Annotated in this window: 100 protein-coding genes and 3 pseudogenes (2 of these 103 only partly in view); 43 read left to right on the plus strand and 60 right to left on the minus strand. The window is 71.8% G+C overall.

Annotated elements, in window-relative coordinates; translation table 11 throughout:
• Positions 1-583 carry the 3' portion of an alpha/beta hydrolase gene (locus tag AB0K80_RS05610; RefSeq protein WP_365666123.1) on the plus strand. It extends 299 nt beyond the left edge of the window, so only the last 583 of its 882 coding nucleotides appear in the window; its start codon lies beyond the left edge, outside the window; it ends in the stop codon at positions 581-583.
• Here the strand turns inward: AB0K80_RS05610 and AB0K80_RS05615 are convergent.
• A complete protein-coding gene (locus tag AB0K80_RS05615; protein ID WP_365666125.1) occupies positions 580-1,473 on the minus strand; it encodes an NYN domain-containing protein in 894 nt (297 codons plus the stop codon). The two genes, AB0K80_RS05610 and AB0K80_RS05615, sit on opposite strands and share 4 nt — an antisense overlap.
• 239 nt (positions 1,474-1,712) lie before the next feature.
• On the opposite strand from AB0K80_RS05615, the gene AB0K80_RS05620 reads away from it, so the two are divergent.
• Positions 1,713-1,865: a hypothetical protein gene (locus AB0K80_RS05620; protein WP_125504360.1), complete on the plus strand. Its 153-nt coding sequence runs from the start codon at positions 1,713-1,715 to the stop codon at positions 1,863-1,865.
• Positions 1,866-1,995: 130 nt separating this feature from the next.
• Here the strand turns inward: AB0K80_RS05620 and AB0K80_RS05625 are convergent, their stop codons facing one another.
• From AB0K80_RS05625 to AB0K80_RS05635, 3 genes are all read right to left on the minus strand, one after another.
• Positions 1,996-2,601 carry a MarC family protein gene (locus tag AB0K80_RS05625; protein ID WP_365666127.1) on the minus strand — a complete coding sequence of 202 codons (606 nt, stop codon included), beginning with the start codon at positions 2,599-2,601 and terminating at the stop codon, positions 1,996-1,998.
• 77 nt (positions 2,602-2,678) lie between these two features.
• The gene (locus AB0K80_RS05630; RefSeq protein WP_365666129.1) at positions 2,679-3,536 is read right to left on the minus strand and encodes a PHP domain-containing protein; all 858 of its coding nucleotides are present in this window, start codon (positions 3,534-3,536) and stop codon (positions 2,679-2,681) included.
• 190 nt (positions 3,537-3,726) lie between these two features.
• Positions 3,727-4,368: a DUF6758 family protein gene (locus AB0K80_RS05635; RefSeq protein ID WP_365666131.1), complete on the minus strand. Its 642-nt coding sequence runs from the start codon at positions 4,366-4,368 to the stop codon at positions 3,727-3,729.
• A 117-nt stretch (positions 4,369-4,485) separates the two neighbouring features.
• Here AB0K80_RS05635 and AB0K80_RS05640 point away from each other — a divergent pair.
• Positions 4,486-5,536 (plus strand): annotated as a pseudogene (locus AB0K80_RS05640) (MFS transporter); the annotation flags it as partial.
• 30 nt (positions 5,537-5,566) lie between these two features.
• On the opposite strand, the gene AB0K80_RS05645 reads toward AB0K80_RS05640, so the two are convergent.
• The gene (locus tag AB0K80_RS05645; protein WP_365666132.1) at positions 5,567-6,151 is read right to left on the minus strand and encodes a suppressor of fused domain protein; all 585 of its coding nucleotides are present in this window, start codon (positions 6,149-6,151) and stop codon (positions 5,567-5,569) included.
• Positions 6,152-6,661: 510 nt separating this feature from the next.
• Here AB0K80_RS05645 and AB0K80_RS05650 point away from each other — a divergent pair.
• Positions 6,662-7,777 carry a magnesium and cobalt transport protein CorA gene (locus tag AB0K80_RS05650; protein ID WP_365666134.1) on the plus strand — a complete coding sequence of 372 codons (1,116 nt, stop codon included), beginning with the start codon at positions 6,662-6,664 and terminating at the stop codon, positions 7,775-7,777.
• Between the two features lie 22 nt (positions 7,778-7,799).
• A complete protein-coding gene (locus tag AB0K80_RS05655; protein WP_365666136.1) occupies positions 7,800-8,312 on the plus strand; it encodes a hypothetical protein in 513 nt (170 codons plus the stop codon).
• Between the two features lie 5 nt (positions 8,313-8,317).
• Here AB0K80_RS05655 and AB0K80_RS05660 read toward each other — a convergent pair whose 3' ends face one another.
• Complete coding sequence (locus AB0K80_RS05660; protein ID WP_365666138.1) at positions 8,318-9,070, minus strand: hypothetical protein; 753 nt, start codon at positions 9,068-9,070, stop codon at positions 8,318-8,320.
• A 201-nt stretch (positions 9,071-9,271) separates the two neighbouring features.
• Here AB0K80_RS05660 and AB0K80_RS05665 point away from each other — a divergent pair, with 201 nt between their 5' ends.
• The 3 genes from AB0K80_RS05665 to AB0K80_RS05675 are packed head-to-tail and all read left to right on the plus strand — an operon-like array spanning position 9,272 to position 12,327.
• Positions 9,272-10,555, plus strand: a complete 1,284-nt coding sequence (locus AB0K80_RS05665; protein ID WP_365666140.1) for a CBS domain-containing protein — start codon at positions 9,272-9,274, stop codon at positions 10,553-10,555.
• Positions 10,545-11,150, plus strand: coding sequence for a DUF1003 domain-containing protein (locus AB0K80_RS05670; protein WP_365666142.1), 606 nt, complete (start codon positions 10,545-10,547; stop codon positions 11,148-11,150). Before AB0K80_RS05665 ends, AB0K80_RS05670 begins: the two co-directional genes overlap by 11 nt.
• A gap of 43 nt (positions 11,151-11,193) precedes the next feature.
• A complete protein-coding gene (locus AB0K80_RS05675; protein ID WP_365666144.1) occupies positions 11,194-12,327 on the plus strand; it encodes an Mrp/NBP35 family ATP-binding protein in 1,134 nt (377 codons plus the stop codon).
• A 103-nt stretch (positions 12,328-12,430) separates the two neighbouring features.
• Here AB0K80_RS05675 and AB0K80_RS05680 read toward each other — a convergent pair whose 3' ends face one another.
• The 5 genes from AB0K80_RS05680 to sigE form a co-directional block, all read right to left on the minus strand.
• On the minus strand, positions 12,431-13,108 hold the full coding sequence (locus AB0K80_RS05680; RefSeq protein ID WP_365666146.1) for a hypothetical protein: 678 nt from the start codon (positions 13,106-13,108) through the stop codon (positions 12,431-12,433).
• 247 nt (positions 13,109-13,355) lie between these two features.
• The gene (locus AB0K80_RS05685; protein WP_365666147.1) at positions 13,356-13,793 is read right to left on the minus strand and encodes a sec-independent translocase; all 438 of its coding nucleotides are present in this window, start codon (positions 13,791-13,793) and stop codon (positions 13,356-13,358) included.
• Positions 13,794-13,957: 164 nt separating this feature from the next.
• Complete coding sequence (locus AB0K80_RS05690) at positions 13,958-15,697, minus strand: trypsin-like peptidase domain-containing protein (protein ID WP_365666149.1); 1,740 nt, start codon at positions 15,695-15,697, stop codon at positions 13,958-13,960.
• Between the two features lie 654 nt (positions 15,698-16,351).
• Positions 16,352-17,359, minus strand: a complete 1,008-nt coding sequence (locus tag AB0K80_RS05695; protein WP_365666151.1) for a zf-HC2 domain-containing protein — start codon at positions 17,357-17,359, stop codon at positions 16,352-16,354.
• Positions 17,356-18,138, minus strand: coding sequence for an RNA polymerase sigma factor SigE (gene sigE, locus AB0K80_RS05700; protein WP_365666153.1), 783 nt, complete (start codon positions 18,136-18,138; stop codon positions 17,356-17,358). Before sigE ends, AB0K80_RS05695 begins: the two co-directional genes overlap by 4 nt.
• Before the next feature lie 162 nt (positions 18,139-18,300).
• On the opposite strand from sigE, the gene AB0K80_RS05705 reads away from it, so the two are divergent.
• On the plus strand, positions 18,301-18,999 hold the full coding sequence (locus AB0K80_RS05705; RefSeq protein ID WP_365666593.1) for an O-methyltransferase: 699 nt from the start codon (positions 18,301-18,303) through the stop codon (positions 18,997-18,999).
• 109 nt (positions 19,000-19,108) lie between these two features.
• Here the strand turns inward: AB0K80_RS05705 and AB0K80_RS05710 are convergent, their stop codons facing one another.
• A complete protein-coding gene (locus AB0K80_RS05710; protein ID WP_003966491.1) occupies positions 19,109-19,276 on the minus strand; it encodes a DUF3117 domain-containing protein in 168 nt (55 codons plus the stop codon).
• Positions 19,277-19,655: 379 nt separating this feature from the next.
• On the opposite strand from AB0K80_RS05710, the gene AB0K80_RS05715 reads away from it, so the two are divergent.
• Positions 19,656-20,459: an enoyl-CoA hydratase-related protein gene (locus AB0K80_RS05715; protein WP_365666154.1), complete on the plus strand. Its 804-nt coding sequence runs from the start codon at positions 19,656-19,658 to the stop codon at positions 20,457-20,459.
• A 14-nt stretch (positions 20,460-20,473) separates the two neighbouring features.
• On the opposite strand, the gene AB0K80_RS05720 is transcribed toward AB0K80_RS05715, so the two are convergent.
• Positions 20,474-21,058 carry a DNA-3-methyladenine glycosylase I gene (locus AB0K80_RS05720; RefSeq protein ID WP_365666156.1) on the minus strand — a complete coding sequence of 195 codons (585 nt, stop codon included), beginning with the start codon at positions 21,056-21,058 and terminating at the stop codon, positions 20,474-20,476.
• A complete protein-coding gene (locus AB0K80_RS05725; RefSeq protein ID WP_365666596.1) occupies positions 21,055-21,408 on the minus strand; it encodes a DivIVA domain-containing protein in 354 nt (117 codons plus the stop codon). Before AB0K80_RS05725 ends, AB0K80_RS05720 begins: the two co-directional genes overlap by 4 nt.
• A 195-nt stretch (positions 21,409-21,603) precedes the next feature.
• On the opposite strand from AB0K80_RS05725, the gene folP reads away from it, so the two are divergent.
• On the plus strand, positions 21,604-22,464 hold the full coding sequence (folP, locus tag AB0K80_RS05730; protein WP_365666157.1) for a dihydropteroate synthase: 861 nt from the start codon (positions 21,604-21,606) through the stop codon (positions 22,462-22,464).
• A 54-nt stretch (positions 22,465-22,518) separates the two neighbouring features.
• Here folP and AB0K80_RS05735 read toward each other — a convergent pair whose 3' ends face one another.
• Together AB0K80_RS05735 and dapE are read right to left on the minus strand one after the other, a co-directional pair.
• Positions 22,519-23,277 (minus strand): TIGR00730 family Rossman fold protein, encoded by a 759-nt coding sequence (locus AB0K80_RS05735; RefSeq protein WP_365666159.1) that lies wholly within the window; start codon positions 23,275-23,277, stop codon positions 22,519-22,521.
• Positions 23,278-23,408: 131 nt separating this feature from the next.
• Complete coding sequence (dapE, locus tag AB0K80_RS05740) at positions 23,409-24,488, minus strand: succinyl-diaminopimelate desuccinylase (protein ID WP_365666161.1); 1,080 nt, start codon at positions 24,486-24,488, stop codon at positions 23,409-23,411.
• An 85-nt stretch (positions 24,489-24,573) separates the two neighbouring features.
• Between dapE and AB0K80_RS05745 the strand changes: the two genes are divergently transcribed.
• Positions 24,574-25,566 carry a heavy metal transporter gene (locus AB0K80_RS05745; RefSeq protein ID WP_365666163.1) on the plus strand — a complete coding sequence of 331 codons (993 nt, stop codon included), beginning with the start codon at positions 24,574-24,576 and terminating at the stop codon, positions 25,564-25,566.
• Positions 25,567-25,897: 331 nt separating this feature from the next.
• A complete protein-coding gene (locus AB0K80_RS05750) occupies positions 25,898-26,278 on the plus strand; it encodes an ATP-binding protein (protein WP_365666164.1) in 381 nt (126 codons plus the stop codon).
• Positions 26,279-26,401: 123 nt separating this feature from the next.
• Here AB0K80_RS05750 and AB0K80_RS05755 read toward each other — a convergent pair whose 3' ends face one another.
• A complete protein-coding gene (locus AB0K80_RS05755; RefSeq protein ID WP_365666166.1) occupies positions 26,402-27,499 on the minus strand; it encodes a bifunctional succinyldiaminopimelate transaminase/glutamate-prephenate aminotransferase in 1,098 nt (365 codons plus the stop codon).
• Positions 27,500-27,610: 111 nt separating this feature from the next.
• Entirely contained in the window at positions 27,611-27,931 is a 321-nt protein-coding gene (fdxA, locus tag AB0K80_RS05760) for a ferredoxin (RefSeq protein ID WP_014674796.1), read from the minus strand.
• Positions 27,932-28,072: 141 nt separating this feature from the next.
• On the opposite strand from fdxA, the gene AB0K80_RS05765 reads away from it, so the two are divergent.
• A complete protein-coding gene (locus tag AB0K80_RS05765; RefSeq protein ID WP_365666168.1) occupies positions 28,073-29,092 on the plus strand; it encodes a GNAT family N-acetyltransferase in 1,020 nt (339 codons plus the stop codon).
• A 17-nt stretch (positions 29,093-29,109) separates the two neighbouring features.
• The gene (locus AB0K80_RS05770; protein ID WP_365666170.1) at positions 29,110-29,961 is read left to right on the plus strand and encodes a transglutaminase-like domain-containing protein; all 852 of its coding nucleotides are present in this window, start codon (positions 29,110-29,112) and stop codon (positions 29,959-29,961) included.
• Positions 29,962-29,964: 3 nt separating this feature from the next.
• Here the strand turns inward: AB0K80_RS05770 and AB0K80_RS05775 are convergent, their stop codons facing one another.
• The 8 genes from AB0K80_RS05775 to AB0K80_RS05810 form a co-directional block, all read right to left on the minus strand.
• A complete protein-coding gene (locus AB0K80_RS05775; RefSeq protein ID WP_365666172.1) occupies positions 29,965-30,579 on the minus strand; it encodes a response regulator transcription factor in 615 nt (204 codons plus the stop codon).
• Entirely contained in the window at positions 30,576-31,736 is a 1,161-nt protein-coding gene (locus AB0K80_RS05780; RefSeq protein WP_365666174.1) for a histidine kinase, read from the minus strand. The genes AB0K80_RS05775 and AB0K80_RS05780 overlap by 4 nt, the downstream gene beginning before the upstream one ends.
• Positions 31,733-32,473, minus strand: a complete 741-nt coding sequence (locus AB0K80_RS05785) for an ABC transporter permease (protein WP_365666176.1) — start codon at positions 32,471-32,473, stop codon at positions 31,733-31,735. The genes AB0K80_RS05780 and AB0K80_RS05785 overlap by 4 nt, the downstream gene beginning before the upstream one ends.
• Positions 32,470-33,381: an ABC transporter ATP-binding protein gene (locus AB0K80_RS05790; RefSeq protein WP_365666178.1), complete on the minus strand. Its 912-nt coding sequence runs from the start codon at positions 33,379-33,381 to the stop codon at positions 32,470-32,472. The genes AB0K80_RS05785 and AB0K80_RS05790 overlap by 4 nt, the downstream gene beginning before the upstream one ends.
• A gap of 143 nt (positions 33,382-33,524) precedes the next feature.
• Positions 33,525-36,041, minus strand: a complete 2,517-nt coding sequence (locus AB0K80_RS05795) for a hypothetical protein (RefSeq protein ID WP_365666187.1) — start codon at positions 36,039-36,041, stop codon at positions 33,525-33,527.
• Positions 36,042-36,196: 155 nt separating this feature from the next.
• Positions 36,197-36,610, minus strand: a complete 414-nt coding sequence (locus tag AB0K80_RS05800; protein ID WP_365666189.1) for a DUF6113 family protein — start codon at positions 36,608-36,610, stop codon at positions 36,197-36,199.
• The gene (mshB, locus tag AB0K80_RS05805; protein ID WP_365666191.1) at positions 36,607-37,491 is read right to left on the minus strand and encodes an N-acetyl-1-D-myo-inositol-2-amino-2-deoxy-alpha-D-glucopyranoside deacetylase; all 885 of its coding nucleotides are present in this window, start codon (positions 37,489-37,491) and stop codon (positions 36,607-36,609) included. The genes AB0K80_RS05800 and mshB overlap by 4 nt, the downstream gene beginning before the upstream one ends.
• Positions 37,492-37,537: 46 nt before the next feature.
• The gene (locus AB0K80_RS05810) at positions 37,538-37,732 is read right to left on the minus strand and encodes a hypothetical protein (RefSeq protein WP_003992731.1); all 195 of its coding nucleotides are present in this window, start codon (positions 37,730-37,732) and stop codon (positions 37,538-37,540) included.
• 191 nt (positions 37,733-37,923) lie between these two features.
• Between AB0K80_RS05810 and AB0K80_RS05815 the strand changes: the two genes are divergently transcribed.
• Both AB0K80_RS05815 and AB0K80_RS05820 read left to right on the plus strand, forming a co-directional pair.
• Entirely contained in the window at positions 37,924-40,041 is a 2,118-nt protein-coding gene (locus AB0K80_RS05815; protein ID WP_365666193.1) for a prolyl oligopeptidase family serine peptidase, read from the plus strand.
• Positions 40,042-40,298: 257 nt separating this feature from the next.
• The gene (locus AB0K80_RS05820; protein WP_365666195.1) at positions 40,299-40,871 is read left to right on the plus strand and encodes a class I SAM-dependent methyltransferase; all 573 of its coding nucleotides are present in this window, start codon (positions 40,299-40,301) and stop codon (positions 40,869-40,871) included.
• Between the two features lie 302 nt (positions 40,872-41,173).
• On the opposite strand, the gene AB0K80_RS05825 is transcribed toward AB0K80_RS05820, so the two are convergent.
• From AB0K80_RS05825 to AB0K80_RS05850, 6 genes are all read right to left on the minus strand, one after another.
• Positions 41,174-42,322: a dipeptide ABC transporter ATP-binding protein gene (locus AB0K80_RS05825; protein ID WP_365666197.1), complete on the minus strand. Its 1,149-nt coding sequence runs from the start codon at positions 42,320-42,322 to the stop codon at positions 41,174-41,176.
• Entirely contained in the window at positions 42,315-43,373 is a 1,059-nt protein-coding gene (locus tag AB0K80_RS05830; RefSeq protein ID WP_365666198.1) for an ABC transporter ATP-binding protein, read from the minus strand. Before AB0K80_RS05830 ends, AB0K80_RS05825 begins: the two co-directional genes overlap by 8 nt.
• 11 nt (positions 43,374-43,384) lie before the next feature.
• A complete protein-coding gene (locus AB0K80_RS05835; protein ID WP_365666200.1) occupies positions 43,385-44,350 on the minus strand; it encodes an ABC transporter permease in 966 nt (321 codons plus the stop codon).
• Entirely contained in the window at positions 44,343-45,269 is a 927-nt protein-coding gene (locus tag AB0K80_RS05840) for an ABC transporter permease (RefSeq protein ID WP_365666202.1), read from the minus strand. Before AB0K80_RS05840 ends, AB0K80_RS05835 begins: the two co-directional genes overlap by 8 nt.
• 142 nt (positions 45,270-45,411) lie before the next feature.
• Positions 45,412-47,052 carry an ABC transporter substrate-binding protein gene (locus AB0K80_RS05845; RefSeq protein ID WP_365666204.1) on the minus strand — a complete coding sequence of 547 codons (1,641 nt, stop codon included), beginning with the start codon at positions 47,050-47,052 and terminating at the stop codon, positions 45,412-45,414.
• Positions 47,053-47,638: 586 nt separating this feature from the next.
• Positions 47,639-48,205 (minus strand): hypothetical protein, encoded by a 567-nt coding sequence (locus tag AB0K80_RS05850; RefSeq protein ID WP_365666205.1) that lies wholly within the window; start codon positions 48,203-48,205, stop codon positions 47,639-47,641.
• 402 nt (positions 48,206-48,607) lie between these two features.
• On the opposite strand from AB0K80_RS05850, the gene typA reads away from it, so the two are divergent.
• Positions 48,608-50,515, plus strand: coding sequence for a translational GTPase TypA (gene typA / locus AB0K80_RS05855; protein WP_365666207.1), 1,908 nt, complete (start codon positions 48,608-48,610; stop codon positions 50,513-50,515).
• A gap of 72 nt (positions 50,516-50,587) precedes the next feature.
• On the opposite strand, the gene AB0K80_RS05860 is transcribed toward typA, so the two are convergent.
• A complete protein-coding gene (locus AB0K80_RS05860; RefSeq protein WP_365666209.1) occupies positions 50,588-52,798 on the minus strand; it encodes an ABC transporter family substrate-binding protein in 2,211 nt (736 codons plus the stop codon).
• Positions 52,799-53,085: 287 nt separating this feature from the next.
• Here AB0K80_RS05860 and AB0K80_RS05865 point away from each other — a divergent pair, with 287 nt between their 5' ends.
• The 4 genes from AB0K80_RS05865 to AB0K80_RS05880 all read left to right on the plus strand — a co-directional run bounded on the left by AB0K80_RS05865 (position 53,086) and on the right by AB0K80_RS05880 (position 57,041).
• Positions 53,086-53,379: a hypothetical protein gene (locus tag AB0K80_RS05865; RefSeq protein ID WP_365666211.1), complete on the plus strand. Its 294-nt coding sequence runs from the start codon at positions 53,086-53,088 to the stop codon at positions 53,377-53,379.
• Between the two features lie 88 nt (positions 53,380-53,467).
• Positions 53,468-54,304 carry a hypothetical protein gene (locus AB0K80_RS05870; RefSeq protein ID WP_365666213.1) on the plus strand — a complete coding sequence of 279 codons (837 nt, stop codon included), beginning with the start codon at positions 53,468-53,470 and terminating at the stop codon, positions 54,302-54,304.
• A gap of 26 nt (positions 54,305-54,330) precedes the next feature.
• Positions 54,331-56,268 (plus strand): fumarate reductase/succinate dehydrogenase flavoprotein subunit, encoded by a 1,938-nt coding sequence (locus tag AB0K80_RS05875; protein WP_365666215.1) that lies wholly within the window; start codon positions 54,331-54,333, stop codon positions 56,266-56,268.
• Complete coding sequence (locus AB0K80_RS05880) at positions 56,265-57,041, plus strand: succinate dehydrogenase/fumarate reductase iron-sulfur subunit (protein WP_365666217.1); 777 nt, start codon at positions 56,265-56,267, stop codon at positions 57,039-57,041. The genes AB0K80_RS05875 and AB0K80_RS05880 overlap by 4 nt, the downstream gene beginning before the upstream one ends.
• Positions 57,042-57,119: 78 nt before the next feature.
• Here AB0K80_RS05880 and AB0K80_RS05885 read toward each other — a convergent pair.
• Positions 57,120-57,260: pseudogene (locus AB0K80_RS05885) on the minus strand (aminoglycoside phosphotransferase family protein); the annotation flags it as partial.
• Positions 57,261-57,447: 187 nt separating this feature from the next.
• Here AB0K80_RS05885 and AB0K80_RS05890 point away from each other — a divergent pair.
• Entirely contained in the window at positions 57,448-59,151 is a 1,704-nt protein-coding gene (locus AB0K80_RS05890) for a hypothetical protein (protein WP_365666219.1), read from the plus strand.
• Between the two features lie 259 nt (positions 59,152-59,410).
• Here the strand turns inward: AB0K80_RS05890 and AB0K80_RS05895 are convergent, their stop codons facing one another.
• The 8 genes from AB0K80_RS05895 to AB0K80_RS05930 form a co-directional block, all read right to left on the minus strand.
• On the minus strand, positions 59,411-60,949 hold the full coding sequence (locus AB0K80_RS05895; protein WP_365666221.1) for a hypothetical protein: 1,539 nt from the start codon (positions 60,947-60,949) through the stop codon (positions 59,411-59,413).
• Positions 60,949-62,130, minus strand: coding sequence for an FAD-dependent monooxygenase (locus tag AB0K80_RS05900; RefSeq protein ID WP_365666223.1), 1,182 nt, complete (start codon positions 62,128-62,130; stop codon positions 60,949-60,951). Before AB0K80_RS05900 ends, AB0K80_RS05895 begins: the two co-directional genes overlap by 1 nt.
• 106 nt (positions 62,131-62,236) lie before the next feature.
• Entirely contained in the window at positions 62,237-64,951 is a 2,715-nt protein-coding gene (locus AB0K80_RS05905; protein ID WP_365666225.1) for a SpoIIE family protein phosphatase, read from the minus strand.
• A gap of 251 nt (positions 64,952-65,202) precedes the next feature.
• Positions 65,203-65,628 carry an ATP-binding protein gene (locus AB0K80_RS05910; protein WP_365666227.1) on the minus strand — a complete coding sequence of 142 codons (426 nt, stop codon included), beginning with the start codon at positions 65,626-65,628 and terminating at the stop codon, positions 65,203-65,205.
• Between the two features lie 136 nt (positions 65,629-65,764).
• Positions 65,765-66,190 (minus strand): (deoxy)nucleoside triphosphate pyrophosphohydrolase, encoded by a 426-nt coding sequence (locus AB0K80_RS05915; RefSeq protein ID WP_365666228.1) that lies wholly within the window; start codon positions 66,188-66,190, stop codon positions 65,765-65,767.
• Positions 66,191-66,347: 157 nt separating this feature from the next.
• Positions 66,348-66,542, minus strand: coding sequence for an SPOR domain-containing protein (locus AB0K80_RS05920; RefSeq protein ID WP_365666230.1), 195 nt, complete (start codon positions 66,540-66,542; stop codon positions 66,348-66,350).
• Positions 66,543-66,907: 365 nt separating this feature from the next.
• Entirely contained in the window at positions 66,908-67,660 is a 753-nt protein-coding gene (locus AB0K80_RS05925) for a GntR family transcriptional regulator (RefSeq protein WP_365666232.1), read from the minus strand.
• Positions 67,661-67,807: 147 nt separating this feature from the next.
• Positions 67,808-68,965, minus strand: coding sequence for a septum formation family protein (locus AB0K80_RS05930; RefSeq protein WP_365666234.1), 1,158 nt, complete (start codon positions 68,963-68,965; stop codon positions 67,808-67,810).
• Between the two features lie 81 nt (positions 68,966-69,046).
• On the opposite strand from AB0K80_RS05930, the gene AB0K80_RS05935 reads away from it, so the two are divergent.
• Positions 69,047-70,246: a serpin family protein gene (locus AB0K80_RS05935; RefSeq protein WP_365666235.1), complete on the plus strand. Its 1,200-nt coding sequence runs from the start codon at positions 69,047-69,049 to the stop codon at positions 70,244-70,246.
• A 12-nt stretch (positions 70,247-70,258) separates the two neighbouring features.
• Here AB0K80_RS05935 and AB0K80_RS05940 read toward each other — a convergent pair whose 3' ends face one another.
• Positions 70,259-71,833, minus strand: coding sequence for a S8 family serine peptidase (locus AB0K80_RS05940; protein ID WP_365666237.1), 1,575 nt, complete (start codon positions 71,831-71,833; stop codon positions 70,259-70,261).
• 198 nt (positions 71,834-72,031) lie between these two features.
• Positions 72,032-72,862, minus strand: coding sequence for an oxidoreductase (locus tag AB0K80_RS05945; RefSeq protein WP_365666599.1), 831 nt, complete (start codon positions 72,860-72,862; stop codon positions 72,032-72,034).
• A gap of 89 nt (positions 72,863-72,951) precedes the next feature.
• Between AB0K80_RS05945 and AB0K80_RS05950 the strand changes: the two genes are divergently transcribed.
• A complete protein-coding gene (locus AB0K80_RS05950; protein ID WP_365666239.1) occupies positions 72,952-73,857 on the plus strand; it encodes a LysR family transcriptional regulator in 906 nt (301 codons plus the stop codon).
• Positions 73,858-73,930: 73 nt separating this feature from the next.
• On the opposite strand, the gene AB0K80_RS05955 is transcribed toward AB0K80_RS05950, so the two are convergent.
• Entirely contained in the window at positions 73,931-76,102 is a 2,172-nt protein-coding gene (locus tag AB0K80_RS05955) for an SNF2-related protein (RefSeq protein ID WP_365666241.1), read from the minus strand.
• Positions 76,103-76,336: 234 nt separating this feature from the next.
• Here AB0K80_RS05955 and AB0K80_RS05960 point away from each other — a divergent pair.
• A pseudogene (locus tag AB0K80_RS05960) lies at positions 76,337-76,513 on the plus strand (acyltransferase); the annotation flags it as partial.
• A 372-nt stretch (positions 76,514-76,885) separates the two neighbouring features.
• Positions 76,886-78,589, plus strand: coding sequence for an RICIN domain-containing protein (locus tag AB0K80_RS05965; protein WP_365666601.1), 1,704 nt, complete (start codon positions 76,886-76,888; stop codon positions 78,587-78,589).
• A gap of 107 nt (positions 78,590-78,696) precedes the next feature.
• On the opposite strand, the gene AB0K80_RS05970 is transcribed toward AB0K80_RS05965, so the two are convergent.
• The 4 genes from AB0K80_RS05970 to ychF all read right to left on the minus strand — a co-directional run bounded on the left by AB0K80_RS05970 (position 78,697) and on the right by ychF (position 84,228).
• Complete coding sequence (locus AB0K80_RS05970; RefSeq protein WP_365666243.1) at positions 78,697-81,153, minus strand: non-reducing end alpha-L-arabinofuranosidase family hydrolase; 2,457 nt, start codon at positions 81,151-81,153, stop codon at positions 78,697-78,699.
• A gap of 132 nt (positions 81,154-81,285) precedes the next feature.
• The gene (locus tag AB0K80_RS05975) at positions 81,286-82,071 is read right to left on the minus strand and encodes a hypothetical protein (protein ID WP_365666245.1); all 786 of its coding nucleotides are present in this window, start codon (positions 82,069-82,071) and stop codon (positions 81,286-81,288) included.
• Entirely contained in the window at positions 82,068-82,598 is a 531-nt protein-coding gene (locus AB0K80_RS05980) for a SigE family RNA polymerase sigma factor (RefSeq protein ID WP_365666247.1), read from the minus strand. Before AB0K80_RS05980 ends, AB0K80_RS05975 begins: the two co-directional genes overlap by 4 nt.
• 541 nt (positions 82,599-83,139) lie before the next feature.
• Positions 83,140-84,228: a redox-regulated ATPase YchF gene (gene ychF / locus AB0K80_RS05985; protein WP_365666249.1), complete on the minus strand. Its 1,089-nt coding sequence runs from the start codon at positions 84,226-84,228 to the stop codon at positions 83,140-83,142.
• A 199-nt stretch (positions 84,229-84,427) separates the two neighbouring features.
• On the opposite strand from ychF, the gene AB0K80_RS05990 reads away from it, so the two are divergent.
• Positions 84,428-85,021, plus strand: a complete 594-nt coding sequence (locus AB0K80_RS05990; RefSeq protein WP_365666251.1) for a DUF6542 domain-containing protein — start codon at positions 84,428-84,430, stop codon at positions 85,019-85,021.
• A 181-nt stretch (positions 85,022-85,202) separates the two neighbouring features.
• Here AB0K80_RS05990 and ppgK read toward each other — a convergent pair whose 3' ends face one another.
• A complete protein-coding gene (gene ppgK / locus AB0K80_RS05995; RefSeq protein ID WP_365666253.1) occupies positions 85,203-85,952 on the minus strand; it encodes a polyphosphate--glucose phosphotransferase in 750 nt (249 codons plus the stop codon).
• Between the two features lie 57 nt (positions 85,953-86,009).
• A complete protein-coding gene (locus tag AB0K80_RS06000; protein WP_365666255.1) occupies positions 86,010-87,071 on the minus strand; it encodes a 4-hydroxy-3-methylbut-2-enyl diphosphate reductase in 1,062 nt (353 codons plus the stop codon).
• Positions 87,072-87,180: 109 nt separating this feature from the next.
• On the opposite strand from AB0K80_RS06000, the gene xseA reads away from it, so the two are divergent.
• The 3 genes from xseA to AB0K80_RS06015 all read left to right on the plus strand — a co-directional run bounded on the left by xseA (position 87,181) and on the right by AB0K80_RS06015 (position 89,383).
• Positions 87,181-88,389, plus strand: a complete 1,209-nt coding sequence (xseA, locus tag AB0K80_RS06005; protein WP_365666257.1) for an exodeoxyribonuclease VII large subunit — start codon at positions 87,181-87,183, stop codon at positions 88,387-88,389.
• 9 nt (positions 88,390-88,398) lie between these two features.
• Positions 88,399-88,659 carry an exodeoxyribonuclease VII small subunit gene (locus AB0K80_RS06010; RefSeq protein WP_365666259.1) on the plus strand — a complete coding sequence of 87 codons (261 nt, stop codon included), beginning with the start codon at positions 88,399-88,401 and terminating at the stop codon, positions 88,657-88,659.
• Positions 88,660-88,792: 133 nt separating this feature from the next.
• A complete protein-coding gene (locus AB0K80_RS06015; protein ID WP_365666261.1) occupies positions 88,793-89,383 on the plus strand; it encodes a malonic semialdehyde reductase in 591 nt (196 codons plus the stop codon).
• A gap of 64 nt (positions 89,384-89,447) precedes the next feature.
• On the opposite strand, the gene AB0K80_RS06020 is transcribed toward AB0K80_RS06015, so the two are convergent.
• Complete coding sequence (locus tag AB0K80_RS06020) at positions 89,448-89,972, minus strand: DUF4245 domain-containing protein (RefSeq protein ID WP_365666263.1); 525 nt, start codon at positions 89,970-89,972, stop codon at positions 89,448-89,450.
• Positions 89,973-90,098: 126 nt separating this feature from the next.
• Here AB0K80_RS06020 and glpX point away from each other — a divergent pair, with 126 nt between their 5' ends.
• Positions 90,099-91,133, plus strand: coding sequence for a class II fructose-bisphosphatase (gene glpX, locus AB0K80_RS06025; RefSeq protein WP_365666265.1), 1,035 nt, complete (start codon positions 90,099-90,101; stop codon positions 91,131-91,133).
• A 49-nt stretch (positions 91,134-91,182) separates the two neighbouring features.
• Here the strand turns inward: glpX and AB0K80_RS06030 are convergent, their stop codons facing one another.
• Positions 91,183-91,560 carry a WhiB family transcriptional regulator gene (locus AB0K80_RS06030; RefSeq protein ID WP_365666267.1) on the minus strand — a complete coding sequence of 126 codons (378 nt, stop codon included), beginning with the start codon at positions 91,558-91,560 and terminating at the stop codon, positions 91,183-91,185.
• Positions 91,561-91,732: 172 nt separating this feature from the next.
• Positions 91,733-92,419: a DUF1707 domain-containing protein gene (locus AB0K80_RS06035; RefSeq protein ID WP_365666269.1), complete on the minus strand. Its 687-nt coding sequence runs from the start codon at positions 92,417-92,419 to the stop codon at positions 91,733-91,735.
• Between the two features lie 147 nt (positions 92,420-92,566).
• On the opposite strand from AB0K80_RS06035, the gene AB0K80_RS06040 reads away from it, so the two are divergent.
• From AB0K80_RS06040 to AB0K80_RS06055, 4 genes are all read left to right on the plus strand, one after another.
• Entirely contained in the window at positions 92,567-94,234 is a 1,668-nt protein-coding gene (locus AB0K80_RS06040; RefSeq protein ID WP_365666271.1) for a fumarate hydratase, read from the plus strand.
• A gap of 105 nt (positions 94,235-94,339) precedes the next feature.
• Positions 94,340-95,728, plus strand: a complete 1,389-nt coding sequence (locus AB0K80_RS06045; RefSeq protein WP_365666273.1) for a class II fumarate hydratase — start codon at positions 94,340-94,342, stop codon at positions 95,726-95,728.
• 72 nt (positions 95,729-95,800) lie between these two features.
• Positions 95,801-96,493 (plus strand): DUF402 domain-containing protein, encoded by a 693-nt coding sequence (locus tag AB0K80_RS06050; RefSeq protein ID WP_365666275.1) that lies wholly within the window; start codon positions 95,801-95,803, stop codon positions 96,491-96,493.
• Positions 96,494-96,773: 280 nt separating this feature from the next.
• Positions 96,774-99,038 (plus strand): SpoIIE family protein phosphatase, encoded by a 2,265-nt coding sequence (locus tag AB0K80_RS06055; protein ID WP_365666277.1) that lies wholly within the window; start codon positions 96,774-96,776, stop codon positions 99,036-99,038.
• 96 nt (positions 99,039-99,134) lie between these two features.
• On the opposite strand, the gene AB0K80_RS06060 is transcribed toward AB0K80_RS06055, so the two are convergent.
• Complete coding sequence (locus AB0K80_RS06060; RefSeq protein WP_365666279.1) at positions 99,135-101,495, minus strand: transglycosylase domain-containing protein; 2,361 nt, start codon at positions 101,493-101,495, stop codon at positions 99,135-99,137.
• A gap of 279 nt (positions 101,496-101,774) precedes the next feature.
• Between AB0K80_RS06060 and AB0K80_RS06065 the strand changes: the two genes are divergently transcribed.
• The 5 genes from AB0K80_RS06065 to AB0K80_RS06085 all read left to right on the plus strand — a co-directional run bounded on the left by AB0K80_RS06065 (position 101,775) and on the right by AB0K80_RS06085 (position 106,660).
• Positions 101,775-102,710, plus strand: a complete 936-nt coding sequence (locus AB0K80_RS06065) for an SPFH domain-containing protein (RefSeq protein WP_365666281.1) — start codon at positions 101,775-101,777, stop codon at positions 102,708-102,710.
• The gene (locus tag AB0K80_RS06070) at positions 102,707-102,961 is read left to right on the plus strand and encodes a hypothetical protein (RefSeq protein WP_365666283.1); all 255 of its coding nucleotides are present in this window, start codon (positions 102,707-102,709) and stop codon (positions 102,959-102,961) included. Before AB0K80_RS06065 ends, AB0K80_RS06070 begins: the two co-directional genes overlap by 4 nt.
• 152 nt (positions 102,962-103,113) lie before the next feature.
• Positions 103,114-103,638: a PadR family transcriptional regulator gene (locus tag AB0K80_RS06075; RefSeq protein ID WP_365666285.1), complete on the plus strand. Its 525-nt coding sequence runs from the start codon at positions 103,114-103,116 to the stop codon at positions 103,636-103,638.
• Positions 103,635-104,321, plus strand: coding sequence for an ABC transporter ATP-binding protein (locus AB0K80_RS06080; RefSeq protein WP_365666287.1), 687 nt, complete (start codon positions 103,635-103,637; stop codon positions 104,319-104,321). The genes AB0K80_RS06075 and AB0K80_RS06080 overlap by 4 nt, the downstream gene beginning before the upstream one ends.
• Positions 104,318-106,660, plus strand: a complete 2,343-nt coding sequence (locus tag AB0K80_RS06085; protein WP_365666289.1) for an FtsX-like permease family protein — start codon at positions 104,318-104,320, stop codon at positions 106,658-106,660. The genes AB0K80_RS06080 and AB0K80_RS06085 overlap by 4 nt, the downstream gene beginning before the upstream one ends.
• 8 nt (positions 106,661-106,668) lie before the next feature.
• On the opposite strand, the gene AB0K80_RS06090 is transcribed toward AB0K80_RS06085, so the two are convergent.
• A complete protein-coding gene (locus tag AB0K80_RS06090) occupies positions 106,669-107,622 on the minus strand; it encodes a LysR substrate-binding domain-containing protein (RefSeq protein ID WP_365666291.1) in 954 nt (317 codons plus the stop codon).
• A 171-nt stretch (positions 107,623-107,793) separates the two neighbouring features.
• Here AB0K80_RS06090 and AB0K80_RS06095 point away from each other — a divergent pair, with 171 nt between their 5' ends.
• Together AB0K80_RS06095 and AB0K80_RS06100 are read left to right on the plus strand one after the other, a co-directional pair.
• Entirely contained in the window at positions 107,794-108,348 is a 555-nt protein-coding gene (locus tag AB0K80_RS06095; RefSeq protein WP_365666293.1) for a peroxiredoxin, read from the plus strand.
• Between the two features lie 4 nt (positions 108,349-108,352).
• Positions 108,353-108,886: an alkyl hydroperoxide reductase gene (locus AB0K80_RS06100; RefSeq protein ID WP_365666604.1), complete on the plus strand. Its 534-nt coding sequence runs from the start codon at positions 108,353-108,355 to the stop codon at positions 108,884-108,886.
• Positions 108,887-108,950: 64 nt separating this feature from the next.
• Here the strand turns inward: AB0K80_RS06100 and AB0K80_RS06105 are convergent, their stop codons facing one another.
• From AB0K80_RS06105 to AB0K80_RS06120, 4 genes are all read right to left on the minus strand, one after another.
• Positions 108,951-110,291 (minus strand): AI-2E family transporter, encoded by a 1,341-nt coding sequence (locus AB0K80_RS06105; protein ID WP_365666295.1) that lies wholly within the window; start codon positions 110,289-110,291, stop codon positions 108,951-108,953.
• Positions 110,292-110,427: 136 nt separating this feature from the next.
• On the minus strand, positions 110,428-111,147 hold the full coding sequence (locus AB0K80_RS06110; RefSeq protein WP_365666297.1) for a transglycosylase SLT domain-containing protein: 720 nt from the start codon (positions 111,145-111,147) through the stop codon (positions 110,428-110,430).
• A 401-nt stretch (positions 111,148-111,548) separates the two neighbouring features.
• Entirely contained in the window at positions 111,549-112,874 is a 1,326-nt protein-coding gene (locus AB0K80_RS06115) for a PhoH family protein (protein ID WP_365666298.1), read from the minus strand.
• 340 nt (positions 112,875-113,214) lie between these two features.
• Positions 113,215-113,312: the end of an isoprenyl transferase gene (locus AB0K80_RS06120; RefSeq protein WP_365666300.1), read on the minus strand. Its footprint extends 676 nt past the window's final position; the window shows 98 of its 774 coding nt (coding positions 677-774); the start codon falls outside the window, past its right edge — the gene reads right to left on this strand; its stop codon occupies positions 113,215-113,217.

Below are 113,312 nucleotides of genomic sequence, written 5' to 3' on the forward strand. Positions count from 1 at the left end.
CGCACAGGCCGAGGCGCTGGACTGCGGCCCCGTGCACCTGCTCGGGCACTCGCTCGGCGGGCAGATCGCAAGGGCCGCCGTGCTGCTCGACCACGCCCCGTTCCGGTCCCTCACCCTCATGGCGTCGGGACCGGCCGAGATCTCCGTCTCCCAGCAGCAGCGTGTGAAGCTGCTGCGCGACGCGCTCGCGGTGATGTCGATGGCGGAGGTCTGGGACGTCATCCAGGCGATGGGCCCGCCCGAGGAGGTCGGCGGCCCGGCCCGGGGCATCGGCGACCAGGACCTGCTGCGCCGCCGCTGGCTGGGCACCAAGCCCGCCCAACTGCTCGCCACCGGCCGCCAGTTGTGCACCGAGCCGGATCGGGTGGCCGAACTGGCCGCCCTTCCCCTGCCGTTCCATGTGCTGTCGGGTGCGCACGATGACACCTGGCCGGTCGCGCTCCTGGACGACATGGCCGTACGGCTGAACGCGCACCGCACGGTCGTCGAGGGCGCCGAGCACTCCCCTAACGCGGACCAGCCGCTGCCCACCGCCCGGGCCCTGGCCGACTTCTGGGACACGGCGGGTCGGGAGCGCACCTAATACAGCGTCTGGAGGTGGTCCCAGAACCCGTCCCGCAGCGCCCGCCGCAGGTCCGCCTGCCCGCGCAGCGAGTACTGCAGCAGGCCCTCCGCCTCCACCAGCAGGTCCTGGTCGACCGAGCCGGGCAGGTAGGGGTGTCCGGGGAGCAGTTCGACGAGGGTGTCCCGGCCCCGGGCGGCCAGCCACTTGGCGGCGATCTGCGCGCCCACGAACCGTACGTCCTCCCGGGTGGGCCGGGCCGCCGCCGACTCGTACGCCGGGGCCGTGCGGCGGGAGACGTAGGGCTTGAAGAAGTCGAGGTCGAAGGTGCGCTGGCTGTCGACCTCCCACAGCAGCGGCTCGGCCTGGTTGCGGCCCTCCGGTGCCTCGACGCCCCACAGGTGCACCCGGGCGCCGTACCCCTGCGCCGCCTCGACCGCCGAGACCAGGTCCTCGTCGCCGCCGAGCAGCGCCGCGTCGCTGATGGCGCGGTGCCGGGCGAGTGACTCGAGGTCGGTGCGGATCAGCGAGTCGACGCCCTTCTGCTGGTTGTTGGCGTTCAGGTTCCCCAGCCGCACCTTGACGTCCGGCAGCTCCGCGATGGACTGCTGCTCGGCCGTGTGGATGCGGCGCCTGGCTCCGTCGTACCAGTAGACCCGCAGCAGCCGGCTGTCCGCGAAGATGGTGCGGGCCCGGTCGATGAGCGCGTCGATCAGCCCCTCGGCGTCGAGGTCGAACGCCCGCCGGTCCTCGGTGCCCGCCACGAGCCGCCCGGCCGCCGCGTACAGGTAGCCCGCGTCGACGAAGATCGCATGGGTCGAGGGCGTCTTCGCCACCTCGGCGAGCATGCGGTGGAGCAGCTCGTTGGTGCGGTCGATGCGGGCGCTGAGAGCCGCGAGGTCGTCGTTCATCCCGTCCATTGTCCTGGCGGTCACGCTTCGGCCACAACCGGTACACAACCGGTCCGGGCCAGTCTCGACCCAGACACTTACCGGTCAGTAATTAGCCGTTCGAAAAATTTCCTTAGCGTAGGGAATGTTTGTAACACGCAGCCCGTTGACTCAGTACGGAACAGGGGGCACCGCGGCCCCGTGGGCCACCCACCAGTAGTTCTCCTTCAGGAGGATGACCAGACGAAGGGAGAAGCCCCATGCGCTTCGAAATCATGCGACTCGACGACGTCGACGGCACGCCCGTGGACACCACCGTCGTGGACGCCGCCTCCGTCAACCGTATCGTTCAGCAGGCCGCCGCCATCGGGCAGCGGCTGTGGATCCGTCCGGCCGAGACCTCGGCGTCGTAAGCGAGCCGTAGCCGGTCTCGCCAGCAGCGGAGCCCCTCTACATACGCTTGAGAGCCCCCGTACGGAACCGTCGACCGGTTCCCGTACGGGGGCTCTGCTCATGCGGCGCACATGAGCCGCTCAGCGCCGCTCACGCACCCTGGACCACCTGGGTGATCCCGTTGATGATCTGCTGCACGGCGATCGCGGAGAGCATCATGCCCGCGAGCCGGGTGACGAGCACCACGCCGCCGTCCTTGATGACCCGGATGATCAGCAGCGAGTACCGCATGACCAGCCACAGCACGACATGGATGGCCAGGATCGCCGACCACACCGAGACCTGCGTGGCGACGCTGCCGGCCTTCTGCACGGCGAGGATCACCGACACGATCGCCCCGGGCCCGGCCAGCAGGGGCATGCCGAGCGGGACGAGGGCGACGTTGACGTCCTTGGTCTGCTTCGGCTCGTCCGACTTGCCGGTGAGCAGGTCCAGGGCGATCAGCAGGAGCAGCAGCCCGCCGGCGATCATCAGCGCCGGTACGGAGACGTGCAGGTAGTTCAGGATCTGATGGCCCAGCAGGCCGAAGACGGTGATCACACCCCCCGCCACACACACGGCCTGCAGCGCCATCCGCTTCTGCACCCGCGCGGGGCGCCCGCCGGTCAGCGCGAGGAAGATCGGGGTGATCCCGGGGGGATCCATGATGACAAAAAGGGTCAGGAAGAGAGAGCCGAAGACGGCGACGTCGAACATGTGTGCCTTGCAGAGAGCGGAGAGGGGGAGAAGGGGGAAAGGAGAAGAGAGAAGGAGGACTCGGGTCGCGGTGGGTGTCAGGCCCCGCCGGTGCCGGGGACGGGGAACGCCCCGGTCGCCCGCCGCGTGATCTCCCCGTACACCTCGGGGTCGGTGGTGAACTCACCGAGCACGCAGGTCTTCCGGCTGCCGTGGTAGTCGCTGGACCCGGTGACGAGCAGCCCCAGCTCCTTCGCCAGCCCGCGCAGCCGCGCCCTGGCGCCGGCGTCGTGGTCCATGTGGTCGACCTCGATACCGTCGAGGCCGGCGGCGGCCATCTCGGCGATCGCGGACTCCGGGACCGTACGGCCCCGCTTGCTCGCGGCCGGGTGCGCGAACACGGCGACCCCGCCCGCGCCCTTGATCAGCCGGATCGCCTCGAACGGGTCGGTCTCGTGCTTCTCCACGAACGCCCGCCCGCCGTCGGCCAGCCAGTTGGGCGTGAACGCGTCGCTCACGGTCGGTACGACGCCCAGCTCGACGAGGGCGGTGGCCACATGGGGCCGCCCGACGGACCCGTCACCGGCGATGCGCTCCACCTGCTCCCAGGTCACGGGCACACCGAGCTCCTGGAGCTTGGCGACCATGCCCTGGGCGCGCGGCACCCGGTCGTCGCGGACCAGCTCGCGCTCGGCGAGCAGCGCGGGCTCCTCGGGATCGAACAGGTAGGCCAGCATGTGCATGCTGATGCCGTCGAGACGGCAGGACAGCTCGGCGCCGGTGACCAGGGTGAGCCCCGGCGGCAGCGCGGCGATGGCCTCGGCGTGTCCGCGGGTGGTGTCGTGGTCGGTCAGCGCGACGACGTCCAGCCCGGCCGCGGCGGCCTTGCGCACCAGGGCGGCCGGGGTGTCCGTGCCGTCGGAGGCGGTGGAGTGGGTGTGCAGATCGATGCGCACGACGCGAACTCCAGGCGGTGACGGAACGGACAGGGACGCTCAAGGATAACCGGATTTTCCGGCTCCTCTGTCACACCCGAAACCGCTCTGCGCCCCCTACGGACGGGCCGCCCAGGGCACAGGAAACCGCGCGATCAGCCCGAGACGACCCGCAGCCGCCGCTGACGTCCGAGACCCACCCCCGTTGCCGCTACGGCTCGAGCAGGCGCGGCGACAGCGCACCGCACGGCACGAGCTCCACCTCCGCCCCCGCCTCGCGCAGGTCGGCCAGCACCAGCTCGTCGTACATCAGCAGCCCGGACTGCTCCGGCCACACCACCGCCCACAGCCACATGCCCAGCGCCTCACCGGCGAAGACGGCGCGGTCGTCCGGGGTGCCGGACAGCAGCCACAGCGGGGTCGGGCGGCCGGCGGCCAGCACCTTGGCCTGGGCGGGCTTCCCGACATCCAGGCAGGGTCCCGGGTCGGGGCCCTCGATGCCGGCGTACCGCGCGCCCAGGCCCACGCCTAGTTCCTCGGCCACGAGGATCAGCTCCCCCGGGCCGCCGAGCGGGCCGGGCCCCGAGCAGGCCACGGCCGTGGCGCGGCCGCCACTGCGGTCGTCGCCCGCGCAGGCCACGCCGGTGAAGAGCCAGCCGACCGGCAACGGCCACGGCATCCACACCGGCACCTTGGCGCGGTGCACCACGACCTCGAGGGCGTCGACGCTGGGCGGTATCACGGGCTGCACCGGATGCACGGTGCCATGCACATCGCACTGCCACGAATCGGAGAAGAGGCCGGGAGCCCTGACCCGGCCACCACACTTCGGGCAACTGGGTTCGCCCCTCATAGGGCTCCACGGTCCTACCCCTGCCCCGTCCCGTCAAGGACGATCACCCGACCGGGCGGAACCGGCTGACCAGGGGAACCGGCTGCCCTATGCACTAGTTAGCGTAGCTAACTTAATGTGGTCGACCCGATCCTGCCGTCCATCGCGCAGGGCCTGAGCGCCACACCCGGCCAGGTCTCGCTGCTGTTCACCTCGTACTTCCTCATCACCGCCGTCGCGATGCCGGTGACCGGCTTCGTCTCCAGCCGCATCGGCGGCCGCAGGACCCTGCTGCTGGGCCTGGCGTCGGTCGTGGCCTTCGCCGCTGTTCGTCTCCACGGCGCTGGCGGTGATCGTCGGGGCGGCGGCCGGGGGCAGTGCGGCGGCCATCCTGCTGTACGAGTCGGCGCTCGGCCTCGGCATGGCCTGCGGCCCGCTGCTGGGCGCCCTGCTGGGGAACGCCAGTTGGCGCTACCCCTTCTTCGGCACCGCCTTCCTCATGGCGGTCGGCTTCCTGTGCGTCGCGGCGTTCTTGCAGGAGCAGCCGAGGCCGGCCCGGAAGACCTCGCTGCTCGACCCGGTGAAGGCGCTCGGCCACGGCGGCCTGGCCACCGCCGCCGGCTCGGCGCTCTTCTGCAACTACACGTTCTTCACCGTGCTGGCCTTCACCCCGTTCGTACTGAACATGACCCCGTACCGGTCCGGGGCCGTGTTCTCGCCTGGGGCGTGCTGCTCGCGGTCTTCTCGGTGCTCGTGGCGCCGCGTCTGCAGAAGCGGTACGGCTCGCTGCGGGTGCTCGGCGGCTCACTGGTGCGCTGGCGGCCGATGTGCTCGTGCTGGGATACGGCGGCCATACCGCCGCCGTCGTGTGCACGGTCCTGTCCGGTGCCCTGATCGGCGTGAACAACACCGTCTACACCGAGCTGGCCCTTGGCGTCTCGAACGCGCCCCGGCCGGTGGCGAGCGCCGGCTACAACTTCGTGCGGTGGTTCGCGGCGGCGGCCGCGCCCTGCCTCGCACCGCGGCTGGAGGAGTGGGGCGACGCCCGTCTCCCCTTCGTGGTGGCGGCCGTCACCGCGGTGCTGGGCGCGCTCTGGTCGCCATACGGCGCAGGGCGCTCACGCACGACGTGGCGGCGCCGGAGCCGAGGATCGCCACCGGGGACGGTGGAGGCGTCTTCGCCAACTGACGCTTTCCGGCCACTGGTTGGTGAGATCGGTCACTCGAGGGGGACGGACCTGCGGGACGGATCCCGCAGGTCCGTCCCGTGCGTGAGCCAGCGCTCCTGGAGCGCCTGGGCGCCGTGCACCCGCTTCCAGGCGGCCTCGTTTGGCGTCATGGGCAGCAGCGGCAGGAACCGTACGGGATCCATCGGCTCGTCCAGTTCCAGGTCCTCGACCAGGCCGCCCGGCTCGGCGACCAGGACGGAGGTGAACGGGGCGCCGGGCCACAGCGGTTCACCGACGTCGAGGGACGCGCCGGGGGCCACGACCACGCCCTCGACCTGCGGGGACGCGGCGAGCACGGCCAGCGGGCGGAGCACCTTGCCGGTGTCGGCGAGCCCGGCCCGCACCGACAGGACCAGTTCGGCGCGCGGCCCCCTGACCGGGTCGGCGAGCGTCGCCGTGGGGTCCGTCATGGGGTGTGCGGACATGCCGAGGGTGGCGTAGCGGACGATGTCGCCCTCGTGGAAGCGGAGCACCTCGATGCGGTCCGTGCCGAGGAAGGTGACCGCGGCGCGCGCGTCCGGTTCGCCCAGCGCGCTACGCAACCGGGCCTCGACCAGAGGGAGAACATCTGCCATGCGGCGAGCATAGAACTCGTCAGTACCGGGCAAAGCAGCGCCTTGACACCACGGGCGGGCTGATACTCTTGCCCGGTGGTTCGGGGCAGCACGCAGAAGCGTCGCGATCGGGTCCCGACGCCGTGAAAACACTCCCCTACGGGGAACCCCTACAGGGGGAAGGATCGTCCCTTACGAGGGACCGGCCGGAGGAGGTGGGGCTGTCATGGATCGAAGTCGACCGTGCAGTACTACCCGCTCTTCCGACCGCTGATCTCGCTGGTCTCGCTCTAGCCGGCTGTCACCTCTCGCTTGCGCGTCTTCATCGCGTCTTCGTACGGAAGAGCACTTCGTTTCGTTTTGCCTGATCTGCCGCAGTAGCTGAATCAGTGACGAAGCTCGCCACCGCGACGGTGCGGTGCTCCCCGCTTTGTGGACGCGCCAAACATGCGTATCCAGGACGTCCCCATTCCGGGTAGTTCCACCCGCCGCCGGAGGCCCTTCGTCGCCCGTTGCGAAGGAGCCCTGCCCATGTCGATGATCCGCGACCTGCGCGCCGTGGTCCGTCCCTCCCGTGTGTCGCTGCGCAAGGACAGCGGCGGTTACGACAGCACGCGCGACCGCGCCGGCACCTCGGCCGTCGTCGACTGCGCCGTCTACCGCGACGGCCGGCGTCTGGTCACCGACCGGGCGCTCAGCCCGCAGGAGGCGATGCGCCTGGTGCGCCGCGACGGAGGCTTCGCCTGGATCGGCCTGCACGAGCCGACCGAGGAGGAGTTCGCCGGTATCGCCCGGGAGTTCGGGCTGCACCCGCTGGCCGTGGAGGACGCCGTCCAGGCCCACCAGCGGCCCAAGCTGGAGCGCTACGACGACTCCCTCTTCACCGTCTTCAAGACCGTCCACTACCTCGACCACGACCGGCTCACCTCCACCAGCGAGGTCGTCGAGACCGGCGAGGTGATGTGCTTCACCGGCCGGGACTTCTTCATCACCGTCCGGCACGGCGGGCAGGGCTCGCTGCGGAGCCTGCGGCACCGCCTCCAGGAGGACCCGGAGCTGCTGGCCAAGGGCCCCTCGGCCGTGCTGCACGGCATCGCCGACCACGTCGTCGACGGGTACATCGCGGTCGCCGACGCCCTGCAGGACGACATCGACGACGTGGAGACCGAGGTGTTCTCGCCGGGCCGCAAGGGCGCGCCGCGCGGCACGGACGCCGGCCGGATCTACCAACTCAAGCGGGAGATCCTGGAGTTCAAGCGGGCCGTGTCGCCGCTGCTGCGGCCCATGCAGCTGCTCAGCGAGCGGCCCATGCGGCTGATCGACCCGGACATCCAGAAGTACTTCCGGGACGTCGCCGACCACCTCGCCCGCGTCCAGGAGCAGGTCCTCGGCTTCGACGAGCTGCTGAACTCCATCCTCCAGGCCAACCTCGCCCAGGCGTCCGTCGCCCAGAACGAGGACATGCGGAAGATCACCTCGTGGGCCGCGATCATCGCCGTACCGACGATGGTGTGCGGGGTCTACGGCATGAACTTCGACCACATGCCCGAGCTGCACTGGCGCTACGGCTACCCGGTGACCCTCGGCATCACCGTGGCGATCTGTCTGGGCATCCACCGCGCGCTGAAGCGCAACGGCTGGCTCTGACCGGCCCGGATAGGCTTGCGCCATGACAAGTGCGCTGCTCAACCAGGCCCTCGTCGAGGAGGCCACGAAGAAGTCCGGCCTCATCTGGGTCGAGGCACCCGGCCTCCCGGCGCGTGCGCTGTGGCACGTGTGGCACGAGGGTGCCGCGTGTGTCGTCGGTGACGGGCCGGGCGAGCAGCCGCTGGGCGGGTTGTCCGACGGGGCCGAGGCCCAGGTCACGGTCCGCAGCAAGGACAAGGGCGGTCGGCTGGTCACCTGGACCGCGAAGGTCGTCGAGCTCGCGTCCGGGTCCGAGGCGTGGCAGGCGGCGGTCGCCGAGCTCAAGGGCAAGCGGCTCAACGCGCCCGACGGCGAGGCGATGCCCGAGCGCTGGGCCCGCGAGTGCCGGGTGCTGCGCCTGGAGCCGGCGGGGCCCACGGCACCGCTGCCGGACGGCTCCCTGGCCGAGGCGCCCCGCCCGACCCCGGTGACGACCCGGCAGCCGATCCCCGCGGGTCTGCCGCGGCTGCTGCTGAAGCGGCGAAAACGGGGGTAGGCGCCTCAGGACGCCGGCAGCTGCCTGCCGTAGTCCACGGTCTCGCCCTTCGCCGGCTCGGCCAGGGGGAAGTCCTGGCCCCACGCGGAGAAACGGAGGGTGCCCGCCCCGCCACCCCGCACCAGGCGGAGCGGATACGGCTTGCCCTCCAGGGAGACGTCCAGCGTGCCGCCGGAGCCCTGGTCGCCGGTGATGCGGATCGTGCGGACGCCCGCCTGCTCGTGGTGGCCGTCCGTCTCCAGCTTGCCGTGCAGTGTGAGCAGACCGTCGAGGAGGACGTCCTTGTCCGTGAAACCGCTGAACTTCTGGTACGAGGGGTCGCCCTGCGGCACCTTGACGTACTTGCCGTCGAGCTTGCCGGCCGCCGCCGCGTCACCCTCGCCGTCCTGGCCGTCGCCGTGACTCCAGAACGCCGCGTCGGCCTTGAGGTAGAGCTGCTCGCCGATCCGCAGCAGCTGGAAGGTGGCGCCCTTGGCGGTGACCGAGCCGGTGGCGCCGCCGGGCTTGAGCCGCATGTCGAGCGTGTACGTACGTCCGCTGCTGACCACGCTGCCGTGCAGGCGGACCGCGGAGGCGGACCGGGCCGCCGTGCGGGTCTTGGTCTGGATCTGCTCGGCGGGCAGTCTGCCGACGCCGTTGGTGCCCTCGTCCGGGTCCTCGGCGCATCCCGCGAGGAGGCCCGTCCCCGCCACGGCCAGCGCGCACATCGCGCCCACCAGCGCGGCCCTGCGGTTTCGGCCCTGGGGAATCGGAGTCACAGGTGGGGCTGCCTTCCTGATCGGGATCCTCGACGGCGTACCGCAGAGTACCGGTGCCGCAGGGGCCCGGCTGAGCCGGTCCGTCCGGACCCCCCACCAGCGCACACCCGATCTGGACGGGCTAGCCTGAAGCCCATCCGAGCGGGCAATTCGGAAAAGACAGTCACCAGGAAGCACCCCGCACGAAAAGGAGCCGCGGCCATGGCAGCGGGCGCCCCCCGGATCTTCGTCTCGCACCTCGCCGGTGTCGCCGTCTTCGACCCGGCCGGCGACCAGGTGGGGCGCGTGCGCGATCTGGTCGTCATGCTGCGGGTGGGCCGGAAGCCGCCGAGGCTGCTCGGCCTGGTCGTCGAACTCGCCACCCGCCGCCGCATCTTCCTGCCCATGACCCGGGTCACCGCCGTGCAGTCGGGCCAGGTGATCACGACCGGCGTGCTCAACGTCCGGCGCTTCGAGCAGCGGCCCACCGAGCGGCTGGTCTTCGGTGAGCTCCTGGACCGGCGCGTGACGCTCGTGGAGAGCGGTGAGGAGGTCACCGTCCTGGACCTGTCGGTGCATCAGCTGCCCGCCCGCCGGGAGTGGGAGATCGACCGGGTCTTCGTGCGCAAGGGCAGGAAGGCGAGCCCCTTCCGGCGCGCCAGGGGCGAGGCGCTCACCGTCGAGTGGTCGGCCGTCACCGGCTTCTCCCTGGAGGAGCACGGGCAGGGCGCGGAGAGCCTGCTGGCCACCTTCGAGCAGCTGCGCGCCGCCGACCTGGCCAACGTCCTGCACCACCTCTCCCCCAAGCGCCGCGCCGAGGTCGCCGCCGCCCTCGACGACGACCGGCTCGCCGACGTCCTGGAGGAGCTGCCGGAGGACGACCAGATCGAGATCCTCGGCAAGCTGAAGGAGGAACGCGCCGCCGACGTGCTGGAGGCCATGGACCCCGACGACGCCGCCGACCTGCTGGGCGAGCTGCCGACGGAGGAGCAGGAGCGGCTGCTGAGCCTGATGCAGCCGTCCGACGCGGCCGACATGCGCCGTCTGATGTCGTACGAGGAGCGCACGGCGGGCGGTCTGATGACCACCGAGCCGATCGTGCTGCGGCCGGACGCCACCGTCGCCGACGCCCTCGCCCGGGTCCGCAACCCCGACCTGTCCCCGGCCCTCGCCGCCCAGGTCTACGTCTGCCGCCCGCCCGACGAGACACCCACCGGCAAGTACCTCGGCACGGTGCACTTCCAGCGCCTGCTGCGCGAGCCGCCCTACACGCTGGTCAGCTCGATCGTCGACAGCGACCTGCAACCCCTCGACCCGGAGGCGCCCCTGCCCGACATCGCCGGGTTCTTCGCCACGTACGACATGGTGGCCGCGCCCGTCGTCGACGAGGCCGGGTCGCTGCTGGGCGCGGTGACCGTGGACGACGTCCTGGACCACATGCTGCCCGAGGACTGGCGGGAGACGGAGTTCCAGCTGAACGAGGAGGTGGCGACCGATGGCTCCTGAGCGTGAGACCGTCCGCGAGCGCGTACCGGCCGGGGCCACGGCCGCGCCCCGGCATCGCACCCGGCTCGACCAGCCGCTGCCGCGGCGGCCGAGGCTGCTCCCGGAGTACGACCCGGAGGCCTTCGGCCGGATGTCGGAGCGGATCGCCCGCTTCATCGGCACCGGGCGGTTCCTGGTCTGGATGACGGTGGTGATCATCGTCTGGATCGCCTGGAACACCCTCATGCCGCGCGAGGTGCGGTTCGACGAGTACCCGTTCATCTTCCTGACGCTGGCGCTGTCCCTGCAGGCCTCGTACGCCGCCCCGCTGATCCTGCTCGCGCAGAACCGGCAGGACGACCGCGACCGGGTCAACCTCGAACAGGACCGCAAGCAGAACGAGCGCTCGATCGCGGACACCGAGTACCTCACCCGTGAGGTCGCCGCGCTGCGCATCGGCCTGGGTGAGGTCGCCACCCGCGACTGGATCCGCTCCGAGCTCCAGGACCTGGTGAAGGAACTGGAGGAACGGCACAACGGCCACCGTCACGAGCACGGAACATTCCAGGCAGTTCCGGCGGACCGGCCGCGCGGACGTGACGCAGACGACCGCTGACGGGCTTACCAGGGGCCCTCCCGGGCGCCGTACCATCGTCCTTATGGCTACGGAAGACGCGGTGCGCGAGGCACTGGCGACGGTGAACGACCCCGAGATCAACCGGCCCATCACGGAGCTCGGGATGGTCAAGTCGGTGGAGATCGGCGCGGACGGGGCGGTCGCGGTCACCGTGTACCTGACGGTCTCCGGCTGCCCGATGCGCGAGACCATCACCCAGCGCGTGACGGAGGCGGTCTCGCGGGTCGAGGGCGTCACCCGCGTCGACGTCACCCTCGACGTCATGAGCGACGAGCAGCGCAGGGAGCTGGCGGCGGCCCTGCGCGGCGGCCAGGCCGAGCGCGAGGTCCCCTTCGCCAAGCCGGGCAACCTGACCCGCGTCTACGCGGTCGCCTCCGGCAAGGGCGGCGTCGGCAAGTCCTCGGTGACGGTGAACCTGGCGGCGGCTATGGCGGCCGACGGCCTCAAGGTGGGTGTGGTCGACGCCGACATCTACGGCCACTCCGTGCCGCGCATGCTGGGCGCCGACGGCCGCCCCACCCAGGTGGAGAACATGATCATGCCGCCGTCCGCCAATGGCGTGAAGGTCATCTCCATCGGCATGTTCACCCCGGGCAACGCCCCGGTCGTCTGGCGCGGCCCGATGCTGCACCGCGCCCTGCAGCAGTTCCTGGCGGACGTGTACTGGGGCGACCTGGACGTCCTGCTGCTGGACCTGCCGCCCGGCACCGGCGACATCGCGATCTCCGTCGCGCAGCTGATCCCGAACGCCGAGATCCTGGTCGTCACCACGCCCCAGCAGGCCGCCGCGGAGGTCGCCGAGCGGGCCGGCTCGATCGCCGTGCAGACCCACCAGAAGATCGTCGGCGTGGTCGAGAACATGTCGGGCCTGCCCTGCCCGCACTGCGGCGAGATGGTCGACGTCTTCGGCACGGGCGGCGGGCAGCTGGTCGCCGACGGCCTGACCAGGACCACGGGCACCACCGTCCCGGTCCTCGGCAGCATCCCCATCGACGTCCGGCTGCGCGAGGGCGGCGACGAGGGCAAGCCGGTCGTCCTGACGGACCCGGACTCCCCGGCGGGCACGGCCCTGCGCGCCATCGCCGGGAAGCTGGGCGGGCGGCAGCGCGGCCTCGCGGGCCTGTCGCTGGGCATCACTCCGCGGAACAAGTTCTAGGAACGTCCCTGCGCACCCCTACGGTGAAGGGGCGCCGACAACCGACGGCGCCCCTTTCCCGCTGCGTACGCGCCTGACGCGTACGCACTCACGCGTGCACGCCTCACGCGTACTCGGCGATGTCCTTCACCACGGCGAAGCCGAGCCCGTACGCGCTCATGCCCCTGCCGTACGCCCCCAGATGCACCCCCGACGTCGTGGCACCGGCGAGGACCCAGCCGAACTCGGACTCCCGGTAGTGGAACGGCGTCGGCACCCCGTCCACGGGCAACGACAGCGTCGTCCAGTCGGGCCCGTCCAGGTCGTCCGCCAGGACCCAGGCCGTCTCGGTCTGCTGCTCCAGCCAGTCGTCCCGCAGCGTGTGGTCCATGTGCCCCGGCCAGGTGAAGGACAGCAGCCCCACGCCCGCCAGCCAGGCCGCCGAGGACACCGACGTGGCCTCCAGTACGCCCGTGCCGTCCGGGCTGCGGCGCACGGGGTGGGACGCCACGGTCACCACGACCGCGAACTTCTCCTTGGCGTCCTGCTCGCCCGCGGCCGCGGCCGCGTACTCGCTGCGCACCGAGGGCTCGTCACCGTGGCCGATCGAGCCGTGTTCCACGGCGCCGTCAGCCGCCGTTCCGACCTGCATCAGCCAGCGCTGCCCCGTGAAGGCCTCGTCGAGGCCGTACCACGGGAAGGGCGCACGCAGGTAGTCGTCGACCGTACGCCGGGCGGTGGGGACCTGCTGTCCGCCCTCCGCGGCCGGCGTCTGCGCGACTGCCCGACTCGTCGTCTCCATGTGCCCGGACGCCTCCTCGCTCTCGTCGAACCGGAGCGGCCCGCCCCGCTTCGGGGGGCGTTGCTCGTTCGTGTACGGTCCGCACAACAACTCGGCAGCATAACCACACCCGCCGCGACCAGCAGGGAAAGCGCCCGCCACATGGGGCGTCCGTACGCCCGGTTCAGGCCGTACGCAGCCCGGGTGGAGTATGAAACGCGTCACGCCCGCCGGGTGCGTACGCCCCCGGCGGGCGCGTGTCGTACGGTCAGGTGGCGTCCGGGTCGAAGGCCGGGCGGGCGTCGCCGCCCGGGGTGTCGGGCTTCTTGGTCATGTCGACCCGGCCGGAGGAGCCCGAGCCGGAAGCGGCCGGCAGCTCCGTGTCGCGGCCGTGCACGGCGTCCGTGACCTCGGCCATCTCCTTCTTCAGGTCGAAGCCGTTGCGGATCTCCTTCAGCCCCAGGTCGTCGTTCTCCAGCTGCTTGCGCAGGAACGTCTTGGGGTTGAGGTCCTCGAACTCGAAGTCCTTGAACTCCGGCCCGAGCTCCTGCCGGATGTCCTGCTTGGCGCTCTCCGAGAACTCACGGATCTTCCGGATCGTGCGCATGACGTCCTGGATGACCTTCGGGAGCTTGTCCGGACCGAACACGAGCACGGCGAGGACGACGATCGTCACCAGCTCGAGCGGTCCTATGTCATTGAACACCTGAAGCTCCTTGCGATGTCCGCGGTCCTCGGCCCTCGGTGGTCTGTGCGGGTCTTGCCGTGGTCCGGGCCGGCTCCACGGTACCCGGCGATCCCGTACGACCGGTACTGTCCCGGGCTCTCCGAGTGCTGTGGTGTGAGCGCTTTCCCGATTGTTTGCCGGCCTCAGTCACCGGAGGAGCCGAGCCGCAGGGACACCTTCCGTTCCCGGCCCTCGCGCTGGAGGGTCAGCTCGAGCTGGTCGCCGGGGCGGTGGGCGCGCGTCTTGACGATGAGTTCCTCGCCGGAGTGGATGCGCTGGCCGTCGACCTCGGTGATGACGTCACCGGCCTTGATGCCCGCCTGTGCGCCGGGGCCGCCCGGGGTGACCGGTGAGCCTCCGTCGTTGCTCTTGGTGCCGACCCGGGCGCCGTCTCCGGTGTAGTTCATGTCGAGGGTGATGCCGATCACGGGGTGCGTGGCCCGGCCCGTGTTGATCAGTTCCTCGGCGACGCGCTTGCCCTGGTTGACCGGTATCGCGAAGCCGAGGCCTATCGACCCGGCCTGGCCGCCCTCCGCGTCGGAACCGCTGCCGGCGGAACGGATCGCGGAGTTGATGCCGATGACCCGGCCCTGGGCGTCCAGCAGGGGCCCTCCGGAGTTGCCGGGGTTGATGGGCGCGTCGGTCTGGAGGGCGTCGACGTAGGACACGTCGCTGCCGTCGCCCTTGTCGCCCCCGGCCGTGATGGGCCGCTCCTTGGCGCTGATGATGCCGGAGGTGACGGTGCCCGCCAGGTCGAAGGGGGCGCCGATGGCCACGACCGGGTCGCCGACCTGCACGTTGTCGGAGTTGCCGAGCGGCAGCGGGCTGAGCCCGTCCACTCCCTTGACCTTCACGACGGCCAGGTCGTAGCCGCTGTCCCGGCCGACGACGGTGGCCTCGGCGGTGTCGCCGCTGTTGAAGGTCACCGTGATCTCGCCGCCGGAGCCGGCCGGCTCCACTACGTGGTTGTTGGTGAGGATGTGGCCGCGGGTGTCCAGGACGAAGCCGGTGCCGGTGCCCTGCTCGCCGGAGCCGCTCACGTGCAGGGTGACCACGCTCGGCAGGGCCCGGGCCGCGATGCCGGCCACGCTGCCCGGCGCCCGCCCGGCGGGCTCCTTCCCGGCCTGCGGCAACTCCACGGTCCCGACCCCGCCGTTGCGCTCCAGATACGCCCCTGCGACGCCGCCGACGCCCCCGGACACCACCGCGAGCAGGACGGCACCGGCGACGAGTGCCTTCCTGGCCCTGGTGCGCCGCTGCTCCGGGGTGGCCACGGCCGCCCCGGTCTGCAGCAGCGGGCCCGTCGCTGCGGGGGCCGCGGCGGGGACGGCCCAGGGGTCGTAGCGCTGCCAGGGGCCGTCGGCCGGGGGTGCCATGCCGTGCGGCGGCGCGACGGGCACACCCGGGGCGGGGAGCGGGAGGCCGGCCGGTACGTCATGAGCCGGGGCGGGGACGGGGGCCGCCCCGGATACGCCGTGCGGCGGCGGGAGGGGCGTGCCCGGGGCCGGCGCCCGGACCTGTGCCGGGGGCGCCACGGCCGTGCCCTGTGCGGGTGTCGTGGCCGGGTGCTGCACGGGCGGCGCCGGAGCCCAGGGGCCGGGCTCGCCGTACGGCGGCGTGCTGTACGGGTCGGGGTCGTGCAACGGCTTGGGCCGCTCGGCTCCGCCGGCCACCGGGTCCCCGCCTTGCGGCACTCCGGCGACGGCATCCGGGAACTCGCCACCGACCGACGCACCGGACACGGCGGCCACGGGGCCCCCGCCCTCCGGTACCCGGGAAACGGCACCCGCGGGCTCAGCACCGACCGACGCAGCGGACACGGCGGCCACGGGTCCCCGGTTCTCCGGCCCCCCGGAGGCAGCACCCGCAGACTCGGCTCCCACCGGCGAGCCGGGCACGACGGACGCCGAGTCCCCACCGACCGGCGCATCCGACCCGACGGCCACAGGTCCCCCGCCCCCCGGCCTCCCGGAAACAGCACCTGCGGACTCCACCCCCGCCGGCGAACCGGGCGGGGCAGGCGGGAGGGGCCCGGCGTCAGCGGCGGCCTGGTCGGCGGCGGCCGCAGGGGTGTCCGGCCCTGCGGCGTCGCCGGTCGGAGGCGTGCCCGGGCCGGCCTCGGCTGGGGCGGGTCGCTCGAGTTCGTAGTCGCCGTCCCCGCCCTGAGGAACCGCGGGCCGTGCCGGCTCGAAGTCGCCCTCGTCACCGGCGCGAGCCGTCCGGGGGCGTTCCAGCCGGAAGTCCCCGTCGGCGTCCACCGAAGGAATCCGGCCCCCGGATCCGGGTGCAGCGGCCCCGTGGTCGTGCGACGAAGCCCCTTCCGGCTCCCCCTCGCCCTGCGTGCGAGGACGGCTCCACCACTTCGCCTTCGTGGGCTTCCCCTCGTTCATGCTCTCCCCACAGCTGGCCGTGGCACGGCCCATCGGCGGTGCCCGCGGCAGTCGACTCCGCACCCTGACGACCGCCTGGCCGTGGGCGCATCCCCGGATTCAATCAGGTTCGCGCGCCCGTGCGCAGAGCCGGTCGGCGAGCGGCCCTCAGCGAGGTGGGGACGAGGAGGTGGAGGGAGACGGGGACGCGGCCGGGCCGGAGACCGGGGAGCCGAGCAGGCCGGGCCCCGGGAGCCCCGAGGCGGCGGACCAGGCGGTCAGAGCGAGCGGCTGAGTGGCACTGAGCGGGCGTATCAGGGGGGAGACGGCGGCTGCACCGGCCACGACCGGCGTGGTCAGGGCGTGCAGCGCGGTCGGGTCCCGCCGGACCACGGAGGCCGGTACGCCCGGCAGCAGCGGGGCGCTGGCCTCGGTCGGGGCGACCGGGGTGGCGCCGAGCATGCCCTGGCTCTGTGCCTGCCCGAGCAGCGGTCCCACGCTCCGGCGGCGCTGCGTCTCGGGGGCCGGGGCGGCTCCCGAGCCCTGGGTGCGCATCGGCGTGACGTTGCTGCCGGTTCCGGAACCGCCACGGGCCTCGGTGTCGGCCGGCAGGCCCGCGGTGACCCCGCCCAGCGCCAGCGCGGCCAGCGACACGGCCCCGGCGGCGACGAACGCCAACCGCAGCCGCGAGGGGGACCGGTCCGTCTCGGGACGGCTGACGTCGTGGATCCTGAAACCCCGGCCGGCCGGGGAGACGGAGGCCGGCAGGACGGGGGCGTGCCGCCGGGTGGGGGCGTAGTCGAACTCGAAACGCTCGCCGCGCTTCACCCCGAAGACTCCCGAGGCCGCGGAGGTTCCGAGCCGTCCGGGCAGTCCCCCGGGCAGTCCTCCCCCGCCGAACGGCGTGCCGCCGCCGTCAGGGTCACCCCCTGCGGGGAGCCCCTGGAGACGGGCCAGGAAGCTCTCGGAGGGCGGCGGAGGGGCCGCCTCCGCGAAGACGTTCTTCAGCCGGCGCTGCGCGTCCACCTCCGCCTTGCACTTGGCGCAGGTGGCCACATGGGCCAGCACGCGCTCACGCGCGTCATGACCGAGCTCTCCGTCCACCAGGGCGGAGAGTCGGTCTCCCAGGTGCTGTTCCGCGAGATGCCCCTCGCGCTCGGGCCGTGAACCGCTCACGCGCTCGCGCTCCCCCCTCCCAGTGCGGGCACACGGGGCACGAAGGAGCGGCGCTCGGCGCGCGCCTGCGGGGAGCGGTGCGCGAGGGCCTTGCGCAGCTGGGAGCGCCCGCGGTGGATCCGGGATCGGACCGTGCCGAGCTTCACGCCGAGGGTCGCGGCGATCTCCTCGTACGACAGGCCCTCGATGTCGCACAGCACGACGGCGGCGCGGAACTCGGGGGCGAGGGTGTCGAGGGCCTGCTGGACGTCCGCGTCGAAGTGGGCGTCGTTGAAGACCTGCGACGGCGTGGGCTCCTTGCTGGCCAGCCGCTCGGCGGCGTCCTCGCCGAGCGCGTCGAAGCGGATGCGCTGCTTGCGGCGGACCATGTCCAGGAAGAGGTTGGTGGTGATGCGGTGCAGCCAGCCCTCGAAGGTGCCCGGCGAGTAGGTCGACAGGGAGCGGAAGACGCGGACGAAGACCTCCTGGGTGAGGTCCTCCGCGTCGTGCTGGTTGCCGGTGAGGCGGTAGGCGAGCCGGTAGACCCGTCCGCTGTGTGTGCTGACGATCTCCTCCCAGGTGGGCGGAGTCCACGCCTGCCCGTCCGCGTCGGTGGAGAAGGTCGCGGTCTGGGCCCGTCCGGCGGCGGAGCCGGTGGCGTGGCTGTGGTCAGCGGTGTCGTTCACGGATCTCGGCCTGCCCGCCGATCCGAGGAGGCGCCGCAACGCTCCTCCGCGATCCCCGGGCGCAGCCGCACCTCCCCTGTCAGCTCTGGTGGTGTCCAGTGGAGCCCCTACCATAGCCACCTCGCCCGTTAGCACCGGATAAGCGGTTTTACGAGAAATTGATTCCTGCTGGCCCGGCTCGTACGGCTGCGTCAGCAGTTGCTCGGCGTACCGATCCATCCGCTTCCCCCCGTCACCACCAGCGCCGCTTGCTCACCCCTTCAAACGACCGGTCCCATCTGCGGGTTCCCGGCGCCAACGGATACAGTCACGCCCAGGCAACCACGGGGACAGGAGAGGGTCATTACCGGCAACCGGCTGACGAGCTGGGCGTTCGCCGACGCCTATGTCGCCGAGGACGACGCGCTGCACTGGGCCCGCGACCGGGCCCGTGAGGCAGGGCTGCGCTCGGTGTCGCCCGGCACGGGCGCGGCGCTGCGGTTGCTGGCCGCCTCCGTGGACGCGAAGGCGGTCGCCGAGATCGGCACGGGGTGCGGGGTCTCCGGGATCCACCTGCTGCACGGCATGCGGCCGGACGGGGTCCTGACCACCGTCGACCCGGAGCCGGAGCACCAGCAGTTCGCGCGCCAGGCCTTCCGCGCCGCCGGTTTCGCCAGCAACCGGGCCCGCTTCATCCCCGGGCGTGCCCTGGACGTCCTGCCCCGCCTCGCGGACGCCGGTTACGACCTGGTCTTCTGCGACGGCGATCGCCTGGAGTACCCGGACTACCTCGCTGAATCGTTGCGGCTTCTGCGCCCCGGCGGGCTGGTCGTCTTCGAGGGCGTCTTCGCGCACGGCCGGACCGTGGACTCCGGTCCGCAGCCCACGGAGGTGCTGCGGCTGCGGGAGCTGCTGCGCACCGTACGCGAGAGCGAGGAGCTGGTGCCGTCGCTGCTGCCGGTGGGGGACGGACTGCTGTGCGCGGTGAAGCGGTGACCGCGTGGTGAAACGGCCCGCGGACCTCACCCCGCGCCGGGCGCACAGACAGCTGCCCCGGCACCGCGAGGGGTGCCGGGGCAGCTGAAAGGATATGGTCGCTTGCGCGTCAGCCGACGACCTTCTTGAGGGCGTCGCCGAGGGCGTCGGCCTCGTCCGGGGTCAGCTCGACGACGAGCCGACCGCCGCCTTCGAGCGGAACGCGCATGACGATGCCCCGCCCCTCCTTGGTCACCTCGAGCGGGCCATCGCCCGTCCGCGGCTTCATGGCCGCCATGCTCGTTCCCCTTCCTGAAACCCAGCTCATCGTCAAGCCGACGACCCACGAAGGGCACGCGCGGTCCTGTGAGCAGGACACGCGTCACCGGCATCGAACACATTGCTTCCAGGCCATTATCCCGCATCTCATGACCCGATGACCAACATCAGTCGGCATCGCTTGGGCAACGCGCGCGAGCAAAACCACTCAATTCGGCGATGTGACTGCGATACTGCGCCGCCGCGCCCGACTGGGCCGAACGGATCCGGACCGGAATTGTTTGACGCAGGTCACACGCCCCTTCCGGTCAGCCGCCGGTCATCTCCGTCATGCTGTGCTGCAGACCGGGACGTACCCGCCGGTACGTCCCCGAGCCGCGATACGGAGGGGATACGCCATGGCCGACACCGTGCTCTACGAGGTGAGCGACGGACTGGCGACGATCACGCTGAACCGCCCGGAGGCGATGAACGCGCTGAACATCGAGACCAAGGTCGCCCTCCGGGACGCGGCCCGCGCCGCGGCGGACGACACCGCCGTCCGGGCCGTGCTGCTCACCGCGGCCGGTGACCGGGCGTTCTGTGTCGGGCAGGACCTCAAGGAGCACATCGGGCTGCTGGCCGCCGACCGGGAGACCGGCTCCGGGCAGACCATGAGCACCGTACGGGAGCACTACAACCCGATCGTGCGGGCGCTGGCCGGGGCGGCGAAGCCGGTCGTCGCCGCGGTGAACGGGGTCGCCGCGGGGGCCGGCCTCGGTTTCGCCCTGGCGGCGGACTACCGCGTCGTGGCGGACACGGCGTCCTTCAACACCTCCTTCGCGGGGGTGGCGCTGACCGCCGACTCGGGGATCTCCTGGACGCTGCCGCGGGTCGTCGGGCCCGGGCGCGCCACCGACCTGCTGCTCTTCCCGCGCAGCATCAGCGCGCAGGAGGCGTACGAGCTGGGCATCGCCAACCGGGTCGTCCCGGCCGCGGAGCTGCGTGCGGAGGCCGAGAAGGTGGCGCGGGCGCTGGCCGGGGGGCCGACGGTGGCGTACGCGGCGCTGAAGGAGGCGGTGGCCTACGGGCTCACCCACTCCCTGGAGGAGACGCTGGAGAAGGAGGACGAGCTGCAGACGCGGGCCGGGTCCTCTCAGGACCACGCGATCGCCGTCCAGGCCTTCGTCGACAAGGAGAAGCCGAGGTACCTGGGGCGCTGAGCCCGCGGCCGGTGTCAGGCGCGGCGTGCGACGCAGGCCTCCAGATGGTCGTCGACCAGTCCGCAGGCCTGCATCAGCGCGTACGCCGTCGTCGGGCCGACGAAGCGCAGGCCGCGCTTCTTCAGGGCCTTGGACAGGGCCGTCGACTCCGGGGTGACCGCGGGGACGTCGGCCAGGGTCTTCGGGGCCGGGCGGGCGGCCGGGTCGGGGGCGTACGACCAGATCAGGCCGTCCAGTTCGCCCGGCGCCCAGTCCGCCAGCACACGCGCGTTGGCGAGGGTCGCGTCGATCTTGGCGCGGTTGCGGATGATGCCGGCGTCGGCGAGCAGCCGCGCGCGGTCCTCGTCCGTGAAGGCCGCCACCGCGTCGATCTTGAAGTCGGCGAAGGCGGCGCGGAAGCCGGGGCGGCGGCGCAGGATGGTGATCCAGGACAGACCGGACTGGAAGGCCTCCAGGCTGAGGCGTTCGTACAGGGCGTCGTCGCCGTGGACCGGGCGGCCCCACTCCTCGTCGTGGTACGTCACGTACTCGGCGGCGGACAGCGCCCAGGGACAGCGCGGGGCGCCGTCCGGTCCCGCCAGCGCGGTGCCGTCGCTCATGGCCGGTCCTCCTGCTCCCGGTCGGGCTTCTCCATGGAGACGTGGGCGGCCGCGGCCCGGGCGCCCGCCAGGGCGGACTCCAGGTCGGCGATCCGGGCGTCGCGCTCGGCGAGTTCGGCGCCCAGGCGGCTGAGGGCGTCGTCGACGTCCGCCATGCGGTAGCCGCGGGCGGCCAGGGGGAAGCGCAGGCGCTCCACGTCGGCGCGGCCCACCGGGCGGTCCGGGGGCAGGTGGTCCTGGAGCCGCTCGGGGGCGGCCTCCGGCAGCGGGCCGTTCTCGCCGCCGGACACCACGGCGAGCGTCACCGCGGCGACCACGACGGCGAGCGCGACGACCAGGAACAAGAACATAACCATCGCTGGGGTCCCCACGGTCTTCGGTGCCGGCGCGCTGGGCGCCGACGCGGCTGTCTTCGCTCCGGCGCGCGGGTCGTGTCACGCCGGATGTGTCAGGCTCCGATCGTGCCATGCGAGTCCGGCAGTCGGGGTCGCGGGCGGCCGGAGACCCGGGACGTACCCGGGAAACACAAGGAGAGGTCACAGGAAATGCTCAGGCTGGGCAGGCGGGAGTTCGCACCGCACGAGCCGGTGATCATGGCGATCGTGAACCGGACCCCGGACTCCTTCTACGACCGGGGCGCGACCTTCCACGACGAGCCCGCCCTGGCGCGGGTGGAGCGGGCGGTGGCCGAGGGCGCCGCGATCATCGACATCGGCGGGGTGAAGGCCGGGCCGGGCGAGGAGGTCACCGCCGAGGAGGAGGCGCGGCGCACGGTCGGGTTCGTGGCCGAGGTGCGGCGGCGGTTCCCGGACGTCGTGATCAGCGTGGACACGTGGCGGGCCGAGGTCGGCGAGGCCGTGTGCGAGGCGGGGGCGGACCTGCTGAACGACGCGTGGGGCGGGGTCGATCCACGGCTCGCGGAGGTCGCCGCGCGGTACGGGGCGGGGCTGGTGTGCACGCACGCGGGCGGCGCGCAGCCGCGGACGCGGCCGCACCGGGTGGAGTACGACGACGTCATGGCCGACATCCTGAAGGTGACGGTCGGGCTGGCCGAGCGGGCGCTGGCGCTGGGCGTACCGCGGGAGTCGATCCTGATCGACCCCGGGCACGACTTCGGTAAGAACACGCGGCACAGTCTGGAGGCGACGCGGCGGCTGGGCGAGATGGTTGCCACGGGGTGGCCGGTGCTGGTGTCGCTGTCGAACAAGGACTTCGTGGGCGAGACGCTGGACAAGCCGGTGCAGGAGCGGGTGCTGGGGACGCTGGCCACGACGGCCGTGTCGGCGTGGCTGGGGGCGCAGGTGTACCGGGTGCACGAGGTCGCCGAGACGCGGCAGGTGCTGGAGATGGTCTCGGCGATCGCCGGGCACCGGGAGCCCGCGGTCGCCCGGCGCGGTCTGGCCTAGGGCTCGCCCCCAGAGGTACCAGGGGGCTGCGCCCCCTGGACCCAGGTGCCGTGCCTAGCGGCCCGCCTCCTTCGACACCAGCGCCACCGCCTCGTCCACGTCGTCCGTGACGTGGAACAGCAGCAGGTCCGCCTCCGAGGCCTTGCCCTGGGCGATGACCGTGTCGCGGAGCCAGTCGACCAGGCCGCCCCAGTAGCGGGTGCCGAACAGGACGATCGGGAAGCGGGTGACCTTCTGGGTCTGGACCAGGGTGAGGGCCTCGAAGAGCTCGTCGAGGGTGCCGAGGCCGCCGGGCAGGACCACGAAACCCTGCGCGTACTTGACGAACATCATCTTCCGCACGAAGAAGTAGCGGAAGTTCAGGCCGATGTCGACGTAGGGGTTCAGGCCCTGCTCGAAGGGCAGCTCGATGCCCAGGCCCACCGAGATGCCGTCGGCCTCGCAGGCGCCCTTGTTGGCGGCCTCCATGGCGCCCGGGCCGCCGCCCGTGATCACCGCGAAGCCCGCTTCCACCAGGCCCCGGCCGAGCCGGACACCGGCCTCGTACTCCGCCGAGTCCCGTGGTGTGCGGGCCGAGCCGAAGACGCTGATGGCCGGCGGGAGTTCGGCGAGGGTGCCGAAGCCCTCGATGAACTCCGACTGGATGCGCAGCACGCGCCAGGGGTCGGTGTGCACCCAGTCCGACGGGCCGCCGGCGTCCAGCAGACGCTGGTCCGTCGTGCTCGCCGTGACCTGGCCGCGCCGCCGGAGGACCGGGCCCAGGCGCTGTTCCTCCGGCGGCTGCTTCGTCCCCTCGGGGTTGCCGGTAGCCATGTGCGCTCCCTCCGCTAGCAGACGTTCCGGTTCAGCGTAGATCTACGCGGGTTACGAACGAGGGACCTCAGCATGTCCGCCATGGAGCGCCGTAAACACGGACCGTCACCCGAGGGGCGGCACCCCGTGGGTCAGGAGGTCAGCCAGGCCCTCAGACGTTCCTCCCCTGCCAGGACCTTCGCCACCTCCACGCGCTCGTCCCGCCGGTGCGCCAGCTGCGGATTGCCGGGGCCGTAGTTCACGGCCGGGACGCCCAGCGCGGAGAACCGGGAGACGTCCGTCCAGCCGTACTTGGGCCGCGGGGTGCCGCCCACCGCCTCGATGAAGGCGACGGCCGCCGGGTGGGACAGGCCGGGCAGCGCGCCCGGGCTGGAGTCGACCACCTCGAACTCCTCCACCCCGCAGTCCGCGAAGACCTCCCGGACGTGGGCCACCGCCTCCTCGGGCGTACGGTCCGGGGCGTAGCGGAAGTTGACCGTCACCACGCACGCGTCGGGGATGACGTTGCCCGCCACGCCGCCCGTGATGCCGACCGCGTTCAGGCCCTCGCGGTACTCCAGGCCGTCGATCACCGGGTGCCGCGGCTCGTAGGAGGCCAGGCGGGCCAGGATCGGGGCCGCCGCGTGGATCGCGTTGGACCCCATCCAGCCGCGCGCCGAGTGGGCCCGCTCGCCCTTGGTCCGCAGCAGCACCCGCAGCGTGCCCTGGCAGCCGCCCTCCACCTCGCCGTCCGAGGGCTCCAGCAGCACCGCGAAGTCGCCTTCGAGCCACTCCGGGTGCTGCTCGGCGACGTGCTTGAGGCCGTTGAGCTCCGCGTCGACCTCCTCGTTGTCGTAGAACACGAAGGTCAGGTCACGGTTGGGCGCGGGGACGGTGGCGGCGATGCGCAGCTGCACGGCCACGCCCGCCTTCATGTCGCAGGTGCCGCAGCCCCACAGCACGCCGTCCTCGTCCAGCCGGGAGGGGACGTTGTCCGCGATCGGGACCGTGTCGATGTGGCCGGCCAGGATCACCCGCTCCGCGCGCCCCAGGTTCGTCCGGGCCACGATGTTGTTGCCGTGGCGGTCGACCGTCAGGTGCGGCAGGGCGCGCAGCGCGGTCTCGATCGCGTCCGCGAGCGGCTTCTCCGTGCCGCTGGCGGAGGGGAAGTCGACGAGCTGCGCGGTGAGCCGCGCGGCGTCCAGCGTGAGGTCAAGCGGGGTATCGGCCATGGCGTCGACCCTAACCCGCCAGGGGCTGTGCCCCTCGTCCCCACCGGGCTCAGGGCCCCCGCTACTCTCCAGTACCTTGTTGTGCGTGCCAGAGCCGTCCCCCACGTCGAAGCGTCGTGGCCGCCTGATCCGTTTCGGGGCGGCCTTCGCGGTCCTGCTCGCGGTCGCCGGGTACCTCGCGGTGCAGTACGTCACCGGAGGCACGGGCGACCCAGGCTGCAAGGTCGTCTCCGGCAAGGGCGACGGAGCGACGTACGAGTTCACGCCCGAGCAGGCGGTCAACGCGGCGACGATCAGCGCCGTGGGCACCGCGCGCGGCCTGCCCGACCGGGCCGTGACCATCGCCCTGGCGACCGCCCTGCAGGAGTCGGGCCTGCGCAACATCGACTACGGCGACCGGGACTCGCTGGGCCTGTTCCAGCAGCGGCCGTCGCAGGGCTGGGGCAGCCCGAAGGAGATCCTCGACCCGGCGTACGCGGCGGAGAAGTTCTACGAGCACCTGGTCAAGGTCCCCGGCTACACCCGGCTGCCGCTCACCGTCGCCGCGCAGCGCGTCCAGCGCAGCGGCTACCCGCAGGCCTACGCCAAGCACGAACCGGACGCGGTGCTGCTCGCCGCCGCCCTCACCGGGCGCTCGGCGGCCACCCTGACCTGCGAGGGACGCCCGGCCGCGACCCGGGCCACGGGACCGGACGCCGTCCGGGCCGCGCTCGTACGGGACTTCGGGCGGGACGTGATCGAGCCGGCCGGCGCCGAGGTCGGCGGCGCCACGGCCGCCACCCCGAAGCCCGCCGCGGGCGGCCCGGGCACCGCGGGCGGCTCCGACGGCCGGACCGTGCTGCTGCCCGTCACCGCCGACACCGGCGCCGGCACCGGGCACGGCCTGCGCCAACGCGGCTGGCAGCTCGCGCACTGGGCGGTGGCCAACGCCTCGGAGCTGCACATCGAACGGGTGTCGTACGCCGGCCGGGAGTGGACCGCGGGCACCACCGACAGTCAGTGGCGGCCGGCCGGTGCACGGGGCGCCGGGGAGGCGCAGCGGGAGACGAGCGTGGTCCGGATCGTCACCGCTCAGTAGTGCGGGGACCCACTCGCCGGAGGTACACGGGTCATGTCCGGATGACGGTGGGACGCGGTCTCGCCCCGTCCCCTCCGTGCCCCGGAAAATCCCTTGGGAGCAAGGGGCTGCGGGGATTCGGCGGGCTTTCCCGCCGGGCACTGTCTGCCCGTCTTCCTGTGCGGCCGATAATGCGACGAATTGCCAACTCTTTACCTCGGGTCGCCGCAACCTTCGGGGGCTTCGAGCGGTAGTCAGTGCGTCCAGCCCGGCCGGTCGACAACCAGTCGATCGACTCCCGGGCATGGCCGGACACCCGACACTTCACCGTTCTCTCCGTCGAAGGAGCACCATGTCCCTCCCCCTGACCCGCCGGATCGCCCGTGCCGCGCTGCTCGTCGCTGCGGGGGCGGCTGCCGGGGTCGGTGCGGCCGGCTCCGCCAGCGCGGCTCCCGAGCTGCCGACCGCCCCGAACCTCGGTGGGGTGTCCGCCCTGGATGGGGCGAACACCGCCACCACGGTCGACGGTGCCGCCCAGAGCGTCACCGAATCCGCGGGCGACACCGGCAGCAAGGCGGTCAAGCAGACCACGCCCGTCGCGCAGAAGGCGGCCGGCTCCGCCGGGGAGGCGGCCGGTACCGCGACCAAGGGTGGGCTGCCGACCGACTCCCTCGCCAAGGGCGGGGTGCCGTCCGCCAAGACCCTGCCGGCCAAGGGCCTGCCGCTCGGCTGAGACCCGGCTTCGACTCGGCGGGGCCCAGGGTGTTCCTGGGCCCCGCCGGTTTTTTGCGGGCCACGCCGGTTTCTGCGGGCAGGGCCGGTTTTTGCGTGCCGGCCGGTTTTCGTGTGCCCGCGGTCAGCTGCCGAGTCGCTGTACCGCGGCCCGTACCCGCTCGTCCGTCGCCGTCAGGGCCACGCGGACGAACCGCGCGCCCGCCGGGCCGTAGAAATCGCCCGGGGCGACGAGGATGCCGCGCTCCGCGAGGTGGGCGACCGTGGCCCAGCAGGACTCGTCCCTGGTCGCCCAGAGGTAGAGGCTCGCCTCGCTGTGCTCGATGCGGAAGCCGTGGGCGAGCAGGGCCGCGCGCAGGGCCTCGCGGCGGGCCGCGTAGCGCTCGCGCTGCTCGCGGACGTGGGTGTCGTCGGACAGCGCCGCCACGACGGCCGCCTGGGTCGGCGCGGGCGTCATCATGCCGCCGTGCTTGCGGATCTCCAGCAGCGGGCCGAGGACGGCCGGGTCGCCGGCCAGGAAGGCGGCGCGGTATCCGGCCAGGTTGGAGCGCTTGGACAGGGAGTGGACGGCGACCAGGCCGTCGTACGAGCCGCCGTTGACGTCCGGGTGCAGCACCGAGACCGGGTCGGCCTCCCAGCCCAGCTCGAGGTAGCACTCGTCGGAGAAGACGAGGATGCCGTGCGAACGGGCCCAGGCGACGATCCGGGTCAGGTCCTGCTTGGAGAGCACCTTGCCGGTGGGGTTGGACGGGCTGTTCAGCCACAGCAGCTTCAGCCCGCGCGGGTCCAGCTCGGTCGGGTCGTCGTAGACCTCGTGGCCTGCGCGGGCGAGGCGGGCGCCGACCTCGTACGTCGGGTAGGCCAGCCGCGGGTAGGCGACCTTGTCGCCCGGGCCGAGGCCCAGCTGGGTGGGGAGCCAGGCCACCAGTTCCTTGGAGCCGACGACCGGCAGGACGTGGCGGTGGGTGACGTCCCGGGCGCCGAGGCGGCGCTGCACCCAGCCGGTGATCGCGTCGCGCAGCTCCGGGGTGCCCCACACCGTCGGGTAGCCCGGGGAGTCGGCCGCGGCGACCAGGGCCTTCTGGATCAGCTCGGGGACCGGGTCGACGGGGGTGCCGACGGACAGGTCGACGATGCCGTCCGGGTGCGCGGCGGCCGTCTTCTTGTAGGGCTCCAGCTTGTCCCAGGGAAAGGTGGGCAGCCGGTCGGAGACTGCGGACACGGGTACTCGCTCACTTTCTGATACGGCAAACGCCTCGGCCCCGTGCGGCGATCGGGGGCGATCAGGCCGTACGGGACCGAGGCGGCACGGAGGTGCGGGCCGCTTACGGGATTACTCGCCCTGCGGCGGCAGCGCGGCGACGAACGGGTGGTCGCGCTCGATCAGCCCCAGCTTGCTGGCGCCGCCGGGCGAGCCGAGCTCGTCGAAGAACTCGACGTTCGCCTTGTAGTAGTCCTTCCACTCCTCCGGCACGTCGTCCTCGTAGAAGATGGCCTCGACCGGGCAGACCGGTTCGCAGGCCCCGCAGTCGACGCATTCGTCCGGGTGGATGTACAAGGACCGCTGGCCCTCGTAGATGCAGTCGACCGGGCACTCCTCGATGCACGCCTTGTCCTTGACGTCGACACAAGGCTGCGCGATGACGTAGGTCACGCTGTCGTTCCTCCTCGATAGGGCGCTGGCGGGCCTCCCACAGGCTCCGCCGCCTGGCGCGCGGGAGCGCGGCGTCGTCGATGCCCGCCCCTAGTATCTCCGTTCTTGGGCATGATCCGAACAGGAGGGGTGAACCGACCTGTGGAAATCTCTGCCGCCGGGCGCCTCGAGGTCCGTATCACCGCTGCTGACGTGGGCAAACGGGTCTCGGTACGGAGCTTGGTCGAACATGGTCCCCCGGGTGGGAAGTTCACCGATACGGTCGGAGTTCTCACATCATGGGACAACGGTGTGCTGCTGATCACACGGAAGGATGGCGAGAGCGTCCGTATCGCGGAATCGGCACTGGTCGCGGGCAAGGTGGTGCCTCCAGCGCCGGCCCGTCGGCGCGGTCCGGCCGCCTCCTACGAGGAGCTGGCCCGGGTCGCGGCCCGGGCGTGGCGGCCGGTGGAGAGCGAGCGGCTCGGCGACTGGGAGCTGCGGGCCGCCGCCGGGTTCACCCGGCGGGCCAATTCGGTACTGCCGCTGGGCGACCCGGGCGTGCCGCTGGAGGCGGCGCTGGAAACCGTACGGCGCTGGTACGGCGCGCGCGGGCTGCCGGCTTACCTCCAGACCGCGACCGGCGCCGAGGGCACGCAGGAGCTGCTGTGCGCGGAGCTGGAGCGGCGCGGGTGGGTGCGGGAGGTGACCGCCGAGCTGTGGATCGGGGCGCTGGCGCCGCTCGCGGACCGGGAGGAGCCGTCGGGGGTCGTGCTGACGCGCCGGGCCGACGAGGCGTGGCTCAGGCGGTACCGGCGCAAGGGCGTGAGCGACGTGGCGCTGCGGGTGCTGGGCAGCGGGCCGTCCGTGTGGTTCGCGACGGTGCCCGGGCAGGAGGAACCGGCCGCGATCGGGCGGTGTGTCGTCGACGGACGGTGGGCCGGGTTCGCGGCCGTCGAGGTGGACCCGGGCCTGCGGCGGCAGGGGCTCGCCACCGCCGTGATGGCCGCCCTGGCCCGGCGGGCCCTGGACGAGGGCGCGTCGGCGGCGTGGCTCCAGGTCGAGACGGACAACGCGGCGGCGCGGGCGCTGTACACCGGGATGGGCTTCGCCGCGCACCACGCGTACCACCACTACCGGGAACCGGCGGATGCCGCTGACGGCCGGTACGGATCACCGTGAGAGGGCACGAGACTCCTATGCGTCCCCCTTGTCCCCCGCCCCCCGAGCGGTCCGCCGAGCTGCGGCGGCGGTTCGCCGAAGAGGCCCGGTCCGAGCGGCCCGACCTGTCGGCGCTGTGCCTGCTGGTGGGCGCGGAGGCGGACGGCACGCTGGACGAGGCGGGCATGGACGCCGCGCAGGTCGAGCTGGACCGGCTGGCCGGGCAGCTGCCGTACCGGCCCGGCGGGCCGCGTGCCTGGGCACTCGCGCTGCGGGAGCTGCTCGGTGACCGGGCGGGGTTCCACGGCACCCCGGCCGACTACCAGCGCCTGGAGTCGTCCCTGCTGCACGAGGTGCTGCGGCGGCGGCGCGGGCTGCCGATCCTGCTGTCGGTGGTGTGGATGGAGGTCGCGCGGCGGGCCGGGGCGCCGGTGTACGGGGTGGCTCTGCCGGGGCACTTCGTCATCGGCTTCGGGCCGCCGGAAGAGCAGGTGCTGGCCGATCCGTTCGACGGGGGGCGGGTGCTGACGGGCGCGGACGCGGAGCTGCTCGTCGCGGGCGCCACGGGGGCGCCGCTCGATCCGTCCCATCTCGCACCGGCCGATCCGCTCGATGTGGTGCTGCGGATCCTGAACAACATCCGGGCGTGGGCGGCGGCGCGGCCCGAGCGGTCGGATGTGGCGTTGTGGGCCGTGGAGCTGTCGCTGCTGCTGCCGTCGCATCCGGCCCGGCTGCGCTACGAGCGGGGCCGGCTGCTGGTGGGGCGGGGGGACTTCGTGGGCGGCGCCGAGGAGCTGGAGGCGTACGCGGAGGTCGTCGCGGCGGTGGACGAGCAGGGCGCCGAGCGGGTGCGGGGGGAGGCCCGGGCGGCCAGGGCCCTGCTGAACTGACGGTTACAGCCAGCCCTTCTCCCGCGCCACCCGGACCGCCTCCGCCCGGTTGCGTACGGCCAGTTTCTGGATGGCCGTCGAGAGGTAGTTGCGGACCGTGCCCTGGGACAGGTGGAGCAGCTGCGCGAGCTCGGCGTTGGTGGAGCCGTCGGCCGCGGCGCGCAGGACCTCCCGTTCGCGGTCGGTGAGGGGGTTGGCGCCCTCCGCCAGGGCCGCCGCCGCCAGGGTGGGGTCGATGACGCGCTCGCCCGCGAGGACCTTCCTGATCGCCTCGGCGAGCTGCGCGGCCGGGGCGTCCTTGACGAGGAAGGCGTCGGCGCCGGACTCCATGGCGCTGCGCAGGTAGCCGGGGCGGCCGAAGGTGGTGAGGACGACCAGTCTCACCTCGGGGAGCTCGCGGTGCAGCAGGGCCGCGGCCTCGATGCCGGTGGCGCCGGGCATCTCGATGTCCAGGAGCGCCACGTCGACGTGGTGCTCGCGGGCCGCGGGCAGGACCTCGTCGCCGCGGGCCACCTGGGCGACGACCTCGATGTCCTCCTCCAGGCCCAGCAGGGCGGCCAGTGCCTCGCGCACCATGGACTGGTCCTCGGCGAGCAGGACCTTGATCGTGCCGGTCATGCCGGGGATCCTACGTCCGCCGCCGGGCCGGCGGGCACGCGGGCGACCAGCCGGAAACCGTGCCTGACGCGGCCCGCCTCCAGCGTCCCGCCCGCCTTGTGCAGCCGCTCGGTCAGGCCGGTCAGGCCGTTGCCGGGGCCGCCTCCCGAGCCGCCCGAGCCGTTGTCCTCGACGCACAGCTCCAGGACGGGGCCGTCCAGGGTCTGGCAGCGGCGCAGCTCCACCGTGCAGCGGCGGGCGCCGCTGTGCCGTACGACGTTGGTGACGGCCTCGCGCAGCGCCCAGGCGAGGGCGGACTCGCTCTCCTCGGGGATGCCGGTGGGGTCGGATTCGGCGGGCAGCTCGGCGGTGACGCCGGCGGCGGTGAGCGCGACCTGGGCGCCCGCGAGTTCGGCGGCCAGCCGGGGGCGCCGGTAGCCGGTGACGGCCTCGCGCACGTCGACCAGGGCCTGGCGGCTGACCTTCTCGATGTCGGCGACCTGCTGGGCCGCCTTGTCGGGGTGGTCGGGGAGCATGCGCCCGGCCAGCTCGCTCTTGAGGGTGATCAGCGACAGCGAGTGGCCCAGCAGGTCGTGCAGGTCGCGGGCGAGCCGCAGCCGCTCCTCGTTCGCGGCGAGCTGGGCGACCGTCGCCCGGGCCTCGCGCAGGGCGATGGTCGTCCGGATGAGCTCCCGGACTCCGGTCATGGCGAAGCCGCCCAGCAGCGCCGGGATGAGCAAGCCGCCCAGGTAGGGCCGGCCGCCCGGCACGGTCAGCGCGAGGGCGGACAGCAGCGCGCACGTGCCCGGGATCGTCCAGCGGGCCAGGCGCGGCGGCAGGGCCGCGCCGGAGGCGATGGCGACGTACACGAACAGGACCAGCCACTCCCGGCCCAGGCACAGGACGAGCAGGGTGGACTGGGCCGCCAGGACGGCGAGCGAGCCGGCCACCAGGGCGTTGCGCTCCACCCGGCCGGTGCGGAAGATCAGCACCATGTACCAGGCGACGAAGGCGGCGAGGCCCATCCAGCCGAGGATGCGGGCGGCGGCGCCGTGACCGCCGTTGAGCAGGTCGCCGACGGGGGCGCCGAGGTAGACCAGCCAGATACCGGTCCACAGCGCTTTCACGGCCCGCTGCCTGCGGTTCTGCGGGCGCTGCCCGATGCCGACGCCGCTCACGCCTTCAGGGTGTCCTTCCGGTACAGCCAGGCCGCGCCGCCCGTGAACAGGACGAAGGAGGCGACGAGGACGGCGATGTCCCGCGCGTGCGGGGCGTGGCTCTGTTCGATGGCCCGCCCCAGGGCAGCGTACGCGTGGGTGGGCACCCAGCCGGCGATGTCCTGGAGCCAGGCGGGGAAGCTGGTGGTCGGCATCCACAGGCCGCCGAGGATCGACAGCCCGAAGTAGGTGATCATCGTGATCGGGCGGACCGCGTCCCCGCCGACCAGATAGCCCAGGGCGACGCCGAGCGCGGCGAAGACGAGGCTGCCCGCCCAGATGGCGCCGGTGAGGGCGAGCCACTGCCAGGCGTCCAGGCGTACGTCCTTCACGGCCGCGGCGACGGCGAAGACGACCACGATCGAGGGCAGGCTGACGACGGCGGCGCTGGCGGTCTTGGCGAGCACGTAGCCGCGGCCCGGCAGAGGCGTCAGCCGCAGCTGCCGTACCCAGCCGCTCTCGCGCTCCTTGGCGATGCGCTCGCTGTTGCCCATCAGCACGGCCGTCAGGGCGCCGAACGAGGCCATGGAGACCATCATGTAGGTCGGGAGGGTCAGGCCGGTGCCGTCGATCCTGGTGGCGCTGTCGGTGTTGCCCGCGATGAGCAGGAAGACGACCGACGGGTAGATCACGGAGAAGAACAGGAACTTCCGGTTGCGCAGGGCACGGACGAGTTCCAGCTTGACGAGGCTGTTCACGACTGCCTGGCCTCCTCGGCGGCGGTGAGGGCGACGAAGGCCTGCTCGAGTCCGAGCCCGGCGACTTCGAGGTTGCGGGGGTGGACACCGAGGCCGTACAGGGCGTGGACGGTGGCGTCGGCGTCGGAGGACTGGATGCGCACGGTCCGGCCGGACACGTCCAGGGCCGTGAGGAACGGCAGGGTCCGCAGCGCGGCCGTGTCGATCGGGTCCGCCAGGTCGAAGGAGATCCTGCGGGCGCCCGCCTTCGCCTTGATCTCGGCGGCCGTGCCGTCGGCCAGCAGCCGGCCGCGGTGCAGGACGAGCACCCGGTCGGCGACGGCGTCGGCCTCCTCCAGGTAGTGCGTGGCGAACAGGACCGTACGGCCCTGGTCGGCCTGCTCGCGCATGGTGGCCCAGAAGGCCTGGCGGGTGGTGACGTCCATGCCGGTGGTGGGTTCGTCCAGGACGATCAGGTCGCTGTCGCCGGCGGTGGCCAGGGCGAAGCGGACGCGCTGGACCTGACCGCCGGAGAGCTTGTTGACCTTGCGGTCGGCGATCTTCGTGACACCGGCCCGGGCCATCACGTCGGCGACGGCGTACGGCCTCGGGTGCAGGGCGCAGGCGAGCCGGACCAGTTCGGCGACCGTCACCTCGTCCATCAGTCCGCCGCTCTGCAGCATGGCGCCCACGCGCCCGGCGACGATGGCCTCGCGCGGGCTGCCGCCGAATACACGGACGGTGCCCTGGTCGGGGCGCTTGAGGCCGAGCAGCAGGTCGAGGGTGGTCGACTTGCCGGCCCCGTTCGGGCCCAGCAGGGCCACGGTCTGTCCCGGGTGCAGGGCGAGCGTCAGGCCGTCCACCGCCCGGACGCTCCCGTACGTCTTTCCGACCTGGTCGAAGCCGACCACTGGCGCTGTCGTTTCCATGACAGCCATCGTGGCCGTCAGGGCCCGGCAGGCGGCAGTGTCGGCGGTCCTGACCGGTGGATGACAGATGTCATGCGCACGAAGTGACGGGTCGGCGAGGGGCGCCTGGGACGGCCCAGGCGCCCCTCGCCGTGGTGAAGCCGCTAGCTTGGGTCGGTGTCGATCACGGCCACGCGGTCGGTGGTGCTCTTCAGCGCCGGGCGCAGGGCGGAGATGACGTCCTCGACCGTGACCGGCGTCTTCTGGCCGGTGCCGCGGTTGACCAGCACCCCGTCGAAGGTGTCGCCGTACAGGGCCTTGAGCGCCGCCCGGTCGTAGTACTCGACCAGCTTGCCGTTCTGCGCCTTCACACCGAGGAACTTCCACAGGGAGTTCTGCGGGCTGAAGGAGATCTGCTTGCCGGTGTCGGTCTTGACCGTGACCAGGCCCGACATGGCCGGCTTGGCGAACTCCTTCATCATGCGGTCGACCTCGGAGTTCGGCACGGTCGGCTGCTGGGTGGTGGTGGGCACCGTCACCGGGGAGGAGGAGTCGGTCTCCACCTGGGTGCGGTACGCCTCCTCCACCGCCTGGGTCGCCTTGTCGACGTCGATGCCCTTGCCGGGCTTGCCGTAGACGGCGACGGCCTTGCCCGGCCGGAACTTGATCGTGCCGTCGGTGACCGAGCCGGTGCCGCCGGCCGCGCTCCTGAGGGCGGCGTGCAGCTTCTCCTCGTCGACCGGCATGTCCGGCGCGACCACACGGTGGTTGCCGAACAGGGAGCCGATCACCGAGACCGGGTTGTAGTCGCTTCCCGCGGCGGCGTCGACGGTGGCCTGCATGTCGAACTGGAGCCCGGCCTGGTCGGGTTCGAGCTCGACCGTCCTGCCGCCCACCGACAGCTTCAGCGGCTTGTTCACGCGGCCGTCGAAGGCCTCGTTGAGCTTCTTGACGGCCTCGTCACGGGTGCCGCCGCCGATGTCGACGCCGAGCACGGTGGTGCCCTTGGGCACGTCCGAGTGGTTCATCAGCAGGCCCGCGCCGTAGGCGAGGCCGGCCAGGGCGATGACACCGCCGCCGAGCAGGACCAGCTTGTTGCGGCCCTTCTTCTTCGGCGGCTTCGACGAGCTCGCCGGGGGCGCCGCGACCGGCTCGGGCAGCTTCGGGGGCGTGTGCGGCTGCGGGCCGTCGCCGGGCGCGCCCGGGCCGAACGGCGTGTGGGGGCCGGACGGTACGACCGGGATGCCGCTGGTGACGGTGTGTCCGGAGACGTTGTCGTGGCGGGGCCCGTAGCCCGGGCCGTCCGGTTCGGGGACCGGCTTCTGCGGGGTGAGGATGGCGGTGTCGTCGCTCATGCCGCCGCCGGGGCCGGGGTGGCCCGGGGCGTTCAGGCCGGCGGGGGCGCCGGGGGTCATGCCGGGGGTGCGGGGGCCGGCGGGGCGGCGGGGCTCGTCATAGCCGCCGGGACCACCGGGGCGCCCGGGCTCGTCGTATCCACCGGGCATGCCGGACCGGCCGGACTCGTCGTAGCCGCCGGGGCCGCTGGACCGACCGGGCTCCTCGTAACCACCGGGACCACCGGGGCGCCCGGGCTCGTCGTAACCACCGGGCATGCCGGGGCCGCCCGGGCCGCTCTGCGCTCCGCCGGCCGGCGGCAGGATCGGGCCGTCGCCGGTGACCGGGCCGCTCGTCGGGCCCGCCGGGCCGCCCTGCGGGCCGCCGTGGCCCGTGTGCTCGTGGATGCCGCCGGCGTCGCCCGGGCCGCCGTGACCCGCCTGGCCGTTCGGCCCGCCCTGCGCGTGCGGGGTGCGCTGCCCGCCGTTCGTGTCCTCGGCGAAGTACGGCAGGTCGTCACGGCGCGGCTCGGCACCGCCCGCCGTGCCCGGGCCGGAGCGGGATCCGTTGCCCAGCGGACCCGCCGCCAGGGCCTCGGTCACGTCGAAGGAGCCGGTGCCGCCGCCGTGCCCGGGTGCCACGGGGCCGCCGGTCGCGCCGGGCAGCCCGGCGCCGTTCGTGCCGCCGGGCCGGGAGGTGCCCCCGGCGGTGCCGGGCCTCGCTCCGCTCGCGCCGCCGGTCCGGGAGCCGCCCGGCACGCTCATGGAACCGACCACACCTCCGGGACGGCCCGCGCCGGGCCGCGCGCCACCGGCACCGGACGGTCCGGCACCGGAGGCCGACGCGCCCGCACCGGGTCCGGACGGGTCCGAACCGCCGGGCAGCCCGGCCCCGTTGGTGGAACCGCCGCCCTGACCGCCCTTGACCGCCGGGGACTTGCGTGGCGCGAACCAGTCGCTGGTCGCCTTCTCCTCGGCGGACCGGTCGGACCGCTCGGACCGGTCGACCCGGTCGGGCTCGGCGGGAGGTTCGGCGGTGCGCGTGGAGGTGGCGGCGCCCGGCGCCGACGCCTCCGCGTCGGTGTCGGAGCCGTTCGCGCTCTCGGCGTCCGTGACGGGCTTGCGCACGACGACCGGCGGGATCGGCCGCGATCCGGGGATGTTGATCCGGATCCGGGTCGTCAGCGTGGTCTCGGTCTTGCGTTCCTCCGGCCGCGCGCCCGAACGGCCCGCGTCCGTACCGTCGCCGGAAGCCGTCGGTGTCCCGTAGGGCGGCGTGCCCGACGGGTAGGCGGCTCCGCCGCGCCCGTTGGGCCCGGAGGACGGAGTGTCAGTTTCACGACTCAAGGCAGGTTCTCCCGGTTGGCTCCGCCGCCCGACACGACCTCACGCGGGCAGCTCGGCGGCGCGCACCACCTTACTGGCCACTTCTCGCCCATATCCCAGGACCGCCGGGGAAAGCCCACCGGACCCGCACGCGCGCTGTGTGGCGAAGTAGTACGTCACTTGCCAAGTCGGGCGGACCCGCCGTCGGGTTGCCGCACCGGGGCGAAGGTGGCGCAGATCACAGCGACGGCCATGCCGCCGAGCAGGAAGAGGTACGAGCCGCCGCTCGCCGCGAAGAGGAAGTCCCCTTCGGGGCGGCTGGCGGTGAGCAGGATGACGGCGAGCATCCAGCCGCCGGCGGACGCGATCGCCGCGGCCCGGCTGCGGGCGGCGCGGCCCGCGCCCAGGCAGAGCCCGGCCTCGCCCGCGAGGGCGAGGAGCAGGCCGCCGGGGAACCAGGCGGGCTGCACCACCGCTCCGGCGACGCCCACCAGGGCGCCGAGCACGAACAGGCCCAGGTAGGCGGCGGCCCGTCCGGCGGAGGGCGGCTTCAGCGGCTGGGCGAGCAGGGAGGTCCGGTCGCCGCTCATGACGCCTCCCGCACACCGCTGCCGAGGCCGAGACCGAGGCCGGCGAACAGGTCGGTCTCCCGCGTTCCGGAACCGCGCTCGCCGCGCACCAGCTCGTAGTACTCGGTGGTGAACAGCGGCTGGGCGAGCTCGTTGGACAGCGCGAAGCAGTGGCCGGCGACGGTGATCTGGGTGGCGTGGGCGCGCATGGCGGCGGCCTTGGCGGCGGCGTGCGCGGTGCCGTCGATCTCCGTGGTGACGCGGTCGTCGGCGACCACCCCGGGGACGTCGTCGACCGTGGCCGCCTTGCCGAAGGGCAGGTGGGGCAGGTCCTGTTGGAGGCGGGCGAAGGCCTGCTCGGCGACGGACCGGGGCACCCGGTTCCAGTAGACCTTGGCGAGGGGGCAGCCCGCCTCCTCGGCGAGCTCGGCGGCGCGCATGGCGACGCGGTGGGCCTGGATGTGGTCGGGGTGGCCGTAGCCGCCGCGGTCGTCGTAGGTGACGAGGACCTGGGGGCGGACCTCGCGGATCACCTCGAGGAGCCCGCGGGCCGCCTCCTCGACGTCGGCCTGCCAGAAGCAGGTGGGGTCGTCGTTGTCGGGCAGTCCCATCATCCCGGAGTCCGCGTAACGCCCGGGGCCGCCGAGCAGCCGGACGTCCCTCACGCCGAGCTCGGCCATCGCGGCGGTGAGCTCGCCCAGGCGGTGCCGGCCGAGGGCGGCACCGGTCAGGTGGGCGAGGTCGGGCGGGATGACCTCGCCGCGCTCGCCGAGGGTGCAGGTGACCAGCGTCACGTGGGCACCCTCGGCCGCGTACCGGGCCATGGTGGCGCCGTTGTTGATCGACTCGTCGTCCGGGTGCGCGTGCACCAGCAGCAGACGCCGCGCGGGCAGTTCCGTCATGGTCACCACCCTACGAGGCGCCACCGGCGGCGGCCCGCGCCCCGGGTCAGAACTTGATGCTGCCGATCATCCCGGCGATGTTCGTCGTCAGCTCGCTGATCGTGGGGGCCACGGTCGAGGAGGCGAGGTAGAAGCCGAGCAGCATGCACACGATGGCGTGCCCGGCTTTCAGTCCTGACTTCTTGATGAGCAGGAACACGATGATCGCCAGCAGCACCACCGCCGAAATCGAGAGTGCCACGGCGGCTCACCTCCAAAGATCCCAAGAGCGCGGGGGGTCGGACTAATGGGGGCAGGTTATGGGGGCAGAAGTATCCGTACAGCAGCCAGCAGGTTCATACCCACTATGCGGTAGTGATCATAACTATCCGTACGTGCGCATTGATCGGCGCACGGCCGCACAAGGGGGCGCATGGCCAATATGGTCGGGTCATGCAGACCGAGGCTGACTCCTTCCCCCGACGGCACGCCCGCACCCAGCGTTTCTCGCTCGGCGCGCCGCGTTCGTTCACCGTGGCGCCCGACGGCTCGCGTGTCGTGTTCCTGCGCTCCAGTTCCGGTACCGACCGGGCGAGTTCGCTGTGGGTCCTCGACCTCGAGGAAGGCGGGGAGCGCGTGGCGGCGGACCCGCGCGCCCTCCTGGGCGGCGCCTCGGAGCACCTCTCCGCCGAGGAGCGGGCCCGGCGCGAGCGCAGCCGCGAGGGCGGTGCGGGCGTGGTCGGCTACGCCACCGACACGGCCGTCGAGTTGGCGTCTTTCGCCTTGTCAGGGCGGCTTTTCACAGCCGAGCTGCGGGCCGGGACAGCCCGCGAACTGGCGGTCCCCGGGCCGGTGATCGACCCGCGTCCGTCGCCCGACGGCCGGTACGTGGCGTACATCGCCGGGGGTGCCCTGCGGGTCGTCGGCGCGGAGGGCGACGGCGACCGGGTGCTCGCCGAGCCCGAATCGGAGAATGTCTCATATGGTCTGGCCGAGTTCGTCGCGGCCGAGGAGATGGGGCGTACCCGGGGCTTCTGGTGGGCTCCGGAGTCGGACCGGCTGCTCGTGGCGCGGGTGGACGACACGCCGGTGCGCCGGTGGTGGATCTCCGATCCGGCGCATCCGGACCGCGAGCCGCAGCGGGTGGCGTACCCGGCGGCGGGCACGGACAACGCGGACGTCCGGTTGTTCGTGACCGGCCTGGACGGGGCGCGCACGGAGGTCGTCTGGGACCGGGCGCGGTATCCGTATCTGGCGCATGTGCACTGGTCAGGGGCGGGTGCGCCGCTGCTGCTGGTCCAGGCGCGGGACCAGCGCAGCCAGCTGTTCCTGGCCGTGGACCCGCAGACGGGGGCGACCCGGATGGTGCACGCGGACGAAGATCCAACATGGCTGGATCTTTTCCCTGGGGTACCGCGCTGGAGCCCGTCCGGCCGGCTGGTGCGGATCGCGGACGAGGGAGGTGCCCGGGTCCTGGCGGTCGGGGAACGCCCGCTGACCGGCCCGCAGTTGCACCTGCGGGCCGTGCTGGACGTCTCGGACGACGACGTGCTGGTCTCGGCCTCGGCGGGCGAGGAGGCGGCCGAGGCGGAGACGGGCCAGGTGCATGTGTACCGGGTGAACGAGCTCGGGGTGGAGCGCGTCTCCCAGGAGCCCGGGGTGCACACGGCGGTGCGCGCCGGAGGCGTGACCGTCCTGGTCTCGGCCACGCTCGACCGGCCCGGTGCCCAGGTGCGGGTCCTGCGGGACGGGCGACAGGTGGCAACCGTCCCCTCGTATGCGGAAGATCCCGGTCTGTCCCCGCGGGTGACGCTCACCGAGGGGGGCGCACGCCGCATTCCGTGCGCCGTGCTTATGCCTCGGGACTACGCCGGTGACACCCCGCTCCCGGTTTTGATGGATCCCTACGGCGGTCCGCACGGCCCGCGGGTGCTGGCCGCCCACAACGCCCACCTCACCTCCCAGTGGTTCGCCGACCAGGGCTTCGCGGTGGTCGTCGCCGACGGACGCGGCACGCCCGGGCGCTCCCCCGGCTGGGAGAAGGCGGTCCACCACGACTTCACGCTCTCCCTGGACGACCAGGTGGAGGCCCTGCAGGACCTCGCCGAGCGGTACCCCCTGGACCTGTCCCGGGTGGCTATCCGCGGCTGGTCCTACGGCGGCTACCTGGCCGCGCTCGCCGTGCTGCGCCGCCCGGACGTCTTCCACGCGGGCATCGCGGGCGCCCCGGTGACCGACTGGCGGCTGTACGACACCCACTACACCGAGCGCTACCTGGGCGACCCGGCCGAGCACCCGGCGGCGTACGCGAGAAGCTCCCTGGTCACGGACGACGGCCTGTCCTTGCCCGCCGAGCCGCACCGGCCGCTGATGATCGTGCACGGCCTGGCCGACGACAACGTGGTCGCCGCGCACACCCTGCGGCTGTCCTCGGCCCTGCTGGCCGCCGGCCGCCCGCACGAGGTGCTGCCGCTGTCGGGCGTCACCCACATGACCCCGCAGGAGCAGGTCGCCGAGAACCTGCTGCTGCTTCAGGTCGACTTCCTCAAGCGGGCGTTGGCCCTCGGGTAGGCATGGCAACGGGCCGGGGCGACATGGCGCGCCCCGGCCCGTTTACGGCACCCGCACGGCCGTACGCTGTTCAGCCTGACGCGTCCGTATATCGGGACGGGGTCGGTGAAGTTGCCTGCGTGTTAACGCGATTGATGCGGGTTTGTATGGTTGTGCGTCCCTCGGCCGGGGCACCCTGCCGTCCTGGCCGGAGAAAACCCCGCGGACGCCTGCGCTGGGCGTTAGCGTCATGCCCACGATGCGATGAAAGGGGGCTCGTGAGCATGGCGGAGCGTGCGGCTCCACCTCGTGTGGTGGCCGCGGAGCGTATCGCGTCCGAGGCGGGTTTCACGAAGAGTTGCCTCCCCGAGGTGGGCAGGCTGCTCAGGCTGGCCGCCGCCGCGAAACCCCGGGGAGTCATCGCGGAGAGCGGCACAGGCTCAGGCGTGGGGACGGCATGGCTGCACAGCGGGCTGGGCGCCGACGCCCGCCTGGTCACCGTGGAGCGCGACGAGGAGCTGGCCCGCCGCGCGGCAGAGGTCTTCGCGGACGACGACCGCGTCAGCGTTCTCGTCGGGGACTGGCGGCTGATCGAGCGGCACGCCCCCTTCGACGTCTTCTTCTGCGACGGCGGAGGCAAGCGCGACGATCCGGGGACGGTCGTCGAGCTGCTCGCTCCGGGCGGCCTTCTCATCCTGGACGACTTCACTCCGTCGGCCCAGTGGCCGCCCGTCTTCGAGGGCGAGGTGGATGAGCTGCGCCTGTTCTACCTCACTCATCCCGATCTTGAGGCCACTGAAGTGCTCACCACGCCCTCCAGTTCGGCGGTGGTCGCGGCACGCCGCCGATAGCCGGCCGGGAAGCGCGCCCGGGCACGGTGCCGGAGGCCCTGCGACGACGCCCAGGCGTCGGGAAACCCACGGCTCCACGCGGACGGCCCCACGCCCGGGACCCCACAGCTCCACGCGGACGGCCCCGCCCCCGGGACCCCACAGCTCCACGCAGACGGCCCCGCCCCCGGGACCCCACAGCTCCACGCAGACGCACCCCACCTAGGGAAACCCCGCCCCACGCAGACGCCCCCGCCTCGGGGAACGCCGGGTCCCGGCACCCGATACAGGCGTGCCGGGACCGTGAAAGCGTCGCGACGGCGTCAGGCCGCGTGGACCACGTCCTTCTCCTCCGCGAAGTGGCAGGCCGACTCGTGGGCCGCCGGGGAGTCCGAGCCCTGGAAGCGCTCGGGGATGGCCAGCAGCGGGACCTCCTCGGCGCACTTGTCCTGGGCCTTCCAGCAGCGGGTGCGGAAGCGGCAGCCCGAGGGCGGGTTGGCCGGGGACGGCACGTCGCCGGTGAGGATGATCCGCTCGCGGTGGTCGCGGGCGTCCGGGTCCGGCACGGGGACCGCCGACAGCAGCGCCTGGGTGTAGGGGTGCGTGGGGTGGTCGTAGATCTGCTCGTCCGTGCCGATCTCGGCCATCTTGCCGAGGTACATCACACCGACGCGGTCGGAGATGTGCCGGACGATCGACAGGTCGTGCGCGATGAAGAGGTAGGAGAGGTTGAACTCGTCCTGCAGCTTCTCCATCAGGTTGATGACCTGCGCCTGCACCGACACGTCCAGCGCGGAGACCGGCTCGTCGCAGATGATGATCTCGGGGTTCAGGGCCAGGCCGCGGGCGATGCCGATGCGCTGGCGCTGACCGCCGGAGAACTGGTGCGGGTAGCGGTTGATGTACTCCGGGTTCAGGCCGACGACGTCCAGCAGCTCCTGCACCTTGCGGCGCCGGTCGCCCTTCGGGGCCACCTCGGGGTGGATGTCGAAGGGCTCGCCGATGATGTCGCCCACCGTCATACGGGGGTTGAGCGAGGTGTACGGGTCCTGGAACACCATCTGGATGTTCCGGCGGACCGCCTTCAGCGCGCGCCCGGACAGCTTGGTGATGTCCTGGCCCTTGTAGAAGATCTCGCCGGCGGTCGCCGTCTCCAGCATCATCAGCAGCTTGGCGACGGTGGACTTGCCGCAGCCGGACTCGCCCACGATGCCGAGGGTCTCGCCCTGGTAGAGGTCGAAGGAGACCCCGTCCACGGCCTTGACCGCGCCGATCTGGCGCTTGAACAGGATGCCTTGGGTCAGCGGGAAGTGCTTCACCAGGTTGCGGACCTGGAGGATCGGCTCGCCGCGCTCGACCGGGGCCTCGATGGCGGCCACGGCCTCCTCGTCGGTGGCCGCGTCGACCGTCTCCACCTCGGTGACGTTGGGGGTGGCGTCCATGGTCTCGTCCGTCTTGTCCAGGTCAGCCATGGATCGTCTCCTTCCAGAAGTGGCACGCGCTGCCGCGGCCGGGGAGCTCGCCGCCGTCCCGCTCGGTGACCGGGTGCAGCTTCGGGACGTCCGTACGGCAGATGTCCTGGGCCTGCGGGCAGCGCGGGTTGAAGGCGCAGCCGGACGGGATGCGGGTCAGGTTGGGCGGCAGGCCCTTGATCGCGTACAGCTCCTGGCCCTTCTGGTCCAGGCGCGGGATGGAGTCCAGCAGACCCTTGGTGTAGGGGTGCGCCGGTCGCTTGTACAACTCGTGGACCGGGGCGGTCTCCACGATCCGGCCCGCGTACATCACCGCGATCTTGTCCGCCACGTCGGCGACGACACCGAGGTCGTGGGTGATGAGGATCAGGCCCATGTTGTACTCGCGCTGGAGTTCCGCGAGCAGGTCCATGACCTGCGCCTGGACCGTCACGTCGAGGGCCGTGGTCGGCTCGTCGGCGATGATCAGGTCCGGTTCCAGGGCGAGCGCCATGGCGATCATGATGCGCTGGCGCATACCGCCGGAGAACTGGTGAGGGTAGTCGCCGACGCGCTCCTTGGCGGCCGGGATCTTTACCCGTTCCATCAGCTCGATGGCCTTGGCCTTGGCGTCCTTCTTGCTCAGGCCCTGGTGGACGCGGAACATCTCGCCGAGCTGGTAACCGACGCTGAGCACCGGGTTCAGGGCGGAGAGCGCGTCCTGGAAGATCATGGCGATCTTGCTGCCGCGGATCTTGCGCCGGGCGTCGTTGGACATGGTCAGCATGTCCTCACCGCGGTACAGGATCTGCCCCTTGGGGATCCGTCCGGGCGGCATGTCGAGGATGCCCATGATCGCCTGGGCGGTCACGGACTTGCCGGAGCCGGACTCACCGAGCACGGCGAGGGTCTCACCGGAGTTCACGGTGTAGTTCACTCCGTTGACGGCCTTGGCGACACCGTCCCGGGTGTGGAACTCGACGTGCAGATCGCGCACTTCGAGCAGTGGGACATGGGCATCACCCGTGCCGTGCGGCTCGGGGACGTTCCTGGTCATGTCGATGGTGGTCACGTACGCCCTCCTCAGCGCAGCTTCGGGTCAAGGGCGTCGCGGACCGCGTCGCCGAGCATGATGAACGCGAAGACCGTGAGGCTGAGCATGCCGGCCGGGAACAGCAGCGCGTGCGGGTTGTCCCGGATCACCTTGCTGCCCTCGGAGATGTCGATGCCCCACGAGATGGTCGGGTCACTCAGACCGAGGCCGAGGAACGACAGCGTCGCCTCCGCCGAGATGTAGCCGCCGAGGGCGATCGTCGCGACGACGATGGTGGGCGCGATGGCGTTCGGCATCACGTGGCGGAACAGGATCCGGGTGGTGCCGGCGCCGAGCGCGCGGGCCGCCGTGACGTAGTCCGCCTGCTTGGCGGTGATCACGGAGCTGCGGGTGACACGGGCGATCGAGGTCCAGCCGAGGAAGGCCAGGGCCAGGATGACGACGTACACCTTGCGCTCGGTGAAGGCGTTCAGGACGACCATCGTGCCGAGCAGGAACGGCACACCGAAGAAGATGTCGGTGATACGGGAGATCACCGAGTCGATCCAGCCGCCGAAGTAGCCGGCCAGCATGCCGAACAGGCCACCGATCAGGGTCACCACGGCGGTCACGCCGACACCGACCAGGATCGAGGCGCGGGTGCCGTGGATGACCCGGGCGTAGATCGAGCGGCCCTGCTGGTCGTAGCCGAACCAGTCCGGCTGGAAGAAGTGCCCGAGTTCCGGCTTGCCCAGGTAGTGGTGGACGAGGTCGCCGTCCCGCGGGTCGACGCTGGTGAACCAGCCGGGGAAGGCGGCGATCACCAGCAGCAGGAGCAGCAGCACGGAGGACACCCAGAACATGGGGCGGTGCCTGAGGTCGTACCAGGCGTCGCCCCACAGGGAGCGGGGCCTGTCGCTCTTCTTGCCGCTCTCCTTGCCGGGCGCGTCGACGGCCGGCGGCGCCGCGGCGTCCAGTTGCGCGTCGATGGTCTGGGCCTTGGTCACGTCAGGCATACCGGATCCTCGGGTCCAGGACCGCGTACAGCAGGTCGATGAGGAGGTTGATCAAGAGGATGACGAGGACGAGTACCGTCACCACACCGGTGACCGTGGAGCCCTCGCTCGTCTGGACCGCCCTGTACAGCAGGTTGCCGACACCCTGGATGTTGAAGATGCCCTCGGTGATGACCGCGCCGCCGATGAAACCGCCGATGTCGGTGCCGACGAAGGTGACCACGGGGATCAGGGAGTTGCGCAGCAGGTGGACACCGATGATGCGGCGCCGGGGCAGGCCCTTGGCGAGGGCGGTGCGCATGTAGTCGGCCCGCAGGTTCTCGGCGAAGGTGGTCCGGGTGAGCCGGGCCACATAGGCCATCGAGAGCATCGCGAGGACGAACGCCGGAAGGAACAACTGCGAGAAGTCCGTGGAGTCCTGCACGTTGGGAGGCAGCCAGCCGAGTTCGTCGGCGAAGATGAAGCGGGCGATGAACCCCAGAACGAACACCGGGATGGAGATCACCGTCAGGGTGAAGACCAGGACGCCGGTGTCGGCGGCCTTGCCGGCCTTCAGACCGGCCCACGCACCCAGGCCGACACCGATGATGATCTCAATGGTGATGGCAAGCAGCGTCAATCGCAGCGTCACCGGGAACGCCTCGGACATGAGGTCGATCACCGGACGGCCGGCGAGGTTCTTGCCGAAGTCTCCCTGGAGGAGATTCAGCATGTAGTGGACGTACTGCTCAAGGACCGGCTTGTCGAAGCCGTACTCCCGCTTGATCTGAGCGATCTGCGCGGGGTCGGGGGCCTTGTCCCCGTAGATGGCCCGGACCGGATCGCCCGGCAGAATGTGGACCATCAGGAAAATCAACAGAGTTGTCCCGATGAAGATCGGGATCATCTGGAGCAGTCGCCTAGCGGCGTAGCGCCCCATCTTGCGCCTCCATGCCGTGAGGGGTCGGCGAGGCCTGCGCACTCATCTACCGCAGGGTGGGGCGTGAGGTGGAGGCCTGTGCCTACGGACCGGTGCCGCCGCTCCCCTGTCGGGAGGGGCGGCACCGGTCTGCGGTCGTTTCTTACTTCTGCTTGACCTGGATCTGGTCGAAGATCGGGTCACCGTCCTGGCCGTAGGGGATCTTGCCCAGGATGTTGGTCGACTGACCGCTGTTGACCTTGTAGAACCAGAGCGGAATCGACGGCATGTCCTTGGCCAGGAGCTGCTCCGCCTCCTGGTACTTCTTCACCGTCTCATCGATCGAGCTGGCCCGGTCGGCCTCGGAGGTCAGCTTGTCGAACTCCTTGTTGGAGTAACCACTGGTGTTGCCGGCCGCCGTGGTGCCGTACAGGTCGCGCATGAAGTTGGAGTTGACCGGGTAGTCGAGCACCCAGCCACTGCGGTACATGGACTTGACCTGCTTGTTGTCACGGGCGTCCAGGTCGGCCTGGAAGGTCGGCTTCGGGTCGCCCACGCACTCCACGCCGAGGGTCTTGCGGATCGAGTTGCAGACCGCGTCGACCCAGGGCTTGTGGTCCTGGTCGGCGTTGTACTGGATCGAGATCTTGTTGCCCGGGACGCCGCCGCCCTCCTGGACCAGCTTCTTGGCCTTGGCCGGGTCGAACTTGACGATGTCGCCGAGCGCGCCCTTCTTGTAGCCGAGGACGCCGGGGGCGACGAAGGAGTCGGCGGGCTGACGGGTGCCCTGCAGAACCGTCTTGGTGATCGTGTTGCGGTCGATCGCCATGGACAGACCCTGGATGACCTTGGGATCGATGCCCTTCCACTGCTTCGTGTAGAAGGCGAAGGTGACGGTCTGGACGGCGGAGTACGCCTGGTCGATCGCGCGGTCGCCGAGGTCCTGCTTGTAGCTCCTCAGCGCGGTGGTCGGGACCTGCTCGATCCAGTCCACGTTGTTGGAGCGCAGGTCCGAGTAAGCGGCGTCGGCGGTCGTGTAGTTCTTGAAGTCGATGCCGCCGTTCTTGGCCTTGTTCGGTCCCTTGTAGTCCGCGAACTTACGGACCTTGATGAGCTTGTTGTGCTCCCAGGAGACGAACTTGTAGGGGCCGTTGCCGATCGGGTGCTCGCCGAACTTCTTCGGGTCCTTGAAGAAGGCCTCGGGCAGCGGGGCCCACACGTCGTAGCCCAGCTTGTAGGCGAAGTACGACACCGGCTGCTTCAGCTTGATGGTGAAGGTGTTGTCGTCGACGACCTTCAGGCCCGACATCTTGTCGGACTTGGGGTCACCCTTCTCCGGGTGCACGTCCTCGAAGCCGACGATGTCGGAGAACCAGCTGGAGTTGGTCTGGTTGTTCTTGACGTTCGCCGACCAGTTCCACGAGTCCACGTAGGACTTGGCGGTGACCGTGGTGCCGTCGTGGAACTTCCAGCCCGGCTTGAGCTTAACGGTCCACTCGGACGAGTCCTTGTTGGGGGTGACCGACTCGGCGTTGATGTACACCAGCTTGCCGGTGCCGGGCTCGTAGTCCACCAGACCCGCGAAGATGGTGCGCAGCACGCGGCTGCCCTGGCTCTCCTTGGCGTTGGCCGGCTGCAGCGGGTTCTGAGGTTCGCTCAGCTGCGCAGTGACGATGCCGTTCGGGTCGGCTTTCCCCTTGTTCATGTCGTCTCCGGCCTTGTCACCGCCGCCGCCACAGGCGGTGGCGGCCAGGGCGATGACTATCGCCCCCGCGACCCACTTGGCGCTCCTGGCACCGCGCATGGGTTCCTCCTCATAAGTCCATTGGTTCACCGCAAAGAGAGCACCCGACACAGACCACCGCACCGCCCGTCGCCGGTGCCGGTGTCAGTCAGGTGCCCCCCGCGCTCGTGAGTCGGCGCCGCCTGCAGCGCGTGACCCGTTCATCCGAGCTCTACGCGCCTAACTATCTGCCATGCGCCAGGACCGAACCACACCCACGAGGTCTCGGTTCGATCACAGCTCTCGCTAACATCTTCCAAAATCCGGACAAAGGGTTTGGTGAAAGATGCCTGCGAAACGGACTTGTTACACACCTATCGGCATTGATCGTCCGCATAGCGGACACCGTTGCAGAAAACCGGTTGCGTCAGCGGCGGAGAGCTTCCTCGACACCTGGGGCCATGCCATCTGCAGGCCGACCGACAGCAGAGAGGCTGCGGATCGGACAACGGTAACCAGACTCGACCGCACACCACGAGGCTGCCGTACCCCTGCCGCCAGAGCGTAGGGAAAACCCTGCATGGGCACGCCCTGTGCGCCTTACGAGAAACGCACCGCGACCGGGCCCCACGGGGCCCGGTCGCGATCCTCAGTTACTGGAGCCAGGTCAGCAGTACGCCTTCGCCGCTCGCTTGGCGGTACCCTTCTTCGGCTTCTCGGTGCACTTCACCGCACCTTCCGTCTGAACGTTCCAGCTACGAGCCTTGCCGTACCCCTTCCTCGTCCAGCCGGTGCCGTTCGAGTTGCAGGTCTTAGCCTTGTAGTAACCAGAGGCCTTCTTGACTCCGGCGAAGACGACGTAGGTTCCGGGCTTGTTGAAGTTGACCGTGACCGACTCGCTCGTCTCCTTGGTCTTCTCCCCCGCCCTGGTCAGAGTCCCCGAGACGTTGGCATCCATGCTGGAGATGACCCAGCTCGCTGAGTAGCTGGCCCCAGCGGTCACCTCACGTCCCGAGCTGACCGTGTGGCGATATGTCGCAGACTTGGTGTGAGTTCCCGTGCCGTCTGCCGGGATGTTGATCTGCTTGGCATGGGTGATCACCCAGCCCTGGCTCAGATCGGTCCAGGTGGCGTGCTTATAGCCGGGCTCGCAGACGGTCGGTGCCGCACTGGCCGCGGTCACCGGCCCGAGCGTCACGATCGAAGCCGCAGCAACACCGGCAGCCACGGCCATAGCCGTCAATCTCTTGCTCACATCGTCCCCGTTTCATCGAAGCGTGGCCTTTCTCACAGCCACGCAGACCCCGCTCCGGTCCTTTGACGGAGCCAGGTCAATTTAGGGCGTGGAGTCATCGGCACGACAGCGATCTGAGGGAAACTTGAGGTTGATCATGTGCTGCGCTCATGCAGTCAACTACCAAACGGATCAAAAGACTTGGCGGAGACAAGAGTCCCTCTGCAGCTGAGTGGCAGCAACTCCTACGAGCGCGGCGGGAGGGCTGCGAGCTTCACGCGGGCAGCTCCAGCAACCGCCCCGTACCATGGGGTGAGGCCGTGGCATGTTCAGCCCGGCAGGGCCCGCGCACCACAGACGTCCGCGCAGGGCATTCCTCACACTCCGGGAGTACGCCAGCTTATGGCCACGCGCCACGACATCCGCAACGTCGCCATCGTCGCTCACGTCGACCACGGCAAGACCACCATCGTCGACGGCATGCTGAAGCAGGCCGGCGCCTTCGCCGCGCACCAGCTCGACTCGGTCGACGACCGCATGATGGACTCGAACGACCTGGAGCGTGAGAAGGGCATCACGATCCTCGCCAAGAACACGGCGGTGAAGTATCACCCCAAGGACGGCGGGGACCCCATCACCATCAACATCATCGACACCCCCGGCCACGCCGACTTCGGCGGCGAGGTCGAGCGCGGTCTGTCGATGGTCGACGGCGTCGTCCTCCTCGTGGACGCCTCCGAGGGCCCGCTGCCGCAGACCCGCTTCGTGCTCCGCAAGGCCCTGCAGGCCCGGCTGCCGATCATCCTGTGCATCAACAAGACGGACCGGCCCGACGCCCGCATCGACGAGGTCGTCAACGAGACGTACGACCTCTTCCTCGACCTGGACGCCGACGAGGAGCAGATCGAGTTCCCGATCGTCTACGCCTGCGGCCGCGACGGCATCGCCTCGCTGACCAAGCCGGAGGACGGCACCGTACCGAGCGACTCGACCAGCCTTGAGCCGTTCTTCTCGACCATCCTCGAGCACATCCCGGCACCCACCTACGACGAGGACGCCCCGCTCCAGGCGCACGTGACGAACCTGGACGCCGACAACTTCCTCGGCCGTATCGCGCTGCTGCGCGTCCACCAGGGCGAGCTGAAGAAGGGCCAGACGGTGGCCTGGATGAAGCGCGACGGGTCCGTGCAGAACGTGCGGATCTCCGAGCTGATGATGACCGAGGCGCTCACCCGCAAGCCGGCGGAGAAGGCCGGCCCCGGTGATATCTGCGCGGTCGCCGGCATCCCGGACATCATGATCGGCGAGACCCTGGCCGACCCGGAGAACCCGGTTCCGCTGCCGCTGATCACGGTGGACGAGCCCGCGATCTCGATGACCATCGGCACCAACACCTCCCCGCTGGTCGGCCGCGGCGGCACCGGCAAGGGCGCCGACGCGAAGGCGGCCGTCAAGGACCGCAAGGTCACCGCCCGCCAGGTCAAGGACCGCCTGGACCGCGAGCTGATCGGCAACGTCTCGCTGCGCGTCCTGGACACCGACCGCCCGGACGCCTGGGAGGTGCAGGGCCGCGGCGAGCTGGCGCTGGCCATCCTGGTCGAGCAGATGCGCCGCGAGGGCTACGAGCTGACCGTCGGCAAGCCGCAGGTGGTCACCCGCGAGATCGACGGCAAGGTCTACGAGCCGGTCGAGCGCATGACCATCGACGTGCCCGAGGAGCACATGGGCGCGGTCACGCAGCTCATGGGCGTCCGCAAGGGCCGGATGGACAACATGTCCAACCACGGCTCCGGCTGGGTCCGCATGGAGTTCGTGGTGCCCTCCCGCGGCCTGATCGGCTTCCGCACCGAGTTCCTGACGCAGACCCGCGGCACGGGCATCGCGCACTCCATCCACGAGGGCTTCGAGCCCTGGTTCGGCCCGCTGCAGACCCGGAACAACGGTTCCCTGGTGGCCGACCGGTCCGGTGCCGTCACCGCGTTCGCGATGACCAACCTGCAGGAGCGCGGCGTGCTGTTCGTGGAGCCGGGCACCGAGGTGTACGAGGGCATGATCGTCGGCGAGAACTCCCGCTCTGACGACATGGACGTCAACATCACCAAGGAGAAGAAGCTCACCAACATGCGGTCGTCCACGGCCGACGTGGCCGAGTCGATCGTCCCGCCGCGCAAGCTGTCGCTGGAGCAGTCCCTGGAGTTCTGCCGTGACGACGAGTGCGTGGAGGTCACCCCGGAGGCCGTGCGCATCCGCAAGGTGGTCCTGGACCAGCGTGAGCGCGCCCGCGCCGCGAGCCGCGCCAAGCACAGCTGACGGCACACCGCACAGAACCCGCAGAGGGCGGCGCCATCACAGGCCGGACGCCGCCCGTTCGCATCGGCCGGGTCAGTCGTGCACCGACGGCCCCGCCGCCGGCTTCGCGCCCTTCTTCAGAAAGCCCATGTCCTCGTAGACCGGCGTCTCGAAGCCGAACGCCCCGGCGTTGACGAGGTTCACGCGGGCGGCCACCAGCTGGGGCCGCTGGTAGAGGGGGATGGAACCGGCCGCCGCCCAGATGCGGGAGTCGGCCTTGCGCAGCAGGGCGCGGGCCTCGCCCTCGTCCAGCGTGGCGAGCGCCTGGTCGAAGAGCTGGTCGACCTGGTCGGTGCCGACGCGGGTGTAGTTCTGCTCGACGTTCAGCGAGCCGTCGGCGGCCGGGACCGGCTTGGCGTAGACGGGCCGGGCGTCGGTGGCGGGGAAGGCGGTGGCGGGCCAGGAGTACAGGGCGAGGTCGTACTGGCCGGAGGCGATGTGGTCCTTGAAGTACGACTCGTCGGAGACCCGCTCGATGTCCGTGCGGATACCGACCCGCTCCAGCATCCGCGCGACGCGGTCGGCGACGGTGCGCAGGGGCTCCGTGCCGGGGCCGGAGGGCAGCACGAAGCGCAGGACGAGCGGCTTGCCGTCCTTGGCGAGCGGGGCGGACGCGGCACCGGCCGGGGCGGCGGTGCCCTTGGGGGCGTACGCGCCGGGTGCTCCGCCCTGCCGCAGGTGCTGGCGGGTGCCGTCCTGCGCGCGGTGGCCGGCCGCGTGCCGTGCCTTGTCGTCCTCGGGCTGGTCGTCCCGGCCGACGATGTACGTGCCGTCGTCGCTGCCCTCGGACTCGTCCTGCCCGGCCTTCTCCGCCTCGCTGCCGGCCGCCTTCTCCCCCTTCTTCTCGTCCTTCTTCTTCTCCTTCTTGTCCTTCTTCTCCTCCTCGACCGGGCCGCCCGGCACCCATCCCGCGTCCGCCAGCAGGGCCCGGGCCTCCTTGGTGTCCTGGCCGCCGAGCGCGCCGCTGTTGTCGGCGTAGGCGGCCTGGCCGGACAGGGCGAGATGGCTGCCGACGGGCTCGGCGGGCAGCCCGAGCGGCTTCAGCACGGCCTTGGCCAGGTCCTTGCGGTCCAGGGCGCGGGCCACGGCCCGGCGGACCCGCTCGTCGGCGAGCGGGCCGCTGGAGCCGTTGAGGGCCAGCTGGGTGTAGGCGGGCTCCAGGGACTTGCGTACCTCGTAGCCGCGCAGGGCCTGGGTGCGGCGGGCGGACGCGGCGGCGGCCCGGCGCTGCTTCTCGCGGGCGGTGAGCTCCTCGTCGGCGGCCTCTTCGTCGGAGCCGTGGGCGACTGCCCAGGAGCGCAGCGCCTCGGCGGAGGTCCGGTCGGCGCCGGGGCCCATGAGGGGGGTGCTGCCGGTGCCGCGTGACCGCGCGGCGGCGGTGATGCCGCGGGCCGCGGCCGGGTCGATCTCGGCCAGGTCGACGGTGCCGGAGGCAAGGGCGTTCGTGCGCCGGTCGCGGGGCACGGCGCGCAGCACGATCCGTTCGAGCTTGGCCGGCTCGCCCCACCAGCGCGGATTGCGGGTGAGGGTGACCTCGTCGGCGTCGCGGTCCACCTTCTGCAGGGCGAAGGGCCCGGCGGTGATCTTCAGCTTGCGGCGCGCCCCGTCGTTGAAGGAGTCGGGGGTGCCCATGACCTCCTTCGGGTACAGCGGCGTGAACAGCGACTTCCAGTCGGCGTAGGGCCGGCTGAAGGTGACCTTGACCTCCAGGTCGTTCGCGCCGCGCTCGATCTTCCCGATGCGGTCGTAGCCGGCGTTGCGGGCGGTCCAGTACGCGGTGTCCTTGCCGGACAGGGCACGCCACTGGGCGGCGAAGTCGGCCGCGCCGATCTCGCGGCCGTCGCTCCACACCGCCTGCTGGTTGAGCTTGTACAGGACCACCTGCTGGGGCTCGGTGTCGACGACCTTCGCGGACTCCAGGTAGGCGGGGTTGCGCTCGGGGCGGCCGCTGCCGTCCATCCGGAACATCGACGGCAGGACGGCCTGGGCGATCCGGCCGGTGGTGGCGTCGGCGTCCGACTGGAAGGTGTTCAGGGTCTCGGGCACGGAGTCCACGGCCCAGCGCAGCGTTCCGCCGTCGGCGATCCCGTCGCGCCCGGCGGGTGCGATGTCCTGCCCGGCGAGGGGTTTGCCGGCCGGGTCCTCGGTGCCGCACCCGGCGAGCGCGGGCACGGCGAGCGCACCCGCGGTGAGGAAGGCGACCGAGCGCAGTACTGCGCGCGATCCGACGCCGTCGTGGGACATCTCTGGGTACCTCCGGGAAGCCGCGGGCGTTATGATCACTTTTGGCGGTATTTGGAGCTCATCTGATGTATGCGGCCACTGAAGAGGAAAGGGTTCGGCGACACAGAGCGACACGACGGGCACGGGCGGCAAGCTCACCCGTGCGGCGCAACACACCGAAGGGAGCACCGCCACGCCTCGGCCAATCGGTGCACATCCCTTCACAGCGCGTGGTGTGACGCGCAACACTCGCAGGCGCATGAACGTGCCGCCTCGGTCCTCGACGGACCCGGAAGTGAGGGCAAGTCATGTCCGTGCACGACGACCTGACGTCAGTCCAGCGCTGCCTCGACGACCTGTTCCGGTCGGTCGGGCGCCTGGAGAAGCAGCTCGGCAGCGGCGGTCTGGAGATGCGCCGCGTCCGCGCCGACGCCGATCACCTGCGGGAGAGCGTCGCCCTCCTGCGCGAGGCGGCCGCCGCCGGTGCCACCGCACCCCAGCGGCCCGACCTCGTCACCATCTCGGACGCGCCGTACGACCCGTCGCTGTGGGTCGACACCGACGACGAGGGTCTCGGCGCCCGCGACCGGCGCGCTCCCTGATCCCGGACGGGAGAGCCGGGAGGACGCCAGGAGCAGCGAGAGGTCCGCGGGGGCGAGGCATTCGAGCCAGACAGTAGGGAGCCGACCAGTGGCCACAGGTACCGAACCACCAGCCACCCAGCCCCAGCCCCGAGGCGGCGGCGTACGGGCCGCTCCGCGCGCCGCCATCGACGCCCCGCACCTGCGGACCGACCGCTGGTGGCTGGCCCCGGCCGCCACGGCCGCCGGTCTGCTGGCCTTCGTCGTCTACTCGACCTGGCGGGCGTTCGCGAACGCCGACTACTACGCGGCCCCCTACGTCTCGCCGTTCTACTCCCCGTGCCTGGCGGAGAACTGCGCGCCCATGAGGGCCGGGCCCAACGTGGAGATCTTCGGCAGCTGGTGGGGCCTGTCCCCCGCGATCCTGATCCTGATCTTCCCGCTCGGCTTCCGCCTGACCTGCTACTACTACCGCAAGGCCTACTACCGGGGCTTCTGGGCGTCCCCGCCGGCCTGCGCGGTGGCCGAGCCGCACAAGAGGTACACCGGCGAGACCCGGTTCCCGCTGATCCTGCAGAACATCCACCGCTACTTCTTCTACGCGGCGATCCCGGTCGCCGGGATCCTGACGTACGACACGGTGCTCGCCTTCCGCGACGAGCACTACGCCTGGGGCCACATGGGGCTGGGCACCCTGGTGTTCCTGGTCAACATCGTGCTGATCTGGGCGTACACCCTGTCCTGCCACTCCTGCCGGCACATCGTCGGCGGCAAGCTCAAGCACTTCTCGAAGCACCCGGTGCGCTACCGGATGTGGCAGTGGGCCGGGAAGCTCAACGCCCGGCACATGCTGCTCGCGTGGTCGTCGCTGGTGAGCGTGGCGCTCGCCGACTTCTACGTCTATCTGGTCGCCTCCGGGGTCTTCGACGATCCGCGCTTCTTCTGACGAGTTCCGATGAGTGAGGCCTTGTGATGACCGTGGTCGACCGGCAGGAATGGGACGTCGTCGTGGTGGGCGCGGGCGGCGCGGGGCTGCGCGCCGCCATCGAGGCCCGCGAGCGGGGCGCCCGTACGGCCGTGATCTGCAAGTCGCTGTTCGGCAAGGCGCACACGGTGATGGCCGAGGGCGGCATCGCGGCGGCGATGGGCAACGTCAACGCGGGCGACAACTGGCAGGTGCACTTCCGCGACACCCTGCGCGGCGGCAAGTTCCTCAACCAGTGGCGGATGGCCGAGCTGCACGCCCAGGAGGCGCCGGAGCGGGTGTGGGAGCTGGAGACCTGGGGCGCGCTGTTCGACCGGACCAAGGACGGCCGGATCGCGCAGCGCAACTTCGGCGGCCACGAGTACCCGCGCCTGGCGCACGTCGGCGACCGTACGGGCCTGGAGCTCATCCGCACCCTCCAGCAGAAGATCGTCGCGCTCCAGCAGGAGGACCACCGCGAGAGCGGGGACTACGAGGCCCGGCTGAAGGTCTTCCAGGAGTGCACGGTCACCCGGGTGCTCAAGGACGGCGAGCGGGTCTCCGGGGTGTTCGCCTACGACCGTGAGACGGGCCGCTTCTTCGTGCTGCAGGCGCCCGCCGTGGTGATCGCGACGGGCGGGATCGGCAAGTCGTTCAAGGTGACGTCGAACTCCTGGGAGTACACGGGCGACGGTCACGCGCTGGCGCTGCTGGCCGGAGCGCCGCTGCTGAACATGGAGTTCGTGCAGTTCCACCCGACGGGCATGGTCTGGCCGCCGTCGGTGAAGGGCATCCTCGTCACCGAGTCGGTGCGCGGCGACGGCGGTGTGCTGCGCAACTCCGACGGCAAGCGGTTCATGTTCGACTACATCCCCGACGTCTTCAAGGAGAAGTACGCCGAGACGGAGGAGGAGGCCGACCGCTGGTACGACGACCCGGACCACAACCGGCGCCCGCCCGAGCTGCTCCCCCGCGACGAGGTGGCCCGGGCCATCAACACCGAGGTGAAGGAGGGCCGGGGCTCCCCGCACGGCGGCGTGTTCCTGGACGTGTCGACACGGATGCCCGCCGAGGTCATCAAGCGGCGGCTGCCGTCGATGTACCACCAGTTCAAGGAGCTGGCCGACGTCGACATCACGGCCGAGCCGATGGAGGTCGGGCCCACCTGCCACTACGTGATGGGCGGGGTCGCCGTCGACTCCGACACGGCGGCGGCGCGCGGGGTGCCCGGGCTGTACGCGGCCGGTGAGGTCGCGGGCGGGATGCACGGTTCCAACCGGCTCGGCGGCAACTCCCTGTCCGACCTGCTGGTCTTCGGCCGCCGGGCGGGCTGGCACGCGGCCGAGTACGCGGCGGGCCTGGCGGCACGGCCCCAGGTGGACGACGTCCAGGTCGACGCGGCGGCGGCCGAGGCGCTGCGCCCCTTCTCGGCCGAGGCGGAGATCGAGGAACCGGCCGGGGGCCCGCCGGAGAACCCGTACACCCTGCACCAGGAACTCCAGCAGACGATGAACGACCTGGTCGGCATCATCCGCCGCGAGACGGAGATGAAGCAGGCCCTGGAGAAACTGGCCGAGCTGCGGGTGCGGTCCCGCCGGGCGGGCGTCGAGGGGCACCGGCAGTTCAACCCCGGCTGGCACCTCGCCCTGGACCTCAGGAACATGCTGCTGGTCAGCGAGTGTGTGGCGCGGTCCGCGCTGGAGCGCACCGAGTCGCGCGGCGGGCACACCCGCGAGGACTACCCCGCGATGGACCGCAAGTGGCGCCGGATCACCCTGCTGTGCCGGCTCACCGACCCCACGGGCGGCCTGGCGGCCACCGACCCGGTACGCGGCCAGATCACCCTGGAACGCGAGACCGCCGAACCCCTCCGCCCCGACCTGCTCGCCCTGTTCGCCAAGGAGGAGCTGGTCAAGTACCTCGCCGAAGAGGAGCTGTACACATGAGCGGCTACGAGGCCCGCTTCAAGGTGTGGCGGGGCGACGCGGCGGGCGGCGGCCTGCAGGACTTCACGGTCGAGGTCAACGAGGGCGAGGTGGTGCTGGACATCATCCACCGCCTGCAGGCCACCCAGGTGCCCGACCTGGCCGTGCGGTGGAACTGCAAGGCGGGCAAGTGCGGTTCGTGCTCGGCCGAGATCAACGGGCGGCCGCGGCTGATGTGCATGACCCGCATGTCGGTCTTCACCCGGGAGGAGACCGTCACGGTCACCCCCCTGCGCGCCTTCCCGGTCATCCGCGACCTGGTCACGGACGTCGGCTTCAACTACGCCAAGGCCAGGGAGGTGCCCGCCTTCGTGCCGCCGCCCGGCCTCGGCCCCGGCGAGTACCGCATGTTCCAGCAGGACGTGGACCGGCCGCAGGAGTTCCGCAAGTGCATCGAGTGCTTCCTGTGCCAGAACACCTGCCACGTGGTGCGCGACCACGAGGAGAACAAGGAGGCGTTCGCCGGTCCGCGCTACCTGATGCGGATCGCGGAGCTGGACATGCATCCGCTGGACGCGGCGGCACAGGCGGGGGTGGACCGCAAGGCCACCGCCCAGGACGACCACGGCCTCGGCTACTGCAACATCACCAAGTGCTGCACCGAGGTGTGCCCCGAAGGCATCAAGATCACCGACAATGCGCTGATCCCCTTGAAGGAACGGGCCGTCGACCGCAAGTACGACCCGCTGGTGTGGCTCGGCAGCCGGATCCGCCGCAGGTCCGCGTCCTCCTGAGCAGGTGCTTGTCACACGCCTCCGGCCCGCCCGGCCGCAGGCCCGGAGGCGACCATGTCCAGGACCCTGCCGAGGTTGAAAGTCGCCCTTCAGCAGCCGCAGCGGGCCCGCGACCAGGCCGAGGTGAAGGGCCAGGCCGTACAGCCGCAGACGGTCCTTGTCGAGGTCGGGGCCGGCGGTGCGCAGTGTGTCGTAGTGCGGGCCGAAGCGCAGGCGGAGGGGGCCGAGGGCGGCACGGGTGAGGGGGGCGAGGTCGGCGGTGGTCAGGGGCCGGCGGCTTCGGGGCTGTCGGTCACGGGTCACCGCGCCCAGTCTTCCCTGCCGGACCCGCCCGCGTCATGGCGATGTCCACGGACCGGGCGCACCCCGCTCGCGCGGCCGCGGGGCTGCCCATACGCTCCGAAAGGTGACGCCCTCATCGCCACGGAGCCGGCCGCGCCGGGCCACCTCGCCGCTGTCCGTGCGGGTGGCGCACGCCCTGCTGGGCGCGGTGGCCGCGGTGGTGTGGCTGGTGCTGCCCTGGGTGGCGACGCACTCCGCCACGCCGGCGTCGGTCCCCGGTGAGCGGCCCGCCGCGAGCGGCGCGGTCGCGCAGCGCGAGGGGGAGGACACCTCCACCGGCGACCTGGTCCTGCCGCTCGTCGTGGCGGGCGCGGTGGTGGTCGTGGCCGGGTTCGGCTACGTACGGCGCACCCGGCGCGCGCGCTCGCGCACGACTCCCGGCGGGAAGCCGGCCGGACCGGCGGGTGGGTCCGGCCCGCCCCTGGAGGAACTCGACGAGCGGGCACGGGCGTTGCTGGCCGAGGCGGACGACTGGGTGCGCACCAGCCGCGAGGAACTCGCCTTCGCCCAGGACCGGTCCGGCGCGCAGGCCGTCGCACCCTTCGCGCGGGCGCTGCGGGAGGCGGAGGCCGAGCTGGCGGCCGCGTTCCGGATGCGGCAGCAGTACGACGAGGGCGTGCCCGGGGACGAGACGGGACGCCGGCAGGCGCTCGCGGGGATCCTGGGGCGCTGCCTGGAGGCGGGACGGCGGCTGGACGCGGCGGCCGACGGGTTCGACGAGCTGCGGGGGCTCGAGCGGGATCCGGGGCCTGCGCTGGCCGTCGCGCAGGCCCGCTTCCACGCCCTGACCGCGCGGATGGGCCCGGCCCGGGCCCTGCTCGCGGACCTCGCCGCACGCCATGCGGCCTCCGCGACCGACCCGGTCGTCGGCTCCGCCGAACAGGCCGAGGACCGGCTGCTGTTCGCCACCACCCACCTGAACCGGGCCTATCAGGCCACCGACCTGGGCGACCGCCCCCGCGCGGCCGCCCAGCTGCGCGCCGCGGAGGCGGCCGTGGCCCAGGCGGAGGCCTTCGTCGACGGGGTGGAGCGCCTCGCCGCGGAACTGAGGGCGGCCGGGGAGCTGGTGGGCCCGGTGCTCACCGGGGCCGAGGCGGAACTGGCCCTGGTCCGCGGGGCGCTGCCGCCTCCCGGCACCGGGGAACGACCGGCCGACGCCGGCACGGGCGCGATGGCGGGTGCGGCGCCGGACGCCGTCCCGGACACGGCCCGGCCGGTGCGGCGGCCCGGGCTCCCGCAGATCCCGCTGGGCGAGCTGCACTCGCGCGCGCTGCACGCCGACGCGGTGCTGGCCTCCGTACGGCAGGAGCTGACGGCCGGCCGGCCCTACGATCCGCTCGCCGTGCTGCGCCGGGTCGTGGGGGCGGTGGCTCCCCTGGCGACGCGGCACGCGGGCGTCCTGCCGGCCGCCGCCGGGCTGCTCGCCCGCAGCAGCACCGCCGTCGCGGCCGGCTTCGTCACGACCCACCGGGGCGCGGTGGGCGGCACGGCCCGCACCCGCCTGGCGGAGGCGGCACGGCTGCTGCCGTCCGAGGCCCTGGCGGACCAGCTGCGGGCCGACGCCCTGGCCCTGGACGCCCGGGAGCGCGCCGAGCGGGACGTGCGGGCGCACGGGAGCACCTACGCGGGGGCTGCCGGGTCGGTGAGTGGTGTTGCCGGGGCCGTGGTCGGCGGGATCCTCCTGGCCGCCGCATCGGACGACGACCCGGCGGGGCCGGTCGCGAGCTTCGGGGGGCCGACGAGCAGAGGGCGACGGGGGGCACCCTGACCTGCGTGGGTCCGGGTCGGTCAGTCCTGGGGGCGGGGCGGCGTCCTGACCCTGACGCCCGGCAGCGGGACGTGCGGGCGCACGGGAGCCCCTACGCCGGGGCTGCCGGACCGGTGAGCGGTGTTGCCGGGGCCGTGGTCGGCGGGATCCTCCTGGCCGCCGCGTCGGACGACGACCCGGCGGGGCCGGTCGCGAGCTTCGGGGGGCCGGCGAGCAGAGGACGACGGGGGGCACCCTGACCTGCGTGGGTCCGGGTCGGTCAGTTCTGGGGGCGGGGCGGCGTCCTGGCGCAGAGGTACGGACGCGCGAGCAGCAGGCCGGTGCCGGTCGTGAGGATGCCGACGTAGACCGGCGCGAGGTGGAGGAAGTCCGTGTAGTGGATCGCGCCGTGGACGAGGACGGCCGGCAGGAAGCCGGCGGCGGCCGCCGCGGTCAGCGTCCAGAACACCCAGCTCTCCCCTCGCCGCCAGCCCCACGCGCTGAGCAGCACGATCGCCACCGCGGCGGCCATCAGGGCACCGCCGAACCCGGCGCGGTCGTGCGCGACGAACGGCAGCAGGCGCGGATGCGCGGCTTGAAGGGCCTGCGCGCTGGTGTGCAGGAAGGTCAGGTCGCTCGGCACGAAGACGCCGGTCAGACCGACCACGGAGATCACCGCCCCGCCGGCGAACAGCCCCGCTCCGGTGATGATCAGCAGCAGCTGGCCGGTCAGGGCCCGCCGGCGTTCCCGCTCCGGGCCCTCGGGCGCCAGGTGCCAGCGCGGGGGGTGCGGGGTCCGGCGGACCGCGGCCAGGAACATCGGGAACAGCACGAGTGCGGTGGCCGTGTGCAGGGGTTCCACGAACCCGGTGGCCAGGAAGTAGAAGAGGCTGGCGAAGCCGATCGTCCCCGACAGCAGGTACACCTCACGGGCCCAGGGCCAGCCGCGCCGGATCCCGCCGACGGCGAGGCCGGTGTACAGGGCGCCGATCGCCACCATCGTGCCGGCCATGGTGATGCGGTCGTGCTGGAGGAAGTGCACCAGGTGGTGGTTGACGGCGTGCAGGTCGCCGAGCGTCATGCCGAGGTAGTCCCGGTCGTACCACAGCAGCACCGGCCCGAGCGTGATCAGCGCGGCGCCGAGTCCGGCACCCGTCATGCCGAGCCCGACGAGCAGCGCCCACCACCAGGCGGGCCAGCGGCGGGGGTCGCGGCCGGCGTCCCGCAGCCCCGGAGCGGGCGCGGTGGGCGTGGCGGCCTCGGTGACCCGTGCGAACCAGCCGGGTCCGGCCTCCAGGAGAACTTCCGGCCGGGCGAGTACGACGGTGCCCGGCTCCTCGAGGGCGGCGGCCGCGGCGGTGACGGACGGGTCGGACACCCGGACCACACGCGGGTCGTCGCCGTCGGTGAACCCGTCGGCATGGGGCGCGAGGGCGGCCTCCACCTCCGGGGTGCGGGCCCGGACAACGACAGGAACCAAGCGGCCGGCCGCTGCCTCGCGCACGCTGTGCGCATCGGCCGCCGAGACGGGTGCCACCTCCACGACACCGGCCCCGAGCGGAGGCATCGCGCGTATCACCTCGCGGGCGAGCGAGGGCGGCACGCAGATCCCGAGGCGCACGGCCACGGGGACGCCCGCGATCTCGCCGGCGAGCCGCTCGGGCGGATGACGGTGACCGAAGCCCCGGGCGATCAGCCGCGCGCCCGCGGGACGCGAGCCGATCCAGGCCAGCAGCCGCAGCGCGGTGCGCCGTGAACGGCGTTCGCCGAGGAGGGCGGCGGCCGCGCCGCGCAGCGGGTGGTACGTCCAGTCCGGCATCAGCCGCCCCCGTTCTCCGTCAGGTTCGCCGGGCCGCCGGGCGGGGTCCAGCCCAGCACCGGCGTCATGGCACGCAGCGTCGCCCGCGCCGGTGTCAGCCGGGCGGCCGTGTTCCGCAACAGCACCGCGGGCGGCCACGCCAGCTGGCCGAGCACGCCGAGCCGGGCGGAGCGGCGCGCGACGGCCTGCGTGCGCGGGCGGCGCAGCACGTCGTACGAGCCGAGCGCCGCGGGCACGTCCGGGGTGCTGTCGAGACAGTGGGCCAGGGTCACCGCGTCCTCCAGCGCCTGGCAGGCGCCCTGGCCCAGGTCGGGGGTCATGGCGTGAGCGGCGTCGCCCAGCAGCGCGACCCGGCCGTGGACGAAGGACGGCAGCGGCGGCAGGTCGTACAGGTCGTGCCGGAGGACCGCGTCCGGGGGAACGGCGGCCAGCAGGGCGGGGACGGGATCCGGCCAGGTCCCGAACCGGCGGAGCAGTTCGGCGTACTCGGACGGGGCGGACGGTGTCCCGGCCGGCAGTGACGCGGTGGCGAAGCAGTACATCCGGCCGCCCGGCAGCGCCGTGCAGCCGAACCTCTCTCCGCGGCCCCAGGTCACCGCGCCCTCGCCGGGCTGCTCGGCGAGCGGCTCGGTGACCATGCGCCAGGCGGTGTAACCGGCGTACCGGGGGCCGGGCGCCCCGGGCCACAGGGCGCGGCGGACCGCGCTGCGCAGCCCGTCGGCGCCCACCACGAGGTCGGGCCGCGAGACGCCGCCGCGGTGTTCGACGACCGGGCGGCCGCCTTCGTGGCGGACCCCCGACACCTCGCTGCCGGGCCGCAGGCTGCCGGCGGGCAGCGCCTCGGCGAGCGCCCGCAGCAGGTCCGCGCGGTGCAGGACCAGCAGGGGGTGGCCGAAGCGGCGTGCCAGCTCCGCGTTGTCCGTGCGGGACAGCCAGCGGCCCCGCCGGTCGCGGACGCCGCCCGCCCTCTCGACGGCTCCGAGCGCGCGGACGGAGCGGGCCAGGCCCAGCGCCTGAAGCGCGTGCAGCGCGTTCGGCCACAGGGAGATCCCGGCGCCGATCTCGGTGAACCGCGCCGCGCGTTCCAGCACCTCGACGCGCCAGCCCCGGCGGTGCAGGGCGACGGCCGCCGCCAGACCGCCGATTCCGCCGCCGACGATGGTCGCGGCCCGCTGCGGCATGTGTCCTCGCTCTGAATTCGGGGCGTGGTGAGGCCTCAACGTACCCGAGCCGCGTCGCGGGCGCGGGTCCGCCCTCCGCGCGGGCGACGCGACGCTCCCAGCCCTCCTAGAACAGGCTCAGCAGTGCCTCCGCCGGGTCCGCGAGGCCCGTGTCGCCGCCCGGAAGGGGCAGTTCGAACCACACCGTCTTGCCGCGCGGGGTACGGCGGGAGCCCCAGGCCGCGCTGAGCAGGCCGACCAGTTGCAGGCCCCGGCCGCCCTCGTCGGTGTCGCGGGCCCGGCGGCGGCGGGGCTGGACCAGGCCGGAGTCCCAGACCTCGCAGACCAGGGTGCGGTCCAGCAGCAGACGCAGGCGGATCTCGCCCTCGCCGTAGCGCAGGGCGTTGGTGACCAGTTCGCTGACGAGGAGTTCGGTGGTGTCGACCAGCGGCTCCAGGTCCCAGGTGAGCAGCTGCGCCCGGGCGTACTCGCGGGCCCGTCCCACGCTGCGCGGCTCACGCGGCAGGGTCCAGTCGCCGACGGACTCGGCGGGCAGTCCCTGTACACGTGCCATCAGCAACGCGATGTCGTCCTCGCCGTGGTGCGTGTCGAGGGTGTTGAGGACGTGGTCGCAGACGTCCTCCAGGTACTGCGAGGGGTCGGCGCGCAGTGCCGTCGCCGGGGGGTGGTGGCCGGGTGACGGGCGGGGCGGGTCCGACAGGGCGTTGACGAACGCCTGGAGACCCTCGTCCAGCGGGTGGTCGCGGCTTTCGACCAGTCCATCCGTGTAGAGCGCGAGCAGGGCGCCTTCGGGCAGTTCGACCTCGACCTCCTCGAAGGGCTCCCCGCCGACGCCGAGCGGCATGCCCGGCGGCACGTCCAGCATCAGCGCCTGTTCGCCCGGTTCGACCAGGACGGGCGGCAGATGACCGGCGTTGGCGAAGGTGCAGCGCCGGGTGACGGAGTCGTAGACGGCGTACACGCAGGTCGCCAGGTACACCTCCGACAGGTCCGCCTCACGGGGGCGGCGGGCCGCCCGGGTGGCCTGCTGCACACCGCCGGGCGCGCCAAGGCCCCGGGCGATCTCGTCCAGCTGGGACAGGACCTCGGCCGGTTCGAGGTCCAGCTGCGCCAGTGTCCGTACCGCCGTGCGCAGTTCGCCCATCGCGACGGCGGCGCGCAGGCCGCGGCCCATCACGTCGCCGACGACCAGCGCGGTGCGGTGGCCGGGGAGTTCGATGACGTCGAACCAGTCGCCGCCGACCTCGCTGGGCCGGCCGGTGGCCGCGTTGCCGGGCAGGTAGCGGCAGGCGATGTCCAGGCCGGAGGCCTCCGGGTCGCCGGGCGGGAGCAGGGACCGTTGCAGTATCAACGCGCGTTCGTGTTCGCGCCGGTACAGGCGGGCGTTGTCGATGCAGACCGCGGCACGGGCGGCCAGTTCCACGGCCAGGTCCCGGTCGCGCTCCCCGAACGGCTCGCTGCCCTTCGTCCGCGCGAACTGCACCAGTCCCACGACCGTGTCGTGGGCGACCATCGGCACGGCGAGCGTGGACTGCACCAGCCCGCCGTCCTCGCCGGGCACGGTGCGCGGGCGGCCGGTGCGCAGGGCGTCCGCGCAGGGCGAGTTGAAGGGGTAGTGGTGGACGGCGCCGACCTCGACGGGCGCGCCGGTGCCGCTGAAGGGCGCGTCGGAGACGGCGCTGGCGAAGGCGACGCGACGCAACTCGGCGCTGCCGTCGGCCAGTCCGGGCGGGGTCTCGTCGCCCACCAGCAGGCCCTGGTAGAGGTCCACGGTGGCCAGGTCGCAGAAGCCGGGGACGACCACGTCGAGGAGTTCGCGGGCGGTGGTCTCCAGGTCGAGGGAGTTCCCTATGCGGGCGCCCGCCTCGTTCAGCAGGGCGAGGTTGCGCCGTGCGGCGGCGGCCTCGCGGGCGGCCTGGCGGCGGGCGGTTATGTCGGTGCCCAGCCAGGCGATGCCGATGGGGCGGCCCGAACCGCTGTGCACGCGGTAGAGGTTGACGGACCAGTGGCGGCGCTCGTCGGAGCCCGGCAGGAAGCCGGTGATGTGCATGTCCGTGATGGACTCGCCGGTCTCCAGCACCCGGCGCAGGGTGGCCGCGACCCGTTCGGCCTCGCCGCGCGGCAGGTAGTCGTGGACGCCGCGGCCGCGGTGGTCGTCGGGGGTGCCGCCGAAGGTGGAGGCGAACCGCTCGTTGACGCGGCGGACCCGCAGGTTCGGGTCGATGAGCAGGAAACCGAACGGGCATTGGCCGAATATCGACTGCGAGGCGGCCAGATCGGTCTCGATGCTGCGCAGCGTGCGGACGTCCACGACGATGCACACGGCGGCCTTCTCACCGTCCTCGGTGTGCGTCGGCATGACGTACACCTCGGCGAGGCCCTCCTTGCCGCGGCCCCCGTCGGGCGCCTCCGGCAGCCGGAAGGGCACCACACCGGTCCACTCGCGGCCGTCGAGGATCTCGGCCATCTTGCGCTGGCCCCGCTCGCGCAGGTCCGGGTCGATGAAGACCTCGATGGGGTCCATGCCCACGGCCCGTTCGGCGGGGATGCCGAACAGCTGCTCCGCGCGCAGGCTCCACTGGTCGACCAGGCCGTCGGGGCCGATGGAGAAGGACGCGACCTTGATGTAGTCGTAGATGGAACCGGGCGGGCTGCTCTGCCACAGGGCGTCGCCCGACGGCGCGTCGCCGGACGTCTGGCCGAGCGTCTGGCCGGGCGGTGTCTGGCCGGGCGTTCGGCCGGACGCCGCTTCGGCGGCCTGCGGCCTCGCGCCCTCCGACGGGTCCTCGGACTCCGTGGCCTTCGCTGGTATCTCGCTCACGCGAACCGTCCCCTCCAGCTCACCGCGTCCGGCACCGGTCACCGATGGCGGCTGACCCGCAGTATCCAGCACTACGGCGCCGCACGACACGGTGTTCACGATCACAGCACGTATCCGGCGGTTTTCGGACCCGGCCGTGAGAACACTTCCAGTCTTCTAACCAGGGAACACGTCGTCGAATCACCCGGTTCGACAACCCCGACCAGGCTGAACCCCCCGTTCGACAGGGCGGGGACGGACGTACAGCCGATTCAGGGGACCGCCAGTTCGAACCAGACCGTCTTGCCGTCGGCCCCCGGCCGGGTGCCCCAGCGGTTGGAGGCGGTGGCCACCAGTTGCAGGCCGCGGCCGCTCTCGTCCTCGGGCCGGGCGAGGCGTTCGCGGGGCGGGTCCGGGAGCGTGTCGGAGACCTCGACGAGCAGGACGCCGTGCGGGGCGGAGGGGCGGACCAGGCGGACGCCGATGGGGCCGGTGGCGTGCCGCAGGGCGTTGGTGACCAGTTCACTGACCAGCAGGGCCGTGAGGTCGCCGACGCTGTCGAGGGCCCAGCCGCGCAGCTGGGCGCGGACGACCGAGCGTGCGGCGCGGACCGCACCCGGGTCCGCGGGAAAGGTCCACTCGGCGCGGTCGCCTTCCGTGTCGATCACGCCGATCACTTCCCAGGCAAGCGAGCCCACCGATGTCCGGATTCGTGGGGTTAATGGGCACATACCCGATATTCGGGGGCGGGTACCGCCTGGGACCGTGGACTGTGGGACAAACGGCGTAGGGGCGGTGCCGGATCGACCGGCCGGAGCGCGCCCCTGCGAGGCCTTATGCGCTGCGGGGGTCCTGCGTGTCGAGGCCGAGGTGGGCCAGGGTGGCGCTCACGGCCGGTACGTCCTGGTCGAGCCAGTCGACGTCCCAGATCTCGGCGGGGGTGAGCCAGCGCAGCGCGTCGTGGTCCTGGAGGGGTTCGGGGGCGGGGGAACCGGGGTGCAGGCGTGCGGTCCACACGTGCAGGACGTACGGCGGCCTCAGCGGCCACTCGCCCGGGACGCGTTCGAGGGGCTCGGCGTCGACGCCGAGTTCCTCACGGAGTTCACGCACCAGGGCGGCGGCGGGGGTCTCGCCGGGTTCGACCTTGCCGCCGGGGAGTTCCCAGCGGCCGGCCAGGTCGGCGGGGGCGCTGCGGCGGGCGGCGAGGAGGTGGGGGCCGTCGGTGAGGGCGGCGCCTACGACCACGGTCGGTTCTGTCATGCGGGGGAGCGTACGACCTGGCCGGGTGCCCCGACCCCACGCGGTCAGGAAGCCGCTCCCCACCCCGCCGAGCCAAATGATCAACCCAGCCGGCCACAGGGCCACCCCAGGGCATCCACCCCGGCCGGCCAGGAAGCACCCCGGCGCGCACCCCGGCTCAGTCGTCGGCCGGGCCCGCGCCGTGGGGGCCGATCCTCTCGACCCAGTACAGCTGCTTGTGGCCGGAGCCGTCGAGGCTGTCGGCGATCTTCTGGGCCTCTGCTCGGGTCGCGTACCTGCCGACGCGGTAGCGGTTGCCGTTGTCGTCCTGGCGGATCACGAGCCAGGGAAGAGTGACCGTGCCGTCGTTCATCGCGCCCCTCCGCATCCCGCCCGCGGCCCGTACCGCGCCCCGCCCACTAAGGAAACCGCACTCCGCATATGCCCGAGCCTACGCCTTACCTTCACGCAGCGAATACGGCTTTTCACAAAGAGGTACGCATCCAGCCAGCACCACCCCGCCCCCGGGGGGCGCACGACGTGGAACGTCCCGCCTGGACGGACCGACGCATCCGGTCAGCGGCACGCCGCGCGCTCGGGCGCACCTCGGGGGCGACCTGCGAGAACGGCCAGATTGCTACGGCACCGGAAGACCACCACGGCCCCCGCACGCCTGGGGCGTCACGGCTCACGAGGGGCGTGCGGGAAGCGTGCGGGAGGGATACGCAGGGATGTTCGCTACTTGACCGGGAGGTGGTAGGCGACCCGGTAGCGGTCGGCCGGGATGACCACCTCCGCCGTCTCGACCGGCCGGCCGGAGGCGTAGAAGGTGCGCTGGATGACCAGGACGACATGGCCGGGGACGCCGCCGAGGACGAGGAGTTCCTCGGCGAGGCCGGGGCGGGCGCCGACCTCCTCGGTGACGTTGTCGACGATGACGTCGATGGCGCGCATGCGCTCCACGACGCCCATGCCGCCGAGCGGGCCCTCCTCGGGCAGCATCACCGGCGTGCGGCCGGTGACGGCCAGCGGTTCCCAGGAGGTGGAGAGCATCATCGCCTCGCCGCCCTCCCGGAACAGGTACCTCGTCCGCATCACGCGCTCGCCGGGCTCGATGCCGAGCCGCTCGGCGATCGCCGCGCTCGCCTCCACCTGCTCGCTGCTGGACTCCCAGGTGCCGCGCATCGCGGCGTCGGCCTGCTCCTGGCGGAACGGCGTGGCCCCGCCGGCCGGGCGGTAGCCGGAGCGGGCGATACGGCGGGGGGTGGGGCGCTCGCGCACGTACGTGCCCGAGCCCGAGCGGCCTTCGACCAGGCCCTCGGCCATCAGCACCTTGCGCGCCTCCAGGGCGACGGTGTCCGAGACGCCGTACTCCTCGCGGATGCGCGCCTGGGAGGGCAGGCGGGTGTGCGGTGGCAGCGAGCCGTCGACGATCTTCTTGCGGAGATCACCCGCGACACGCAGGTACGCCGGCTGCTCACCGAATGTCACTGGCCGCTCCCATCAGGTTGCACAGACAGCAACAGCGTGGCAACCGAAGGTTGTGACAGGCAAGCAAAGGCCAGAGAATCACTCGAAGTGATGACATGTGCCCCGCGCGGGCTTTACGCAGGCACTTTCTCCCCGCTATAGGCGTCCTCACACCTCGGCGTCGCCGCTCTGCCCACCCTCACCTGTGTCGCCGTCCTCGTACGACGGCGGGGTCGTCTCCAGGCCCAGGGCCTTGCGCGCGGTGACGGTCGTCGGGCCGTCGACGTAACCCCAGCCCTTGTCGTAGTGGGTGTAGTAGGTCTCGGCGTCATCGGCCGCAGCCGCCTTCGCCCAGTCCTTGCGGGCGGCCTCCATGTCCTTCACCAGCGCGGCGACGGGCCGCTCGGCGCCGGAGGGCCAGGAGTGGCCGCGCAGGGCCTCGATCTGGTCGCCGAGCTCGCCGTGCACCTGCTTCGCCCAGGACCGGGCGGCCGGCAGGTCGTCCTCGGGGTCGGTCTCGGGCTCCTCGTAGAGCACCCGGTCGACCGCGCCGGTCGCCTGAAGGAATGCGAGCTGGTCCGCGTCGAGGGTGGTCTCGTCGTTGCGCAGCGAGCCGGTCAGGCCCTGCTTGCCGTCCGTGCTGCCGAACAGGCAGGTGATCTCCCGGTCCCCGAGCGTCCAGCTGCTGCGGGACGGCACCAGGTAGTAGACGTCCACGTTCTCCGGCACGGCCCAGCTGTCCATGGCGTAGCGGTCCTGGAGCGTGGAGCAGCGGTCGTCGGCGATGCCGGTGACCTTGTCGTCCCCCGGGTAGGCCCCGCGGGGCAGGTCGATCACGGCGAAGACCTCGCCGTCGTGCCGGCGGGAGCAGGGCACCTCGTCGACGTCGTACGCGTCGCCCTCCAGGGAGCCGGTGGGCGTGTCGAAGCAGTCGCCCTTGGCGAGCGCGTAGGCGGTGCCCTCACCGTTGGCGCTGTCCTTGATCCCCTGCCAGGCCTCTCCCAGGATCCCGGTGGACAGCGTCACCCCCCACAGGGCGAGTCCCACGCAGGACAGCACGGCCCCGGCGACCGCCATGCCCTTGCCGCGCTCGCCCCGGCGCCGGATCTGCCGCAGCGCGACCAGCCCGAGGACGAGCCCGACGGCGGGCAGGAAGCAGAGGATGCCGAGCACGAGCGCGGCGACCGCGAGCCCGTTGACGGCGGACCGCGCGCCGTACGGTCCGTACGGTCCGTAGGGGCCCTGGCCCCAGGGCTGGGGGTACGGCCCGTGCGGCTGCTGCGGTCGCGGGGGCTGGTGGGGCCCGGGGGCCGGGGGGATCGACACAGGTACCGTGCTCCTGAGGCGGGCGGGCGCTGGACATACGTACGACTGGCGCATGGTAAGCGGGGAGTGGACGGGGGCGGTATGCGGATGACGAATGCGACGATCCGGGCGGTGAACGGGCTGACCGCGCGGTGGGCCGCGGAGGTGTCCGGGGGGACGGTGTTCTCGGCGGCGGGAGTGTGGCCGTTGCTGGGCTTCCTGGCGGACGGGGCGGGGGGCGGGGCGCGCCGGGAGCTCGCGGAGGCGGTCGGGCTGCCGGCGGACCGGGCGGCCGCGGCCGCGCGGGAGGTGCTGGCCGCGGCAGGCGCGCTCCGCGGGCTGGAGACGGCCCTGGGGCTGTGGACCCAGCGCACGCTGGAGCTGCGGGAGGCGTGGCAGGCCCGCCTGCCCGCCGAGGCCCACGGGGTGCTCACCGGTGACCCCGCGGCCGACCAGCAGGCCCTGGACGCGTGGGCGGTCGAGCGCACGGGCGGGCTGGTCGAGCGGATGCCCGTGGCGGTGCGGCCGGACACCGAGATGGTGCTGGCGAGCGCGCTGGCGCTGCGGACCCGCTGGCTGCGTCCCTTCGAGGAGACGGCCCTGACACCGGAGGGCGGGCCGTGGGCCGACCGTACGCTCCAGGGCCTGTGGCGCCCGAGCCGCGTGCTGGACCGGGTCGGTGTGGCGGACACGCCGCGCGGGCACGTCACCGAACTGAAGGTGCTGGGCGACAACGCCCTCGATGTCCATCTGCTGCTCGGCGAGGAGGGCATGACGCCGGGGCAGGTGCTGGCAGCCGGGGTGGACCTGCTGGCCCGCAGGCACCCGGTCGTGGCGGGTCCTCAGCTGCCCTACGGCGAGGTGGGCCCCGGTCTGCGGGTGAGGCGGGAGCGCCGGATGACGCCCGAGCCGCCCACGCTGGACGTCACCACCGTGGCGTACGGCGTGACGGCGGATCACAACCTGCTGGAGCACCACGCGTTGTTCGGGCTGACGACGGCGCGCCTGGACCTGCCCGGCCACTTCCCCGGCATCAGCGCCCTGCCGCTGTACGTCGGATCGGCCGGGCAGTCCGCCCTGGCGAGGTTCGGCGCGCGGGGCTTCGAGGCCGCCGCCGTGACGGTGATCGAGATGGCCGCGGCCGGCGGGGCTCCGCCACCGCTGCGCTACCTCACCACCACCGTCGAGGCCGTCTTCGACCGCCCCTTCGGCTTCCTGGCCCTGCACCGTCACTCGCGCCTCGTCCTCGCGGCGGGCTGGGTCACCGACCCGGAGCCCTTCCCCGAGGACGAGGTCACCTGACAGGCGGTCGGGTCAGAACTGCAACGCCCAGGCGTCGATGCGCCCGGTGTCCTGGTTGGCGTTGTCGCTGACGCGCAGCTTCCACGTGCCGTTCGCGGCCTCGGCGGAGGCGTTCACCGTGTACGTGGTGTCGATGTTGTCCGCGCTGCCGCCGGTGCCGTACGACTTCAGCGGGTACGCCGTGCCGTCCGGGGCGATCAGCTGGACCTGGAGGTCGCCGATGTAGGTGTGGACGATGTGCACCTCGACGGCCAGGGCCGAGGGCGCGTTCCCGGACACGCCGGAGACGGTCACCGGCGACTCGGTGGTGGCGTTGTCGTTGATGGCGTAGTCGGCGGTGTTCTCGAAGCGCGGGCCGGGCGGGGTCGTCGTACCGCCGCCGACGTACAGCAGGCGGTTGGGCGATCCGGTGCCCGGGTTGGTGACGACGCCGCTGGTGGCGGCGGACGTCAGGGCGGTGGAGACCTGGGCCGGGGTGGCCGTGGGGTTGTCGGCCAGGTAGAGCGCGGCCGCGCCGGCCACGTGCGGGGACGCCATCGACGTGCCGGAGATGGTGTTGGTCGCCGTGTCGCTGGTGTTCCACGCCGAGGTGATGGAGGAGCCCGGGGCGAACAGGTCCAGCACCGAGCCGTAGTTGGAGTAGCTGGCTCGGGCGTCGCCGGAGGTGGTGGCGCCGACCGTGATGGCCTCGGTGACGCGGGCCGGGGACTTGGTGGAGGCGTTGGTGGACTCGTTGCCGGCGGCGACGGCGAAGGTGACGCCGGAGGCGATGGCGTTGCGCACGGCGGTGTCGATGGCCGTGTCGGCGCCGCCGCCGAGGGACATGTTGGCGACGGCCGGCTTGACGGCGTTGCGGGCGACCCAGTCGATGCCGGCGACGACCTGGGCGGTGGTGCCCTGGCCGGAGTTGTTCAGCACCCGGACGCCGACGACCTTGGCCTTCTTGGCGACGCCGTAGGAGCCGCCCGCGATGGTGCCGGCGACGTGTGTGCCGTGGCCGTGGCCGTCCTGGGCGGTGCTGTCGTTGTCGACGGCGTCGTAGCCGTAGGAGGCCCGGCCGCCGAAGTCGCTGTGGGTGATGCGCACCCCGGTGTCGATGACGTACGCCGTCACGCCCTGCCCGGCCGAGTCCGGGTAGGTGTAGGAGCTGTTGAGCGGGAGGTTCTTCTGGTCGATCCGGTCCAGGCCCCAGGAGGGCGGGCTGGGCTGGGTCGCGGCGATGGAGAAGGTGCGGTCCTGGACGACGGAGGCGACGGCCGGGTCGGCGGCGAGCCGCTCGGCCTCGGCCTCGGAGGCCTCCACGGCGTAGCCGTTCAGCGCCTTGGTGTAGGTCCGCTCGATGTCGGCGCCGTACTTCTCGGCGAGGGCGCGGCCCTGGGCGGTACCGGCCTTCGCCCGGTCGGCCTTGAGGGTGACGATGTAGCTGCCGTCGACGGCGTTCGCGGCGCCGTCGTACTGGATGCGGCCTTGGGCGGCCGCGGGGGCGGCGCCTGCGGGGAGGGCGGAGACGAGGCCCGCGACCAGCGCCGCGGTGGTCGCCGCGCCGAGCGCGGCCAGTCTTCGCCGGGTGGGACGCATCACGATCATGCGAGGGGTCCTCCTCGATCGGTGGTGCACGTGTGGGGTTGGTGCACGACCACCGGACGCCGCGACCCTCTTCGGACCTGCCTTTAGGCATGCCCATGTCAACAGAGGGGCGACTCCTGTGCGTCAGCGAAAGATTGAGGCCTCCACAGGAATTGCACAAGGGCCCTGCACGGACAGGCAGGGCCCTCATCGTGTCCGTCAGTCGTCGAACGCCGTCGCCCGCGTCCGCTTCTCCCAGGCCAGCACCTCCTCGCGGACCTGGTCGAGATGGCCGAGGATCGTCGTGACGCTGTCGTCGCCGAGGGGCAGGCGCAGCGGCGTGTTGTCCGCCTGGAGCGCGGCCAGGATGAGGGCGGCCGCCTTGGCCGGGTCGCCCGGCTGGGTGCCGTCGCCGCCGTTGACGTAGGCACGGGTCCGGCTCACCTTCTCGTACACCCCGCTGTCGGCGCTCGCGCCCGCCCGGTCGCCCTGGAAGAGCGAGGTCCGGAAGGCACCCGGTTCGACGATCAGCACCTTGATGCCGAACTCGGCGACCTCGTCCGCGAGCGCCTCGCTCATGCCCTCCAGGGCGAACTTCGTTCCGCTGTACGCCGAGAAGCCCGCGAAGGAGCCCTGCCCGCCCACGCTGCTCATCTGCACGATCGCCCCGGAGCGCCGCTCGCGCATGACCGGCAGCACCGCCCGCACCAGGGCGGCCGGCCCGAAGACATGCAGGTCGAACAGCGCGCGCAGTTCCTCGTCGGCGGTCTCCTCGAAGGCGCCGACATGGGTGCGGCCCGCGTTGTTCACCAGCACGTCGATCCGCCCGTGCCGTGCCACGACATCCCGTACGGCCGCCTCGGCGGCGCTGGTGTCGGCGACGTCCAGGCGCAGCGCCTCCACCTGGTCGGGGTGCGCGGCCACCAGGTCCTCCAGCGCCTCGGGCCGCCGGGCCGCGCCGATCACCACGTCCCCCTCGGCGAGCGCCGCCTCGGCGATCGCCCGCCCGAAACCGCTGCTCGCGCCCGTGATCAGCCACACCTTGTTCATGACGACTCCCCTGTCTCGTCGGTTCACGCCAACCAGCCTGTGGCATAGGTGAGTTGGCCGTCCAAGATCTCCCGTGATAACCGATGGTCATGACAGCCGACGTCCATGTACGAGACCTGCGCTACTTCGTGGCGGTGGCCGAGGAACTGCACTTCACCCGCGCGGCCGAGCGCCTGTACGTCTCCCAGCCCGCGCTCAGCAAACAAGTACGGGCGCTGGAACGGCAGTTGGGTGTCGAGCTGTTCCGGCGCGACCGGCGGGGCGTTTTCCTCACCGAGGCCGGCACGGCCCTGCTGCCGCACGCCCGGCGGGTTCTGGCCGCGTGGGCCCAGGGGGCGGCGGCGGTGGAGTCGGCCCGAGCGGCGCAGCGCAGCACGCTGGTGGTGGGCATGAGCACCAGCCCGGGCCGCGGCGGACTGCTCCCGGCGATCCGCTCCCGCTTCACGGCCGCGTATCCGGGGACGGCCGTCCGGCTGCGGCAGGTGAACTGGCAGGACCCGACCGCCGGCCTCGCCGACGGCAGCTCGGACGTGGCCTTCGTCTGGCTGCCCCTGCCCGGCCAGGAGCGCTTCGCCTGGACGGTCCTCGCCGAGGAACCGCTGCTTCTCGCCCTCCCGGACACCCACCCCCTGGCCGGCCGCGCCGAGATCGACTTCACGGACCTGCTCGACGAGCCGTTCCTCGCCCTGCCCGAGAGCACGGGCCCGCTGCGCGACTACTGGCTCGCCCTGGACGCCCGTGGCGGCCGCCCTCCCCGCATCGGCGCGGAGATCGCGAGCACGGAGGAGACGTACGAGGCCCTGGTCGCCGGGCTCGGCGTGTGCCTGGTGGCGCAGGGCAACGTCCCGCTGCTCACCCTGGGCGGGGTGACCGCACGCCCCGTGCGGGGCGTGACGCCCAGCCGCTACGTGCTGGCCTGGCGGCGGGAGGACGGAGGGCGGGAACTGGTACGGGGATACGCCCGGGCGTGCCGGGAGGTGGCGGCGGCGAAGTGACGTCGCCGGCAGCTGTCCCCCGGCACCGAGGCACCGCGACTCCCCACGGACACCGCCCACGCGGCACCGGGACTCACACCTCCACGTCGACGCCGGCGTCCGCCACCCCCAGCCGCGCCTGTTCCTCCTCCACGATGCGCCGGGCCAGGGCGACGTCCGAGACGTCGACCGCGTCCGGGGTCGACTCGGCAACCGCGCTGCGCCGCGCGTAGGCGTCGAACAGGCGCGTCTTGTTCTCCAGCATCCGTACCATGCGCTCGTCCACGCCTCCGGTCGCGAGCAGCCGGTGCACCTGGACCGGGCGGACCTGTCCCATGCGGTGGGCCCGGGCCACGGCCTGGTGCTCGACGGTGGGCTTGAGCTGCGGCTCGCAGAGGATGACGACGGACGCGGCCTGCATGTTGAGTCCGACCCCGCCGGCCTCGATCTGGGAGAGCAGCACCGCGTGACCGGACGCGGCGGAGAACTCGTCCACGATCTGCTGCCGGCGCCCCGGCGGCACACTGCCGGTGATCGGCCCGACGACCTGCCCGGTCCCGGCGTCCAACGCCTCCCGCACGACGCCGAGAACATCGCGGAAAGCGGAGAAGACCACCACCTTCAGCCGGTTCTCGGCGGCCTCGGCGACCAGTTCCCGCAGCCGCTGGAGCTTCGCCGACTGCCGTGGCCGTGCGTAGGCCGCGCGGCGCATCGCCATGAAGTTGCCGGACCGTACGGCCTCCCGGTACGCCTCCTCGTCCGCCGCGCTCAGTTCCTCCCACTCGTCGGTGTGCTGCAGCACGGGCAGTTCGGTGAGCACGTCCTGCTGGTTGCGGCGCAGGTAGACCGGCGCGACCGCCTTGCGGAACGCCTTGGAGCCGGCCACCGAGTCCTGGTCGTCGACCGAGTCGGCGAAGTCCGGCCGCAGGATCCGCACCAGGTTGCGGAACTCCGCGACCCGGTTCTCCATCGGCGTACCGGTCAGGAACAGGACCCTGTCGCAGCCTTCGGCCCAGGCGGTCACCGCCTCGGCCCGCCGGGTGCGCGGGTTCTTCACGTAGTGCGCCTCGTCGACGACGAGCATGCCGATGTCGCCGCCGCCGGGCGTGGGGAAGCCGCGCAGCGCGTCGAAGGTGGTGACCGCGACGCCGCCCCGGCCCTTCCAGTCGGCGAACGCCTCCTGCCGGTCCGGCCCGTGCAGCGGCATGGCCCGCAGGGCGCTGCGGGTCTCGATCTCCCGGGTCCAGTTGATCAGTACGCTCGCCGGGCACACGACCATGAAGTGGCTCCGCCCCTCGGCCGCGAGGTGCGCGAGGGCGGCGATGGCCTGCACGGTCTTGCCGAGGCCCATCTCGTCGCCGATGAGCACCCGGCGCTGGGCGAGGGCGAAGCGGGCGCCGAACGCCTGGTAGCCGCGCAGTGAGACCCGGCAGTGCCGGTCGTCCAGTCGCTGCTCCCGTACCCGCCCGGCCACCTCGTCGGGCAGATGCCCCTCGGCTGCCGCGGTGTCCGGCCCGCGCCCGGAGATCTCCGCGAGGAGGCTGTAGTACTCGGCCGAGCGCAGCTCGAAGTCGACCCAGGCGGCCAGGTCGCTGTCGGGACGGCGCAGCAGGTCGACGGAGGCCTGCGCGAACTGCTCCGGCAGGCCTTCCTGTGCGGCCTCCTCGGTCAGCCGCCGCAGTTCCGCGACGGCCTCCGGTGCCCGCGTGCGCCCCTGACGGCCGGCGAGCAGCATCCGCCATCGCCCGGTGGCGGGCCGGGCGTCGGCCAGCAGCGGCTGGAGACGCGCCGCCAGCGCCGCCCCCGCCTCGGCCGCGCGTCGCGCCGCGGGCCCGGCTTCCGCCAGCACGTGCAGGGCGCGGACCAGCGCGGTGCTGCGCGGCTCGGGGTGGTCCACGTCGATCCGTACGGCGACGGACTCCCGGACGGCATCGGCGATCTGCCGGGCCGCGGCGACCGTCTGCTCCGCGGTGCGCTGCCCGACCCCGGGCGTCTGCCGCAGCCGGTACGGCCCGGCCTCCAGCACGTCCCGCACGGTCCGGAAGCCGCCCTTCTCCAACTCCCCCAGCCGCAGCCGCCCCTCGGTGACCTCCCGCAGCCGCGCGACGGGGATACGGGCGAGTTCCTCCTCGGCCAGCCCGTCGTGCAGCGGCCGCAGCGCCTCGCGCACCTCCCCGACGGCCCGCTCGTAGTCTTCGGCGACCTGCCCGGCGGCCTGCGCCAGCCGCGCCCCCCGCCGAACCGCCTCCCGCTCGGCACGCCCCATCCCGCCCCGCCCTTCCTCACCGTGCTCAGGGCATGGTGCCATCGCGCACCGACAGTGGGGGCGGGTGAGGCGCACAGTAGGTGAGAGCCAGGCTGAACACTGGTGAAAGGCCGCGCGTGAGAACGGGTAAGACGTTCTTTCTCCCCCCCCCCCCCCCCGCGCGACGCCCCCGTCAGCCGCGTCCGGTTCATCGCGGCGCTGGTCGTGGTCTTCGACCACTCGTCGTACTCCTTCATGGCGGAGTTCCGACGGGAGCTGATGCCGGAGTTCCACACCAGCCGCTACGGCATCATGGTGTTCTTCCTGGTCAGCGGCTATATCATCCCCGCGTCGCTGGAACGCCGGGGTTGTGTGCGGACGTTCTGGACCGGCCGTCTCCTGCGCATCTACCCGTGGTGCGCGGTCGTCGTCGCTGGCCTCCTCGTGGCCGACCTCCTGGCGACGGTGTCCACCACGCCATGCTTGGTCGCCCACCTGCACAACCTCGCGCTCACCGGGCCGCTTTTCTCCACGCCGTTTCCGTGGATCTTCGCGGCAACCTTTTCCGCCTCTCTGACCACTCAGTGGTGTCCGGCCAAGTGGTCCGGTCACCTGCAACAGTTGAAAGAGAGCACAGGCATGTCCCTGGAACCAGAGCGCAGACATGTCCCCGGTCCGCCCACGTCATCGGTGGCGTCCCGCGGCGGTGGCCACCGTGCCGACGACGGCGGCGCGCGCGGTGGCCGTCCGAAGCATCGTGGTCGTCGGCTGCTCGCGCGTCGGGGCCTCTGGGGAGGTCTCGCCATGGTGATCGTGGCCGGCTCGGCCGTCGTGGTCAGCCAGGCTTCGGCGGACCAGAAAACCCTGGACCTGAAGAAGTGGTACGTGCTGGTCAACCGCAACAGCGGCAAGGTGCTGGACGACCGCGGCTCCGCCACGAACGACGGCGCGGCGGTGGTGCAGTGGGCGCGCCACGGCGGGGCCAACCAGCAGTGGCGGTTCATCGACGCGGGTGACGGGTACTACCGGCTGAAGAACCGGGCCTCCGGCAAGGTACTGGACGACCTCGGCTGGTCGAAGGCCGCCGGCTCCGCCATCGTGCAGTGGAAAGACCTGAACGCCGCCAACCAGCAGTTCAAACTGGCCAAGTCGTCCAACGGCTACGTGCGTCTGGTCAATCGCTTCAGTGGCATGGCCGTCGGTGTCCGCAACGCCGCCAAGGCCGACGGGAGCGGCGTCGTCCAGAACCGCGACCGGGGCGGCGCCGATCAGCAGTGGAAACTCGTGCCGGCCGGGAGTGTCGGCGGCGCCGGTACGCCCACCGCGCCGGGCAGCGGCGCTCCCGCAAGCCCGACTCCGGGCGACACGCGTCCGTCGCCGTCGTCGTCTTCGTCTTCGCCTTCGTCGCCCGCGGGTGGTGGCGGCAGCTCGGCGAAGCGGTTCATGGGCAGTGACAAGGTGATCATCGGCGGCTCGATGTCCGACGCCTCGGCGACCGCCGCGCCGTTCGACGCGCGCTACGCCTATGTGCACAGCCAGCCCGCGCCCTCGTCGGACTACTACACGGCAGCGAAGTGCAAGGACGCGTGGTCGAGCTGGTGGGGCTGCTGGAACGGCAGCACCACGGCGCCCGGCACTTACGTGACCTGGCGGGACGACGTGGCGTCCAAGGCGACGTACAAGGGCAGCCAGCGTCCGCAGAAGATGCTCTGGACCTGGTACTCGCTGCGCGACCTCGGGGATGCGGCAGGCGAGGGCGACGGTCCGGGCGAGGTCAAGGCCATCAACCGGACCGACCTGCTCACCCGGTACCTGAACGACTACCGCTTCTTCCTCCAGAAGATCGGCACGTCGCACGACGCGATCGACCTCGAGCCCGACTTCTGGGGCTACGTCCGCTCGCTCGGCGATCCGCACCAGGTTCCCGCACAGGTCAAGAGCTCGAATCCGACGGACTGCGGGACGCAGGAAAACAGCGCCGCCGGACTCGTCCAGTGCCTGATCTCGATGGCGCACAAGTACGCGCCGAACACCGCCGTGGGGTTGCACGTTTCCTGCTTCGACTGGGAGACCAACACACCGGCGTGCGTCAAGGACTACACGAGCCTCGGGGCGAAGAACGCCGACTTCCTGGTCAGGGATGTGTCGGACCGCGACGCGGGCTGGTACGCACAGCCGGCCCACGGCGGCCGTGACACCTTCTGGACCGACCAGAAGGCCACCGCCGCGCTGAAGTTCTACAAGACGATGTCCGAGGCCTTCGGCAAGCCGACGGTCCTGTGGCAGATCCCCGTGGGCAACATGGCGCAGAACAACACCCGCAACCATTACAAGGACGACAAGGTGGACTGGCTCTTCGCCCACATGGACCAGGTCGCGGACGCCCACATCGCCGGCCTGTTCTTCGGTCCGGGGCAGGACGAACAGACCACGGTCGAGTCCGACGGCGGAAACCTGATCAACAAGACGATCGCCTATCACAACTCGGGCGGTACACCGCTCAAGTAGCGATGCGGCACTCACGTAGGTGAAAGCCGACGAAAGGCGCCCCCATCTCTTCGATGGGGGCGCCTTTCGTCATCTTCGTCGGGCCGGGGACTTCTCCGTCAGGCGGGTCAGCGCTTCAGAGTGAGGATGCCGGGGCGGTACGGCAGCTTGTCGTAGGAGGTGTCCGGTGGGACGTTGGGGGACTTGCCTTGGTAGAGGAACTGCAGGTTGCAGGGGTCGATGGTCATGGTCTGGTCGGGGTTGGTGCGGACCAGGTCGCCGTGGCTGATGTCGTTGGTCCAGGTGGCGCCGCTGTTGGCCTTGCCGGCGAAGGGGTTGGACTCGGTGGCGGCCTGCGGGGTCCACGGACCGTTCAGGCTGGTGGCGGTGAAGGAGCGGAAGTAGCGCCGCTCGCTCGCCCCGCGAGCCTCGACGATCATGAGGTACTGGTTCTGGCCCTGGACCTTGTAGACCTGCGGTGCCTCGAAGAGGTTCCTCTCCGTGTCGCTCATGACGGTCGTGTACGACGAGCCGAAGCTGCCGGGGAAGTTCCCGATCGGCATGGTCGACTTGTAGATCTTGCCGTTGTCACCGGCGAAGAACAGGTACATGTTCTTGTCGTCGGCGATCAGGGTCTGGTCGATCGGACCGGTGCGGGAGTCGGTGCGGGGGATGCTGCCGGTGAACAGCGGCTGCGGTGCGGACCAGCCGTTAGGGTCGGTGGGGTCGCTGGAGATGCGGTAGCTGAAGGGCCACGGACCCCACTGGTACGCCAGCACCCAGATCTTCTTGGGCGCGAAGTAGAACAGCGTGGGCGCCACCGCCTTCTGGTTCATGCCGGTCTGGCGGGCCGACGCCATGTCCGACCAGTTCGTGAAGGGGCTGAACGCCATCGAGCCGTAGGCCGATCCCGAGTAGTTCGACCCGTAGACCAGGTGCTTGCCGTGGTAGGTCGCGGTGGTGAAGTCCTTCAGCGAGGCCCACCCGTTCGCCGGCTGCGCCAGCGGACCCGTCGAGGTCCACCGGTACGTCGACGGAAGAGCACACGTGTTGCTCTTCGCGGCCGCGGCCGGCTGGAAGGTCCAGCGCTGGTTGGCGCCGCCGCCGTTGGTGTCCCAGATCTGGACGGGAGTGCCGTTGGCGGTCCGGCCGCCGGGGATCTCCAGCGCCCGGCCGCTGGCGACGTTGGTCAGGGTGTAGGAGCCGTCGCTGTTGCGGTGGGCCTTCCAGTGCTGGTGGGCGCCGCCGTTGGCGTCCCAGACCGTCAGTCTCGTCCCGTTGGCCGTCCGGTTGGCCGGCTCGTCCAGTACCCGGCCGCTGGCGACGTTGGTCAGGGTGTAGGAGCCGTCGCTGTTGCGGCCCGCCCGCCACTGCTGGTTGGAGGCGCCGCTGGCGTCCCACACCTGCAGCGGGGTGCCGTTGGCGTTCTGTCCCGCGGGCTCGTCGAGAACACGTCCCGCGGCCGCGTTGGAGAGCGTGTAGACGGTGCCGGAGGTGATGCCCCCGGCCTGCGTGCCGCCGCTGTCGCCGCTGCCGGAGCCGCCCAGGGCGGTGAGCACCGCGCTGTAGGCGGGCTTCTTGTTGCCGCCCGCGTCGAACAGCAGCGCGCTCTCACCGGTGCGCCAGGAGTCGCTGTCGCGGATGCCCCACACGGTGATGCCCGTGCAGCGAGCGACGTTCACGCAGGCCTTGACGGCGTTGGAGTAGGCGGTGGGGGACGCCTCGGCGATGTCGAGCTCGGTGATCTGCACGTCCACGCCGAGCGCGGCGAAGTGGGACAGGGTGGTCTGGAAGCTCGCCGGCGGACCGCTGGATGCGAAGTGGCTCTGCAAACCGACGCAGTCGATGGGCACACCGCGGGACTTGAAGTCCTTGACCATCTTGTAGACGCCCTGGGTCTTGGCGTCGGACCAGTTTTCGATGTTGTAGTCGTTGTAGCAGAGCTTGGCGGCGGGGTCGGCGGTCCGGGCGGTGCGGAACGCCTCTTCGATGAAACCGTCGCCCAGCACGTCCTGGAACACGGAGCTGCGGTGCCGGCCGCTGGAGCCGTCGGCGAAGGCCTCGTTGACCACGTCCCAGGCGTAGATCTTGCCCTTGTAGTGGGTCATCTCCTGGGTGATGTGGTTCTTCATCACCGTGCGCAGGGTGCCCGCGTCGGTGATGGACTTGACCCAGCCGGGCAGTTGGGAGTGCCACACCAGCGTGTGGCCGCGCAGGCGCTGGCCGTGCGCCGAGGCGTGGCGGACGATCGAGTCGGCGGCAGCGAAGGTGAACGACCCGCGGGAGGGCTCGACGGCGTCCCACTTCATCTCGTTCTCCGGGGTGATCATCTTGAATTCCCGGTCGAGAACGGCGGAGTACCTGGAGTCGCCGAGCTTGCCCGCGGCCACTGCCGTGCCGAAGTAACGGCCGCTGCCGGCCGCCGCGTCGGCGGCCGTGGCCGGTGCGGCGGCCTCAGGCGTGCGTGCGGCCAGGGCGACCAGTGGTACGGCGGCACCCGCGGCGGCGAGAACCGCGGCGGCGGCGATCACGCGGCGGGTCGCCGGACGGCGGCGATGAGAACGGTTCTGATCTGACAACGGCATGTCCTTCTGGCACAGCGGGCCTTGATCCGGCCGCCCCGGATGCCTGTCAGTTGCCGCCGCGCACACGATGGTTGCCCTGCCCGTGGGAAGCATTCTCACGGCCGCTGCCGTCGCCCTGCCGTACAGCGGCGTTCACCGGGCCGGGACGAACCCTCCCCGGACCGACGCGGAGCCGCCCGAGCCCTGTGCGTCGACGTGGTAGCCGTCGCCCGCGGCACTGCGCACGCCGGGGCCGTTGTTGAACTGCGCGGCGAACTCATGGCTCCCGGCCGGCACGGTCAGGCCCGGCTTGAGGACCCAGCGGTAGACCAGCGCGCCACCGGCCTCCTGGACGGTGACGGTGAAGTCACCGTTCGGCCGGGTCTGCCAGGTGCCGGTGTTCTTCGCCCCGCCGGTCTGCACGATCCGGATCTCGACCGTGAGCGAGGTGAGCGGCTGGGTCGTCTTGAGGACGAGGTTGCTCTGCGTCCAGTAGACGGTGCTCTTCGCATCCAGCGAGCCGGCCGACCACAGCGGCCCGTTCTGGTTCTCGGCGCCGGTCGGCGAGGGACTGGTGGCCGGCGGGGTCGGGTGCGAGCTGCCCGGGGTGGTGACCGGGGGCGGCGCGATAGGGGTGGGGCGGGCCGATGTGGGGGGCGGGGAGCTGACGGTCGGGGACGGGGTGGCAGGCGTGGTCACGGTGGGCGACGGCGGCGGGGTCGCGACGATGGCGGCGACGGCGAGGCCGCCGGTCGTCAGGATGCCGCCGGCGGCGAGCCCGGCGAGGGCGACCCTGGTCCCGGACCTCGCGAACGGTCGCGCGCGGTGACGGACGGCGGGACCGGCCATGCCGCGTTCCACCCGGGCCAGCATCCGCGCGCGGTCGGGCCGGTGGGCCTCGGCGGCCTCGCGCAGCCGACGGTCGATGTCCTCGTTCACCGGTTCCTCCTCCCTGGCACCAGGTCCCCGGCCGCGTGTGCGCCCAGTAGCTTTTCCAGCTGGGCCATTCCCTTAGAGGTCTGGCTCTTCACCGTTCCGACCGATATGCCCAGTGCCGCCGCCGTCTCCTTCTCCGACAGGTCGAGGGCGTGCCGCAGCACCACGCAGGCGCGCTTGCGGAACGGCAGCCGGGCGAGCGCCGCGCGGACGTCCAGCACGGCCGCCATGTCCGGCCCCTCCACCTTCTCGGGGCTGCGGGACCAGAACAGCGTGATCCGACGTCGCTCCCGCACCGTGCTGCGGATTCGGCCCCGCGCCAGGTTGGCCACCACACCGCGGGCGTAGGCGAGCGGGTGGTCGGCCTGCCGCAACCGGTCCCAGCGCTGCCACAGGGCGACCAGGGCATCCGCCGCGAGGTCGTCCGCCGCGTCGGTCTCGCCGGTCAGCAGGTGTGCCAGACGGGCGAGCTCGGCATAGTGGCGTTCGAAGAATTCGTGGAACTCCGCGGACGCGTCATCGAGGACCATCCCCCGGTCGCCCTCTCCTAGCCATGAAGTGCGCGTTAGTTGCGCGTTCAACAACAACGGGGGCGCAGCCTAACAGTGCCCGGCCCGGGACACGAACGCCGCTCGTGCTCGGTTACGGGGCGGTGAAGGCAGACCGGCGGGCTGGTCAATGCCGGGCGAACCCGACGCCGGCCGGCTGCGCCACGTCCGGCTGCACGGCGGTGCCGTGACCGGTCCGCGCCTGCGCCACGGTTGCGGCGCGGCGTGCTTCGTCGCCCCCATGCCCGCCCATCCGGTAGTTCGACTCGCCCTTCCGGCTCCCGGTTGCCGCAGCGGACGAGAAGGTTGCCGCCCGACGCAGTTTTCTCGGCGACCGGTGCACGGCACGCGAGGCTGCGCGTCCGCGCCGTAAGGACCCCGCGCGCGGCGGCTCAGGCCGGCGCCCTCATCCTTCCCGGCACGAATCCAGCACGGCAAAAATCCAGGGGCCTGACCCCGAAGGGCCAGACCCCATGTGACCTGCATGTTGTCACGTCACCGAAGAGGTGCTGGAGCACACCCGCTAGACGTTGAACCGGAACTCCACCACGTCCCCGTCCTGCATCACATAGTCCTTGCCCTCCATACGCGCCTTCCCCTTCGCCCGGGCCTCGGCCACCGACCCCGCCTCCACCAGGTCGTCGAAGGAGATGACCTCCGCCTTGATGAAGCCCTTCTGGAAGTCGGTGTGGATGACACCGGCGGCCTCGGGGGCCGTGGCGCCCTTCTTGATGGTCCAGGCGCGGGATTCCTTGGGGCCGGCCGTCAGGTAGGTCTGCAGGCCGAGGGTGGCGAAGCCGACGCGGGCCAGGGTGGCGAGGCCGGGCTCGTGCTGGCCGACGGACTCCAGGAGTTCGAGGGCCTCCTCGTCGGACAGCTCGGCGAGGTCGGCCTCCAGCTTGGCGTTGAGGAAGATCGCCTCGGCGGGGGCGACCAGCGCGCGCTGCTCGTTCTTGAACTCCTCGTCGACCAGCTCGTCCTCGTCGACGTTGAAGACGTACAGGAACGGCTTGGTGGTGAGCAGGTGCAGGTCGTGCAGGAGCTCGGCGCGCTCGCTGCCCTGGACGATGCCGTGCGCGAAGAGCGTGTCGCCCTTCTCCAGGATCTCCTTGGCCTCCTCGACCGCCTTGACCTTGGGCGCGACGTCCTTCTTGATCCGCGACTCCTTCTGCAGGCGCGGCAGCACCTTCTCGATGGTCTGCAGGTCGGCCAGGATCAGCTCGGTGTTGATCGTCTCGATGTCGTCCTTGGGCGAGACCTTGCCGTCGACGTGCACGACGTTCTCGTCCTTGAAGGCGCGGATCACCTGGCAGATCGCGTCGGACTCACGGATGTTCGCGAGGAACTTGTTGCCCAATCCCTCGCCCTCGGAGGCGCCCCGCACGATGCCCGCGATGTCGACGAAGTCGACGGTCGCCGGGAGGATCCGCTCCGACTTGAAGATCTCCGCCAGCTTCGCCAGGCGGGGGTCGGGGACACCGACCACGCCGACGTTGGGCTCGATCGTGGCGAACGGGTAGTTGGCCGCCAGCACGTCGTTCTTGGTCAGGGCGTTGAACAGGGTCGACTTGCCGACATTCGGCAGACCGACGATTCCGATCGTGAGCGACACGTTGCGACTTCCCGTACGTGAGGAGAGGACGGTGGGTGGGGCGCGGCCGACGGGGCGAGCCGGCTGGGCCGCGCGGGCCGATCCACCAGTCTACGGCGTGCCCGGTCCGGACCCGGGCGGCGTATCGAACGCCTGGCCGAGAGGGGTCCCGGCGTGTCAGACGGCCTATTCGGCACATTAACCGACCTAAGTTGGTCCAGTGGAGCAACACAGGACGCGACCCGCACAGCACGGACCGCGACGCGACAGGCCCAGGCCGCCGCTGCCCGGACAGGCCGGGCGGGAAGCGCGGGGTGCTGTCCCCGGCCCCGCCCGGCCGCCCGGAGCGGGGGCCCGGGGCGGAGTCCAGCGCCGTCCGGCGGCGGTACGGCGGCCCGCCCCGGCTCCGGCGGTACGGCGGATGTCGAACCCGCGGCTCACCGGGCTGGGCGGCGGCCTGTTCTGCGCGGCGGCGATGTTCCTGCTGGGGTGCCTGGACGCGCTGCTGTTCGGGGCGTCCCTGACGGTGTACGGCGTGCTGTTCCTGCCCGTGTGCGTGCTGACGGCGGTGTGGATCCGCACCAGGGACCTCATGACCGCGCCGGTGGTGGTGCCGATCGCCTTCGCCGCCGGACTGGGGCCGGTGTCCGACGGCAACGCGACGACCGGCGGCGGGTTCACGGGTTTCGTCACCGCGCTGGCCACCCAGGCCGGGTGGCTGTACGGCGGCACCCTGGTCACGGGGCTCATCGTGCTGGTCCGCCGGGTCCGGCTGCTCCTGCGCCGCCGGGTGTCCGGCCGGCCGGTCCGCTAGGGTCTGTCGTTTGGATCAGTCCGGCCCGGCCTGCGGCGCCTTCGCACTGACCCGAGCGGGCTCTGGTGCGTGCAGCTGCAAGGCGGAGGAGGGCGGCGACGCGGAGCGTCGCCAACCGACGACAACGCCGCAGATGTGCGTGCCAGAGCCCGCGACGCCGGAATGATCCAAACGACAGACCCTAGCTCCGGGTCGCCGCCCGCATCGCCGCCCCGACGATCCCCGCGTTGTTCTGCAGCTGGGCGGGGACGATCTCCGCCTTGATGCCCTCGATGTGGGGCAGCCACTTGTGGGCCTTGCGGCTGACGCCGCCGCCGATGACGAACAGCTCCGGGGAGAACAGCATCTCGACGTGGGCGAGGTAGATCCGCACCCGGTGCTGCGCCCAGTGCTGCCAGGTCAGGTCGTCGTCCTCCCGGGCCTTGGCGGCGGCGCGCTTCTCCGCGTCGTGCCCGTCCAGCTCCAGGTGGCCCAGTTCGGTGTTGGGCACCAGGACGCCGTCGGTGAAGACGGCGCTGCCGATGCCCGTGCCGAAGGTGAGGACGACGACCGTGCCCTTGCGGCCCCGGCCGGCGCCGAAACTCATCTCGGCGACGCCCGCCGCGTCCGCGTCGTTGACGACCGTCACCGGCAGCCCGCCCAGCCGCTCGCCGAGCAGCACGCGCGCGTCGGTGTCGATCCAGCTCTTGTCCACATTGGCCGCCGTACGGATCGTGGCGCCGCCGGTGACCACGCCCGGGAAGGTGACGCCGACCGGGCCGGTCCAGCCGAAGTGCTCGACGACCTGCCGCACGCCGTCGGCCACCGCGTCGGGCGTGGCCGGGTGCGGGGTGAGCACCTTGTGACGCTCCTGCGCCAGATCGCCCCGGTCCAGATCGACCGGGGCGCCCTTGATCCCGGATCCGCCGATGTCCACGCCGAAGATCTGCATGGCCTTACGTTACGACGTACGACGGACAGTCACGGCCCCCAGGGGGCCACTTCCCGGTTACTCCCCGGAATCCTCACCGGCACCGGTACCGGCAGCCACACCGGCACCGCCCCCGACGCCGGCACCGCCGCGCTGGGCCACCAGCTCGGCCGCCTCCGCGCGCAGGTCACGGCGGAGCTCCTTCGGCAGGGAGAAGGTGATGGACTCCTCGGCCGCCTTGACGATCTCCACGTCCTCGAAGCCGCGCCGGGCGAGCCACTCCAGCACCTGCTCGACGAGGACCTCGGGGACGGAGGCGCCGGAGGTGACGCCGACCGTGGAGACACCCTCCAGCCAGGCCTCGTCGATCTCGTCGGCGAAGTCCACCAGGTACGCCGCACGCGCGCCCGCGAGCTTGGCGACCTCGACGAGCCGCTTGGAGTTGGAGGAGTTGCGGGAGCCGACCACGATCACCAGGTCGGCCTCGGCGCCCATCTGCTTGACCGCAAGCTGGCGGTTCTGCGTGGCGTAGCAGATGTCGTCGCTGGGCGGGGAGATCAGCTGCGGGAACTTCTCCTTCAGCGCGTCGACGGTCTCCATGGTCTCGTCGACGGACAGGGTGGTCTGCGACAGCCAGACGACCTTGGACGGGTCGCGCACCTCGACCTTGTCGACGTCGCCCGGGCCGTCGACGAGCTGGATGTGGTCGGGGGCCTCGCCGGAGGTGCCGATGACCTCCTCGTGGCCCTCGTGCCCGATCAGGAGGATGTCGTAGTCCTCCTTGGCGAACCGGACGGCCTCCTTGTGGACCTTGGTGACCAGCGGGCAGGTGGCGTCGATGGTGGCGAGCCGGCCACGCCTGGCCTCCTCGTGGACGACGGGGGCCACGCCGTGCGCCGAGAACATCACGATGTTGCCCGGCGGCACCTCCTCCGTGCGCTCGACGAAGACGGCGCCCTTCTTCTCCAGGGTCTGCACGACGTACTTGTTGTGGACGATCTCGTGCCGGACGTAGACGGGAGCCCCGTACTGCTCCAGGGCTTGCTCGACGGCGATCACGGCGCGGTCCACACCCGCGCAGTAGCCCCGGGGGGCGGCGAGCAGGACACGGCGGCCAGGCGAAGCGGTCATGCGTCCCATCGTAAGGCCGGGTCCGGGGGCCGGAAGATCGCGGCCGCGGGCGGTCACAAGGCGTTCACCCCGTTCCGGTGCGCGCGGCGTTGTCGGTGCCGGCCGTTACCCTCGCGACATGGCTGTCAACACGTCCCCCGAAACCCCCCTGCCCGTCGGCGAGGTCTCGCGGCTCATCGGCGGGTGGATCGACCGGCTGGGAGCGGTGTGGGTGGAGGGGCAGATCACGCAGCTGTCGCGGCGGCCGGGGGCCGGGGTGGTGTTCCTGACCCTGCGGGACCCGTCGTACGACATCTCCGTGAGCGTGACCTGTTACCGGCAGGTGTTCGACGCGGTCGCGGACGTGGTGAGCGAGGGCGCGCGGGTCGTGGTCCTGGCCAAGCCGGAGTGGTACGCGCCGCGCGGGCAGCTGTCGCTGCGGGCCGCCGAGATACGGCCCGTGGGGGTCGGGGAGCTGCTGGCGCGGCTGGAGCAGCTGAAGAAGGCGCTGGCCCGGGAGGGGCTGTTCGCGCCGGAGCGCAAGAAGCCGCTGCCGTTCCTGCCGCAGCTGATCGGGCTGGTGTGCGGGCGGGCCTCCGCCGCCGAGCGGGACGTGCTGGAGAACGCCCGGCACCGCTGGCCCGCCGTCCGCTTCGAGGTGCGCAATGTCGCCGTGCAGGGCGTGCACGCCGTGCCGCAGGTCGTGCAGGCGGTGAAGGAGCTGGACGAGCTCGACGCCGTGGACGTGATCATCGTGGCGCGGGGCGGCGGCAGCGTGGAGGACCTGCTGCCGTTCTCCGACGAGCAGCTGATCCGGACGGTGGCGGCCTGCCGTACGCCCGTGGTGTCCGCGATCGGGCACGAGCCGGACCATCCGCTGCTGGACTACGTGGCGGACCTGCGGGCCTCCACGCCGACCGACGCGGCCAAGAAGGTCGTGCCGGACGTGGGCGAGGAGCACGAGCGCGTGCGGGCGCTGCGGGACCGGGCGCGGCGCTGCGTGCGGGCGCTGGTCGAGCGGGAGGAGCGCGGGCTGGCCCACGCGCTGGCCCGGCCCTCGATCCAGGATCCGCACCGGATGATCGACCAGCGGGCCGAGGAGGTGACGGCGCTGCTGGAGCGGGGCCGGCGCTGTCTGCGGCACCAGCTGGACCGGGCGGACTCGGAGCTGACGCACACGCACGCGCGCGTGGTGGCCCTGTCCCCCGCCGCGACCCTGAAGCGCGGTTACGCCGTGCTGCAGCGCTCCGACGGGCACGCGGTGCGCGCCCCGCAGGAGGTGGAGCCCGGCGAGGCACTGCGCGCGCGGGTCTCGGAGGGCGAGTTCACGGTACGAGTCGACGCATAGGGTGGGTGGATGACCAGCGAGGTGGAGCAGACCCCGGGCGCAGCCGAGGCGCTCGGGTACGAGCAGGCACGGGACGAGCTGATCGAGGTCGTACGGCGGCTGGAGGCGGGCGGTACGACGCTGGAGGAGTCGCTGGCGCTGTGGGAACGGGGCGAGGAGCTGGCCAAGGTGTGCCGGCGCTGGCTGGACGGGGCCCGGGCCCGGCTGGACGCGGCGCTGGCCGAGGAGGCCGAGGCGGAGGCGGCCGAGACGGCCGGGGACGCCGGGTAGCGGGGCGCGCGCCCACCGGAGGTCTGTGAAGAGGATCACCACACCCCCCGTTTGGTTGAACGTTGAACCTTCTGTGGCGTACGGTCGTGCCGTCAGCCGATCTTCCGGACCGACGTCTTCAGAAAGTGCACCCATGTCCCTCGTTCTTGACCCAGCCGCCCAGGACCTGCTGTTCCGCGAGGCCCGTACCGCGAACACCTTCACCGACGAGCCCGTGACCGACGAGCAGGTGCAGGCCATCTACGACCTGGTCAAGTACGGCCCGACCGCGTTCAACCAGACCCCGCTGCGCATCACCCTGGTCCGCTCCCCCGAGGCCCGCGAGCGCCTGGTGCAGCACATGGCCGAGGGCAACCGGGCCAAGACGGCCGCCGCCCCGCTGGTCGCGATCCTCTCCGCGGACAACGAGTTCCACGAGGAGCTGCCGCACCTCTTCCCGGCCTTCCCGCAGGCCAAGGACCTCTTCTTCGCCGAGCGCCCGGCGCGTGAGAACGCCGCCGCGTTCAACGCCGCCCTCCAGGCCGCGTACTTCATCGTCGGGGTGCGCGCCGCGGGCCTGGCCGCCGGCCCGATGACCGGGTTCGACTTCGAGGGCGTCCGCAAGGAGTTCCTCGACGACGACCACACCCCGCTGATGGTCGTCAACATCGGCAGGCCCGGCCCGGACGCCTGGTACCCGCGCTCCCCGCGCCTGGCCTACGACCAGGTCGTCACCACCGTCTGAGCAGCAGCGCGCACACGAAGGCCCCCGGCACACCGCCGGGGGCCTTGGCACGGCCGGGACACGCTCACTCCAGCTTCAGCGCCTGGGCCATCCGCGTGAGCTCGGCGAACGACGCCGAGCCCGTCACGATCGTGGTCGAGCCCTTGGTGCCCTGGAGCACCAGCGCGTCGTACCGGCCGCCCTCGTAGCGCTTCCAGGTGCGGCCGTCGATCCGCTCGGTGACGTCGGTCGCCTCCGCGCCCTGGGTCGCCTCGTCGATGAAGGCGGCGGGCTTCTCGGTGGACTGCTCGATCCCGACGTACTGCTTCTTCGGGCTCTGGAAACCCAGGTGCCAGGAGTCGAAGTCGTCACCCTGATAGCGGACCGAGGTCGCCTTCCAGCTGTCCGGCAGGCCCTCGGGCGCGGCCACCGGGTACGCCGCGGCGCGGCGCGCGGTGAGCAGCTCGACGCGGTAGTCGACCCGCTTGAGCTCGGGCTCCCGGTCGTCGTGCGGGATGAAGAGGTAGATGACGAGCCCCACCAGGACGATGACCCCCATCGAGAGGACCATGTCCCGGGCCGTCTTCTGCTTGCCGTTCGTGCCTGCCACGCCCCTATCGTCGCAGGTCGCTGCCGCGCTCATCCGTGGGGCCCCCTGCTCATTCTGCCTGTCCGGCGATAGAGTCGGGCGACAACGCCCTCATCCGGCCGTCGTCGTACAGAAAGGTGCGCTCCGATGACCGAGCATCATCACTTGCCGTCCGAACTCGATGTGCCCTCCGAGGCTCCCGACCGCAACCTCGCCCTGGAGCTGGTCCGGGTGACCGAGGCCGCGGCGATGGCCGCGGGCCGCTGGGTGGGGCGCGGGGACAAGAACGGCGCCGACGGTGCCGCGGTGCGCGCCATGCGGACCCTCGTCTCGACCGTCTCCATGAACGGCGTCGTCGTCATCGGGGAGGGCGAGAAGGACGAGGCCCCGATGCTGTTCAACGGGGAGCGGGTCGGCGACGGCACCGGCCCCGAGTGCGACATCGCCGTGGACCCGATCGACGGCACCACCCTGACCGCCAAGGGCATGCCCAACGCGATCGCCGTGCTGGCCGCCGCCGAGCGCGGCTCGATGTTCGACCCGTCGGCCGTGTTCTACATGGACAAGCTGGTGACGGGGCCGGACGCGGCCGACTTCGTCGACATCGACGCACCCGTGTCCGTGAACATCCGCCGGGTCGCCAAGGCCAAGCGGTCCACGCCCGAGGACGTCACCGTCGTCATCCTGGACCGTCCGCGGCACGAGGGCATCATCAAGGAGGTCCGGGAGACCGGCGCCCGCATCAAGCTCATCTCGGACGGCGACGTGGCCGGGTCGATCCTGGCGCTGCGCGAGGGCACGGGCATCGACCTGCTGCTCGGCATCGGCGGCACGCCCGAGGGCATCATCTCGGCCTGCGCGGTGAAGTGCCTGGGCGGGACGATCCAGGGCAAGCTGTGGCCCAAGGACGACGAGGAGCGGCAGCGGGCGATCGACGCCGGGCACGACCTGGACCGGGTGCTGACCACCGACGACCTGGTCTCCGGCGACAACGTGTTCTTCGCCGCCACGGGCATCACCGACGGGGAGCTGCTGCGCGGGGTCCGCTATCGCTCGGAGACCGCGACGACCTCGTCGATCGTGATGCGGTCGAGGTCGGGCACGGTACGGCGGATCGACTCCGAGCACCGGCTGAGCAAGCTGCGGGCCTACAGCGCGATCGACTTCGACCGGGCGAAGTAGCCGCAGCAGCCGGGCGCCCCCTGGTGCGGAGGGGGCGCCCTGAGCGGTGCTAACCGGCCGCCGCTATGGGGTTGGTGGCGCGGGCGGCCTTCTTCAGTTCCAGGTCGCGGCGGCGGCGCCGGGCCAGCACCACGCGGCGTTCGGCGGCGGTCAGGCCGCCCCAGACGCCGTAGGGCTCGGGCTGGAGCAGCGCGTGCTCGCGGCACTCGACCATCACCGGACAGCGTGCACAGACCCGCTTCGCGGCCTCCTCGCGGGACAGCCGGGCGGCGGTGGGCTCTTTGGAGGGGGCGAAGAACAGGCCGGCCTCGTCGCGCCGGCACACCGCCTCGGTGTGCCACGGGGCGTCGTGGTCCCTGTCTCGCGCTGGCACCCGCTGGGCCGGAACGGCAGCTACCTGCAGGGACGAATGCGGCGGTTGCAGCACGGTCTACTCCTGACGACGGCTTCGCGAGCGAGAGACGATGCAGCAAGGCCTACCCGCTGTACGCGCGCCTATGCACTGAGTTCCGGACCGCTGATCTCGCCCGGCCACGCGGGGAGTTGGGCGCGGGCGACCCTGGAGCGGCGCCCTCCGTTCCCGGCCGGCTTCACCACCGTCAACGGTCCAGGTGCTTGCGCAGACTCCGGTCCACGCTGCGCTGCACCCGGTCGAGGATGTCGGCCACGATCTTGCCGCGCCGGGGCCGCCCCTCGATGTTGCCGAGGACCGCCCAGCCGTCGACGTACACGATTGGGGCCTCGGGGTCGTCCGCGTCGCGGGTGTCGACCTCGAAGTTGCCGAGCACGCCGCCGCCCAGGCCGCGCAGGGAGACGTTCTCCGGGACGCGGACCTCGACGTTGCCGAAGACCGAGACGGCCTTGATCACGACCTGCTGGTGGTCGAAGAGGGCCTCGCTGAGGTCGATCTCGACACTGCCGAAGATCGCGTAGGCGTGGATGCGGCGTCCGGCGCGCCAGCGGCCCTTGCGGACGGCGGCGCTGAGGACCGCGACCACCTTGTCGTCGGGGTCGAGCGGGATCGCGCCGGCCGGGGGGCGGTGCGGGGCCGGTGCGTGCGGCGGGGCGGTGCGCGGCCGGTGGGCGGCGGGCAGGTCCCGTATGAAGACGTCCAGTTCGCCGACCGTCTTGGCGCTCAGCACCCCCTCGACGCGCTCGGCGTGCTCGTCCGCGGTCAGCCGCCCCTCGGCCAGGGCCTCGCGCAGGATGTCGGCGACGCGGTCGCGGTCGGCGTCCGAGGCGCGCAGGTCGGAAGGGGCGGGCGTGGTCTGCTGGTGAAGGTCCACGACAGCAGCGTACCGAAACGCGATAGATCGCGACCAGTCCCTGCTGAGGACAACCTCACAGGGGCGCTGTCGGAGACAGGTTCTACGCTGGTGGGCGCTGTCCAATGGAGGCCAGCGGCCGTCTGTCGAGTGAGGAATGGCAACCCGATGCCTGAGTTCGCGTACACCGATCTGCTTCCCATGGGAGAGGACACCACCCCCTACCGGCTGGTGACCTCCGAGGGTGTCTCGACGGTCGAGGGGCCGGACGGGCGTACGTTCCTCAAGGTCGAGCCGGAGGCGCTGCGCAAGCTGGCCGAGGAGGCCATCCACGACATCCAGCACTACCTGCGCCCGGCCCACCTGGCGCAGCTGCGCCGCATCATCGACGACCCGGAGGCGAGCGCGAACGACAAGTTCGTCGCCCTGGACCTGCTGAAGAACGCGAACATCGCGGCGGCGGGCGTGCTGCCGATGTGCCAGGACACGGGCACGGCGATCGTGATGGGCAAGCGGGGGCAGAACGTCCTCACCGAGGGCGAGGACGCGAAGCACCTCTCGCACGGCATCTACGACGCGTACACGAAGCTGAACCTGCGCTACTCGCAGATGGCGCCGCTGACCATGTGGGAGGAGAAGAACACCGGCTCCAACCTCCCGGCGCAGATCGAGCTGTACGCGACCGACGGCGGCGCCTACAAGTTCCTGTTCATGGCCAAGGGCGGCGGCTCGGCCAACAAGTCGTTCCTGTACCAGGAGACGAAGGCCGTCCTGAACGAGGCCTCCATGATGAGGTTCCTGGAGGAGAAGATCCGGTCGCTGGGCACGGCCGCCTGCCCGCCCTACCACCTGGCGATCGTGGTCGGCGGTACGAGCGCGGAGTACGCGCTGAAGACCGCGAAGTACGCCTCCGCGCACTACCTGGACGGCATGCCGACCGAGGGCTCGCCGCTGGGGCACGGGTTCCGGGACACGGAGCTGGAGGAGAAGGTCTTCGAGCTGACGCAGAAGATCGGGATCGGCGCGCAGTTCGGCGGCAAGTACTTCTGCCACGACGTACGGGTGATCCGCCTGCCCCGGCACGGCGCGTCCTGCCCGGTCGCGATCGCGGTGTCCTGCTCCGCCGACCGGCAGGCGCTCGCCAAGATCACGGCGGAGGGCGTCTTCCTGGAGCAGCTGGAGAAGGATCCGGCGCGGTTCCTGCCGGACACGACGGACGAGCACCTCGACGAGGGCGACGTCGTGAGGATCGACCTGAACCAGCCGATGGAGCAGATCCTGGCCGAGCTGACGAAGTACCCGGTCAAGACCCGGCTGTCGCTGACCGGCCCGCTGGTCGTCGCCCGTGACATCGCGCACGCCAAGATCAAGGAGCGGCTGGACGCGGGCGAGGAGATGCCGCAGTACCTGAAGGACCACCCGGTGTACTACGCCGGCCCGGCCAAGACCCCCGAGGGCTACGCCTCGGGCTCGTTCGGCCCGACGACGGCCGGCCGGATGGACTCCTACGTGGAGCAGTTCCAGGCGGCGGGCGGCTCGAAGGTGATGCTCGCCAAGGGCAACCGCAGCAAGCAGGTCACGGACGCCTGCGCGAAGCACGGCGGCTTCTACCTGGGCTCCATCGGCGGTCCGGCGGCGCGTCTCGCCCAGGACTGCATCAAGAAGGTCGAGGTCGTCGAGTACGAGGAGCTCGGCATGGAGGCCGTCTGGAAGATCGAGGTCGAGGACTTCCCGGCGTTCATCGTCGTCGACGACAAGGGCAACGACTTCTTCCAGGACCCGGCACCGCAGCCGACGTTCACGTCGATCCCCGTACGCGGTCCCGGCCTGGCGTAGTCCCTCCGGGCTCCGGCGGGGCCGTTTGCCGCCCCCGCCGGAGCCACCGCCCTGCCCCGCCGTGCGGTCAGGAACATCGTCGGGGTCTCGTTCGCTGTAGCGGGTATGAGTGACGACTACCGCATCGAGCACGATTCCATGGGCGAGGTCCGCGTCCCCGCCGCGGCGAAGTGGCGGGCCCAGACGCAGCGGGCCGTCGAGAACTTCCCCGTCTCCGGGCAGCGGATCGAGCGGGCCCACATCGAGGCCCTCGCACGGATCAAGGGCGCTGCCGCCAAGGTCAACGCGGAACTCGGGGTGCTCGACAAGGACATCGCCGAGGCGATCCAGGAGGCGGCCCGGGAGGTCGCCCAGGGGAAGTGGGACGAGCACTTCCCCGTCGACGTGTTCCAGACGGGGTCCGGCACCTCGTCCAACATGAACACCAACGAGGTCATCGCCACGCTCGCCAGTGAGCGGCTGGGGCGGGACGTCCATCCCAACGACCACGTCAACGCCTCGCAGTCCTCCAACGACGTCTTCCCGTCGTCCCTGCACATCGCCGCCACCGCCGCCGTCACCCGCGACCTCATCCCCGCCCTCGACCACCTCGCCGCCTCCCTGGAGCGCAAGGCCGAGGAGTTCGCCGACGTCGTGAAGTCGGGGCGTACGCACCTCATGGACGCCACGCCCGTGACGCTGGGACAGGAGTTCGGCGGGTACGCCGCCCAGGTGCGGTACGGCATCGAGCGGCTGAACGCGTCCCTGCCCCGGCTCGCCGAGCTGCCCCTCGGGGGCACCGCCGTGGGCACGGGCATCAACACCCCGCCCGGCTTCTCCGCCGCCGTGATCGAGGAGGTCGCCCGCACCACCGGGCTGCCGCTCACCGAGGCCCGTGACCACTTCGAGGCGCAGGGCGCCCGGGACGGGGTCGTGGAGACCAGCGGGCAGCTGCGGACCATCGCCGTGGGGCTCACCAAGATCGCCAACGATCTGCGGTGGATGGCCTCCGGACCGCGTACCGGCCTCGCCGAGATCAACCTGCCCGACCTGCAGCCGGGGTCGTCCATCATGCCCGGCAAGGTCAACCCGGTCATCCCGGAGGCGGTGCTGATGGTGTGCGCGCAGGTCGTCGGAAACGACGCCACGGTGGCCACGGCGGGAGCCGCCGGCAACTTCGAGCTCAACGTCATGCTGCCGGTCATCGCGAAGAACGTGCTCGAGTCGATCCGGCTGCTCGCCAACGTGTCGCGGCTGCTCGCCGACCGTACCGTCGACGGGATCACCGCGAACCGGGACCGGGCCCGTGAGTACGCCGAGTCGTCGCCGTCCGTCGTCACGCCGCTCAACAAGTACATCGGGTACGAGGAGGCCGCGAAGGTCGCCAAGAAGGCGCTGGCCGAGCGGAAGACGATCCGTCAGGTGGTCGTGGAGAGCGGGTACGTCGAGCGCGGCGACCTCACCGAACAACAGCTCGACGAGGCGCTGGATGTCCTGCGGATGACGCGCCCGTAACCGTTCGCGCGCCGGGCGTGAACCGTGACACGCACTGCAGCGTCGTATGCCTGGGGCACCTAATATCTGTGCATGGCAGACGGTGGAGCGGTGAGACGCGTGGACACGGGTGGAGTGGCGGACTTCTGGGCGCCGGGGACGCAGATCCTGTGGCGGTACCGGGAGAACGGCGGTACGGCTGTTCACATCGCGCGTCCCGTCACCGTCGTACGGGACGATCCCGAGCTGCTCGCCGTGTGGATGGCGCCCGGCACCGAGTGTGTGAAGCCGGTCCTCGCCGACGGCACGCCCGTGCACCTGGAGCCGCTGCGGTCTCGGTACACCAAGCCGCGCACGGTGACCCGCGGCCGGTGGTCCGGCACCGGCGTGCTGAAGCTGGCGCGACCGGGTGAACCGTGGTCGGTGTGGCTGTTCTGGGAGCCGGGCTGGCGGTTCAAGAACTGGTACGTCAATCTCGAGGCCCCGCTGGTGCGCTGGGAGGGCGGGGTGGACTCCGAGGACCACTTTCTGGACATCTCCGTGCACCCGGACCGCAGTTGGCACTGGCGGGACGAGGACGAGTTCGCGCAGGCGCAGCGGGACGGCCTGATGGACGAGCGGCTCGCCGAGCAGGTGCGGCGGGCCGGTCAGGCGGCGGTGGAGGTGATCCGCGCCTGGGGGCCGCCGTTCTCGGACGGCTGGCAGAACTGGCGTCCGGATCCGGCCTGGACGGTACCGTCGCTGCCGGAGGACTGGGACCGCACACCCGTGCACGTGTCCTCATGAGACCCTTGATGCGCCCCCGGGCAAGAAACGTAGGATCGTCCTCCGCAAGGGCGCGCGGCGGCAACTTCCGGAGCACGCGCTGAGCTTGACCGATCGTCACCGAGGGGCGGCAGGACGTGAGCGAGGGGTACGAGGGCAACGCCGGTACGGGCCGGGCACGGCCTGCCGGTGGCACGGGCACAACCTCTGACCACGCGGGAATTCCGTTCCTGGGGCACGTATTCCGGGTATCGGAGTTTCGGCGGGACGAACTGCGCGTACGGCGCGCAGCCCCGGACGGATGGATTCGACACGCGTGACGGAGCAGCCGACCTCCTTCGAGCGCCCGCAGACGGGCGTGGACCCCGCGGATCCCCGCGGGGCGCTCGCGCGTACCCCGGCGCCGACGCACGCACCCGGCGCGAGCGCTTTACCGGCACAGGCCCGCTCCGGCGGTGACAGCACCGTTCCGGGCACGACGACGTCTCCCGCCACGCCGGGCACGACGGCCTCCACGGGTGCGACAGCCCCGACGGGTACGACGGCCACGACGGGCACGACCACGCAGGGCTCCCCGGGCACGGCCGTGCCCTGCGGCAAGGGCATGGACGGTATGAACCCCGCGAGCAATCCCGGCTCCGAGCACTCCCAGCCGGGTGCCGAGCAGACCGCCGAGCCCGACGCCCACCGGCCGCGGCCGGTGCCGGAGGGCATCCCGATCCAGCCGGCCGGCGAGCCGGACCAGCCGGCACCGCGCCCCGACGGCGCCGACGACACCGCGGGCTCCGAGGGCGCCGAGGGCGCCGACGGGCGGGAGCGCCGCACCGGGCAGGGCCTGCCGCCCGGGCGGCCCGCGCCCATGCGGCGAGACGGTGACCGGCTGCGGTTCGTGGGCGCCGCCACGCGGCGGATCGCCCGCGGCATCGACCTCGACGAGATCGTGATGGGGCTGTGCCGGGCCACCGTGCCCACCTTCTCCGACGCGATCCTGGTCTACCTGCGCGACCCGCTGCCGGTCGGTGACGAGCGGCCCACCGGCCCGCTGCTGCTGCGGCTGCGCCGCACCGACCGGATACCGGCCGAGCGGGACACCGAGAACGGCTTCATGCCGGCCGTGCAGCCCGAGCCGTCGGAGCTGGACTCGGTCGGCGGCGAGCTGTGCGAGGTACGGCCCGGCAGCGCGCTGGCCGAGGTGCTGCGGGGCGTGCGGCCGGTGTTCACGGACGCCCCCGCCGCCCGCGCCGCGCTGCCCGAGCTGCTCGGCGACGGCGGCGAGTTCGCCGTACCCGGCGGGCAGCGCGCGATCCTGGCACCGCTGCGCGGCCGGCGCCGGGTGATCGGCGCGGCCCTGTTCCTGCGCCGCCCGGAGCGGCTGCCCTTCGAGGCCGACGACCTGCTAGTGGCCGCGCAGCTCGCCACGCACAGCGCGCTCGGCATCGACAAGGCGGTGCTGTACGGCCGGGAGGCGTACATCGCCGACGAGTTGCAGCGCACCATGCTGCCCGAGACCCTGCCCCGCCCGACGGGCGTGCGGCTGGCCTCGCGCTACCTGCCGGCCGCGGAGACCGCCCGGGTCGGCGGCGACTGGTACGACGCGATCCCGCTGCCCGGCAGCCGGGTCGCGCTGGTCGTCGGCGACGTCATGGGCCACTCCATGACCTCCGCGGCGATCATGGGCCAGCTGCGCACCACGGCGCAGACCCTGGCCGGTCTCGACCTGCCTCCGCAGGAGGTGCTGCACCACCTCGACGAGCAGGCCCAGCGGCTCGGCGTGGACCGCATGGCGACCTGCCTGTACGCGGTGTACGACCCGGTCTCGCACCGCATCACCATCGCCAACGCCGGCCATCCGCCGCCCATCCTGCTGCACCTGGGCGGCCGGGCCGAGGTCCTGCGCGTGCCGGCCGGCGCGCCGATCGGGGTGGGCGGCGTGGACTTCGAGGCCGTGGAGCTGGACGCGCCCGCCGGGGCGACCCTGCTGCTGTACACCGACGGCCTGGTCGAGTCGCGCCTGCGGGACGTGTGGACCGGCATAGAGCAACTGCGCGAGAAGCTCGCGGCGACCGCGCAGCTCACCGGCCCCGATCACCCGCCGCCGCTGGAGGCGCTGTGCGACGAGGTGCTCGACATGCTCGGCCCGGGTGACCGGGACGACGACATCGCCCTGCTCGCCGCCCGCTTCGACGGCATCGCCCCGAGCGACGTGGCGTACTGGTTCCTGGAGCCGGAGGACGCCGCCCCCGGCCGGGCCCGCCGCCTGGCCCGCCGGGCGCTCGCCCGCTGGGGCCTGGAGGACCTCACCGACTCGGTGGAGCTGCTGGTCAGCGAGGTCGTCACCAACGCCGTGCGGTACGCGACGCGGCCGGTGACCCTGCGTCTGCTGCGCACCGACGTGCTGCGCTGCGAGGTCGGCGACGACGTGCCCCAGCTGCCCCGCCTGCGCCAGGCCCGCGCCACCGACGAGGGCGGACGCGGACTGTACCTGGTCAACCGCCTGGCCCGCCGCTGGGGCGCGACACGCCTGAGCACGGGCAAGGTGGTGTGGTTCGAGCTGAACCACACCTGATCCCCGACCAGGGGCCTCGCACATGGCCCAGAGAGCACGGCAGGGCGCCCGGTGCCGGTCGGGCGCCCTTTGGCGTGGTGAGGCGTGGGCGGGTGGCTACTGCTGCTCCCGGCCCTGGCCGCCGCCGCCCGGTTCGGTCGGGTCGCCGGGCAGGCCGAAGGTGGGCGGTGCCGACGGGGTCGCCGGCGGACGGGTCGTCGGCGTCGCGGACGGAGACGGTGTCGTCGGGGTCTGCGACGGGGTCTCGGACGGCGACTGCGAGGTCGGCGCCTCGCTGGTCGGCTCCTTGCTCGGGGGCTCGGTCGTCGGCTGCCGGGTGGCCGTCGGGGTGGGGGTCGGCTTGACCGCGGCGCCCTGCTTGGTGTCCAGGTCGAACTTGCTGACCTGGTCCAGCACGCCGAAGGTGTACGCCGCCCAGATCTGCGCGGGGAAGCCGCCGCCGTTGACGCGTTCCTCGCCGCCCGCGCCGTACATCTTGACCTGGGGGTGCGGCGGCTTGTCGTCCTCGCCGAACAGGCCGACCGAGGTGACCAGGTCGGGTGTGTAGCCGGTGAACCAGGCCGACTTGTTGTCGTCGGACGTACCGGTCTTGCCCGCCACCGGCTGGCCGTCCCGGAGCGGGTTGTCGCGCACCGAGGCCTTGGCCGTACCGTCGTCGACCACGCCGGTCAGCACCGAGGTGACCGTGTCGGCGGCCTCGCGGCTGATGACGCGGTCGCCGACCGGGTCGGGCAGGGTGACCGCGCGGGTGTTGTGCTCGACGGACTTGAGGAGGGCGGGGGTCACCTTCTTGCCGTGGTTGTCGAGGGTCGCGTAGACGCCGGCCATCTCCAGCGGGCTCGCGCCCATGGTGCCCAGGGTCTGCGCAGGCACCGCCGGCAGGCCCTTGGTGTCCATGCCGAGTTCGCCGGCGACCTTCATCACCTCGGGCATGCCGACGTCGACGCCCATCTGGGCGAAGACGGAGTTGACGGACTTGTTCATCGCCGTCTGGACGGTGATCTTCCCGTAGCTGCGGTCGTCCTCGTTCTGGGGGGCGAACCCGACCTTGGTGCCGTCGTCCACCACCGGGCGCCTGCTGGTGCCGTCGTAGACGGTGTTCGCGGTGATGGGCGTGCCGTCCTGGGTCCTGGCGTCCTCCTCCAGGGCCGCGGCCAGGATCACCGGCTTGAACGTCGAGGCGGGCTGGTAGTCGGTGCGGGTCGCGTTGTTGAAGTAGTGCTTGAGGTAGTCCTGGCCGCCGTACATCGCGACGACCGCGCCCGTCTTGGGGTTCACGGACGCGGCACCGGCCTGGATGTCGGCGTCCACCTTGCGCTTCTTCGGGTCCAGCTTGCTGGTCAGCTGCGTCTTGACGGCCTGCTCCAGCGCCCGCTGCTTCTTCTTGTCGATGTTGAGGGTGATGGTCCAGCCGCCCTGTTCGACCATCGCCGCCGCCTGCTTCGTGTCCTCGGCGGTGCCCTGGGCGACCAGCTGCTTCTCCAGCGCGGCGTTGGCGGCCTCCACCAGGTAGCCCGTCTGGCCCTTCATGCCGGGGGCGCCCTGGGGCTCCTTGGGAATCGGGAACTTCATCTCCGCGCGCTCGGACTTGCTGAGCCAGTGCTCCTCGACCATGTTGTCCAGGACGTAGTTCCAGCGGGCCTTCACCAGTTTCTTACCGGTTTCCGAAGCCACCGCCCAGTCGTACTGGCTCGGCGCCTGGAGCAGCGCGGCGAGGTAGGCGCCCTGGGCGACGTCGAGGTCCTCGGCGTCGGTGCGGTAGTAGGCCTGGGCCGCGGCCTGGATGCCGTAGGCGCCGCGGCCGTAGTAGCTGGTGTTGATGTAGCCGGCGAGGATGTAGTCCTTGGACTTCTCCCGGTCCAGCTTCAGGGAGATGACCAGCTCCTTCAGCTTGCGGGTGACGGTCTGTTCCTGGGACAGGTAGTAGTTCTTGACGTACTGCTGGGTGATCGTCGAACCGCCCTGCGCGCCCTTGCCGGTGAGCGTGTTGAACAGGCCGCGCGCGGTGCCCTTGAAGTCGACGCCGGCGTCCTTGAAGAAGGTCTTGTTCTCGGCGGCGACGAACGTGTACCGGACCTTCTTCGGCACCTTGGCCAGGTCCACGATCTCGCGGTTGCGGTCGCCGGTGCGGGCCAGGAGCCCGCCGTCGCTGTACTTGTAGACGTTGCTCTGCCACTGGGCGTCGGCGTTGCCCTTCGGGATCCCGATCGCCATGTACAGCACGACGAAGGCGCCCATGCCGAGCAGGCACAGACCGAAGAAGGTGCCGAGGATCTTCTTCCAGGTGAACAGCCGGCGTATGCCGCCCTTCTGGCCGCGCTTGGCCGCCCTGCGGGCCGCGGCGCGGCCTCCGACGCCGGTCGACGGCGTGCCGGACGACGGCGCGCCGGACGAGCGCCTGGGCGCCGCGCGGCGGCCGGCGCTCTGTCGCGCGCGTCTCTCTTCCGCTCGTCCCATGAGTCCGTTCCGCTCCGCTTCGCTCGCGTGTGCCCTTATGTCACACAAGTTCGCCGCTCAGGTCAGCTCAGAAAGCTAACACCGGGAGATATGACCAACGACCGTCGATCCGGTCTTTTACGGACGTGACAATCAGCACCCGCCCCACCGGAACCGACGTCCCAGAGGGTTCGGGGGTTGCCCGGGCGGAGTAAAGTGATATCACTTAGCTAGACCGAAGTCAGCTACATCGCAGTCGGCGGCCCGTCGCCGGGCCGCCGTCAGAACGGGGGATGACCCATGTCCACGCACGACTCCGAGCTCACGGCCGACGTGCCCGAGATGCCGGCCCCGCGCGTACGGGAGGTCCCGGCGCACAGCATCGGCGGCGGGCTCGCCCTGCTGTTCGGGCTGCTCGGGCTGCTGGCCGGCGCCGCCCTGATCGTCACGGCCGCCGCCGTCCCGGCGGCCGGCGCCAAGGCCGCCCTGATCATCGGCGGCATCCTGGTCGCGCTCGCGGCCCTGCTGGCCATGTGCGGGCTGAACATGGTCGCGCCGGGCGAGGCCCGGGTCGTCCAGCTCTTCGGCCGGTACCGGGGGACGATCCGGGAGGACGGCCTGCGCTGGGTGAACCCCTTCACCTCGCGCACCAAAATCTCCACGCGGGTCCGCAACCACGAGACGGCCGTCCTGAAGGTCAACGACGCCTACGGCAACCCGATCGAGCTCGCCGCGGTCGTGGTGTGGAAGGTCGAGGACACCGCCCAGGCCCTGTTCGAGGTGGACGACTACGTGGAGTTCGTCTCCACCCAGACCGAGGCCGCCGTGCGGCACATCGCCATCGAGTACCCCTACGACGCCCACGAGGAGGACGGCCTGTCGCTGCGCGGCAACGCCGAGGAGATCACCGAGAAGCTCGCCGCCGAGCTGCACGCGCGCGTGGAGGCGGCCGGGGTACAGATCGTCGAGTCGCGCTTCACGCACCTCGCGTACGCTCCGGAGATCGCCTCGGCGATGCTCCAGCGGCAGCAGGCCGGCGCGGTCGTCGCGGCGCGGCGCCAGATCGTGGAGGGCGCCGTGGGCATGGTGGAGGCGGCCCTGACCCGGATCGCGGAGCAGGACATCGTGGAGCTGGACTCCGAACGGAAGGCGGCGATGGTGTCGAACCTGATGGTGGTGCTGTGCGGCGACCGCTCCGCGCAGCCCGTCCTCAACACCGGGACGCTCTACCAGTGACGGGTTCCTCCGGGGGTTCAGCGCCCCAGGGCCGGCCGCAGCGCAAGCAGGTGCTGCTGCGGCTGGACCCCGCCGTGTACGAGGCGCTCGCCCGGTGGGCGTCGGACGAACTGCGGTCGGCGAACGCGCAGATCGAGTTCCTGCTGCGCCGGGCCCTCGCGGAGGCGGGCCGGCTGCCGGGCGACACCGGCCCCCTGCCCCGTCGGGGCCGCCCGCCCGGCGGCTCGGGCCCCAGGCCCCCGTCGGCCTGAACGGCCTGGCACACCAGCCCGGGACACGCGCGCGGCGCGGCGTGTGGCAGAACCGTGACAATCGGCCCCCACCTGCGGTGTCACCCCCCTCAGCGCGCACTCCACACTCGGCGTATACATCTCGCGTATACACGCCGTGTACAGTCCTCGGCATGTCCATCGGTCACACTCTCCTGGGACTCCTGGAGTCCGGCCCGCGTCACGGTTACGACCTGAAGCGGGCCTTCGACGAGAAGTTCGGTCACGACCGGCCGCTGCACTACGGCCAGGTCTACTCGACGATGTCCCGCCTGCTGAAGAACGGGCTGGTCGAGGTCGAGGGCATCGAGCCCGGCGGCGGCCCCGAGCGCAAGCGGTACGCGATCACCGAGGCCGGCATCACCGACGTCGAGCGCTGGCTCGGCACGCCGGAGAAGCCCGAGCCGTACCTCCAGTCGACCCTGTACACCAAGGTCGTCCTCGCCCTGCTCACGCACCGCGACGCCGCCGACATCCTCGACACCCAGCGCTCCGAGCACCTGCGCAGCATGCGCATCCTCACCGACCGCAAGCGCAAGGGCGATCTGGCCGACCAGCTGATCTGCGACCACGCCCTGTTCCACCTCGAGGCGGACCTGCGCTGGCTGGAGCTGACCGCCGCGCGGCTGGAGAAACTGCGAGAGGCGGTGACCGCATGACCCCCGCCGGCTCGCTCCTCACCGCCCAGGGGCTGCGCAAGTCCTACGGCCCGACCACGGCGCTCGACGGCGCCGCGTTCTCCATCCACCCCGGCGAGGTGGTCGCCGTCATGGGGCCCTCCGGGTCGGGCAAGTCCACGCTGCTGCACTGCCTCGCCGGGATCGTCACGCCCGACGAGGGCACCATCACCTACGCCGGGCGGGAGATGTCCGCCATGAGCGACGCCGAGCGCAGTGCGCTGCGGCGCTCCGAGTTCGGGTTCGTCTTCCAGTTCGGGCAGCTCGTCCCCGAGCTGACGTGCGTGGAGAACGTCGCCCTGCCGCTGCGGCTGAACGGCACACCCCGCAAGAAGGCGGAGCAGGCCGCCCTGGAATGGCTGCGGCGGCTGGAGGTCGACGACGTCCGCAAGAAGCGGCCCGGGGAGGTCTCCGGTGGCCAGGGGCAGCGGGTGGCCGTCGCCCGGGCCCTGGTGACCAGCCCGCGGGTGGTCTTCGCCGACGAGCCGACCGGCGCGCTCGACTCGCTCAACGGCGAGCGCGTGATGGAGCTGCTCACCGACGCCGCCCGGTCCACCAACGCCGCCGTCGTCCTTGTCACGCACGAGGCCCGGGTGGCCGCCTACTCCGACCGCGAGATCGTCGTCCGCGACGGCCGGTCCCGGGACATGGAGCGCGTCATATGAGCGTGCGCCGCTGGGCCGGGGATCTGGCCATGGGGACCCGGTTCGCCTTCGCCGGCGGACGCGAGGGCTGGATCCGGGCCGTGCTGACGGCCGTCGGCGTCGGGCTGGGAGTGGCGCTGCTGCTGCTGACCACCGCCATCCCGAACGCGCTGGACGAGCGGCACCGGCGCGAGGAGGGGCGTGCCGACCACACCTGGAGCCAGCAGAAGATCCCCAGGGCCGACGACACGCTGGTCGTCATGGACGCGGACACCACGTTCCGCGACAAGGAGATCCGCGGGCGCCTGCTGGAGGCGGAGGGCCCACGCTCGCCGCTGCCGCCGGGTGTGGCGAGGTTCCCGGCGGCGGGCGAGATGGTCGTCTCCCCCGCGCTGAAGGAACTGCTCACCTCCGGTGAGGGCGGGCTGCTGAAGGAGCGGCTGCCCTACCGGATCGCCGGAACCATCGGCGAGCAGGGGCTGGTCGGCTCCCGGGAACTGGCCTACTACGCGGGCGGCAAGGGGCTCGCGGACCTGCTCGACGGCCACAGCGGGGCCCGGATCGACCACTTCGGCGAGCAGGAGATGGCGGGCGGCGACAGCTGGGATCCGGTGCTGCTGCTGATGGTGCTGGTCGTCTTCGTGGTGCTGCTGATGCCGGTCGCCGTGTTCATCGCCGCGGCCGTGCGGTTCGGCGGCGAGCGGCGCGACCGCCGGCTCGCGGCGCTGCGGCTGGTCGGCTCCGACAGCCGGATGACCCGGCGCATCGCCGCCGGAGAGGCGCTGGCGGGGTCCGTCCTCGGACTGGTCTTCGGCGTCGGCTTCTTCCTGGCGGGGCGTGAGATCGCCAGTACCTTCGAGGTGTTCGGCGTCAGCGTCTTCCCGAGCTATCTCAACCCCTCCCCGTCCCTGGCCGCGCTCGTCGCCCTCGCGGTCCCGGCCTGCGCCGTCCTGGTGACCCTCCTGGCGCTGCGCGGTGTGGTCATCGAGCCGCTCGGCGTGGTCCGTACGGCCAAGCCCGCGCGGCGCCGGCTGTGGTGGCGGCTGCTGCTGCCGCTGGCCGGGCTCGCGATGCTGTACCCCATGGTCGGGCAGGGCAGTGAGCAGGGCGGTTTCAACGAGTACCTGGTCACCGGGGGTGTCATGTGCCTGCTCATCGGAGTCACGGCACTGCTGCCCTGGGTCGTCGAGACGGTCGTGGCGCGGCTCGGCTCGGGCGGGGTGGCCTGGCAACTGGCCGTACGGAGGCTCCAGTTGAGCGGCGGCAGCGCGGCCCGGATGGTCAACGGCATCGCGGTGGCGGTGGCCGGTGCGATCGCGCTGCAGATGCTGTTCAGCGGCGTGGAGGCCAACTACACCAAGGCGACGGGGTACGACGTCTCGCGGGCCCAGATGCAGGTGGGGGTGCCCGACGGCGCCGAACTCGCCGCCACGGCCGAGAAGTTCCGCGACACCAGGGGCGTACGCAAGGTCACCGCACTGACCCAGGGCTACCTCGGTGACCGGCGGGGCGAGGCCACCGCCATGCCGCAGATGACCGTCGGCGACTGCGCCGCGCTGCGCGAGGTGGCCACCCTGCCGTCCTGCCGCGACGGCGACGTCTTCGCCCTGCGGGGCGGGGAGAACGAGACCGACAGCGAGACCGCCAGGGCGGTCCGGCCCGGCAGCACCCTGTGGGCCGACCCGGAGAGCACCGACCGGACCGACGACGACTGGGTCTCCTGGACCCTGCCGCGAAAGATCCGGCAGGCCCAGTCCCGCGAGGACCCCACCGGGACCCGGCGCGGCGGCATCCTGGTCACGCCCGCCGCCCTGCCCGGGAACCTCGCGGCGTTCACCTCCGGCCAGCTCTATCTGAGCCTGGACCGCTCGGTGGCCGACGCGGCGGAGCACGTACGCAACACGGCCGCCCGGATCGACCCGCTGTCGGAGCCCATGACCTGGTCGGCCACCGACACCCTCGACCGGTACGCGTCCCTGCGCACCGGCCTGTTCGCCGGAGCCGCCTGTGTGCTGGCGCTGATCGGGGCGAGCCTGCTGGTCTCCCAGCTGGAGCAGTTGCGCGACCGGCGCAAACTGCTGTCGTCCCTGGTCGCCTTCGGCACCCGCCGCCGCACGCTGAGCCTATCGGTGCTGTGGCAGTCGGCGATCCCGATCGGCCTGGGCCTGCTGCTGGCCTCCACGGTCGGCGTGACGCTGGGCGCGGTCCTGCTGCGCATGACCGACACCGCGGTCCGTGTCGACTGGCCGAGCGTGCTGACCATGACCGGCATCGGCGCCGGCGTGGTCCTGGCGGTGACGCTGCTGAGTCTGCCGCCGTTGCTGCGGATGATGCGGCCGGACGGGCTGCGCACGGAGTAGGCGCGCCCTCAGGCGCCGGTGTCGAGGACCCGGACGGGCAGCGGCCGCAGCGCCTCGCGCAGGGCGGCCGCCAGCTCCTCGTACTCGGCGCCGCGCGCGGCCCCGGCCCGCATCGCCAGGGCGATCCGGCGGGTGGGGGCCGGGTCGGCGAAGGACCCGGTGAGCAGCTGGTCGCTGCGGGACGTCTCGAGCCGCAGCGCGGTACGCGGCAGCAGGGTGCAGCCGAGGCCGCCGGCGACGAGCTGGACGAGGGTGGACAGCCCGGCCGCGGTCGTCGTGACCGGGGCATCCTCGCGCCCGGCCTCCCGGCAGATGTCGAGCGCCTGGTCCCGCAGGCAGTGCCCTTCGTCGAGCAGCAGCAGGTTGAGCTCCTTCAGCGCCTCGCGCGGTATCCCCTGCCGCCCGCCGAGCCCGTGACCCGGCGGCGTGACGAGCACGAAGTCCTCGTCGAACAGCGGCAGTTCGACCACGCCGGGCACCCCGAGCGGCACGGCGAGCAGCAGCAGGTCCAGCCGCCCGCTGGTCAGTCCCTCCACGAGGTTGGCGGTCTGCTCCTCGTGCACCTGGAGGTCCAGCTGCGGATACCGCTCATGGACCAGCCGCAGCACGGTGGGCAGCAGATACGGCGCGACGGTCGGGATGACCCCGAGGCGCAGCGCGCCCGTGAAGGGCGCCCGGACCGCCTCGGCCTCCTCCAGCAGCGCCCCGACCTCCTCCAGCACCGCCTTCGCCCGTACGGCGAGCCGCTCACCGGCGGGTGAGAGCAGCACCTTGCGGGTCGTACGCTCCAGGAGGGTGACACCGAGTGTCTCCTCCAGTGCGGAGACGGCGCCGGACAGGGCGGGTTGGCTCATGCCGATCGCGGCGGCGGCGTCCCGGAAGTGCAGGTGCTCGGCGACGGCGGCGAAGGCGCGCAGCTGGGCGAGACTGGGCTGTCTCCGCTTGCCACTGCTCATGGTCATGGCCGCCACCCTTGGGCCTTGCTGCTACCGACGGTCACTGATAGCTCCCTCCGATCAACTCGACCGAGTGTAGCTATTTCCCGTATCAATGCACCCTGTGCCAACATCAACAAGGTCCAACCCATGGGAAACACCCGTAAAACGGGTGCTTCTTCGCTGCAAGGAGAGCGTGTGCTCACTGTCGGTGACAAGTTCCCCGAGTTCGAACTGACCGCCTGCGTCTCGCTGGAGAAGGGCAAGGAGTTCGAGAAGATCAACCACAAGACCTACGAAGGCAAGTGGAAGGTGATCTTCGCCTGGCCCAAGGACTTCACCTTCGTGTGCCCCACCGAGATCGCTGCCTTCGGCAAGCTGAACGAGGAGTTCGCCGACCGCGACGCCCAGGTGCTCGGCTTCTCCGGCGACTCCGAGTTCGTCCACCACGCCTGGCGCAAGGACCACGACGACCTGCGTGACCTGCCGTTCCCGATGATGGCGGACTCCAAGCACGAGCTCATGCGGGCGCTGGGCATCGAGGACGAGGAGGGCTTCGCCAAGCGCGCGGTCTTCATCGTCGACCAGAACAACGAGATCCAGTTCTCGATGGTGACCGCGGGTTCGGTCGGCCGTAACCCGAAGGAGGTCCTCCGGGTCCTGGACGCCCTCCAGACGGACGAGCTGTGCCCGTGCAACTGGACCAAGGGCGACGAGACCCTGGACCCGGTCAAGCTGCTGGCTGGTGAGTAACGAGATGTCCCTCGACTCCCTCAAGTCCCGCATACCGGACTACGCCAAGGACCTGAAGCTCAACCTCGGCTCGGTCATCGGCAACTCCGACCTGCCGGCGCAGCAGCTGTGGGGTACCGTCCTGGCGACCGCGATCGCGTCCCGCTCCCCCATCGTCCTGCGCGAGCTGGAGCCGGAGGCGAAGGCGAACCTGTCGCCGGAGGCGTACACGGCGGCCAAGTCCGCCGCGGCGATCATGGCGATGAACAACGTCTTCTACCGCACCCGCCACCTGCTGTCGGACCACGAGTACGGCAGCCTGCGCGCGGGCCTGCGGATGAACGTCATCGGCAACCCCGGCGTCGACAAGGTCGACTTCGAGCTGTGGTCCTTCGCGGTCTCCGCCATCAACGGCTGCGGCATGTGCCTCGACTCCCACGAGCAGGTCCTGCGCAAGGCCGGCGTCGAACGCGAGACCATCCAGGAGTCCTTCAAGATCGCCTCCGTCATCCAGGCGGTGGCCGTCACCCTGGACGCCGAGGCGGCACTGGCGGAGTAACGCCCCGACACCTCCTCAACACAAGGCCCGGCCACCTGAGCGGTGGCCGGGCCTTGTCGCTGGCTCACGGTTGTTCGGGCGGGGTGGGTGGGTCCGCCGGCGCTGCGTCCGATGCCGTGGCTCCCCGTGGCCGCGGCGCGTGCCGTAGCGCCGCCTCGTGGGAGTACGCCCGCAGGTACCCGGCCACCGTGTTCGTCACCGCGACCAACGGCACGGCGACCACCGCGCCCCCGATCCCGGCCACCATCCCGCCCGCGGCCACCGACAGCACCACCGCCAGCGGATGCACCCGCACGGCCCGGCCGAGGATGAACGGCTGGAGGATGTGCCCCTCGATCTGCTGCACGGCCAGGACGACCACCAGCGTCATCACCGCCGTGAAGACGCCCTGCGTGACCAGCGCGACCAGCACCGCCAGCGCTCCCGACGCCACCGCGCCCACCAGCGGGATGAAGGAGAACAGGAAGATGAACACCGCCAGCGGCACGGCCATCGGCACGTCGAGGAAGTAGATGCCGAGCCCGATGAAGATCGCGTCGATCAGCGCGACGATCACCGTGCCCCGCACATACGCCGTCAGCGTCCGCCACGCCCGCGGCCCGGCCCCGGCCACCCCCGGCCGCGCCGCCGCGGGCACCAGCTTCAGCGTCCACTCCCAGATGCGCCGGCCGTCGTAGAGCAGGAACAGCGTCGAGAAGACCGTCAGCAGAATGCCCGTCAGGGCCTCCACCACGACCGTGACGCCCTCCAGCCCCGCCGAGGTGATCTGGTCGGTGTTGGCCCCGACCGCCTCCCGCAGGTTCTTGGCGATCTCGTTGATCTGCTTGTCGGTGACGTGGAACGGGCTGTTCAGCAGCCAGTTGCGCAGTTCGTCGATGCCGTCCTGGATCTGGTCGGAGAGGTTGTCGATGTTCTCCATGACCTGCCAGGTCACGAACCAGCCCATCAGCCCGATCACGACGAACCCGAGGATCGCCGTCAGCGCGGTGGCCGGCCCGCGCGGCACCCCGTGGCGCCGCAACCGTCCCACGGTCGGCTGGAGCAACGCGGTGATGAGCAACGCGGCCACGAACGCCAGCACCAGCAGCTGTACGGCGCTGATGATCCGCATCAGCACCCAGACGGTGCCCGCCAGCACCAGCAACCGCCAGCCGGCCTCGGCGGCGACCCGCATCCCCCACGGCACGGCCAGTGCCGGATCGGGACGCGGGGCCATCGCGGGCGCGTAGTCGGGGGGCGGCGGGACGCGGTCGTCTGAGGGCGGCTCAGGGACGGGCTCCGGCTGAAGTGACGGTTCGGCTTCGACGCGCTCCCGCTCCATCGCGGCGCGGCGCTCGTCCAGCCGCTCACTCATCTCGGTCAGCCGGGCCCCGACCCGGCCGAGCCACCCCGGCACTCGCGACATGATCCGTCCTCTTCCCCCGTCCGTGCCCACCACTCCCCCCTGGAGTCGTCCGTCCGACCGTACAGGGCGACAGCCCCTCCCCGTAGGACGGGGAGGGGCTGTCGGAGGTTGAGAGGCGCGGCCGGAGCCGGTGGGCTCAGTACCAGTGGTTGGCCTGCCAGAACGACCAGGCCTCGCACGGGCTGCCGTAGCGGTCGTTCATGTAGTTCAGGCCCCACTTGATCTGCGTCATGGGGTTGGTCTGCCAGTCGGCGCCGACCGACGACATCTTGGAGCCCGGCAGCGCCTGGAAGAGGCCGTAGGCCCCGGAGGAGGCGTTGACGGCCCGGTAGTTCCAGCTGGACTCGTGGTCCACGATGTTGCTGAAGCACTGGAACTGGCCGCTGGGCACCACCTGACGGGCCATCGCCTGGATCTCGGCGATGGTGTAGGAGCCCTTGACGGGAACGTCGACGTTGAGCGCACTGCGCACGTCGTCGCGGCTGGCCGCGGCCTTCGCCTCGGCACGTTCCTTGGCAGCCTTCGCCGCCTTCTCGGCGGCTTCCTTCTTCGCGATGGCGGTCTCGGCAGCGGCCTTGCGGGCGGCTTCCTCGGCGTCCTTCTTCGCGCTCGCGTCGGCGGCGATGGCCTGCGCGTCGGCCTGCTGCGTCAGGGACGCGGTCTGGACCTGGGCCTGCTGCCCTGCGGGTATGTCCGCCAGCAGCGTGGTGCCGGCTGCCGTCGCTTCGGCGTCGTGGTTCTGCGCGGTGCTGCCCGAGGCAACGCCGACGACGCTTCCGACAGCGGTGACCGCCGTGGCCGAGGCCACTGCGAATCCCCGGACCGAGATCCGGCTCACACGGTTTCCTTCCAGCATCGCCCGCTTCGGTGACCCTGGCGGACGCAATCGTGCCCCTGGCACTGGCCTCCCCAACTGCGGGGTCACGGGAGGCGCGGGCCCGGTGGGCAACTCCCGCGAGGGGAGCGCCGCGTGGTGCTCGGGCGGCATACGACAACGCTATGGAGTTGACTGTTTTCTCTTCGTGGTGCCGTACCGCTGGGGGTACAGGTGTGTCGTATGCGGGGCCTGACAGGAGTGAGACTCTGCCGTAACCGGACGCCGCAAGGCAATTCTGTGCTGCGTGTGAAAGCTCACATGCCGTTTCTCCCCGGCGATTTCAGGAAACGGGCAGACGCGAAGGCGCCGCCCGGCTAGGCTCTACGCCTTTCCGGACGGCGCCAACTGCTACGTGACCGGCCCCACTTAGGGCGTTGCGGTCAGATCTGTCCGTCTTCGAGCATTTCGGTCACAAGCGCGGCGATCTGGGACCGCTCGGACCGGTTCAGGGTCACATGCGCGAAGAGCGGATGACCCTTCAGTTTCTCCACGACGGCGACGACTCCGTCGTACCGCCCGACCCGCAGGTTGTCCCGCTGCGCCACGTCGTGGGTGAGAACCACCCGTGAGTTCGCGCCGATCCGGGACAGAACGGTAAGAAGAACGTTCCTCTCCAGCGACTGGGCCTCGTCCACGATCACGAACGCGTCGTGCAGCGAGCGTCCGCGGATGTGGGTGAGCGGGAGCACCTCCAGCATCCCGCGCGCGGTGACCTCCTCGATGACCTCGCGGCTGGTGACGGCCGACAGCGTGTCGAAGACCGCCTGCGCCCAGGGGCTCATCTTCTCCGCTTCGGTGCCGGGCAGGTAGCCGAGCTCCTGCCCGCCCACCGCGTACAGCGGACGGAAGACCATGATCTTCTCGTGCTGACGGCGCTCCAGCACCGCTTCCAGGCCCGCGCACAGCGCCAGCGCCGACTTGCCGGTGCCGGCCCGGCCGCCCATCGACACGATCCCGATGTCGGGGTCGAGGAGCAGGTCGAGCGCGATGCGCTGCTCGGCGCTGCGCCCCTTGATGCCGAACGCCTCCCGGTCGCCGCGCACCAGGCGGACATCGCCCTCCGGGGTGACCCGGCCGAGCGCCTTGCCGCGCTCGGACTGGATGGTCAGGCCGGTGTGCACGGGCAGGTCGGCGGCCTCGGGGACGTGGATGTGCCCCGCCTCGAAGAGGGTGTCCACCTGCTCGCCCGAGAGGGTCAGTTCGGCCATGCCGGTCCAGCCGGAGGCGTCCGTGATGGCGAGTTCGGCGCGGTACTCCTCGGCGAGGAGCCCGACGGAGGACGCCTTGATCCTCAGCGGCAGGTCCTTCGACACGACGGTGACGTCGAACCCCTCGGCCTGCAGGTTGCGGGCGACCGCGAGGATGCGGGAGTCGTTGTCCCCCAGGCGGTAGCCGCTGGGCAGCAGGCTGGGGTCCGAGTGGTTGAGCTCGACACGGACCGTGCCGCCGAGGTCTCCGGTCGGAATGGGGGCGTCCAGACGGCCGTACCGCACCCGCAGGTCGTCGAGGAGGCGCAGGGCCTGCCGGGCGAAGTAGCCGAGCTCGGGATGGTGCCGCTTGGCCTCCAGTTCCGTCACCACGACGACGGGGAGCACGACCTCGTGCTCGTCGAAGCGGCTCAGAGCGTTCGGGTCGGCCAGCAGGACGCTGGTGTCGAGGACATAGGTGCGCCGGTCTGGCTTGTGGCGCTTTGTGCTGGTCACCACGGAAGGACGTACCCCCTCGGATGAGGTCGGGGAGCGACGGAGTGGAGTGCCGGGTGAGGCTGGGCGGGAAGAATCCCGACCGGTTCTCGGCCGCTTCGCACGGGCCGGGAACCGGCCCTCCGCCATGTCTTCCGTGCTGTCACCGCACGGTCGGGCTGGTGCAAAGGGCCTCCCGGGCGGACGGCCCCGAGCCGTCCGCTGAGATCCGACACCCGTGGTTCGGGTGTCGACCTGACTGGGTTATGCCCTCGAACACGCGCCGCCATGCCAGGGCATATGACGGCGCCCCGGTGAACTCCTCGTGACGTCCGCTTCCGCCCGGGCTGCCCCGGGGCGCGGTTCAGCCGCCGTACCGCCGGTGACGTGCGGCGTAGTCACGCAGCGCGCGCAGGAAGTCGACCTTGCGGAAGGCCGGCCAGAAGACCTCGCAGAAGTAGT

Origin of the sequence: Streptomyces sp. NPDC052682, from assembly GCF_040678435.1 — a bacterium.
Classification (GTDB): domain Bacteria; phylum Actinomycetota; class Actinomycetes; order Streptomycetales; family Streptomycetaceae; genus Streptomyces.

Excerpts from the sequence above, each read along its gene's own strand:
- AB0K80_RS05615 (WP_365666125.1), bottom strand. The coding sequence starts at position 1,473 with ATGAACGACGACCTCGCGGCTCTCAGCGCCCGCATCGACCGCACCAAC.
- AB0K80_RS05620 (WP_125504360.1), top strand. The coding sequence starts at position 1,713 with ATGCGCTTCGAAATCATGCGACTCGACGACGTCGACGGCACGCCCGTG.
- AB0K80_RS05625 (WP_365666127.1), bottom strand. The coding sequence starts at position 2,601 with ATGTTCGACGTCGCCGTCTTCGGCTCTCTCTTCCTGACCCTTTTTGTC.
- AB0K80_RS05635 (WP_365666131.1), bottom strand. The coding sequence starts at position 4,368 with ATGAGGGGCGAACCCAGTTGCCCGAAGTGTGGTGGCCGGGTCAGGGCT.
- AB0K80_RS05645 (WP_365666132.1), bottom strand. The coding sequence starts at position 6,151 with ATGGCAGATGTTCTCCCTCTGGTCGAGGCCCGGTTGCGTAGCGCGCTG.
- AB0K80_RS05650 (WP_365666134.1), top strand. The coding sequence starts at position 6,662 with ATGTCGATGATCCGCGACCTGCGCGCCGTGGTCCGTCCCTCCCGTGTG.
- AB0K80_RS05655 (WP_365666136.1), top strand. The coding sequence starts at position 7,800 with ATGACAAGTGCGCTGCTCAACCAGGCCCTCGTCGAGGAGGCCACGAAG.
- AB0K80_RS05665 (WP_365666140.1), top strand. The coding sequence starts at position 9,272 with ATGGCAGCGGGCGCCCCCCGGATCTTCGTCTCGCACCTCGCCGGTGTC.
- AB0K80_RS05670 (WP_365666142.1), top strand. The coding sequence starts at position 10,545 with ATGGCTCCTGAGCGTGAGACCGTCCGCGAGCGCGTACCGGCCGGGGCC.
- AB0K80_RS05675 (WP_365666144.1), top strand. The coding sequence starts at position 11,194 with ATGGCTACGGAAGACGCGGTGCGCGAGGCACTGGCGACGGTGAACGAC.
- AB0K80_RS05680 (WP_365666146.1), bottom strand. The coding sequence starts at position 13,108 with ATGGAGACGACGAGTCGGGCAGTCGCGCAGACGCCGGCCGCGGAGGGC.
- sigE (WP_365666153.1), bottom strand. The coding sequence starts at position 18,138 with ATGGTAGGGGCTCCACTGGACACCACCAGAGCTGACAGGGGAGGTGCG.
- AB0K80_RS05710 (WP_003966491.1), bottom strand. The coding sequence starts at position 19,276 with ATGGCGGCCATGAAGCCGCGGACGGGCGATGGCCCGCTCGAGGTGACC.
- AB0K80_RS05715 (WP_365666154.1), top strand. The coding sequence starts at position 19,656 with ATGGCCGACACCGTGCTCTACGAGGTGAGCGACGGACTGGCGACGATC.
- AB0K80_RS05720 (WP_365666156.1), bottom strand. The coding sequence starts at position 21,058 with ATGAGCGACGGCACCGCGCTGGCGGGACCGGACGGCGCCCCGCGCTGT.
- AB0K80_RS05725 (WP_365666596.1), bottom strand. The coding sequence starts at position 21,408 with ATGTTCTTGTTCCTGGTCGTCGCGCTCGCCGTCGTGGTCGCCGCGGTG.
- folP (WP_365666157.1), top strand. The coding sequence starts at position 21,604 with ATGCTCAGGCTGGGCAGGCGGGAGTTCGCACCGCACGAGCCGGTGATC.
- AB0K80_RS05735 (WP_365666159.1), bottom strand. The coding sequence starts at position 23,277 with ATGGCTACCGGCAACCCCGAGGGGACGAAGCAGCCGCCGGAGGAACAG.
- dapE (WP_365666161.1), bottom strand. The coding sequence starts at position 24,488 with ATGGCCGATACCCCGCTTGACCTCACGCTGGACGCCGCGCGGCTCACC.
- AB0K80_RS05750 (WP_365666164.1), top strand. The coding sequence starts at position 25,898 with ATGTCCCTCCCCCTGACCCGCCGGATCGCCCGTGCCGCGCTGCTCGTC.
- AB0K80_RS05770 (WP_365666170.1), top strand. The coding sequence starts at position 29,110 with ATGCGTCCCCCTTGTCCCCCGCCCCCCGAGCGGTCCGCCGAGCTGCGG.
- AB0K80_RS05775 (WP_365666172.1), bottom strand. The coding sequence starts at position 30,579 with ATGACCGGCACGATCAAGGTCCTGCTCGCCGAGGACCAGTCCATGGTG.
- AB0K80_RS05790 (WP_365666178.1), bottom strand. The coding sequence starts at position 33,381 with ATGGAAACGACAGCGCCAGTGGTCGGCTTCGACCAGGTCGGAAAGACG.
- AB0K80_RS05800 (WP_365666189.1), bottom strand. The coding sequence starts at position 36,610 with ATGAGCGGCGACCGGACCTCCCTGCTCGCCCAGCCGCTGAAGCCGCCC.
- mshB (WP_365666191.1), bottom strand. The coding sequence starts at position 37,491 with ATGACGGAACTGCCCGCGCGGCGTCTGCTGCTGGTGCACGCGCACCCG.
- AB0K80_RS05815 (WP_365666193.1), top strand. The coding sequence starts at position 37,924 with ATGCAGACCGAGGCTGACTCCTTCCCCCGACGGCACGCCCGCACCCAG.
- AB0K80_RS05825 (WP_365666197.1), bottom strand. The coding sequence starts at position 42,322 with ATGGCTGACCTGGACAAGACGGACGAGACCATGGACGCCACCCCCAAC.
- AB0K80_RS05835 (WP_365666200.1), bottom strand. The coding sequence starts at position 44,350 with ATGCCTGACGTGACCAAGGCCCAGACCATCGACGCGCAACTGGACGCC.
- AB0K80_RS05840 (WP_365666202.1), bottom strand. The coding sequence starts at position 45,269 with ATGGGGCGCTACGCCGCTAGGCGACTGCTCCAGATGATCCCGATCTTC.
- AB0K80_RS05845 (WP_365666204.1), bottom strand. The coding sequence starts at position 47,052 with ATGCGCGGTGCCAGGAGCGCCAAGTGGGTCGCGGGGGCGATAGTCATC.
- AB0K80_RS05850 (WP_365666205.1), bottom strand. The coding sequence starts at position 48,205 with ATGGCCGTGGCTGCCGGTGTTGCTGCGGCTTCGATCGTGACGCTCGGG.
- typA (WP_365666207.1), top strand. The coding sequence starts at position 48,608 with ATGGCCACGCGCCACGACATCCGCAACGTCGCCATCGTCGCTCACGTC.
- AB0K80_RS05860 (WP_365666209.1), bottom strand. The coding sequence starts at position 52,798 with ATGTCCCACGACGGCGTCGGATCGCGCGCAGTACTGCGCTCGGTCGCC.
- AB0K80_RS05865 (WP_365666211.1), top strand. The coding sequence starts at position 53,086 with ATGTCCGTGCACGACGACCTGACGTCAGTCCAGCGCTGCCTCGACGAC.
- AB0K80_RS05875 (WP_365666215.1), top strand. The coding sequence starts at position 54,331 with ATGACCGTGGTCGACCGGCAGGAATGGGACGTCGTCGTGGTGGGCGCG.
- AB0K80_RS05880 (WP_365666217.1), top strand. The coding sequence starts at position 56,265 with ATGAGCGGCTACGAGGCCCGCTTCAAGGTGTGGCGGGGCGACGCGGCG.
- AB0K80_RS05895 (WP_365666221.1), bottom strand. The coding sequence starts at position 60,949 with ATGCCGGACTGGACGTACCACCCGCTGCGCGGCGCGGCCGCCGCCCTC.
- AB0K80_RS05900 (WP_365666223.1), bottom strand. The coding sequence starts at position 62,130 with ATGCCGCAGCGGGCCGCGACCATCGTCGGCGGCGGAATCGGCGGTCTG.
- AB0K80_RS05915 (WP_365666228.1), bottom strand. The coding sequence starts at position 66,190 with ATGACAGAACCGACCGTGGTCGTAGGCGCCGCCCTCACCGACGGCCCC.
- AB0K80_RS05920 (WP_365666230.1), bottom strand. The coding sequence starts at position 66,542 with ATGAACGACGGCACGGTCACTCTTCCCTGGCTCGTGATCCGCCAGGAC.
- AB0K80_RS05935 (WP_365666235.1), top strand. The coding sequence starts at position 69,047 with ATGCGGATGACGAATGCGACGATCCGGGCGGTGAACGGGCTGACCGCG.
- AB0K80_RS05940 (WP_365666237.1), bottom strand. The coding sequence starts at position 71,833 with ATGATCGTGATGCGTCCCACCCGGCGAAGACTGGCCGCGCTCGGCGCG.
- AB0K80_RS05945 (WP_365666599.1), bottom strand. The coding sequence starts at position 72,862 with ATGAACAAGGTGTGGCTGATCACGGGCGCGAGCAGCGGTTTCGGGCGG.
- AB0K80_RS05950 (WP_365666239.1), top strand. The coding sequence starts at position 72,952 with ATGACAGCCGACGTCCATGTACGAGACCTGCGCTACTTCGTGGCGGTG.
- AB0K80_RS05955 (WP_365666241.1), bottom strand. The coding sequence starts at position 76,102 with ATGGGGCGTGCCGAGCGGGAGGCGGTTCGGCGGGGGGCGCGGCTGGCG.
- AB0K80_RS05965 (WP_365666601.1), top strand. The coding sequence starts at position 76,886 with ATGGTGATCGTGGCCGGCTCGGCCGTCGTGGTCAGCCAGGCTTCGGCG.
- AB0K80_RS05970 (WP_365666243.1), bottom strand. The coding sequence starts at position 81,153 with ATGCCGTTGTCAGATCAGAACCGTTCTCATCGCCGCCGTCCGGCGACC.
- AB0K80_RS05980 (WP_365666247.1), bottom strand. The coding sequence starts at position 82,598 with ATGGTCCTCGATGACGCGTCCGCGGAGTTCCACGAATTCTTCGAACGC.
- ppgK (WP_365666253.1), bottom strand. The coding sequence starts at position 85,952 with ATGCAGATCTTCGGCGTGGACATCGGCGGATCCGGGATCAAGGGCGCC.
- AB0K80_RS06000 (WP_365666255.1), bottom strand. The coding sequence starts at position 87,071 with ATGGGACGCATGACCGCTTCGCCTGGCCGCCGTGTCCTGCTCGCCGCC.
- xseA (WP_365666257.1), top strand. The coding sequence starts at position 87,181 with ATGGCTGTCAACACGTCCCCCGAAACCCCCCTGCCCGTCGGCGAGGTC.
- AB0K80_RS06010 (WP_365666259.1), top strand. The coding sequence starts at position 88,399 with ATGACCAGCGAGGTGGAGCAGACCCCGGGCGCAGCCGAGGCGCTCGGG.
- AB0K80_RS06015 (WP_365666261.1), top strand. The coding sequence starts at position 88,793 with ATGTCCCTCGTTCTTGACCCAGCCGCCCAGGACCTGCTGTTCCGCGAG.
- glpX (WP_365666265.1), top strand. The coding sequence starts at position 90,099 with ATGACCGAGCATCATCACTTGCCGTCCGAACTCGATGTGCCCTCCGAG.
- AB0K80_RS06040 (WP_365666271.1), top strand. The coding sequence starts at position 92,567 with ATGCCTGAGTTCGCGTACACCGATCTGCTTCCCATGGGAGAGGACACC.
- AB0K80_RS06045 (WP_365666273.1), top strand. The coding sequence starts at position 94,340 with ATGAGTGACGACTACCGCATCGAGCACGATTCCATGGGCGAGGTCCGC.
- AB0K80_RS06050 (WP_365666275.1), top strand. The coding sequence starts at position 95,801 with ATGGCAGACGGTGGAGCGGTGAGACGCGTGGACACGGGTGGAGTGGCG.
- AB0K80_RS06055 (WP_365666277.1), top strand. The coding sequence starts at position 96,774 with ATGGATTCGACACGCGTGACGGAGCAGCCGACCTCCTTCGAGCGCCCG.
- AB0K80_RS06060 (WP_365666279.1), bottom strand. The coding sequence starts at position 101,495 with ATGGGACGAGCGGAAGAGAGACGCGCGCGACAGAGCGCCGGCCGCCGC.
- AB0K80_RS06065 (WP_365666281.1), top strand. The coding sequence starts at position 101,775 with ATGTCCACGCACGACTCCGAGCTCACGGCCGACGTGCCCGAGATGCCG.
- AB0K80_RS06075 (WP_365666285.1), top strand. The coding sequence starts at position 103,114 with ATGTCCATCGGTCACACTCTCCTGGGACTCCTGGAGTCCGGCCCGCGT.
- AB0K80_RS06080 (WP_365666287.1), top strand. The coding sequence starts at position 103,635 with ATGACCCCCGCCGGCTCGCTCCTCACCGCCCAGGGGCTGCGCAAGTCC.
- AB0K80_RS06085 (WP_365666289.1), top strand. The coding sequence starts at position 104,318 with ATGAGCGTGCGCCGCTGGGCCGGGGATCTGGCCATGGGGACCCGGTTC.
- AB0K80_RS06090 (WP_365666291.1), bottom strand. The coding sequence starts at position 107,622 with ATGACCATGAGCAGTGGCAAGCGGAGACAGCCCAGTCTCGCCCAGCTG.
- AB0K80_RS06100 (WP_365666604.1), top strand. The coding sequence starts at position 108,353 with ATGTCCCTCGACTCCCTCAAGTCCCGCATACCGGACTACGCCAAGGAC.
- AB0K80_RS06105 (WP_365666295.1), bottom strand. The coding sequence starts at position 110,291 with ATGTCGCGAGTGCCGGGGTGGCTCGGCCGGGTCGGGGCCCGGCTGACC.
- AB0K80_RS06110 (WP_365666297.1), bottom strand. The coding sequence starts at position 111,147 with ATGCTGGAAGGAAACCGTGTGAGCCGGATCTCGGTCCGGGGATTCGCA.